97 protein-coding genes and 2 pseudogenes are annotated in these 108607 nt (G+C 37.6%); 50 read left to right on the top strand and 49 right to left on the bottom strand.

The features are described from left to right. Nucleotides 1–522 precede the first annotated feature (522 nt). From ACEN25_RS15025 to ACEN25_RS15050, 6 genes are all read right to left on the bottom strand, one after another. Entirely contained in the window at nt 523–2133 is a 1611-nt protein-coding gene (locus ACEN25_RS15025; protein WP_441803628.1) for a family 43 glycosylhydrolase, read from the bottom strand. Nucleotides 2134–2203: 70 nt separating this feature from the next. Further along, nucleotides 2204–3031: a sulfurtransferase gene (locus tag ACEN25_RS15030; RefSeq protein ID WP_441803629.1), complete on the bottom strand. Its 828-nt coding sequence runs from the start codon at nt 3029–3031 to the stop codon at nt 2204–2206. Between the two features lie 18 nt (nt 3032–3049). Beyond that, complete coding sequence (locus ACEN25_RS15035; RefSeq protein WP_441803630.1) at nt 3050–3508, bottom strand: hypothetical protein; 459 nt, start codon at nt 3506–3508, stop codon at nt 3050–3052. A 53-nt stretch (nt 3509–3561) separates the two neighbouring features. Beyond that, on the bottom strand, nt 3562–4881 hold the full coding sequence (locus ACEN25_RS15040; protein WP_441803631.1) for a serine hydrolase domain-containing protein: 1320 nt from the start codon (nt 4879–4881) through the stop codon (nt 3562–3564). A gap of 4 nt (nt 4882–4885) precedes the next feature. Next, a complete protein-coding gene (locus ACEN25_RS15045; protein ID WP_441803632.1) occupies nt 4886–5476 on the bottom strand; it encodes a hypothetical protein in 591 nt (196 codons plus the stop codon). Next, complete coding sequence (locus ACEN25_RS15050) at nt 5466–5810, bottom strand: PadR family transcriptional regulator (RefSeq protein WP_441803633.1); 345 nt, start codon at nt 5808–5810, stop codon at nt 5466–5468. The genes ACEN25_RS15045 and ACEN25_RS15050 overlap by 11 nt, the downstream gene beginning before the upstream one ends. A 272-nt stretch (nt 5811–6082) precedes the next feature. On the opposite strand from ACEN25_RS15050, the gene ACEN25_RS15055 reads away from it, so the two are divergent. Together ACEN25_RS15055 and ACEN25_RS15060 are read left to right on the top strand one after the other, a co-directional pair. Next, complete coding sequence (locus tag ACEN25_RS15055) at nt 6083–6877, top strand: HipA family kinase (RefSeq protein ID WP_441803634.1); 795 nt, start codon at nt 6083–6085, stop codon at nt 6875–6877. Further along, nucleotides 6855–7238 (top strand): DUF3037 domain-containing protein, encoded by a 384-nt coding sequence (locus tag ACEN25_RS15060; protein WP_441803635.1) that lies wholly within the window; start codon nt 6855–6857, stop codon nt 7236–7238. Before ACEN25_RS15055 ends, ACEN25_RS15060 begins: the two co-directional genes overlap by 23 nt. A gap of 86 nt (nt 7239–7324) precedes the next feature. On the opposite strand, the gene ACEN25_RS15065 is transcribed toward ACEN25_RS15060, so the two are convergent. From ACEN25_RS15065 to ACEN25_RS15115, 11 genes are all read right to left on the bottom strand, one after another. Then, on the bottom strand, nt 7325–8518 hold the full coding sequence (locus ACEN25_RS15065; protein ID WP_441803636.1) for an esterase: 1194 nt from the start codon (nt 8516–8518) through the stop codon (nt 7325–7327). A 307-nt stretch (nt 8519–8825) separates the two neighbouring features. Further along, entirely contained in the window at nt 8826–11054 is a 2229-nt protein-coding gene (locus ACEN25_RS15070; protein ID WP_441803637.1) for a TonB-dependent receptor, read from the bottom strand. A 118-nt stretch (nt 11055–11172) separates the two neighbouring features. Next, nucleotides 11173–11610: a hypothetical protein gene (locus ACEN25_RS15075; RefSeq protein ID WP_441803638.1), complete on the bottom strand. Its 438-nt coding sequence runs from the start codon at nt 11608–11610 to the stop codon at nt 11173–11175. Between the two features lie 118 nt (nt 11611–11728). Further along, nucleotides 11729–12094: a glyoxalase gene (locus tag ACEN25_RS15080; protein ID WP_441803639.1), complete on the bottom strand. Its 366-nt coding sequence runs from the start codon at nt 12092–12094 to the stop codon at nt 11729–11731. Next, nucleotides 12095–13015, bottom strand: a complete 921-nt coding sequence (locus ACEN25_RS15085; RefSeq protein ID WP_441803640.1) for a glycerophosphodiester phosphodiesterase family protein — start codon at nt 13013–13015, stop codon at nt 12095–12097. It lies immediately after the preceding gene. A gap of 76 nt (nt 13016–13091) precedes the next feature. After that, a complete protein-coding gene (locus ACEN25_RS15090) occupies nt 13092–13229 on the bottom strand; it encodes a calcineurin-like phosphoesterase C-terminal domain-containing protein (RefSeq protein WP_441803711.1) in 138 nt (45 codons plus the stop codon). Between the two features lie 206 nt (nt 13230–13435). After that, complete coding sequence (locus ACEN25_RS15095) at nt 13436–14167, bottom strand: LytR/AlgR family response regulator transcription factor (RefSeq protein ID WP_371455761.1); 732 nt, start codon at nt 14165–14167, stop codon at nt 13436–13438. Further along, nucleotides 14167–15180: a sensor histidine kinase gene (locus ACEN25_RS15100; protein ID WP_441803641.1), complete on the bottom strand. Its 1014-nt coding sequence runs from the start codon at nt 15178–15180 to the stop codon at nt 14167–14169. The genes ACEN25_RS15095 and ACEN25_RS15100 overlap by 1 nt, the downstream gene beginning before the upstream one ends. A gap of 3 nt (nt 15181–15183) precedes the next feature. Continuing rightward, the gene (locus tag ACEN25_RS15105) at nt 15184–15516 is read right to left on the bottom strand and encodes a DUF4907 domain-containing protein (RefSeq protein ID WP_441803642.1); all 333 of its coding nucleotides are present in this window, start codon (nt 15514–15516) and stop codon (nt 15184–15186) included. A 92-nt stretch (nt 15517–15608) separates the two neighbouring features. Further along, nucleotides 15609–16601, bottom strand: a complete 993-nt coding sequence (locus ACEN25_RS15110) for a Kelch repeat-containing protein (RefSeq protein WP_441803643.1) — start codon at nt 16599–16601, stop codon at nt 15609–15611. A gap of 3 nt (nt 16602–16604) precedes the next feature. Further along, nucleotides 16605–17462, bottom strand: a complete 858-nt coding sequence (locus ACEN25_RS15115; RefSeq protein WP_441803644.1) for a hypothetical protein — start codon at nt 17460–17462, stop codon at nt 16605–16607. A gap of 229 nt (nt 17463–17691) precedes the next feature. On the opposite strand from ACEN25_RS15115, the gene ACEN25_RS15120 reads away from it, so the two are divergent. Both ACEN25_RS15120 and ACEN25_RS15125 read left to right on the top strand, forming a co-directional pair. After that, on the top strand, nt 17692–19002 hold the full coding sequence (locus ACEN25_RS15120; protein WP_441803645.1) for a DUF4270 family protein: 1311 nt from the start codon (nt 17692–17694) through the stop codon (nt 19000–19002). Further along, nucleotides 18980–20215, top strand: coding sequence for an OmpP1/FadL family transporter (locus ACEN25_RS15125; RefSeq protein WP_441803646.1), 1236 nt, complete (start codon nt 18980–18982; stop codon nt 20213–20215). Before ACEN25_RS15120 ends, ACEN25_RS15125 begins: the two co-directional genes overlap by 23 nt. Here the strand turns inward: ACEN25_RS15125 and ACEN25_RS15130 are convergent. Then, a complete protein-coding gene (locus ACEN25_RS15130) occupies nt 20212–21054 on the bottom strand; it encodes an SdiA-regulated domain-containing protein (RefSeq protein WP_441803647.1) in 843 nt (280 codons plus the stop codon). The genes ACEN25_RS15125 and ACEN25_RS15130 overlap by 4 nt on opposite strands. Nucleotides 21055–21349: 295 nt before the next feature. Here ACEN25_RS15130 and ACEN25_RS15135 point away from each other — a divergent pair, with 295 nt between their 5' ends. From ACEN25_RS15135 to ACEN25_RS15185, 11 genes are all read left to right on the top strand, one after another. Then, complete coding sequence (locus ACEN25_RS15135; protein WP_441803648.1) at nt 21350–22570, top strand: MFS transporter; 1221 nt, start codon at nt 21350–21352, stop codon at nt 22568–22570. A 140-nt stretch (nt 22571–22710) separates the two neighbouring features. Continuing rightward, complete coding sequence (locus ACEN25_RS15140; protein ID WP_441803649.1) at nt 22711–25461, top strand: LuxR C-terminal-related transcriptional regulator; 2751 nt, start codon at nt 22711–22713, stop codon at nt 25459–25461. A gap of 226 nt (nt 25462–25687) precedes the next feature. Further along, nucleotides 25688–28798: a SusC/RagA family TonB-linked outer membrane protein gene (locus tag ACEN25_RS15145; RefSeq protein WP_441803650.1), complete on the top strand. Its 3111-nt coding sequence runs from the start codon at nt 25688–25690 to the stop codon at nt 28796–28798. Between the two features lie 18 nt (nt 28799–28816). Next, a complete protein-coding gene (locus ACEN25_RS15150) occupies nt 28817–30244 on the top strand; it encodes a RagB/SusD family nutrient uptake outer membrane protein (protein WP_441803651.1) in 1428 nt (475 codons plus the stop codon). Between the two features lie 19 nt (nt 30245–30263). Further along, nucleotides 30264–31634 carry a glucoamylase family protein gene (locus tag ACEN25_RS15155; RefSeq protein ID WP_441803652.1) on the top strand — a complete coding sequence of 457 codons (1371 nt, stop codon included), beginning with the start codon at nt 30264–30266 and terminating at the stop codon, nt 31632–31634. After that, nucleotides 31627–33027 (top strand): glucoamylase family protein, encoded by a 1401-nt coding sequence (locus tag ACEN25_RS15160; RefSeq protein WP_441803653.1) that lies wholly within the window; start codon nt 31627–31629, stop codon nt 33025–33027. The genes ACEN25_RS15155 and ACEN25_RS15160 overlap by 8 nt, the downstream gene beginning before the upstream one ends. Nucleotides 33028–33034: 7 nt before the next feature. Continuing rightward, nucleotides 33035–33814, top strand: coding sequence for a prolyl oligopeptidase family serine peptidase (locus ACEN25_RS15165; RefSeq protein WP_441803654.1), 780 nt, complete (start codon nt 33035–33037; stop codon nt 33812–33814). 21 nt (nt 33815–33835) lie between these two features. Further along, complete coding sequence (gene bglX / locus ACEN25_RS15170) at nt 33836–36112, top strand: beta-glucosidase BglX (protein ID WP_441803655.1); 2277 nt, start codon at nt 33836–33838, stop codon at nt 36110–36112. A 16-nt stretch (nt 36113–36128) separates the two neighbouring features. Beyond that, nucleotides 36129–37034, top strand: a complete 906-nt coding sequence (locus ACEN25_RS15175; RefSeq protein WP_441803656.1) for an alpha/beta hydrolase — start codon at nt 36129–36131, stop codon at nt 37032–37034. An 89-nt stretch (nt 37035–37123) separates the two neighbouring features. After that, nucleotides 37124–37963 carry an endonuclease/exonuclease/phosphatase family protein gene (locus ACEN25_RS15180; protein ID WP_441803657.1) on the top strand — a complete coding sequence of 280 codons (840 nt, stop codon included), beginning with the start codon at nt 37124–37126 and terminating at the stop codon, nt 37961–37963. 273 nt (nt 37964–38236) lie between these two features. Next, nucleotides 38237–40612 carry a prolyl oligopeptidase family serine peptidase gene (locus tag ACEN25_RS15185; RefSeq protein ID WP_441803658.1) on the top strand — a complete coding sequence of 792 codons (2376 nt, stop codon included), beginning with the start codon at nt 38237–38239 and terminating at the stop codon, nt 40610–40612. A gap of 35 nt (nt 40613–40647) precedes the next feature. Here the strand turns inward: ACEN25_RS15185 and ACEN25_RS15190 are convergent, their stop codons facing one another. The 3 genes from ACEN25_RS15190 to mgrA form a co-directional block, all read right to left on the bottom strand. Then, the gene (locus ACEN25_RS15190) at nt 40648–41427 is read right to left on the bottom strand and encodes a DUF1206 domain-containing protein (protein WP_441803659.1); all 780 of its coding nucleotides are present in this window, start codon (nt 41425–41427) and stop codon (nt 40648–40650) included. 109 nt (nt 41428–41536) lie between these two features. Further along, nucleotides 41537–42406 (bottom strand): phosphatase PAP2 family protein, encoded by an 870-nt coding sequence (locus ACEN25_RS15195; protein WP_441803660.1) that lies wholly within the window; start codon nt 42404–42406, stop codon nt 41537–41539. Nucleotides 42407–42535: 129 nt separating this feature from the next. Then, nucleotides 42536–43543 carry an L-glyceraldehyde 3-phosphate reductase gene (gene mgrA, locus ACEN25_RS15200; protein ID WP_441803661.1) on the bottom strand — a complete coding sequence of 336 codons (1008 nt, stop codon included), beginning with the start codon at nt 43541–43543 and terminating at the stop codon, nt 42536–42538. 263 nt (nt 43544–43806) lie between these two features. Here mgrA and ACEN25_RS15205 point away from each other — a divergent pair, with 263 nt between their 5' ends. The 4 genes from ACEN25_RS15205 (at nt 43807) to ACEN25_RS15220 (ending at nt 49098) form a co-directional block, all read left to right on the top strand. Then, entirely contained in the window at nt 43807–46233 is a 2427-nt protein-coding gene (locus tag ACEN25_RS15205; protein ID WP_441803662.1) for a TonB-dependent siderophore receptor, read from the top strand. A gap of 9 nt (nt 46234–46242) precedes the next feature. Further along, nucleotides 46243–46965, top strand: a complete 723-nt coding sequence (locus tag ACEN25_RS15210) for a DUF4198 domain-containing protein (RefSeq protein ID WP_441803663.1) — start codon at nt 46243–46245, stop codon at nt 46963–46965. A gap of 283 nt (nt 46966–47248) precedes the next feature. Next, nucleotides 47249–47548, top strand: a complete 300-nt coding sequence (locus ACEN25_RS15215; protein WP_441803664.1) for a hypothetical protein — start codon at nt 47249–47251, stop codon at nt 47546–47548. 5 nt (nt 47549–47553) lie between these two features. After that, nucleotides 47554–49098: a PepSY-associated TM helix domain-containing protein gene (locus tag ACEN25_RS15220; protein ID WP_441803665.1), complete on the top strand. Its 1545-nt coding sequence runs from the start codon at nt 47554–47556 to the stop codon at nt 49096–49098. Here the strand turns inward: ACEN25_RS15220 and ACEN25_RS15225 are convergent. Further along, nucleotides 49095–49955 carry a DUF6252 family protein gene (locus ACEN25_RS15225; RefSeq protein WP_441803666.1) on the bottom strand — a complete coding sequence of 287 codons (861 nt, stop codon included), beginning with the start codon at nt 49953–49955 and terminating at the stop codon, nt 49095–49097. The genes ACEN25_RS15220 and ACEN25_RS15225 overlap by 4 nt on opposite strands. 175 nt (nt 49956–50130) lie before the next feature. Here ACEN25_RS15225 and ACEN25_RS15230 point away from each other — a divergent pair, with 175 nt between their 5' ends. The 7 genes from ACEN25_RS15230 to ACEN25_RS15260 all read left to right on the top strand — a co-directional run bounded on the left by ACEN25_RS15230 (nt 50131) and on the right by ACEN25_RS15260 (nt 55792). Beyond that, nucleotides 50131–50667: a 30S ribosomal protein S16 gene (locus ACEN25_RS15230; RefSeq protein ID WP_028376806.1), complete on the top strand. Its 537-nt coding sequence runs from the start codon at nt 50131–50133 to the stop codon at nt 50665–50667. An 11-nt stretch (nt 50668–50678) separates the two neighbouring features. Next, nucleotides 50679–51203 carry a ribosome maturation factor RimM gene (rimM, locus tag ACEN25_RS15235; RefSeq protein ID WP_441803667.1) on the top strand — a complete coding sequence of 175 codons (525 nt, stop codon included), beginning with the start codon at nt 50679–50681 and terminating at the stop codon, nt 51201–51203. Nucleotides 51204–51275: 72 nt separating this feature from the next. Continuing rightward, nucleotides 51276–51947, top strand: coding sequence for a tRNA1(Val) (adenine(37)-N6)-methyltransferase (locus tag ACEN25_RS15240; RefSeq protein WP_441803712.1), 672 nt, complete (start codon nt 51276–51278; stop codon nt 51945–51947). A 140-nt stretch (nt 51948–52087) separates the two neighbouring features. Further along, a complete protein-coding gene (locus tag ACEN25_RS15245) occupies nt 52088–53266 on the top strand; it encodes an acyl-CoA dehydrogenase family protein (protein ID WP_441803668.1) in 1179 nt (392 codons plus the stop codon). Between the two features lie 78 nt (nt 53267–53344). Continuing rightward, nucleotides 53345–54121, top strand: a complete 777-nt coding sequence (locus ACEN25_RS15250; RefSeq protein WP_028376810.1) for a DUF3050 domain-containing protein — start codon at nt 53345–53347, stop codon at nt 54119–54121. Between the two features lie 35 nt (nt 54122–54156). Then, nucleotides 54157–55053 carry a metallophosphoesterase gene (locus ACEN25_RS15255; RefSeq protein WP_396509715.1) on the top strand — a complete coding sequence of 299 codons (897 nt, stop codon included), beginning with the start codon at nt 54157–54159 and terminating at the stop codon, nt 55051–55053. Between the two features lie 22 nt (nt 55054–55075). Beyond that, the gene (locus tag ACEN25_RS15260; protein WP_441803669.1) at nt 55076–55792 is read left to right on the top strand and encodes an SGNH/GDSL hydrolase family protein; all 717 of its coding nucleotides are present in this window, start codon (nt 55076–55078) and stop codon (nt 55790–55792) included. 52 nt (nt 55793–55844) lie between these two features. On the opposite strand, the gene ACEN25_RS15265 is transcribed toward ACEN25_RS15260, so the two are convergent. From ACEN25_RS15265 to trmB, 7 genes are all read right to left on the bottom strand, one after another. Continuing rightward, nucleotides 55845–56165, bottom strand: a complete 321-nt coding sequence (locus ACEN25_RS15265; protein ID WP_028376813.1) for a 2Fe-2S iron-sulfur cluster-binding protein — start codon at nt 56163–56165, stop codon at nt 55845–55847. 94 nt (nt 56166–56259) lie between these two features. Then, a complete protein-coding gene (locus tag ACEN25_RS15270; protein ID WP_441803670.1) occupies nt 56260–57168 on the bottom strand; it encodes a hydroxypyruvate isomerase family protein in 909 nt (302 codons plus the stop codon). 147 nt (nt 57169–57315) lie between these two features. Beyond that, complete coding sequence (locus tag ACEN25_RS15275; RefSeq protein WP_028376815.1) at nt 57316–57558, bottom strand: NifU family protein; 243 nt, start codon at nt 57556–57558, stop codon at nt 57316–57318. Nucleotides 57559–57561: 3 nt separating this feature from the next. Next, entirely contained in the window at nt 57562–58698 is a 1137-nt protein-coding gene (locus tag ACEN25_RS15280) for an Mrp/NBP35 family ATP-binding protein (RefSeq protein ID WP_028376816.1), read from the bottom strand. 140 nt (nt 58699–58838) lie between these two features. Continuing rightward, on the bottom strand, nt 58839–59192 hold the full coding sequence (locus ACEN25_RS15285) for an MGMT family protein (protein ID WP_441803671.1): 354 nt from the start codon (nt 59190–59192) through the stop codon (nt 58839–58841). Further along, nucleotides 59179–59811 carry a LysE family translocator gene (locus ACEN25_RS15290; protein WP_441803672.1) on the bottom strand — a complete coding sequence of 211 codons (633 nt, stop codon included), beginning with the start codon at nt 59809–59811 and terminating at the stop codon, nt 59179–59181. The genes ACEN25_RS15285 and ACEN25_RS15290 overlap by 14 nt, the downstream gene beginning before the upstream one ends. Nucleotides 59812–59817: 6 nt before the next feature. Beyond that, nucleotides 59818–60492 carry a tRNA (guanosine(46)-N7)-methyltransferase TrmB gene (gene trmB, locus ACEN25_RS15295; protein ID WP_441803673.1) on the bottom strand — a complete coding sequence of 225 codons (675 nt, stop codon included), beginning with the start codon at nt 60490–60492 and terminating at the stop codon, nt 59818–59820. 902 nt (nt 60493–61394) lie between these two features. On the opposite strand from trmB, the pseudogene ACEN25_RS15300 reads away from it, so the two are divergent. Further along, nucleotides 61395–61661: pseudogene (locus tag ACEN25_RS15300) on the top strand (glycosyltransferase); the annotation flags it as partial. 87 nt (nt 61662–61748) lie between these two features. Here the strand turns inward: ACEN25_RS15300 and ACEN25_RS15305 are convergent. Then, nucleotides 61749–62834, bottom strand: a complete 1086-nt coding sequence (locus tag ACEN25_RS15305) for a sensor histidine kinase (protein ID WP_441803674.1) — start codon at nt 62832–62834, stop codon at nt 61749–61751. Beyond that, nucleotides 62834–63517, bottom strand: coding sequence for a response regulator transcription factor (locus ACEN25_RS15310; RefSeq protein WP_441803675.1), 684 nt, complete (start codon nt 63515–63517; stop codon nt 62834–62836). Before ACEN25_RS15310 ends, ACEN25_RS15305 begins: the two co-directional genes overlap by 1 nt. Before the next feature lie 159 nt (nt 63518–63676). Between ACEN25_RS15310 and ACEN25_RS15315 the strand changes: the two genes are divergently transcribed. After that, nucleotides 63677–64654: a LuxE/PaaK family acyltransferase gene (locus ACEN25_RS15315; RefSeq protein WP_441803676.1), complete on the top strand. Its 978-nt coding sequence runs from the start codon at nt 63677–63679 to the stop codon at nt 64652–64654. Nucleotides 64655–64779: 125 nt separating this feature from the next. Here the strand turns inward: ACEN25_RS15315 and ACEN25_RS15320 are convergent, their stop codons facing one another. Further along, the gene (locus ACEN25_RS15320; protein WP_441803677.1) at nt 64780–65250 is read right to left on the bottom strand and encodes an Lrp/AsnC ligand binding domain-containing protein; all 471 of its coding nucleotides are present in this window, start codon (nt 65248–65250) and stop codon (nt 64780–64782) included. A 57-nt stretch (nt 65251–65307) separates the two neighbouring features. Further along, nucleotides 65308–66672 (bottom strand): saccharopine dehydrogenase family protein, encoded by a 1365-nt coding sequence (locus ACEN25_RS15325; protein WP_441803678.1) that lies wholly within the window; start codon nt 66670–66672, stop codon nt 65308–65310. A gap of 73 nt (nt 66673–66745) precedes the next feature. Between ACEN25_RS15325 and ACEN25_RS15330 the strand changes: the two genes are divergently transcribed. Next, nucleotides 66746–67132: a DUF423 domain-containing protein gene (locus ACEN25_RS15330; protein WP_441803679.1), complete on the top strand. Its 387-nt coding sequence runs from the start codon at nt 66746–66748 to the stop codon at nt 67130–67132. A gap of 71 nt (nt 67133–67203) precedes the next feature. After that, nucleotides 67204–68814, top strand: coding sequence for a phosphoenolpyruvate carboxykinase (ATP) (pckA, locus tag ACEN25_RS15335; protein WP_441803680.1), 1611 nt, complete (start codon nt 67204–67206; stop codon nt 68812–68814). 67 nt (nt 68815–68881) lie between these two features. Here pckA and ACEN25_RS15340 read toward each other — a convergent pair whose 3' ends face one another. Together ACEN25_RS15340 and ACEN25_RS15345 are read right to left on the bottom strand one after the other, a co-directional pair. Further along, nucleotides 68882–69631: a uroporphyrinogen-III synthase gene (locus ACEN25_RS15340; RefSeq protein WP_441803681.1), complete on the bottom strand. Its 750-nt coding sequence runs from the start codon at nt 69629–69631 to the stop codon at nt 68882–68884. A 16-nt stretch (nt 69632–69647) separates the two neighbouring features. Then, nucleotides 69648–70313, bottom strand: a complete 666-nt coding sequence (locus ACEN25_RS15345) for a DUF4271 domain-containing protein (protein ID WP_441803682.1) — start codon at nt 70311–70313, stop codon at nt 69648–69650. Nucleotides 70314–70420: 107 nt separating this feature from the next. Here ACEN25_RS15345 and ACEN25_RS15350 point away from each other — a divergent pair, with 107 nt between their 5' ends. From ACEN25_RS15350 to ACEN25_RS15360, 3 genes are read left to right on the top strand one after another with little or no spacing between them, the layout of a single operon-like run. Further along, entirely contained in the window at nt 70421–71152 is a 732-nt protein-coding gene (locus ACEN25_RS15350; RefSeq protein ID WP_441803683.1) for a polyprenol monophosphomannose synthase, read from the top strand. Between the two features lies 1 nt (nt 71153). Then, nucleotides 71154–72494 carry a dihydroorotase gene (locus ACEN25_RS15355; protein WP_441803684.1) on the top strand — a complete coding sequence of 447 codons (1341 nt, stop codon included), beginning with the start codon at nt 71154–71156 and terminating at the stop codon, nt 72492–72494. After that, the gene (locus ACEN25_RS15360; protein WP_441803685.1) at nt 72491–72970 is read left to right on the top strand and encodes a DUF4296 domain-containing protein; all 480 of its coding nucleotides are present in this window, start codon (nt 72491–72493) and stop codon (nt 72968–72970) included. Before ACEN25_RS15355 ends, ACEN25_RS15360 begins: the two co-directional genes overlap by 4 nt. On the opposite strand, the gene ACEN25_RS15365 is transcribed toward ACEN25_RS15360, so the two are convergent. After that, entirely contained in the window at nt 72957–73967 is a 1011-nt protein-coding gene (locus ACEN25_RS15365; protein ID WP_441803686.1) for an NAD-dependent epimerase/dehydratase family protein, read from the bottom strand. The genes ACEN25_RS15360 and ACEN25_RS15365 overlap by 14 nt on opposite strands. A gap of 175 nt (nt 73968–74142) precedes the next feature. On the opposite strand from ACEN25_RS15365, the gene tyrS reads away from it, so the two are divergent. Then, a complete protein-coding gene (gene tyrS, locus ACEN25_RS15370) occupies nt 74143–75450 on the top strand; it encodes a tyrosine--tRNA ligase (protein ID WP_441803687.1) in 1308 nt (435 codons plus the stop codon). A gap of 77 nt (nt 75451–75527) precedes the next feature. Here the strand turns inward: tyrS and ACEN25_RS15375 are convergent, their stop codons facing one another. The 3 genes from ACEN25_RS15375 to ACEN25_RS15385 all read right to left on the bottom strand — a co-directional run bounded on the left by ACEN25_RS15375 (nt 75528) and on the right by ACEN25_RS15385 (nt 80879). Beyond that, nucleotides 75528–76223 carry a zinc metallopeptidase gene (locus ACEN25_RS15375; RefSeq protein ID WP_441803688.1) on the bottom strand — a complete coding sequence of 232 codons (696 nt, stop codon included), beginning with the start codon at nt 76221–76223 and terminating at the stop codon, nt 75528–75530. 158 nt (nt 76224–76381) lie between these two features. Further along, complete coding sequence (locus ACEN25_RS15380) at nt 76382–79855, bottom strand: leucine--tRNA ligase (RefSeq protein ID WP_441803689.1); 3474 nt, start codon at nt 79853–79855, stop codon at nt 76382–76384. A 97-nt stretch (nt 79856–79952) separates the two neighbouring features. Beyond that, entirely contained in the window at nt 79953–80879 is a 927-nt protein-coding gene (locus ACEN25_RS15385) for a ketopantoate reductase family protein (RefSeq protein ID WP_441803690.1), read from the bottom strand. Between the two features lie 133 nt (nt 80880–81012). Between ACEN25_RS15385 and ACEN25_RS15390 the strand changes: the two genes are divergently transcribed. From ACEN25_RS15390 to ACEN25_RS15410, 5 genes are all read left to right on the top strand, one after another. Then, complete coding sequence (locus ACEN25_RS15390) at nt 81013–81891, top strand: cell division protein FtsX (protein ID WP_441803691.1); 879 nt, start codon at nt 81013–81015, stop codon at nt 81889–81891. A gap of 86 nt (nt 81892–81977) precedes the next feature. Next, nucleotides 81978–82298: a DUF3098 domain-containing protein gene (locus tag ACEN25_RS15395; protein WP_051621354.1), complete on the top strand. Its 321-nt coding sequence runs from the start codon at nt 81978–81980 to the stop codon at nt 82296–82298. Then, on the top strand, nt 82299–83096 hold the full coding sequence (gene uppP, locus ACEN25_RS15400; RefSeq protein WP_441803692.1) for an undecaprenyl-diphosphatase UppP: 798 nt from the start codon (nt 82299–82301) through the stop codon (nt 83094–83096). 34 nt (nt 83097–83130) lie between these two features. After that, nucleotides 83131–83832 (top strand): tRNA pseudouridine(55) synthase TruB, encoded by a 702-nt coding sequence (truB, locus tag ACEN25_RS15405; protein WP_441803693.1) that lies wholly within the window; start codon nt 83131–83133, stop codon nt 83830–83832. 73 nt (nt 83833–83905) lie between these two features. Further along, nucleotides 83906–84640, top strand: a complete 735-nt coding sequence (locus ACEN25_RS15410; protein ID WP_441803694.1) for a hypothetical protein — start codon at nt 83906–83908, stop codon at nt 84638–84640. Here ACEN25_RS15410 and ACEN25_RS15415 read toward each other — a convergent pair. Next, nucleotides 84615–85256, bottom strand: a complete 642-nt coding sequence (locus ACEN25_RS15415; protein WP_441803695.1) for a thioredoxin family protein — start codon at nt 85254–85256, stop codon at nt 84615–84617. The two genes, ACEN25_RS15410 and ACEN25_RS15415, sit on opposite strands and share 26 nt — an antisense overlap. A 93-nt stretch (nt 85257–85349) precedes the next feature. Between ACEN25_RS15415 and ACEN25_RS15420 the strand changes: the two genes are divergently transcribed. From ACEN25_RS15420 to ACEN25_RS15430, 3 genes are read left to right on the top strand one after another with little or no spacing between them, the layout of a single operon-like run. Further along, nucleotides 85350–85928, top strand: coding sequence for a DNA-3-methyladenine glycosylase I (locus ACEN25_RS15420; RefSeq protein WP_441803696.1), 579 nt, complete (start codon nt 85350–85352; stop codon nt 85926–85928). Further along, a complete protein-coding gene (locus ACEN25_RS15425) occupies nt 85925–86479 on the top strand; it encodes a hypothetical protein (RefSeq protein ID WP_441803697.1) in 555 nt (184 codons plus the stop codon). The genes ACEN25_RS15420 and ACEN25_RS15425 overlap by 4 nt, the downstream gene beginning before the upstream one ends. Next, nucleotides 86460–87137, top strand: a complete 678-nt coding sequence (locus ACEN25_RS15430; RefSeq protein WP_441803698.1) for a DUF2490 domain-containing protein — start codon at nt 86460–86462, stop codon at nt 87135–87137. The genes ACEN25_RS15425 and ACEN25_RS15430 overlap by 20 nt, the downstream gene beginning before the upstream one ends. Here ACEN25_RS15430 and aat read toward each other — a convergent pair. The 3 genes from aat to ACEN25_RS15445 all read right to left on the bottom strand — a co-directional run bounded on the left by aat (nt 87132) and on the right by ACEN25_RS15445 (nt 89212). After that, nucleotides 87132–87767, bottom strand: coding sequence for a leucyl/phenylalanyl-tRNA--protein transferase (gene aat / locus ACEN25_RS15435; protein WP_441803713.1), 636 nt, complete (start codon nt 87765–87767; stop codon nt 87132–87134). The genes ACEN25_RS15430 and aat overlap by 6 nt on opposite strands. Before the next feature lie 149 nt (nt 87768–87916). Next, nucleotides 87917–88297: a DUF3127 domain-containing protein gene (locus ACEN25_RS15440; RefSeq protein ID WP_028376846.1), complete on the bottom strand. Its 381-nt coding sequence runs from the start codon at nt 88295–88297 to the stop codon at nt 87917–87919. A 33-nt stretch (nt 88298–88330) separates the two neighbouring features. Then, entirely contained in the window at nt 88331–89212 is an 882-nt protein-coding gene (locus ACEN25_RS15445) for a flavin reductase family protein (RefSeq protein WP_441803699.1), read from the bottom strand. Nucleotides 89213–89394: 182 nt separating this feature from the next. On the opposite strand from ACEN25_RS15445, the gene ACEN25_RS15450 reads away from it, so the two are divergent. The 3 genes from ACEN25_RS15450 to ACEN25_RS15460 are packed head-to-tail and all read left to right on the top strand — an operon-like array spanning nt 89395 to nt 91520. After that, on the top strand, nt 89395–90546 hold the full coding sequence (locus tag ACEN25_RS15450) for a sensor histidine kinase (protein WP_028376848.1): 1152 nt from the start codon (nt 89395–89397) through the stop codon (nt 90544–90546). Next, nucleotides 90546–91133: an NUDIX domain-containing protein gene (locus tag ACEN25_RS15455; protein ID WP_441803700.1), complete on the top strand. Its 588-nt coding sequence runs from the start codon at nt 90546–90548 to the stop codon at nt 91131–91133. Before ACEN25_RS15450 ends, ACEN25_RS15455 begins: the two co-directional genes overlap by 1 nt. Before the next feature lie 33 nt (nt 91134–91166). Beyond that, entirely contained in the window at nt 91167–91520 is a 354-nt protein-coding gene (locus tag ACEN25_RS15460; protein WP_051621356.1) for a hypothetical protein, read from the top strand. Nucleotides 91521–91581: 61 nt separating this feature from the next. On the opposite strand, the gene ACEN25_RS15465 is transcribed toward ACEN25_RS15460, so the two are convergent. Beyond that, nucleotides 91582–91971, bottom strand: a complete 390-nt coding sequence (locus tag ACEN25_RS15465) for an HIT family protein (protein WP_441803701.1) — start codon at nt 91969–91971, stop codon at nt 91582–91584. A 385-nt stretch (nt 91972–92356) separates the two neighbouring features. Between ACEN25_RS15465 and ACEN25_RS15470 the strand changes: the two genes are divergently transcribed. The 3 genes from ACEN25_RS15470 (at nt 92357) to ACEN25_RS15480 (ending at nt 100301) form a co-directional block, all read left to right on the top strand. Beyond that, the gene (locus tag ACEN25_RS15470; RefSeq protein WP_441803702.1) at nt 92357–95773 is read left to right on the top strand and encodes a SusC/RagA family TonB-linked outer membrane protein; all 3417 of its coding nucleotides are present in this window, start codon (nt 92357–92359) and stop codon (nt 95771–95773) included. Nucleotides 95774–95790: 17 nt separating this feature from the next. Then, nucleotides 95791–97653, top strand: coding sequence for a SusD/RagB family nutrient-binding outer membrane lipoprotein (locus tag ACEN25_RS15475; RefSeq protein ID WP_441803703.1), 1863 nt, complete (start codon nt 95791–95793; stop codon nt 97651–97653). Between the two features lie 65 nt (nt 97654–97718). Continuing rightward, on the top strand, nt 97719–100301 hold the full coding sequence (locus tag ACEN25_RS15480; RefSeq protein WP_441803704.1) for an alpha/beta hydrolase-fold protein: 2583 nt from the start codon (nt 97719–97721) through the stop codon (nt 100299–100301). Between the two features lie 72 nt (nt 100302–100373). Here ACEN25_RS15480 and greA read toward each other — a convergent pair whose 3' ends face one another. After that, the gene (gene greA / locus ACEN25_RS15485; RefSeq protein WP_441803705.1) at nt 100374–100850 is read right to left on the bottom strand and encodes a transcription elongation factor GreA; all 477 of its coding nucleotides are present in this window, start codon (nt 100848–100850) and stop codon (nt 100374–100376) included. Nucleotides 100851–101042: 192 nt separating this feature from the next. Between greA and ACEN25_RS15490 the strand changes: the two genes are divergently transcribed. Beyond that, entirely contained in the window at nt 101043–101468 is a 426-nt protein-coding gene (locus tag ACEN25_RS15490; RefSeq protein ID WP_441803706.1) for a hypothetical protein, read from the top strand. A 49-nt stretch (nt 101469–101517) separates the two neighbouring features. Here the strand turns inward: ACEN25_RS15490 and ACEN25_RS15495 are convergent, their stop codons facing one another. Next, entirely contained in the window at nt 101518–103737 is a 2220-nt protein-coding gene (locus ACEN25_RS15495; RefSeq protein WP_441803707.1) for a TonB-dependent receptor, read from the bottom strand. Nucleotides 103738–104022: 285 nt separating this feature from the next. On the opposite strand from ACEN25_RS15495, the gene ACEN25_RS15500 reads away from it, so the two are divergent. Then, on the top strand, nt 104023–106416 hold the full coding sequence (locus tag ACEN25_RS15500) for an ATP-binding protein (protein ID WP_441803708.1): 2394 nt from the start codon (nt 104023–104025) through the stop codon (nt 106414–106416). On the opposite strand, the gene ACEN25_RS15505 is transcribed toward ACEN25_RS15500, so the two are convergent. From ACEN25_RS15505 to ACEN25_RS15515, 3 genes and pseudogenes are all read right to left on the bottom strand, one after another. Further along, nucleotides 106406–107776, bottom strand: coding sequence for a sigma-54-dependent transcriptional regulator (locus ACEN25_RS15505; RefSeq protein ID WP_441803709.1), 1371 nt, complete (start codon nt 107774–107776; stop codon nt 106406–106408). The two genes, ACEN25_RS15500 and ACEN25_RS15505, sit on opposite strands and share 11 nt — an antisense overlap. A 195-nt stretch (nt 107777–107971) precedes the next feature. Continuing rightward, on the bottom strand, nt 107972–108301 hold the full coding sequence (locus tag ACEN25_RS15510) for a hypothetical protein (RefSeq protein ID WP_441803710.1): 330 nt from the start codon (nt 108299–108301) through the stop codon (nt 107972–107974). A 63-nt stretch (nt 108302–108364) separates the two neighbouring features. Next, a pseudogene (locus ACEN25_RS15515) lies at nt 108365–108607 on the bottom strand (hypothetical protein); the annotation flags it as partial.

Genomic DNA, 108607 nt, shown 5'->3' on the forward strand with positions numbered 1-108607 from the left:
AGAAAATTTCACGAAACCTCACATCAAATTTTACGAGATCTTTTCTATATGCCGATTTCCAATTTTCAGCATTTTTAAAATTTGATGTTTCCTGAATTTTCCACCCCTATTCTGAACCGATGATTGTAATTTTTTTTTATCCTTCAGTATACGAAAATTATGGGTTCTTAAATAACGGCCTACAAGGAGATATCGTAAAATTTGAAATGGGCGAAACGTCGCAGGCGGTTCTGTTTGAGGCCGGTGCGCCGGCCGAGTTAAGCGCATTCACTTGCTTTTATTCATTAATATAATATCTTCTTTTTTGCATTGCCCAAAAAAGAAACAAAAAACGCTAGGCTTAAGAAATGATCTCTAAATTTATCATTCGGCTTCTAAATTTTCTGAACTCCCCTGCGGGTCAAACAGCAGAAAATTTCACGAAACCTCACATCAAATTTTACGAGATCTTTTCTATATGCCGATTTCCAATTTTCAGCATTTTTAGAATTGGATGTTTATTAAGCTTTCTGTGACAAAAAATCATTCCCGAATTAAAGCAACCTCATCAATGATGGCTTCTGCACCAGCCTGAGCCTTCACTTCAAAACCTATAGTAACGCTTCCATTTTGTATGTTGATGTTTGATAAGCTGATGCTCGTCCACTCTGCAGTTGCCGCTTTAAAATCTAGTGTTCGCGTGCTTCCTGCGCTAGTCGCAAAAAGTTGTAGCTTAAGAAAACCTTCGGTGTTCTTGATTTTTGCGCTTAGCGTGTAGTTTCCGTCAGGAAGATCAACGTAGGGAGTTGCCGTGATTTCCTGAGAGATTAACCGCTCAAAAGGGATAGCATCACTAATGTACAGGCTTTTTTCACCCACCACCTGTTTGCGGTCTGCTTCCGTATTAAAGTAATTCAGCACCGGGGAATTGGGATCAGTGGTGGAAATGGAATTCCCTTTTAGTATTTCGGTACTCCAACCTAAAAGCTGTTCCTGCACCGGTTTGTTATTGCTGGGTATGTAACGCCGATCAGCTTCAAAACTACCGTTTTTTACATAATTATTAGTTTTGGCGACTGTCCAATTTCCGGTTTGTTCATCGAGATTCCATGCGCTTAACGAATTAAAATGCGGTGTTTCACCCTCAAAAGATATTGGAAACCACTGGTTGTACCCAAGGCCGTTTCCTGCAAATTCTGCCCAACGATCCCCGCAGTACAAAACGGTTTCCTGCTGGCTTCCCGCTATGGTGTAGAAAAAACCAGTTTGGGTAATGTGCGCATAATCGGCTTCGCTACCCGGCATAATTTTCATTTCGTTTGTGGGCAAATAGGGTCCATAGATATTGTCTGCTACCAGATAATAGGCAAACGAACTGTCCCAGCCGTAAATATTGGAGGCTGCCATATAGTATTTTCCGTTGTAGGTAAACATACAATTGCCCTCGCGACTTGCTCCCCGAAAAACCTCAACACAATCTAATAAATCTACCTTGCCATCGCGAATGCCAATTTCAGACAGATAAATTTTATTTCGACCCTGCCCGTAAGAATACACCAGATAGGATTTACCCGTTGCAGGATCAGTGAAAACGGTTTGATCTCCGGTATTGGGGGTGCCTATACGGTCTGTCATATCAATATGCCGATGTACTATAAAGTCCCCCAGCGGGGAATCAGCGAGAGCGATCATCACATTCTTCCCATGCTGAATAAGCAAAGCATATTGGTTAATTTCGGGTACGTAAGCCACACCCATACGTCCCAGCCAGGTAGGATTTTCTTCATAACCTACTGCTTCCGGAGTAAGTACATGTTTTTCAAATTTCCAGTTTACCAGATCTGTAGATGAATAACAAGTCACCCCTTGAAAATGGTTATTTTCTAGCGTTACACTGGGATCGTTGCGATAGGTCTCGGCTTCTTTGTAATGCACGCCATACCAGTAATAAGTAGGTTTTCCGCTCTGCGGATTATTAAATTGAAAAACACCACCTCCCTGACTGTAAATAGGTTCCCCGTCAATCGTGTTCCAAAACGAATCGTTTGTAATGGTTTTATTTTGAGCACAACTACTAAAACCAAAACTCAATACGAATAAACCGAATACTAACGCTTCTGTATATAACTTAACTAATTTAAACTGTTTGTACATTAAGATAGTTTGAGACTTCAAATTAATAGAAGCTTACTATAATCGCATCCTGCGGCATCCTGTGCCTTTGTTACAAACCGGTTTTAAGGTTTTGCAGTTCGGCCCATTCGGTCCACGAGCCATCGTAAACCCGCTTGCTTTTTTGTCCGGCAATTTCAGAAGCCAACATAATAATACATGCTGTTAAACCCGATCCACAACTAAATACTAAATCTTTATCCTGCTCTACCGTATCGTCAAACACTTCCTGAAGCGCGCCTTTGCTTTTGAATTTGCCGTTTTCTAAAACCTCGGTATATGGGGTATTTACCGAATGTGGAATGCTTCCGCTTTGCAATTGCTTTCGGGGTTCAGGCTCGGTGCCGTTAAAACGTCCTTCAGAACGGGCATCTACAATAAGAAAAGAAGGGTTCTTAGTATTGGCAACCACCTCATCATAGCTTACCACCAATTCCTGCTGAAGTGTTGCTTTAAAATTTCCGGTTTCCCAGTTGGCGCCTTTGCGTTCTTCCACCTCAAAACCCTGCGCGTTCCATTCCGGAAGGCCACCATCGAGAACATACACTTTTTTATGCCCCATTGCTTTAAACATCCACCATACTCGCGGACTCGAATATACTCCCAGATTATCAAAAACCACAATTTTTGAATCGGTATTTATGCCTAGTTTTTGACATTCTGCTTCAAAATGTGCCACTGTAGGAAGCGTGTTAGGAAACGCCGCATTCCCATCAGAAAAGTTAGCTTTTAAATCAAAATACCTGGAATTGGGGATGGTTTTTTCGTTAAGATCGGTTTGGGTACCATCTATAGTGGCGCCTAAACTCGCGTCTAAAATAATCAGGTTTTCCTCTTTCAGATTCTCGTAAAGCCAGGCTGCGGAAACTATTTTTTTCATTTTGAAGATTTATAAAGGTTACTGTTTTGTTCTGCTATAGGTTAAAAAATTACCCCTGGGCAGATATAGAAGTCTTAAGGAATCTTCGGTAAGTTCATCAATAGCATACGTCATCATATCAGCTTCCTGCTTTAGAATCAAGTACTGCGTATCAGGATTAGACACTTCACCATCAGGTAATTCATCTACAATAGTTATCCTATAAGTATTTGAAGCAGCCTCAATACCTTCATAACCCATAAGTAATTGATCATTACTTATTTTTATATACGCTGCAGCATCCTCAGTGCTATACCAGTTACCCTGCATCAAGGCAAGTTTTGCATCTGCTTCAGATTCAAAAACCGGTTCTTCCTGAGCAACCGCAGGCTCTATATGTTGCTCCTGATTAAGAGTAGGTTCTGCGTTCTTCTCTGTGGAAGGTTTGCACGATATTAAAAGTGTAAACGCGGCTATAAATAAAAGATACAGTCTCATTTTAAATTTTTAGTTTCCCTAAAACTACTGCTTTTTAGTTATTCATCAGGTAACTATTCCTTCTTCAGTTTAAATTCCTGCCCGCCTTGTTTTAAAAGTAGTGTTTCAGCATAAGGGTCAAATTGAATAGTTAAGCCTGCTTTTAAAAATTCAAAAGTATGTTCTGCAACCGGAGACAATTCTAAAGCCGGTTGCCCTTCTCCCTGTGCCATTAAAACAGTTGCATCTTCATAAATTTTAATTTTTATAGGAAAGTCTGCAGCGCTGTACGTCCCGGCATAAGTTTTGTAAAAGCTCCGTTTAGGTGTGTATTCTTTTAATTGAGGCAACTTGTATTCTTTGTCATAGAGAATACTTAATAAACCTATTGCAAATTCATTTGTAGGGTAATCTTCCCCATTTATAATATAGGTGATTCTGAGTTTATTTTCTGGATTGTATGAGGTAACCGAATGTGTACCATAGGTATCACCACCGTGACCGTATGCAGTATGATCATAAAAAGGCACCGTCATCATACCCATCCCAAACCACTCCCTTTTTTTAGGGAGCATCATCGTTAGTGTTTCGGGTTTCAGCAATTTATTATCAAAGAGATTTTTCATAAAAACATTGAGGTCATAAGGCGTACTTATAATATCTCCCACTCCTTGAACATTCGGAAAGTAAAACTCTTCAAGAGGCTCCCAATTATCTTCTTTTCTTGTATAAGAACCTGCCGTATTATCATAAAAGCTTTCACGATTAAGACTGAATGTATTTTTAAGTCCTAAAGGTTGGGTAATTTTTTCAGCCAGAATAACATCGTATGATTTCTTATACTTTTTTTCAAGTATACGTGCCAGTAAATAATAACCCGCATTAGAATAAGCAATACTGTCTCCAGGTTTAAAAGCAAGACCTTGGCGTGCAATCTCTTCAAAAATTTCATCTTGCTGCACCGGCTTTTTTAGCCAATAGTAGAGGCTGTCTTGCTTTGCCACAAAATCTTTAAGACCGCTCGTGTGGTTAAGCATAGTTTTAATCGTAATATCCTGTGCACCCGGCATCTGCGGGAAGTAATTTGCTAAAGATTCATCAAAATCTATTTTGTTCTCTTCTACGAGTTGTGCCATAAGCACCGCTGTAAACAGCTTGGTAATAGAACCTATTTGATATTTTGTAGTTGCCGAAGCGGGGATACTCCCAAAGGAACGGTTTATCACTTCGGTATCACCTTCAAAAATAGAGAGGCTACCCAAGAGTCTGTTATGCTCTTCAAAATTGTTAATATAACTGGTGATTTGTGCTTCTTTTTCGGGCGTTATGAACTGTTGCTGTGCAACCAGAATATTGCTGAATACTGCAAACAGAATGTATAGATATGATTTCATAGTATTAATTGTTTTTACGTATTGACTTTTTTAAACGAAGGAGTAAGGTGATAAGCATATAAAAAACGAGAATGGCAACGAGCATTACCGGTATAAACCAGTACCCCAGTACTTCTGTATATGTTGCTGTGTTATTGATAAAACCTAATGCCACAAATTCATTGTCCTTATAATACATGCCCACATCGTCATTTAAAAGTTTAGCGAAGATCAAAAAGATAAACGTGCCTAAAAAAAGATAGAGAAGGGCAAAAATGATATAACTAATCCCATTAGTAATATTTAATACCAGAGCTTTAAAAACATCTAAAGGATTAAAACTACGAGTTGCTTTATCAAGCATTTTATCTGCAACTAAAGACTTTAGCACCACCTCAGGAGCTCCCAGTTTATCAATTACATCAAGTAATGCTTTTACTTCTGAAACATTTTTGTTTTGCTGCAAATGTTCGTAAATATGGCTGTTAAATTCCATAAGTACTTCTTCACGATCTGCGGCTAAAAGCGGTTTTAGAACATTTTTTATGGTTTGTATATAATTAGCATATATACGTTGTGCTTCAATATTTTCAAATACGATTTGTTTAAATTTCATTAGTAGTGATTGTTTTAATTGATGTTTCTAATTGATGCCAGTACTTGCGCATTTCCTTTAATGTTGCGACACCATCACTGGTGAGGATATAATATTTCCTCGGAATTCCTGATTCTTGCTCTACCCATTTAGAAGTGGTGAGCCCTTCTTTAGTTAAGCGATTCATCAAGGGGTAAAGGGTTCCCTCTGCGATTTCTATGGCGGTTGAAGCTTTAATTATTTCTATCAATTCATAGCCATACAATTCTTTAGCACTTATCGCATTTAATACGATAAACGAAAGGGTTCCTTTCTTAACCTGAGATTGCCACTTTGTTACAAATTCTTCTTTCAAAATACATTGTTTTAGTTTGTACCTAGTAATACAATGTAAATATAAAATAAATTACATAGCAATACAATGTATCTCGAAAAATATTTATTTTTTCTATAATACATTGATTTTAAATAATATAAATTTCAAAACCACTTGTTTTTTGCACCTAAAAAACTCTCTACTAACAATTCAAACTATCGCGATTTTATCATTTATTGCCAGGGAGGGTCACACTTCAGGCACAGACCCCATACAAAAAACCTATTTTTACAAGCCTTAAAAACACGTAAATGAATTCAACTCCAGAAATTCGCCACGTTAATGTTACGCGGTATATAACGCCACTGCGCGAAGGCGGTTCACTGCCTGCTGTAGCAGATGCTGATGACGGTTTTAAATATGTTGTTAAGTTTAAAGGCGCCGGTCACGGGGTAAAAATGCTAATTGCAGAATTGATAGGTTGTGAAGTGGCCAGGGTATTAGGTTTTAAAGTTCCTGAAGTGGTATTTGCGCATCTTGATGAAGCCTTTGGCCGTACCGAAGCCGATGAGGAAATTCAGGATTTATTAAAAGGAAGTCAGGGCTTAAATATTGGTTTGCACTTTTTATCGGGGGCAATAAATTTTGATCCGGTGGTCACTACAATAGACGCCACTTTAGCTTCAGAAATTGTATGGTTTGATGCCTTTATGACCAATATTGACCGTACGTTTCGAAACACCAATATGCTGATGTGGCGCCGCGAATTGTGGCTTATAGACCACGGCGCATCACTGTATTTTCATCATAGTTTTACCAATTGGGAACAAGGAGCTCAAACGCCTTTTGGGTTGATAAAAGATCACGTATTGCTTCCGCAGGCAAGTGCACTTGAAGAAGCAAATACAAAACTAAAAGCTTTAATATCAGCTGAAGTTTTACAAAATATCGTTAACCTCATCCCGCAAGAATGGCTTGAATGGGAAGGCTATGATGAAAACGCAGAAGAGATACGCGCAATCTACTTTGAGTTTTTAAGTACGCGACTGGCACAATCTGAAGTATTCACTAAAACCGCACAAGATGCACGCAAAGCACTTATATGAGTACGCGGTAATACGCCTTGTGCCCGCGGTTGATCGTGAGGAATTTTTTAATGTAGGCGTGATTGTGTATTGCAAACGCCCAAGCTTTATTGGGATGCGCTTTCAGCTGGATACCAAAAAACTGGAAGCCTTTTGCCCTGAACTCGACGTAGAACAGGTCACCAAGAATCTGGAAGCTTTTAAAGCGATTTGCGCGGGTGCTAAAAACGGCGGACCTATCGCCCAACTGGAAGCTTCTGAACGTTTTAGATGGCTTACGGCCACCCGAAGCTCGGTGATTCAAACTTCAAAAACGCATCCGGGTTTTAGTGTTGATTTAGAAGCAACGCTGGAGCAGCTTTTTGTGGATTTGGTTCTGTAAATTAGTACTCGTAAACACGCAAATTTTTAATAAAAAAAGCCCCTTCAGTTACGAAAGGGCTTGCTATTTTTCACGAAAGCGAAAGTTTATTCCTGAAACAATCTAGGTACAAATTCTGAAAGATAAATACGCCAGTTTCTCCAGATATGACCGTCACCATTTTCTACATACTCATAAGGCATTCCTATTTTATCAAGTCTAGCTCTAAACTCTTCATTCGTTTTATATAGAAAATCGGTTTCACCTATTGCCATATAATACAGTTTATACCCTTTATCCATCTGAGTTTTCAAGGTACCGTCAAGATCGTCATAAACGCCTACTCCACTTTGGTCAATACGCGGATTAATCGCTGCAGAAAACAAGCCTACATAATCAAAAGTGCCCGGATAAAAACGCGAAATATGCATCGTATGATAACCACCCATTGAAAGACCTGCAATTGCTCTGCTCGCCTGTTTAGCCTTAACGCGGTAATTACTTTCTACAAATTTTACTACATCCATAAAGTTAGCTTCATACTTACCATTCATTGTTTCTGCAGTAAAGAAGGTAGGCATATAATAGCCTCTGCTTCCAGCTCCCGGTGCAGCATCCTGATCTACGTTACCGTTAGGCATTACAACCAGCATAGGTTTTGCTTTACCCTGTGCGATAAGATTATCAAGAATTTGTACTGTACGCCCCAGATTTAACCAGGCTTCTTCATCACCCCCTGCACCATGTAATAAATACAAAACAGGATAGTCTGCTTTTGAATCTTCATAACCTGGTGGTGTATAAATGGATAGTTTGCGATCTATACCTAAACCCGGTGAATCATACCAGCGACTGGCAAGTGTACCGTGAGGTACGTCCTGCACCATATACAAGTCTGCACGATCTCCCGGAACAATAAAAAAGTTTGTGATTGCTGAAACATCACGAAGACCAAAAGAATTAGTAGGATCTGCAACACGCAAACCATCTACTATAAAATGGTATTTGTACAAATCTGAAGGAAGAACTGAAGTCGTATACGACCATACACCGTTTTCGCCTTTAGTCATATTGGCAATCCCTTCTTTATCCATATCGCCCATAGGGCTTTTTACTTTAGTAAAGGGTAAAAAAGCGCCGGTTACCTGTACGCTATCTGCCTTAGGTGCTCTAAGCGTAAATGTTACCGTTTTATCATCGTTAATTTTAGGAGTAAGTTCATCTGGCGCTCCAAATAGCGTGTCCTGAGCCTGCGCAAAAAAGGAAACACTTAAAATAAAAAGAAGTACATAGTTTTTCATAGGTAATAAATTGGTTTTTGAAAAGTACTCAAACGTTTGCGTACTTAATTATAAATTTAAGTAAATACTCCATTACTCGCATACATAATATGTATTTTATACGCTTAATAAATTACCTTGGTATATTGCGAGAATTAGCGAAAGCTGTAAATAGCAATTAATAGTTGATTATATGATAGCTACGACTAAAACAATTTAAATTTTAAACATACGTTTAGCCTCAAAATGATCTTTGTAAAAATTTTAATGCCTAATTAGTAAATTAAAAAGAGGAAGCTCTATAAACTTCCCCTTTGTTTTATTGTAATTAGAATCTATAGGTGACCTTTCCTCTTAAGTAAAAGGGTGTTCCCGGTGTGAAGTGAATTTCTTCGACCGGTGTGGATTCGTTGAAGAGTCGGCTTTCTGTAGCAAACTGAGTTTCATTCCAATTAGTATCAAAAAGATTTTCAACAATTACACCTAACGTCCAATTCTTAATCGTGTAATTGACATTAAAATCGGTTACAAAATAGCCTTCTGCGGTGATTGAATGGTCTTCATTTGCTGCCCGGTCGCCTAACCATCTGTAGCCTAACGAACCTGAAAAACCTTTTAGATTTTCTACACTTAGACCACCCGCCGAGGTAAATTTAGGTGCCAGCGGAATGTAATCTGCACCATCAGGCTCTTCAGTACTTCGGGCATAGGTATAATTGGCGTCACCATACAGATATAACCAGTCTAAAATTTGATAACGCGCTCCTACTTCTACCCCCATACGACGGGTTTTTCCGCTGGGTTCTACAATACCGGCATCGCCCACGTACACAAATTCCTGCTCGAGAATAAGCGTCCACAAGGTGGCATTAAGTGCCAGTTTATCTACAGGTTTTACAATAGTTCCCAGATCTGCGCTGTATGCAGCCGGTAAAATATCTTCTCCGCTATTTGCAACAACGACACGTGCATCATTAGAATGAAAACCAATTCCTGTTTTTAAAAAAAGTTGCCAATTGCGGTTTACTGAAAATATTGTATTGAATTTAGGGCTGAAAGCTACTTTAGACTCACTTTTATTATCATAGATTTCGGTGAGTTTGTTATAATAATTAAACTTAAAATAGTCGAGACGCAAAGCCGGATTAAAGGTGAACTTTCCGGTTTTAAATTCGGTATTTAAAAATGCAAACATATTGAGTTCATCTACATCTCCCAAAGCCAGACGTTCTAAAGTAGTCTGGCGGTTTAGGGTACGAGACAGCTCTACCCCATTTACATTGTCATATCTAAACCCTACACCGGCTTGATAATCGAGTGTACTTTCGTCAGCAAGTCGAAGATGACGTCGCTCATACACACTTTGCAAACCTGCTATAAAACGATCTTCCTGTTGCTTGATCTGGTCACCGTTTACCGGGTCTTCTAAGAAAAAGGTGAAATTAGAAAACAATTCAAAATCATACTTGGAGACAAAAGCATTGGTTTTTAAAATCGCGTCATGCTCCAGATGTTTAAGGTGGTTGAGGCTGAGGTTTGACCGGCTGGTTTGCCCACCTTCGGTAGCATCTATGGCTCCAAAACGACCTATTAAGCCTTGATCAACAGCCCGCTGCGGAATTTGCCCAGAGGCATCCCACTTGCTTTGAAAATGCGAAGCACTAAGTGTGAGTTTGTCTTTATTGGGATTGGTATATGTATACCGCCCCATAATATTGAGGCGGTTAAAATCCTGAGGCGCATCAAAAGGACCATCGGTTAAATAGATTTCAGAAGCCAGATAAGCGGTATGCGCTTTTTCATCAATAAGATTGAACATCCCTGTTAAGCGCGAGGTGTTAAACTGACCTGCTTCCAGCGAAATACTACTTGCATCGAGCTGATCTTTTAATCTTAAGTCAACATAACCTGCTGTATTAAAGTTTCCTTTATCTGCATAATAAGTACCTTTTCCGAAGTCAATATTCTTTATCGTTTCAGGAATCACAAAATGTAAATCTGCATAACCCTGCCCATGTGCGTGAGACACCATATTGACGGGTATCCCGTCAACGCTAATGGCAACATCAGTGCCGTGATCTACGTCAAAACCCCGTAAGAAAATCTGTTCGGCTTTACCACCACCGGCGTGCTGACCAATAAAAAGACCCGGTACTTTTCTAAGGATTTCCTGTGAAGATTTAACGGGATTGAGCTGTAGATCTACAGCTACAATACTGCTCAGGCTATTCACTTCTGCAGTAAGCACCACCTGATCTAGTGAGGTACTCGCTTCTTCAAGGTTTAACACCTGGGGCTGAGCAAGCAGTTTTGGTGTAAGAACCAGCGTTAAGGTTTGAAAACCCAATCTGGAGATTACAAGAGAATCATTAACCCGTGCGTTAGGTAGTATGAACGTTCCGTTGTGATTGGTATGGGTATGATTGCCTTTAGAAAGGTTATAAATATTGACATTTTCTAAAGCATTATTTTTAATATCAATAATGCTTCCGCTAAAATTCTGAGCAAAACCCAGATATGCGCAAAGCAACAGTAACAGTAGTACACTGTGTTTCATAAGTATAGTTTTAATTGAATAATAAGATGCACAGTAATCACCTCTCCTGGTTATTGGAGAAATGTACCGTACCGGAAATCCAACCCCTGGTGTAGCGGTTGCTGTAAAACGATATAAACTATACTAATTTAGGAGGAGGTGATGGCGTATGAAGTGCCCACTGTTGCTGTGAAGCAGCGATAAATTTTATCACTTGCTCTTTTCTTAACTGAAAAGTTGCAAAGTCTGTTTTGAAATGTGTGCCAGGAAGATGTTTATCAATTTTAACCGGCTTTTGTTCTTTCTTTTCTTGCTGAACATCATCCCCAAAAGGCTCTAATACCTGTTTGATGTATTCTAAAGTACGGTGATCGTGACCGGCTTCTGCAAGAAGCTGCTCTGCATTTAAAAAATCGTGATTGTGATCACTAGAAGTAACATGATCAAATTTATGTTCCAGATCGTGAAGCAGTGTAAGCATCTCTTTCTGTAATGGCGCCAGTACATATACAAGTGCCAAAAAAAGACTTGCAAGCGCGACCCCATTAGATTGTAAAAAAGATTCTTTTTTAAACATCAAACCTCACTCAATACTGAAGTTTACAAAACTAATACTATACCTTTCTTAACCGTGATTTTTTGGTTGAAATTTAATCCTTAACCAGATATCTATAAATGATATTATACGGTAAATTTTAATTTTTAAAACTTCCTATATGCCAGAGTATTCCGGAAGGATCGTGCACAAAAAACTCGGCTCCCCAATCGTTAGTCACAATTTCTGAAACCCGAACTCCGGGATATTTTTGTGGCAATTGAAGCGCTTTTATATCAATCAGGTGCTGTTCTAAGTCTTCAACTTCGAGAAAAAGCATGGTATTGTCTATCCAATCTTTGACGTAGGCATCCTGCAAATAAAAGGAGAAATCTCCTAGAGTAAACACTGCCATTTTAGGCGGAAGCAACACTTCGTTGAAACCCATATCCCGGTAAAACCTACATGAAGTTTCAAAATCTTTAGCTCCTATAAATGGTCGAATTGATTTGAGTTTGTAGTTCATTTAATTCTTCAATTTCTCAATCACCCGCTCGGGGTAATCTGTTATAATACCATCTACATTTAAATTAATAACTGCGTCAACATCTGCTGGCTCATTGACCGTCCACGGAATAACCTGCATTCCCTTTGCGTGTATTGCGGCAACTTCTGTTGAATCGAGTAACTTAAAATACGGACTATAAATCTGGGGTTGAAAACTGAGTAATGCGAGATTATTTGCAAAGTCACCTTCTTCTACTAAATATGCCAGTTCGATATCAGGATATTTACTGTGCATCACCTCAAGAATACGTTTATCAAAAGACTGAATATTTACCTTATCCTCTGCATTTTTATCGTGTATCACCTGCATTACCAGTTCTACAAATTCGTCTGGACCGGGCTGAAATATGCCATAAACATCTTCTTCAGATTTAATCTCAATATTAAATTTTACAGGTTTAAGATTTTCTGCTTCAATAGTCGACGCAACAGTATCAAAAACCTCACTCAGCAACGGCTTGTAGGTTTTCATTTTTTGCTGCTGCGGAAAGCGAACGTTTCCTTTAGAACCGCCGTCAAATTGTTTGATCTCGGCATAATTCATTTCATACAGATTATAATTTTTCTCATCTGTAACAGATATGGAATCCCCTTGCGGAGTTGTCATATACAAAGCCAACATATACGGCTCGTGACTTACCACGACCTGCTTGTCTTTAGAAATCACAACATCAAGCTCAAGAACCTCAACACCTTTACGTAAAGCACTTAAAAATGCAGGAATCGAATTTTCCGGCAAATTACCGCGTTCACCACGGTGACCTTGTACCTGTATTGTATGTTGTTCTGCTACCTTCATCGGTTCTTGCTCTTCAGATTTTGACTTACAGCCTGTCGCAATTAAAACCAGAGTAAGTGTTCCTAAAATTACATTTTTCATTGTGGATTCAATTTAAAAAAAGCCCGCCATCTATTTTACAATATAGGCAGGCTCAAACAAACAAGTATTAATAATTTTATTCTAATCTGTAGGAAGCTTCACCACTATGGGTTTTTCCATATTGATCTGTCGCTCTAACTTCTATTTTATGGGTTCCTACCGGTAATTTTGTAGGTAACGTAGCACGCCATAAATGTTTACTCGTTTCCAGTATTTGTCAAATATTAAATTAAAGGCGTGATCCCGATCTTTATTGAGGAGAAGTTGTAGCTCTAAATCTGTATAGCTGGTAAGCTGGGCTTGCATAGTCTTTCAGTTAAAACAAAAGAAATACATAGCGGCGCTTTCTCGTAATAAAACGCTTTACCTTTTGGTTAAGAATTACAACAACAGCTTAAAAGTCGAAACGTATGTAGTCTATTATGAAATATTGAGTTTTTTAAATACCTCATCTTTATAGGTATCGCCAATAGGAATACGAATCTCGTCGATTACAATTTTACTTTTTTGAACCGCTCGTATGGCATTGATATTTACAATAAAGCTACGATGAGTTCTTAAAAAATTTTGCTGAGGTAGCTTGTCTAATAATTCTTTAAAGCTACTTAGCGTGAGAATTGCTTTCTCTGAATGCTGGGTGTAAATTTTTATATAATCTTTTAAGCCCTGCATATAGCGTATATCTGCGACATCGATCTTTATATTTTCATATTCAGATTTGACAAATATAAAAGCCGGAGTTGTGTCTGGTATTTGAGGTGCCTGTAGTGCTTTGGGTTCTGCCAATTTATTAGAAGTGGCTTCAAATTTTTCTTTAGCTCGAGCTATAGCTTTTAAAAAGCGCGGAAAAGGTATAGGTTTTACTAAATAGTCTGTTGCGTTGAGCTCAAACCCTTCAAGCGCATATTGAGGATAAGCGGTTGTGAAGATAAACTGCGGAAGACGATCGAGCGATTTTACTAGATCAATCCCAGAAAGATTGGGCATCTCTATATCAAGAAAAACGAGATCAACAGACTGCTCGCTTAAAATATGTATTGCTTCAAGAGGATTTGTACAGCGTGCTACAAGTTCTACTCCTTCTACTTTCTCGAGGTAAGATGCTATTACATCTAATGCCAGAGGCTCATCATCTACAAGTAAACAGCGCATCAATCTAAGTTTAATTCTAAATTAACTATAAAACTGGAGTCTTCTTCATAAACATTTAAGGTATGTTTATCTCCATAAAGTAATTTTATGCGTTCTCGTGTATTTTGAAGTCCGATACCAGAATTATTAAGATCCTTTTTACGTGAGCCAATAAGATTTTTACAACTGAATTTGAGCACATTTTCGGTTACGTGAATTACAATACGTACCTGAGTATTTCCTTTATAGTCTGTACCGTATTTAAACGCATTTTCGATAAATGAGATAAGTAATAACGGCCTTATTTTTTGATGGGTTACAGCCCCGTGAATATTAAGCGTGACATTTTCATTATTTGCGATACGCAAGCGCTGAAGGCGTACGTAATTTTGCATATAATTTAATTCGTCTGTAAGCGCTACAAAATCCTTATCTGCCTGATACAGCATATAACGCATTAGTTCTGAAAGCATAATTACCGCTTCTGATGCCTCTTCAGATTTGTTATAAATCAAAGAGTAAATACTATTCAACGAGTTGAATAAAAAATGCGGACTTAACTGATTTTTGAGATAATGGAGTTCTGTGCGGGTTTTAAATGCCTCAATCTCCTTTTCTTCTACCATACTGCGATTCCACTGCTCATACATTCTAATTGTTGTACCTATAACAACAAAACTCAACGACATAATAAGCGGAAATAAAAACCTTAAAAAGTTAAAGATGGGCGGTTTTGGTCGGTTGAAATCTGGTGGATTTCTAAATTTTCCCGGCGGACCTTCAAAAATAAATTCTTGTACAATTAATATCAGAATAAAAATGACAAGAAGTAATATGATGTAATGCGTAATTTTTTTCTTTAATAACAGGCGCGGTACTAGCACCGAATAATTAAAGTAAAAAAGCAATAAATTAAATAGTAGAATTAGACTTGGTCGCATTGAAAACAAGTCTGAACTTGAATATACTTCAAATATGAACAGACTTATAAAAGTTAACCATATTCCTAAATGAAGTAAAATCTTTCTAGACATATGCTAGTTCTGGCAGTTAAATTTAATTCCTATTTTTTGCAGCTCCTCGTGGGTAATTGCAGGACTCATCCGTTTACTGATTTTTGACAACACCAGATCTCCTGTGTTTTTTGCATCCTCTTTTGAACAAAAACTAAGTTGTGATGCTACCGCAGGGATATACTCTTGCTTGATAATGATTTTACCATGATCAATAATAGAATAGCCATAACCTGTTTCAGTCTTGAAAACGTGCGTATACAATGGCTTTTCTTGATAGGCGAGCCAGATCGCACTTGCTACAAGCATAAAGCTTAAAGATATGCCTAAATATAAAAGCCCTCTTTTAAATTTCATAACTTTTTACTGTTAGGGTTAAAAAAACCCGGAGTGCTAAAACTTTTTTGTACTTATAAAAACACCCCGGGCTAACAAAAAAAACTTAACTACTAATCTTCATCGTCATATTCATCTTGAGGAAACAATTCATATGAATCGTCAAGATATAAACTACCAGATCTTCCTAATGCGATAATACCACGAGTACCTGTAGTAAAACTTATCGCATCTTGTCTGGCAGTTGCCTCTAGCGATGTAATATCTTCCCACTCATCTGTTAAAGGGTCATATTCCCAAGTGCTACCTATAGCACCTCCCAGATAACCACTTACTATATAACCCAGGCCATCTATACTAAAACTTACAGCATTTGATCTGGTAATTGCGTAATCATCTTCTTCATCAAGATCTGTCAAACGGCTCCATGTATCTGTTGCAGTATTAAAACTCCAAAAATCTGTAAGATATAAGCCATTGCTCACACCGGTACCAAAGTAAACCGTACTATTAATGGTAAATGCTGTTGCATCTCTACGTTTATCACCACCAAAACCTACAAGCTCTATCCAAGAGTCTGATGCGGGATCATATTTCCAGAAATCTTTACGATCATTATCTCCATCATAGCCGGTTCCCATATACCCATAGCCCGAACCGCTAAAAGCTGTTACCGCTCTACGCTCACCTCCACCAAAATCTGCTTTCTGAGTCCAAACATTAGATCCCGGATTGTATTGCCAGAAATCTGCAAGCTCAAAATCCCCATCGTAACCCGTACCTAAATAACCCATACCATCCAGGTTAAACCCTTTTGCAGAGCTACGTGCCGTCCCAGGAAAATCTGCCTTTTGCACCCAATAATCATTCTCAATATCATATTGCCAGAAATCATTTAAATAATCATCCCCATCATATCCTGTTCCCATGTATCCAAAATTACCTATCGTAAAACCGGCAACGTTACTACGTGGCACTCCATCAAAAACAGAGCGTTCTTGCCAGTTTCCGCGTTCAAAGTCATCATCACTACTACAACTTGCAAATGCAAGCGTTACCATACCGGTAAGCATTAAAAATATTCGATTGTTAGTCATTCGTTTCATTGTTTATTTATTGAAAAAATTGAATTTAATTCCGGTAGAAAAAACTGGTCCGGCACCCAGGTCCAGATCGTAAATCGTATCGTCGTTACCCGTATAAAATGAGAGTTCGTTTTTTAATAGATATCGACCACTTAATGAAAAGGACCAGTTAGGATCTAGATTATACGTATAGCCAAGGCTTAATTTTTGCTGACTCAAGCCTACCTCCCGCGCTAGTTCAACTGAATTAAAAGTGAGCTCATCTGCTAGGTGAAAATAATCTCCTTCAAAAGCATAAGCCGCTTCGAGCAAGCTATTTTCAGATAATTTATACTGAAGGCTACTTTTAGGAAAACCTAATTGTATCTGATATTTTCTATAGGTTGTCGTCAAAGCAACGGTAGGTAAAAATTCGAGTTTCCCTAATGGCGAATCGTATAATGCTCCTACCTCAACCGCTACCGGAAATGCAGTTTTGAAATTATAATTAAGGTGGGCATTGCCGGTTATAACATATTGATCTGCATCTAAGTTTGAAGCGTTAAAAACCTCTACACCACCTCCTAACTCCCAACTCTCATCTAAACTGTAATTAATCTCTACACCAGAATATAAATTATGAATACGCTCTACTGGCTCTGTATTAAAGGACATACCCTCCCAATATTCAAAATCATAATTACGCAAACCTACCACCGGCTTTATACTGAATGCACCAAATTCTAACGGAATAGCCAAGGAACCATCAAAAAGCTGAGCAGAAATATTTTCTGATGTAGCAGGCATAAGCGTATAATCAAAACTAATCTGCGGATTAATTTCCTGACTAAAACCAAAGCTGTTATATGCTAATACTAAAACCATTATAAGATACCTGTGCATTCCTTCATTCTAATTTTGACCAAAACTAGAGGAGCTGTTTTGGTTAAAAAAACATAATGGATGAGCACCGAGATCACCTCTACCCATATGCATTTTTTATCGACAAACGCTGCTACAGTTTATTCATAGATAAAAAGCGAGGATTGAGGGTAAGATTTAAGGTATTTGTCTATTGTATTTGACCACCCCAAATGAGCCTACTAGGTTTGCTGCTAAATTCAAATACACTATGTCAAAAATCCTAATTAAAATGTGTGTTCTTCTTAGCTCGTTTATGTTGCTATTAGGATCGTGTTCTCAAGATGATGCAAGTTTTCCTGTGGGTGAAGACTGGGTCGATAGTGATACACGTGTTTTGTATATAGATACAATGACTGTTGAAAGCAGCACCTTTAAATTTGACTCGGTACAAGTATCTTCAACCAGTAGATTATTATTAGGCTCCTATGATGATCCTATATTCGGTAAAACCTCGAGCACGATATACACCCAGTTAACAAACAGCATGTACACACTAGATAGTGATGCTGTATTTGATTCTATAGTACTCATATTAAATTATGACGACTACTTTTATAATGATACCACGCAGGTTCAAACATTGCGCATTCACGAAGTTTTGCAAGATATTCAACCTACAGATGACGGGTATTTCTACAATACAACCACTTTTAAATATGATGAAAATGTAATAAGCGAAGTTACCTACACTCCAAGACCTATACGTGAAGATTCTTTACACCTTAGACTTGAAGATGCCTATGGCCAACTCTTATTTGACGAGATTCAAGATAATTATATTAATAATAGTGATGAATTTTTACGTACCCACCGCGGACTGGCTTTAGTGCCTGATGAAAATAACACCACAATTTTAGGATTTCTACCGGCTAGTAGTATTCGTATTTACTACTCCTTACCTAATGAGGTTGAAGAAGAAGACGAGAACTCGTTTGATATGACATTTAATAGTTCGTATTCCTATCATAATCTTAGCAGTGATCGCGATACTACCTATTTTGAAAATTTAGACGATCAGGAAATTAATGTAGATGCAGAAGATAGTGGTGGGTTTAGCTATATACAGGCAGGTCTGGGTATAGCCTCGCGCATATCAATCCCGCATCTTGCCGGCTTAGATTATATAGAAGGCAGCGGAACTCTATTAGGTGCTAATCTGCTAATCTCATTAAACACAAAAGTAGAAAGCACATCACTTTCCGCGGGAAGTAGTCTTAGTTGTTATATCATCGATCAAAAAAACCAGATTCTCGGCAACCTATATGACTATGAAGGCAATGAAGCATCAGGTACAGTTGTCGCAAACTCTGATGAATTTTCACAAACTACTTTTTCGGTACCTATACATTACTTCTTAGATCAGAAAACAACGGATTCTAATGGAGATAATTGGTACTTGGCACTATTAGATCCTGCAATGAGTGAAAGTGTGAATAGATACAGCTTTTACGGTAACAAAGCTTCAGAAACACTCAAATTACAAATCATTCTTATTTATGCAGTTTACGATAATGAATAAATACATACTTCTTATAATATTGCTGGCAACAGGTGGTCTGGCGGCACAAACTAATGCACTTTCAAATTCCCCGTACTCGCTTTTTGGAGCAGGTATCCCTAACACCTTTAGTACCGGAAAAACAAATGCTTTAGGTGGTGCCGGGATTGCCTTAAAGTCAGACAACTCCCTAAATAGTTTAAATCCAGCTTCATTAGGAGCTATGCCACTAAATCATTTTTATTTTGATATAGGTTACACCTCCCAATTATTTAATCTTAATGAAGGAGCAGGGACATCTAAACAAACAAACTCAACTTTTTCAAATCTTGCATTAGCGTTTCCAGTAACAAAAAAATCTGCAGTAAGTGTTGTACTCGCTCCTTATAGTAATGTAGGATATGATATTACAGGTATTGAACGCAGTATTGAAGGTTCAACAGAATTTTACTCATCAGATGTAAGTGGTAATGGATCATTAAATTCGCTGGATTTAAATTATGGTTACGCGGTATTTAATAATTTTCGTCTCGGTATAACTGGCTCATATTTCTTCGGAAAAACAGAACAGACCGAATTTAATACTATTTATGACTATTCCTTAAATATTCAACGTGAAAATAGATATTCTGGATACCGACTTGGATTAGGATTACAGTATGAAGTGACCGATAAAATAGCAATAGGAAGTACTGTAAAATTACCTTCACAATTAAAAACCACCCAAAATAGTATCATCACGCAGGATTATGCTGATGCGATTACTGAAGATACATCGATAAAAGATTTTGAACTTCCTCTAGAAGTAGGGATAGGTACCGAATTTAAATTCGGAAAAAACTATGCGGTCTATGCAGACTATACCCGTAAACTATGGTCTGATACCGATCAAGAATCGGGATATGGCACCCTAATTGATCAAAATATTTTTATAACCGGATTATCATTCACACCAAAACCTGGAAGTATATATTACTGGGAAAATGTAGAATATAGAGCCGGACTTAATTATGATACCGGCTATTTAAATCTTTCTGGAGCTGATGTTAAAAATTATTCGATGAGCGTGGGAGTAGGGCTTCCTATTAGCCGAAGCGGTTCTAAGCTTAATTTAATGTATTCGTATGGACAGAATGGCGAGCTAGCAAATGGACTTATACGTGAGAACATTCATTCGCTTTCTGTTAACTTTAGTTTAGATGGTATTTGGTTTGTAAAATCTAAATACAATTAAAGAATTTTAACTTCTAATATTGTGGCTTTTCCACCCGCTGCTTCATTAGATATAAATAACCTGCCATCTGGACTAAACGTTATTCCTTCTGGTTGCGCAAAGTCGTCTTTATCGAGTTTAAATACGTTTTTAATGTCTCCCTTTGTATTCATAATAAGCAGCTTTGGGTTTACACCTTCAAGCACGTAAAGTTCCCCGGTTTTAGGGTGTACCGCCAGATCTGAAGGTCTAAACGTTTTATAACTTTTCTTCTCTTCATAATCCTTTAGCGCCTTGTCCTTCATATCTACTTTAAAAATTAAATCTGAAAGCATAGCCTGCCCTTTCAAATCAAAAGCATAAACACCTTTAATATTTTCATCATTAGGGTCTTCATCTTTAGGGGCTGTTAACAGACGATTATTCTTTGCATCTAATGCTAACGTTTCAACGTTATTTTTATGAGACATTTTAGATTGATAAGTCTTAGTTATTATTTGATCTGACTGGTAATTGAGTGCTTCAAAAAGCAAACCGTCACTGCGCATTACGTAGGCATTTTTACCATTTACCGCAATTCCTTCATAATCGCCATCGTCTGCAAACTCAATTTCTTTAGTAATTTTTTTTGCCTTTAAGTCGTAGATGTAAATGATACCATCTTCATCTTCAATAGCTGCAAGTTTATCATCACCTATCCAATCTATGCCCGACACTTCGCGTAGTGCGTCAGGAAGCTCCCAGCTGTTTACAATTGTTAAATCGTGTTTCTTGACATTTTCTGAAAGCTGCTGCGGAGTATAATAAGCCGAAAACACTCCTATTGCCAATACCAGACCTATATATTTTAAATAATTCATAACTCGTTATTTTAATTTTTCTCTTAGGCCAACAATTCAATCTACCGTATAGCAGTAAAGTTCGTGAGCCTAAATTTAGTTTCTCTTAAAAAGATGCAAATCTTGTGCCTTAGCCCTGTTTGCAGATTACTAATCATAAGTTTTACGGGGTTTTGGTCAATTAAAGTGGTTTCTAATGCCTACTTATTCTGATTTATTTAAAAATCGAAAAGTGTTTTGTCAAAATCTACGTTGTAGCTTCGGGGTTTAGTAATTTCGCAAATACAACGCGAATCTTTCCATCAAAAAATTATTTGTGAAAAGCCTTATTTATTTTTTAAAACACAATTATAAATCGGCAAGTTTTGGGTGGTCGCTTACCTTTCTATCCAGCTTCGGGCAAACGTTTTTAATATCGCTTTATGTACCCGAACTGCTTAAAACCTTTAAGATTTCTGAAGGCACCTTTGGCAGTATTTACGCTTTGGGTACGGTAATCGCTTCGGTCATTTTAATTTCTGTAGGTCATACCATAGACCACAAACCCGTAAAAAAAGTAGTCTTTTTAAATATTGTGGGGCTAATAGCCTCCTGTCTAATTCTTAGTATTTCTACTCATCATATTAGTCTCTTAATTCTTGCAATGATAGGTTTACGCCTTACAGGACAAGGTATGATGAGTCATATTAGCCAGACCGTTATGAGCCGCTATTATGGTGCTAACCGCGGAAAAGCGTTAAGTATTGCGGCTTTAGGATTCCCAATGGGAGAAGCGCTGTTTCCTATTTGTATTACGACACTTATTCTAACATTTGGATTTGAATTTGCCGCTCAGGCAAGTGCGGCGATTCTCCTTTTATATCTGCTTTTTTTAAGTTTTAAGGACTTAAGCTATTTTGATGAACAATCTCAGGTCGCCAAAAGACCAGGTTTTAAAATGCTTGCTAAAGATTTTGGGATGATCTTAAAAGACAAACGTTTTAGCGTGCTTATGCCTTCTACATTTATGTTGAGTTTTACTTCTACAGCGATTTTCCTGTATCAATACACCTTTGTTGAAGAAAAAGGCTGGTCAGTTTCATTATACGCAGCTTTTTTTACCGGCTACGCAATTACCCGATTTTTGATGTCTATTGTAGGGGGATTATGGGTAGATAAATTTACTGCTAAAAAGCTATATCGGTTTTTCCTGATTCCGCAGGCATTAGGTTTGATACCTTTTGCTTTTATGGAAAGTATCTGGGGTGCCTTACTATTTCTTATTATGACCGGCATTACTACAGGTGTGGCAGGTACCGTAAAATCTGCAGTACTCGCTGAAGTTTATGGTACTCAAAAACTAGGTGCCGTAAACAGTTTATTCTCGATGGCTATGATTTTAAGTACAGCGCTCGCGCCTTTACTTATAGGTTTTCTAATAGATCAGGGCGTTGCTTTCCCATATTTGATACTAACCCTTTTTGGATTACTGGTTTTGGCGATAGTAAATTCGCAGCGCTTAAGCCAAATTCAACCCGCCGATGTAACTAATGAATAGTTTAGCTTAAGATTAAAATCAATATTGGCGTCAGGTTACTGCTTTTTAATAATTTTAAAACCTGTTAGGTACTCTATAGCATTAAGATTACCTATACCATCACAATTTATTGTGCCTGCCATCTGTTAATACAGGTAATCATGTTTAAAAAATTAAAACCTACTTTTTTACTCCTATTTATTTTGACTTTGAGTCAAATGAGGGTATTAGCGCAAAATTTTTTACCTCCAGTCACCAGCTACAGCAGTAGTGATTATGATGCTGCCAGTCAAAACTGGGGATTGAGTACAGATGAAGATGGTACATTATACGCTGCAAATAATGAAGGATTGTTGCGCTTTGACGGGCAACGCTGGGAAGTATTTACACTTCCTAATAAAACCATCATTCGATCTGTTTTTTGTTTGGGAGATCGCATTTATACCGGTTCTTATGAGGAGTTTGGCTATTGGGAAAAAGACGATTACGGTTCGCTAAACTATACCTCACTTTCAAAACTTATTAAAACGAAATATGCTAATGAAGAATTTTGGCAAATTAGTGCCTGGGAGAATACCGTTATATTTAGATCGTTTGGAAATCTCTACTGCTATACAGGTGAAAACATTAGAACCTTTAAGCCACAAGAGATTATTACCGCTTTAAATGTAGTAGATAGAAGATTGCTTTTAGGCACCAATTCTGGCGGGATCCTTGAATTTGACGGTGGTGTTTTTAAACCAATTACTACTTCTAAACTCAATCAAACATCAATAATAGAATTAGTTACTTATAAAGATTTTAATCTTGCAGGCACCCGTACTCAAGGTATTTTTTCACTTAAAAACGGTTCTCTAGAACCCTGGGGTAGCGATGCTCTTACACGCTTTCTTCAAATAAATGAACTTAATAAAATAGAAGTCTTTAATGATGACCTTCTTATAATAGGCACAGTTAAAGGAGGTATTATTTATTACAATCCTAAAACACAAACTCTCAGAAATCACTATCGGCAAAACGGCTTACAAAACAATACGGTGTTATCGCTGCATAAAGATCAACGTAAAATCTGGATAGGCCTTGACAATGGTATAGATGTAATTATTCCTGATGCACCTATACAATACTTATTAGATAATACCGGGCAATTGGGTGCGGTATACGATATCGCATCTTTTAAAGGTGAATTGTATGTGGGCAGCAACACTGGCGTACACAAAATTACTGATACCGGGATTTACTTTATACCCGGCTCGCAAGGACAGGTATGGAGTTTTACAGAGATTGAAGAAAGGCTGTTTGTAAACCACAACCTGGGTCTCTATGAATTAAAAGGAAATCAGTTAGAGCGGGTTACCGGGCCATCAGGAAGTTATAGTCTTACTTCTATTCCAGAAACAAACTTGTTTTTAAACAACACCTACAATGGCTTAAAATATTTTAACCCTAATGCAAATGCACTAAACGATGCTCCTATTGCCGAAACAGATGGCGCCCCTGTAGAACACGTAATTTTTGAAGATAAAAAGTATTTCTGGGCGGCACATCCCTACAAAGGCTTTTACCGTGCACAGCTTGACAACACAAACACTAAACTACTAAACAAGGAATCCTTTAATAAAACCGCAGATCTCGTTGCTTCAAAAACTAAAATACATAAAATTGAAGGTGAGATTGCCTTTTACAATGCCGGCAACTGGTACCGCTATAACAGCATTAATGATAATCTGGAAAACTTTACAGACTTAAAAAATTATCAATCGTACGCGCTCATAAATAATCAAAATAATAAGTACTGGTTTAAAAATCAAAATGGAAATGGCCTGGTATATACAAACTTCATCAATGATAGTATTTATGTGTATGAACCCTTACTTGAAGACCGCGTAATTAAGAATTATGAAAAGGTAATTGAACGCAACGACAGTATCTATTTTATTACGCTTAATGAAGGCTTCGGAAGAATAAATCTTCAGGAACTGCACAAAAACACAAAACAAACTAACTCACAACAACCGCTTCTCAATCGCCTTCAAACATCAGCGGCTATTTTAAAACTGAATGATACCAGTTATGAAATTCCGTTTAATGAAGCTTCTCGTGTACGCTTTGACATTGCTGCGCCGGCCCTGCACAAGCCTATGTTTTATTATACCTTATCAAATGGGATGAACGCCTATTTTTCAGGAGCATTAGAATTTCAAAATTTATCAGCAGGAAATTATACCTTAAAGGTCTGGCCACTTATTAATGGTCAAAAAGGATCAAATCCTTTAGAAGTAGAATTTACAATAAAGAGACCCTGGTATTTGTCTAATTTAATGATTGTGATATATGTACTCAGTGTTTTTGGTATCATTATTTTGATTGGTCTTTATAATAAACGAAAATTAAACCACCATCGTAAAGAACTCGAGGAACGCCTTATAAAAGAACAGGAGCGTAAAACCCAACTTGCAGAACGCAATAATCTGCTACAAGAGATCAATACAAAGCGCAAAGAACTGGCCAATACTACTTATCTGGCAGCAAAAAGAAATAGCAGCCTTATTGATATTAAAAATGAACTGGAAGATGTAAAAAATTCGGGTATCAACCCAAAGAAAGTATCTACCATTCAAAATAAAATTAATCACATCATAGATACCAAAGACAACTGGAAAGTATTTGAGACCACTTTTAAAGAAATTAATGATGACTTCTTTCATCAATTATTAGAAGATCATCCAACATTAAGTTCTAAAGATTTAAAGTTATGTGCGTACTTAAAGATGAATTTGACGACTAAAGAAATTGCACCTTTAATGGCAATTTCTGTTCGTGGAGTAGAAATTCACAGATACCGTTTACGTAAAAAACTAAACCTAAATAGTGGTAAGAATTTATCAAAATATCTGATTAAAAATTACTAAATCCTCATACTTCAAAAGCTATTTTAACGCTTTTAAACTTTCTCATCACTACATCAAACCTATTTTCGCAAACGTTATAATCAATTATTTATATTTTTAATTGATTGATTATCAATGCTTTTAATTTTATTAACGTTTTGATGTATTTGTTATGTACCTATATTAACTCACAACTCTTCTATATTCACCCTCAAATAACAAAAAACTAATTCAAAATATAGTGCGTATGAAACTTAAAATAACATTTCTGTTATTGCTGACGCTTATTACATTTGGTGTAACTGCGCAGGAAACAAAAACAGTTACGGGAACTGTAATAGACACCCGAAATGTTCCTTTACCCGGAGCAGAAGTGAAGGTTGTTAATAAAGACAACTATGCAGTAACCGATTTTGACGGTAATTTTTCTTTAGAAGTAACTGAAGGAGATCAGGTACGTGTTACCTATTTAGGTTTTAAAGCTCAAACGTTTTCTATAACTAATGACGCTACTTATAGCATTACGTTGCAAGATGATTCTAACGAACTTGAGGAAGTCGTGGTTGTTGGATACGGAAATCAGAAAAAATCTGATATTACCGGTGCAATTGTTTCTGTTAAAAGTGAAGAAATCACAAAACAGCCTGCTACCTCTGCACTAACATCTGTACAGGGTAAAGTTGCAGGTGTAAATATTATCACAAACGACGCCCCGGGATCTTCTCCTACCGTTTTGATGCGTGGTTTAGGTACAGCAGAAGGAGGTAGAACTCCTCTATATATTGTAGATGGGCAACCTTTAAGCGATATACGTAGTATTAACCCAAATGATATAGAAAGCATAGACTTTTTAAAAGGCGCATCTTATGCTAACATTTACGGTATACGTGCAGCAAATGGTGTTATTTTAGTAACTACCAAAAAAGGGAAACAAGGTAAAGCCGTTTTTTCTTTTGAATCGTATTATGGTGCTAAAACTGTGCTAAACCAGGTAAAAATGGCTAATGCGCAGCAATACACACAATATTTTAATGAAGAAAGTGCAGCAAATGGTGGTTTCTTATTACAAGATAACCAGCAGTATGATACAGACTGGTATGACGAATTATTACAAACAGGAACCATTCAAAATAATAGTTTCTCTGTTTCAGGTGCAAACGAAAACATTGATTACTTCTTAAGCTATAACTTATATCAAGAAAAAGGAATTTTAGAAGGTCAGGAGTATCGTCGTGGTACGATACGTAGCAACAATACCTACCATTTGTTTAATGACCGCTTTAGAGTTATTCAAAACTTAAACGTTGCCTATACCAATGAAACTCCAAAACCATCTGGAGCATTTAGCACAGCATACCGCCAGTCTCCACTTGTTCCTGTGCGTTATGATAACGGTCGCTTTGGTCAGTCATTGGTAAATCAACAAACTGGTGTTGTTGGGTTTCAAACTGCACCAGGCGAAACGTTAGGTCGTTTAAACTCTCACGGAAACCCGGTTTCCCAGGTTTACTATGAAGATACGTATATAAATACTACAAGTTTACAAGGACAAATAGCTACCGAGTTTGATATTACTGATGATTTAATGTTGACTACCCGGTTTGGAGCTACTAAGTTTTATTCAACAAACCATAGCTATTCAGACATTAGAGATCAATGGTTAAATAATAATCCTACAAGAACTGAAGCTCAGTTTGAAGCAGGTCGAATTCCTAATGAAAAGACCGGATTGGTATCAACAGAATTTGCAAATAACTCGTACACAGTTAGCCGCGTTGAATCGTATCGCTGGAATGTGGAAGGGTTTCTTACTTATACAAAAGAATTTGACAAACATAACCTGAGCGCTACCTTGGGTTTAAGCCGTGAAAATTATGAAGGTGGTGAATTTACAAGCTCACAGGCCTATGACGTAAGACCAGAACGCAGCCTACGTAATTTTAATACCAGAACGAGTCAGTTATTTAAAGACAATGTAGGTGGTGATACATACCAAAGTACTAATCTGCAATCTTATTTTGGACGTGTAGAATACAATTACGATCAGCGGTATTATGTACGTGGAGTAATTAGAAGAGATGGGACCAGTGATTTTATTACCGGTGACAGTAATTTCTTTGGTTATTTCCCGGCAGTAAGTTTAGGATGGACGATGACTAATGAGGCATTTATGGAAAATAACGGCGTACTCGACAATCTTAAATTCTTTGCAGGATGGGGTAAATTAGGAAACCAGTCTGTGCCTATTAACATTCAACAAATTAATACCAGCGATGGTAGTAGCAATACAAACTATGTTTTTGGCCCTGCTCAAAGTTTAATACTGGGCGCTGCAGTAGGTTCTCCTGCTCAACCCCTATCCTGGGAGGTTACCGAAGAATTTGAAGCCGGTTTTGACTTCGCTTTATTAGACCGAAGATTATCAGGTACTATAGATTACTACAACCGCTTAAATACTAATGCTATTTTGAGTGTTAAGCCTTTACTTAACTCACAGTATTCAGCAAACTTTTTTGACGAGGCTGCCGAAATTTCAAATTCTGGTTTTGAATTTTTAGTAAACTGGAGAGATCAAATAGGATCTGACTTTAGCTATAACGTAGGTCTTAACTTTTCTACAAACGAGAATAAAGTACAAAACGTAAAACCGGCGTACGATGGTGCGATAGGTGGTAGTTTAGGCAACGGCCGTATTACAAAACGTCTTGCAGAAGGTCAACCCATATTTGCGTGGTGGATGTATGAAGCAGACGGTGTGTGGCAAACTCAGGAAGAAATTGATGCTAACACTTCTTTAGGAAGCGCTGCTCCGGGTCACTTACGTTATGTAGACCAGAACGAAGATGGTGTTATAGACGATCGTGATAAAAAATACTTTGGTTCTTACATTCCTACCTATAACTACGGTATAAACCTGGGCGCTAACTATAAAAACTTTGATCTAAGTGTTACTGGTTTTGGTGTAGGTGGCAATAAAGTTTATAACGGTCTTTACAGCACCCGTATAGGTGGTGAAAATATAACCGAAGACATATTTAACAAACGATGGACAGGTGCAGGATCAACCAATTCTGACCCGGGTGCAGATCGTGATGTAGAAGCTTCTTCGTATTACTTAGAAGATGGTTCTTATTTTAGAATTAACAACATTACATTGGGTTACACACTACCTGAAATATCTATCATTAGCAGTGCGCGTATTTACGTGACCTTACAAAACCCGTTTATGATTACAGACTATTCAGGGTTTACTCCAGAATTAAATCAGAATGGAGATCCTACCAGTACAACAGGTATTGAACTTTCAGCATACCCTAATACCAAATCCTTTATTCTTGGAGCTAATTTCAAACTTTAATTAAACACAAAAAGCATTATGAAATATACCTATAAAATAGCCCTGCTTAGCCTGTTTACAGCAGCGACATTCACCAGTTGTGATGACTTTGTTGAAGAAGTTGAGATTGTAGATCCTGTGGCAGAAGGCAGCGCAGAAAACTTTCAGCCTGAAGAATTTTTAACCGGAGTATATGGGATGCATACTGATTTTGCCTATGCATTCTCCTATCTGGGAATTACCGATATGATTTCTGATAATTCAGATAAAGGAAGTTCGCCTACAGATAGTGGAGCAGATAAACGTGTTCTTGATGAATTGACCTTTACTTCTTCATCAGGTTCTGTGACTTCTATGTGGACGCAATGGTATAAAACTGTAGGTCGTGCTTCACAGACAATTGAATTTACCGAGGCTTATGAAGGACAATCTTCAGCACCTAAAGAACGCATAATTGCTGAGGCAAAATTTTTAAGAGCTTTAAATTACTTTTGGTTAGTACGTTCTTTTGGAGCAGTTCCGCTTCAGCACATAGATTTAGTAGAACGTGCTCCTGTTGCAGACGTGTACGCCTATATTGAGCAAGATCTTACTGAAGCAATTGCTGCACTACCGCTTAAAAGTGATTATGCTGCGCAAGACTTAGGTCGCGCAACTAAAGGAGCTGCACAAGGCTTACTTGCAAAAGTATATTTATATCAGAAAAAGTGGCAACAAGCTGCAGATATGGCTAATACTGTAATTACTTCTAATCAGTATGATTTAGAGCCAGATTATGCTACAGTATGGAGAGAATCTACAGAAAATGGTCCTGAGTCTTTATTTGAAATTCAAGCTCGCGGAGAAATTCCTCAGCATGGTGTTCAGCAATATTCTCAAACTCAAGGAACCCGTGGTGGATCTAATGGTATGGGATGGGGCTTTAATACACCTTCAAAAAATCTGGAAGATGCTTTTAATGCCGAAGGAGATGTAATACGTAGAGATGCAACCATAATTTTTGCAGGAGAAACTTTATTTGACGGAAGATTTATAGACGAAGGTGTTGAGAACCCGCGCTACAATGAGAAAGCATACTCTTCTGCAAATGGAGGCCAGGGTGATGGCGATAAGAATATTCGTGTATTGCGCTTTTCTGAGATTCTTTTAATTAGAGCCGAAGCTTTAAATGAACTGGGGCAAAGCGCTGCTGCATTAACACCACTTAACCGTGTTAGATCTCGCGTTTCGTTACCTGCTGTCACCACTACAGATCAAGCTGCATTACGACCATTAATCTGGAAAGAACGCCGCTTAGAATTAGCTATGGAACACGATCGCTGGTTTGATTTAATACGTACAGGACAAGCTAAAGCGGCAATGGCAGCAGACGGCAAAACCTTTATTGAAGGCAAACATGAGTTGTTTCCTATACCCAACAACCAGTTAGTACAAACTCCGGAAATGACACAAAACCCAGGTTGGTAAACCTATTTAAAAAAGCTTTATGCGTTTATTTTTAATTGGATTGGTTCTTTTATCCCTGCCAGGATGTAAAGATTCTAAAACTGAGAGTCAGAATCAAGAGGTCGCAATTACGACCTCTGATTCTCTTTCTGACGAAGCATTACTAGACACTGTTCAAAAACAAACTATTAACTACTTCTGGGAAGGAGCAAATAAGAACTCGGGGCTCGCCGCAGAGCGTATACATCTTGATGATATTTACCCTTCAAACGATAAAAATGTAGTTACCATAGGCGGTAGTGGTTTTGGCTTTATGGCCTTAATTGCGGGTACAGAACGCGGTTTCATCCCTAAAGACTCCGCTTTTGCCCGTTTTCAAAAAATGGTGAACTTCTTAGAAAAAGCAGATCGATTTCACGGGGCGTGGCCACATTGGCTAGATGGCACTACCGGCAAGGTTAAACCATTCAGCAAATTTGATGATGGTGGTGATCTTGTAGAGACTGCATTTTTAGTACAGGGGATGCTTACTGTAGCTGAGTATTACCGTGATGGAAATGAGCAAGAACAAGCTTTAGTTGGCCAAATTGAAAAAATGTGGGGAGAAGTAGAATGGGACTGGTATACGCAAGGTAAAAACACCTTATACTGGCACTGGTCACCTAATGTGGGTTGGAAGATGAACTTCCCGGTGGGTGGTTATAATGAAGCTCTAATAATGTATGTATTGGCTGCTGCCTCTCCTACTCACCCTATTTCAAAAGAAGTCTATGAACAGGGCTGGGCTTTGAATGGTAAGATTGCGAAAGACACAACTGCTTATGGATTGCGTACCGTTCTAAATCACTTTGAGCACGATAACGAAGCTATTGTAGGCCCTATGTTCTGGGCACATTACTCGTATTTAGGATTAAACCCAAAAGGATTATCAGATCAATACGGCGACTATTGGAAACTAAATGTAAACCATGCTAAAATTCAATATGAGTATGCCTTAGAAAACCCAAAGGGTTATAAAGGCTATGGCTCAGATCTTTGGGGAATGACATCAAGCTATTCTATGAAGGGTTATGACGGGCATCGCCCCGGCAATGATCTGGGTGTAATTTCTCCTACTGCAGCTTTATCTTCTATTCCATATACGCCTACTGAAAGTCAGGCATTTTTACGCAATATGTACACAAATTTAGATACGCTGGTTGGCAAATACGGCCCTTACGATGCATTTAGTTTACAGGATGATTGGTACCTGCCACGCTATCTGGCGATTGATCAGGGTCCTATTCCGGTAATGATTGAGAATTACAGAAGTGGTTTGCTATGGGATTTATTTATGAAAAATGAAGATGTCCTCGAGGGACTTCAAAAACTCGGATTTGAAAGTCCGTATTTAAAACCAGAAAATGACTAAAAACGCGGTCTATATAATTCTTTGCTTTTTAATTCTAGGATGTTCTAGTGATAGCAGTGATGCTGTTGCAGAAGCACCTGAAGAAAATCCCGGGCAAGGCAACGGCGGTGAAAATCCTACTCCCCAGCCCGAGTTAACTGATGCAGAATTATTAGATCTTACCCAGCAGGAAACTTTTAAATATTTTTGGGATTTTGCTAATGCAGAATCTGGAGCAGCTCGAGAACGCTATATTCCTGCAAATCCCAATCAGGATCAAAACACGGTCACTACTGGCGGAACGGGTTTTGGCTTAATGGGAATTCTGGTTGGGATAGAACGTAATTTCGTTTCACGTACAGAAGCGGTAAACCGCCTTTCAAAAATTTTAAATTTCTTAGAAAATGCAGATCGCTTTCACGGGGCTTGGCCGCATTGGATTCACGGCACAACCGGAAAAGCGCTTCCATTTAGTACACTTGATGATGGAGCAGATTTAGTAGAAACCGCTTTTCTTGCTCAAGGTTTAATAACTGTTGGAGAATATTTTAAAAATGGCTCTACCGAAGAACAAGCACTTTCAGAACTCGCTTTTACACTCGTTGACGGTATAGAATGGAACTGGTTTACTCAAGGTGAGAATGTGTTGTATTGGCACTGGAGTCCTAACAATGAGTTTGCGATAAACCTGAAGCTTCAGGGATATAATGAAACTTTAATCACTTATATCTTAGCTGCCGCTTCACAAGATTACAGTATTGATGCTGATGTTTACAAGCAGGGCTGGGCATTAAACGGAAATCTAAAATTTAGTGCTTCGGCATATGGTTATCCATTAGAAGTAAAACACGCAGGTTCAGAACAAACCGGCGGCCCATTGTTTTGGGCACATTACTCCTACCTGGGGTTAAATCCTTTTGGGTTATCTGATGCCTACGTAAATTATGAGACCGCTACTGTAAATCACGCGTTGAGTAATTATGCCTATTGCGTGCAAAACCCTTTGGGATGGCGCGATTATGGTCAGGATTTTTGGGGATTAACAGCAAGTTACACACTTAATACAGACGGAAGTCTGGGTTATAAAGCCCATCGTCCCGGTAACGATACCGGTGTGATCTCACCCACAGCTGCATTAAGTTCGTTCCCATACACACCACAGGAATCTATGGCAGCATTACGTGGATTTTATAGCATTAAAAACATCCTTTTAGGACCTGCAGGTTTTTACGATGCCTTTAGTCCAGATCAAAATTACAAAGTAGCCGAAGCGTATCTCGCAATAGATCAAGGACCTATTTTAGTGATGATTGAAAATCATAGAACAGGGCTACTGTGGAACTTATTTATGCGTAATGAACGCGTACAGGCAGGGCTTGAAAAACTCGACTTTAATTATACCGTACCTCAATAATACTCGTATGAAAATCAAACTCACCTTTTTTATAGCACTCATATATTCTGTAAGCACGATGGCTCAGGATAGTTTTGAAGCTGGCATTTATCACAGTGCAGGAGACAGTTTACAATACCGTATTCAGTACCCATTAAATTATGATGAGACTAAAGAATATCCATTAATTCTGTTCTTGCACGGTGCAGGAGAACGTGGTTCAGACAATACAGCTCAATTAACTCATGGCGCAAAATTGTTTGCAACTACCGGTAATCGCAATGCGTTTCCAGCAATTGTAATTTTTCCGCAGTGCCCTGCAAATTCGTATTGGGCAAATGTAGATGTAGATCGCACAAGTTCTCCTATTGGCATCACCTTTCACCCCGAAAAAAAGCCAACACCGCATCTTAAGATGGCAGTAGAATTAGTGGATTCTTTCATTAAAAAAAGTAAAGTAGATACTTCTAGAGTTTATGTTGCCGGACTATCTATGGGTGGTATGGGTACGTATGAAATCGTTCAACGCAACCCAAAAATGTTTGCTGCAGCAATCGCAATTTGTGGTGCAGGAAATACAAGCGAAGTAAATAATTATGCTACTCAAACTCCATTTTGGGTAATTCATGGTGCAGAAGATAATGTGGTAAACCCTGTGTATTCCTTGCAAATGGCGCAGGCACTGCTTGAAGCCGGTGCAAAACCCAGAGTAAAGCTTTATGAACACGCTAATCACAACAGTTGGGATTCGGCATTTGCTGAACCCGATTTTTTACAATGGCTTTTTAGTCACACTAAACAAAACTAAAAATACACGGCAATAAGAATTATGAAAAATACACTCCCTAAATTACTACTCATTTTAGCAATCGCAAGCTTCGGTACTGCATTCTCCCAAAATCAGCAACGCATTCCTGAAGTAGAAGAATTGCTAAAAAAAATGACGCTTGAAGAAAAAATAGGTCAACTTAACTTATTAACTCCGGGTGGCGGGATTGCTACCGGTTCGGTAGTAAGTAAGAATGTTGAAGAAAAAATTAAAGCCGGAAATGTAGGTGGTTTATTCGGCGTTTCAGGACCTGACAAAATAAGACAGGCGCAGGAAATCGCCGTAAAGAAAACGCGTTTGGGAATTCCGCTTTTAATAGGTTCAGACATCATACACGGTTATAAAACTACATTTCCAATTCCGTTAGGTTTATCCAGCAGCTGGGATATGGAATTGATTGAAAAAACAGCTCAGATTGCTGCTAAAGAAGCAACAGCAGACGGTATCAACTGGAATTTCTCTCCTATGGTAGATGTCTCGCGTGATCCACGTTGGGGACGTATTTCTGAAGGAGCCGGTGAAGATCCGTATTTGGGGTCTCAAATTGCAAAAGCTATGGTTCACGGGTACCAGCAAACCGATTTATCTGACGAAGCTACAATGATTTCTACTGTAAAACATTTTGCGTTGTATGGCGCTTCAGAAGCGGGTCGCGAGTACAACACTACCGATATGAGTAGAGTACGTATGTACAATGAATATTTACCTCCTTACAAAGCTGCCCTAGACGCAGGAGCAGAGAGTGTAATGAGTTCATTTAACGATGTTGACGGTATTCCTGCAAGTGGTAACAAATGGCTATTAACTACACTATTGAGAGAACAATGGGGTTTTGATGGTTTTGTAGTTTCAGATTATACTTCAGTAAATGAGATGGTTGCTCACGGTATGGGCGATTTGCAGGCAGTTTCTGCCCTTTCAATAAATGCAGGTCTTGATATGGATATGGTAGGTGAAGGGTTCCTTACTACTCTAAAAAAGTCTGTTGATGAAGGTAACGTTTCCGAAGAAACAATCACACAAGCGTGTCGTCGTATTCTGGTTGCTAAATATAAATTGGGACTGTTTAAAGACCCCTATAAATACTCAGACAGCAAGCGACCCAAACGTGATATACTAACTGCTGAAAACAGGCAATTAGCCAGAGAAGCTGCCAGAAAATCTTTTGTTCTATTGAAAAATGAAAACAACATACTTCCGTTAGCAAAAAATGCAAACATTGCGTTGATAGGTCCTTTAGCTGATAATAAAAATAATATGTTGGGAACATGGGCGCCTACTGGTGACCCGCAACTATCTATTCCTGTTTTACAAGGATTGAAAAATGTAGCCCCAAATGCTAAAATCACCTATGCTAAAGGAGCAAATATTTCTAATGATTCCGCTTTTGCGAAAAAAGTAAATGTATTTGGACCACGTATCGATATTTCAGAACAAACTCCCAATAGCCTTTTAGAAGAAGCTTTGGCAGCAGCTAAAACAGCAGATATTATCGTTGCTGTTGTAGGTGAAGCAACAGAAATGAGCGGGGAAGCAGCAAGCAGATCAGACATTACAATACCTGAAAGTCAAAAAGTCTTAATACGTGCTCTCGCAGAAACAGGCAAGCCTTTGGTTCTTGTTTTGATGAGTGGTCGTCCACTGGTTATTGAAGAAGAATTGGCTTTACCGGTAAGTATTTTACAGGTATGGCATCCCGGTATTGAAGCGGGTAATGCTATTGCAGATTCGCTTTTTGGGGACTATAACCCATCTGGAAAGTTAACCGCTACCTGGCCGCGTAATGTAGGGCAAATCCCTATTTACCACAGTGAGAAAAATACCGGCCGCCCGGCTCCTACTGCAGCCTTTGAGAAGTTTAAGTCTCAATATTTAGATGTACCTAATGCACCGTTGTTACCGTTTGGTTATGGGTTAAGCTACACTACTTTTGCATATAAAAACTTAACTGTAACTAAAAAGGAAATTGCACAGGGCGAACCTGTAGAAATACAGGTAGATGTTACAAACACGGGCGATTATGACGGTACAGAAATCGTACAGGTTTATCTTCATGATGTAGTACGTACTCTCGCTCCACCTAAGCGAACACTTAAAGGGTTTAAAAATGTATTTTTAAAGAAAGGCGAAACAAAAACAGTTACCCTAACTTTAGAAGCAGATGATCTTAAATTCTATAACGGCGCGCTTGATTTTGTTGCAGAAGCCGGGGAATTTGAAATTTTTGTAGGAGGCGACAGCAATGCTTCATTAAAAGAAACGTTTACATTGAACTAAACTAAATTACAATTAGATGAAACGCCAGATCAGTATTCTTTTTTTATTCCTGGTTACAGGAATACTTACACAAGCACAAGAACACTATGTAGGTCAGATATATGCTGATCTGGTTAAGTCTACACATACCTATTCTGATTCTTTAAAATTAGATTTTTATACCGCTAAAGAGAATGAGAAAGATGCAGCCAGACCCTTAATTGTTTTAGTTCACGGTGGTGGTTTTTCTGGTGGTCAACGTGACAATCCTTTAGAAGTTAAATTTGCTCAAACAATGGCAGCAAAAGGCTATGCAGTAGCTTCTATAAGTTATACGCTTACACGAAAAGGCAAAGCAACAGGTTTTGGTTGTGCGTGTCCTGCTTCAGAAAAAATGGAAACTTTTAAGCAAACAACTGCAGATATTCTAAAGGCTATTTCCTATTTAAAAACAAATACAGAATTTAGTTTTGATACTCAAAAAATCATTCTTGCAGGAAGCAGCGCTGGTGCTGAAGGTATTTTAAATACCGCCTATATGGCAAACCATCCTGAATTTAAAAGTCTTGGAGACTTCCCCAGGATAGCAGCAGTTGTGTCTCTTGCCGGGGCTGTGGTTGATGCGCGATATATTACAAAATACAATGCTGTTCCCGGAATATTCATTCACGGAGACGCAGATAACTTAGTCCCGTATAACAGTCAACCCCACCATTTTTGCAGCGCAGAAACCCCGGGATTTTTACCTTTAGATGGTGATGCTTTTATCGCAGAACGTCTTAAACATCTAGATGCTTCCTACAGTCTACTCACAGCAGAAGGCGGAAATCACGACTGGGCAAATCTGGGTTATGCTTTTACAAATGAAATTGCACAGTTTTTAAATGATGTAATTATTAAAGGCGAAAAGATTCAGAATACAGAAACTATTACCCAAAAATAAACACGTTGATCGTTAACGCAGGGATCACCCAAAACCTAAACCAAGCGAACTAGATATTTATATCTTTCAACCTTTATTAAATCTCTAAAATGAAAAACTGTCTTACTCCATTAATTCTTCTTTTGTGCCTCACAGCATTAAATGCTCAGGAAATTAGTTTAATGACCTATAACATTAGATTGAGCACAGAATCTGATGGCGATGATGCCTGGAGTCAGCGGAAAGAGTTTTTAACCAATCAGGTGTTATTTTATGCTCCAGACGTAATGGGCGTTCAAGAAGCTTTGCCTGAGCAGATGGATTATTTAGATCATAATCTTACGGGATACAAGCATATAGGTGTGGGGCGTGAAGGAGAGAATCAAGGCGAATTTTCAGCACTGTTTTACAATGCTGGTAAATTAGATGTTCTTAAAAGTGATACGTTCTGGCTTTCTGAAACTCCCGAAAAAATCTCAACCGGCTGGGATGCTGCTTTGCCGCGCATTTGCACCTATGCTTTATTTAAAGACAAAACTACTCAGGAAGAATTCTATGTATTTAATACGCATTTTGACCATGTAGGTGTTGAAGCTCGTAAAGAAGCAGCTGCATTAATTCTGCAAAAAATGACCGAATTAAATACCGAAAATGCAGCGGTTTTTCTAACCGGAGATCTAAATCTTGAACCAGATAGTGATCCTATCGCGGTTTTAAAAACCAAATTATTTGACACAAATGAACTGACTCCCAGAGGAGCTTTTGGACCATCGGGTACATATAATGGTTTTAAATTTGATGAGCCGGTTACCCGACGTATAGATTATATTTTTCAGGGAAAAAGCAATACGTCTCAGGTTCTAAAGCACGCTGTTTTAAGCGATTCTAAAGATTTGCATTATGCCTCAGATCATTTACCGGTTTACGTATTGATCAAATTGCAATCTTAAAATTTAGGTTTGTTGATCAAAATTCAAAAAACTAATACTATTTTTGTTTTCTTACTAAGAAATAACTGCAGTTTTGAAGCTGCCTCTTTATAACGATGTTGTGTTGTTTCCAAAGAGATTTGGAAACTGGTTTTGTAGTGAAACCTTTGAGAAGCTTTACCTTAAACGGTGAGGCTTTTTTGTTTTAACTCGTGGCTATCCTTAAAAAACAACCCCCACTTTTCAAACAATTCTGTAACTTTCAGGCTGTTCTCTAATTTTCAAGAATATTCTATGTTTAAATTCTATTTAGGCACCCTTCTGGTTGCCCTTATGTGCTTCAGCAATCCTACTGTTTCTGCTCAAACCAGCGCTCTTTCCGTAGAAAAAATAATGAAAGATCCTAAATGGATGGGTAACTTTCCTGAAAATGTACAGTGGGGAACGCAAAGCAACACCATCTATTTTGATTACAATCCTGACGGCAATACAAGCGATAGTCTCTATAAAATAGAAGTTAACAAACTTGATAAAATTCAAAAAGTGTCGCTCGCTGAGCGCAAAGCGATGATTAGCTCGTATGGCAGTTTTAATAATTCAAAAACTAAAAAACTATACACTAAAGACAATGCCCTCTACCTCTATGATGTAGCGAAAAATGAATCTAGTTTAATAGTAGATCTGGGGGCACGATTGGGCGATGCTACTTTTCTTTCAGATGAAAATAAAATCGCTTTTACGTTTGAAAACAATGCCTATGTTTTTAATACTGCAAAAGGAAGTCTAGAAAAACTTACCAATTTTAAAGAAGGAAAAGCAACAGATGATAAGGATAAAAAGTTATCTGATAAAAATAAATGGTTAAAAGAAGAAAACCTAGGCCTGTTGCAGATCGTAAGAGAGCGCGAAGAACAGGACTCTCTTTCTAAAGCCTACCGCGAGATGACAGCAGACCCAGAACCGTTTGTCTTTTACTCGGGCGAACAATCTATTAACAGTTTACAGGTTGCTCCTAACGCAAATTTTGTAACTATTGTATTGACAAAGCGCGATCGTGGAGAAAGCACTAATGTACCTAATTATGTAGATGCGTCAGGTTATACCGAAGATTTACGTACACGCAGCAAAGTAGGCGATGATAATACCGAATCTTCTTTAGCAATTTATAACCGTAAAAAAGATACGGTATATCGTGTAGACCCTTCAAAATTAACGGGAATTACAGATTTACCTGATTATGTTTCTGATTACCCAGATAAAGAGTGGGAGGCTAAAGAACGTGAAGTTATTGTATCGCAAGCTATCTTTTCTAACGACGGAAGCAAAGCCATTGTAAATGTGCGTTCTAAAGATAATAAAGACCGCTGGATTGCCCTTATAAACCTTGAAGATGGCAGTCTTAAAACCTTAGATCGCCAGCGCGACGAGGCCTGGATTGCCGGCCCGGGAATTGGCTGGTCTTTTGGTGGCGGTACTTTAGGCTGGTTGCCAGATAATAAACATATTTATTTTCAGTCTGAAGAAAGTGGGTACTCACACCTGTATCTGCTTGATGTAAATAGCGGTAAGAAAAAAGCCCTCACACAAGGGGAATATGAGGTTTTTGATCCGTTTTTATCTAATGATAAAAAGTCGTGGTTTTTAACCACATCGGAAGTAAATGCGGGTGAGCGTCACTTTTATAAAATGCCGGTGATGGGCGGTACTATGAGGCAGCTTACTACGCTTCCCGGCAACAATGAAGTTGCACTATCTCCAGACGAGAAGTATATGGCGATACGTAATTCATACAGTAACAAACCCTGGGAACTCTATTTTAAGAAAACCTCAGCTTCAGAAACCGCTAAGCAACTTACCAGCGGCCAGTCTGATGCCTTTAAAAGTTACCCGTGGCGCATACCAGAAAACATACAATTTAAAGCTGCAGATGGTGCTATGGTACCTGCACGCCTGTATGTTCCTGAAACTTCAGTAAAAAATGGTGCTGCGGTAGTATTTGTACACGGCGCAGGCTATTTGCAAAATGCACATAAGTGGTGGTCTAGCTATTTTAGAGAATACATGTTTAACAATATGTTGACCGACCTGGGCTATACCGTTATTGATATTGATTACCGTGCCAGTGCCGGTTATGGTCGCGATTGGAGAACAGGAATTTATCGCCATATGGGCGGAAAAGATCTTTCTGACCAGGTAGATGGTGTACAATATCTCATCAAAAATTACGGTATAAATCCTGAAAAAGTAGGTATTTACGGCGGAAGCTATGGCGGTTTTATAACATTAATGGCACTTTTTAACGAGCCGGAAACATTTAAAGCCGGTGCTGCTTTGCGCTCTGTTACAGACTGGGCACATTACAACCACGGCTATACGGCAAATATTTTAAACGAACCTACTCAAGACCCAATAGCCTATAAGCGCTCTTCTCCTATTTATTTTGCCGAAGGCTTACAGGGAGATTTACTAATAGAGCATGGTATGGTAGATACTAACGTTCATTTTCAGGATGTGGTGCGGTTAACACAACGCTTAATCGAGCTGGAAAAAAACAACTGGGAACTAGCAGTTTACCCGGTAGAAAGTCACGGGTTTATAGAACCCAGCAGCTGGACAGATGAGTATAAACGTATTCTAAAGTTGTTTAATAAAAGTTTACTTGGAAAGTAAATTAAGAGAATTAAAAGAATACCACATTTTATAAATTACATATCAATCTTACGGTAGCGCACCTCAACAAATACATACATGGAATAAACGATAAAGCCTATGGCGATCAACCCTAAAATAAGGTCGCCAAAGGCATATTGCATAAATGAAAATGCAGCTTCTTTATTTGCGCTCGTAATATCGCGGGTGGTATATGCTGAGTCCAGTAAAAGTAATGCAGCTATACTTACTGTAAAACCGCGAGAGGCATACCCTATAGTACCAAAACTCATCACCGCTCTTTGAAGTTTAGGGCGTATGGCATCTATATTTATAGTCTTTTTAAAAATACCCGAAAAAGCGATATAAAACTCATTTAAAGCACCTCCCATCATCCCTAAAGCCGCTCCTACAACACAAATTCTCCCAAAATCTGTATGAATAAATTTTTGAAAATCTGTGGTTGTTAAATAGCTTGTTCCGTCTGGGTTGAATACCACTTGCAACGCGCTGACAGCTAAAAACGCATAGACTAGACCACCAAAACAAAATCCGATACGCTGGCCTAAACCTATAATACTCGTACCATAGTCCTCATTATCAACAATGGTTTCATAAACCCGCCAGAAGACATACCCAAAAAGTGCAACTGCCCACAAGATAAGCAAGGCGTTTCCAAATTCCTGTTTAGCTAAAACATCCATAAGGGTAAAGCTGCCTGCTTTAAAACCGCCCAGGCCAAAAGCTTCCATAGCAGTTATAACCCCAATTGCTAAAAAGAGAATTGCCTTTGCAAAAAGCCCCGAACGGGCATAAATATTTTTCTTAGAATTCAAAAAGTTGGGTAAACAATTAAACAGGTTGAAAATAAAATATTTTACTGCATTAAGGTAAAGCGTAAAATGTACTTAAATAAATTGATTCAATAAAACAAAAGCTCAATTTCTAAAATTGAAGTACAACTCCTATTTGATCTCCGCTGAAGGTAAGATTCCATTCAAAATTTGATTCTTTAGCAGCAAGATCAGGGTTGTATTTTTGCTCATATTTTCTATCAAGATACTTATCTATTGCTTCTACAATAAATGCACTCATCGCCCAACTTAAAGCCACATCACTTGCCCAATGTGCTTCTTCGTAAATTCGGCTTAAGCCCGGTATTAAACCTACACCTATAATACCTCCTTTAATCCACTTATTGTCAAATTGCTTTGCAATAGAGTAGGTTGTTGTAAACGTAAGAACGGCATGACCAGAAGGAAAAGAACGGTATGAAGAACTACCGCCAAAAGGTTTAAAATGGTGATTTCCGAAACCGGCTCCCGGTCGTGCCCTTCCTACCAGTGATTTACTTATTTGTTGTACAACTCCCGCGGCAGTTGCTGAGGCTATCATTAAAACTCCGGTACGTCTTAATTTCTCATTTTTAGTAAATAAACCCGTGAGGTAAACCGCTCCCGTAATTCCATAATTATTCTGGGGTGCTCCAGAATAATAGCCAAAATCTAAAAGAAGAGGCGGCACATCATCTTTATGAGAAACGAGTGTTTTGCGTATCTCATCATCTAGTAAAAAAAGACCTGTAGTTCCTGCAGCAACACCTCCAAACCTTAGAAAATCATCACTCTGCCAATGCAACGGCCTTGAATACGCAAAACCTACACCTCCTACGACATTACCCATATCATAGGTAAAATCATTCCATAATGTATTTTTTTTATCGGTGTTAAAGGCAACAAAAAGGCTATCCTGAGCAAATGCAGGAGCTACCTTTAGTAGCAAAATAAGTAACAGGGAAAGCGTAATTTTTGGCATAGCAGCACTCGTCTTATTTAATAAAATGATTAGGATGAAAGGTTACTTTAAAACTTTCAGCCCATATAGTCTGCTAAATGCAATTTAGATTACAATTAATGCCAGGAAAATATAAAATTAAAGCTGTGATTAAGAATTCTTTTTCAGTAGTACTTCAATTTTTGAAAGTTCGTCATCAGAAAATTCAAGATTAGATAACGCATCTATATTGTTCTGAAGCTGCTCAACTTTACTCACCCCAACTAATACCGAAGTCACCCTGTGATCTTTTAGCAACCAGCTAATGGCCATTTGCGCAAGACTTTGGCCACGCTCTTTTGCAAGCGTATTTAATTGCTTAACCGTATTTATGAGATCTTCTGTAATTCGGTCCTCAGAGAGATACATAGAATTAGCCGCGCGTGAATCTTTTGGGATTCCGTTGAGGTATTTATCTGTTAATAATCCTTGCTGTAAAGGTGAAAAAACCACACTTCCCAGACCGGTCTCATCTAACGCATCTAGCAAACCATCTTCAACCCAACGGTCTAACATATTGTATCTGGGCTGATGCACGAGAAAAGGTGTTCCCAGCTGCTTTAAAATCGCTGCCGCTTCACGCGTACGTGCTGCACCATAATTAGAAATACCTACATAAAGGGCTTTTCCAGATCGTACAATCTGATCTAGCGCACCCATGGTTTCTTCAAGCGGTGTCTCTAAATCTGGACGGTGATGGTAAAATATATCTACGTACTCTAAGCCCATACGCTTTAATGATTGATCGCAACTGGAGATTAAATATTTTCGCGAACCAAAATCTCCATAAGGTCCGGGCCACATATCATAACCAGCTTTTGATGAAATGATAAGTTCATCCCGATACGGTTTAAAATCTTCTTTAAAAATCTGACCAAAATTAGTCTCTGCAGAACCATACGGCGGACCATAATTATTAGCGAGATCAAAATGCGTAATCCCTTTATCAAATGCGGTTCTTAAAATTGATCTTCCGTTTGTGAAATCTGCTGAATTACCAAAGTTATGCCACAATCCCAGAGAAATCATAGGCAACTTAATTCCGCTCCTTCCACAACGGCGATAGCGCATAGTTTCATAGCGATTGTCTGCAGCCAAATATTTAGAAGTCACATTCATAGCGGTTGAGTTTAAAGGAAAGTTATTGTAAAAATAAGCTAATTAGAACACCTGGTTGAACAATAAAAGTCGTTTCAAAATTAGATTTTACATAGGCTAATCTGTTAATTATATATTAAAATAACAAATCAAACAACTGACTATCAAATTAATGAGTAAATGTAATAATTATCTATTTAAATTAAGTCTAAATAAGTTTTGATGTTTACAAAATCACAAATACATTTGCCTTTCAAAATTATATTAATTTAATCTAAATAACAATGCGTAACTTTATAGGTATTTTTCTCTTTACGCTAATCACTATTCAGGCCTCAGCTCAAACTGCGCAATTAAAGGGCTTAGTTCAAAATTCAGCAGCTCAACCTTTAGAAGGAGCAACTATTGATGTAGGAAGAACTAATCTAGGGACTACAACAGATTTTAATGGAAATTTTTTACTTGATCAAATCCCAGCGGGTAATTACCGTATTACAATTTCTTACATAGGTTTTAAAACAAAATACTTAAATCTCACACTTGCCGATGGAGAAACTAAAAAACTTGGTGTACTAACGTTGCAAGAAAATCAGGAACAACTTGCAGCGGTAAGTATTAATGGCATAAAACACAATAAGTTTAATAGAGCGATGAGTATGAGTGTTTCTAAGATGCCTCTTGCTGATATCGAAAATCCTCAGGTCTATACGAGTATAACTTCAGCTTTATTAAAAGAGCAGGTCATTACTAACTTTGATGATGCGCTTAAAAATGCTCCTGGTATAGATAAGCTTTGGGAATCTACGGGTCGCGGCAGCGATGGTGCCGGCTATTTTTCGCTGCGAGGTTTTGCAACACAACCTAATCTCGTAAATAGTCTTCCTGCACTAACTAACGGAAGTCCTGACCCTGCAAATATTGAACATATAGATGTGATTAAAGGTCCTTCAGGAACACTATATGGTAGCAGTTTAGTTTCTTATGGTGGACTTATAAATATTACTACTAAAAAACCGTTTTTCGGTTTTGGGGGTACATTGTCATATACCGCCGGTAGTTATGGTCTTAATAGAGTTACTGCAGATGTGAACACTTTATTAAGTCAGGACAAAGACATCGCCTTACGCGTAAATACCGCTTATCACACTCAAAACAGTTATCAAGATGCAGGTTTTAAGAAGTCTTTTTTCTTTGCTCCCTCATTAGCTTACCGTGTAAATGACCGCCTCTCATTTACTCTAAATACTGAATTTTATAATGGAAAAAGCACCAACCAAACTATGCTTTTTCTTGACCGTGCTGCACCCCTTCGTGTGCATACTATTGAAGAGCTTGGTTATGATATCAACCGCTCCTATACCGGTAATGACTTGTATATAGAAACCCCAACATATAGTCTTCAGGCACAGATGAATTATAAATTAGATGATAACTGGACCTCTCAGACTGCTTTCTCGAGTTCGTCGTCAAAATCTGATGGCTATTACTCCTATTTATATGAAGGCACACAATATACCACACTCGATGAAGGGATTAGTCTTTCCCGTTATATCAGCAAGCAGAATTCAGAAACAAATGCTACAGACCTACAGCAAAATTTTATAGGAGATTTTAAAATAGGCTCGGTACGCAATAGGCTGGTCGTGGGGCTTGATTATTATAAAAACACCATAACTAACAACAGTTCTCCCTACGTGGCAAATGGTATGATTTATATAGGCGACAACCTTCAGGAGTTTAATGAAGAAGTACTTGGAAATACAGATCCTGCTAATTTTACAGATGATTCTGGTATATTAACCCAGGCGGGCACTAATGCTTTATTAGAAAACTCAGCTATAAATCCATCAAAGTCTGAACAGGAAATCTTTAGCGCATACGCTTCAGATGTCATAAATATTCTTCCAGAACTTTCTGCGATGTTAAGTTTACGTGTTGATCGCTTTAGCAATAACAATCACGCACAAACGGCACTGTCTCCAAAATTTGGTTTAGTATATCAACCCATTTTAGATAAGGTATCTATTTTTGCAAATTACATGAACGGTTTCAGTAATACGGCACCTGTAGAAGAACTTGCAGCTGGTATTACCACATTAAGAACTCTTGATCCCGAGCAGGCAAACCAGTTTGAAGTAGGTACAAAATTCAATCTTTATAAAAACAGAATTAGCGCCACATTAAGCTATTACGACATACAGGTAAAAGACAAAACACTGCGCGTAGATGTTGATGCCAATAATTATTTCTTTACCCAAAACGGAACTCAAGAAAGTAAAGGTTTTGAAGCCAGTCTAATAGCAAATCCCATAGATGGCTTAAATCTTGTAGCCGGGTATAGTTATAACGACAGTAAGCTTGTAGAAGGAGATGCAGATTTTAAAGGCCTAAGACCAGAAAGTGCAGGGCCTGAAAATCTTATGAATCTTTGGGCAAGTTACCAATTAACAGCCGGTAAATTAGAAGGATTAGGTTTTGGTTTTGGTGGAAACTATGCAAGCGAGAACAAAATCTTCAACCGAAATTTAGGAGGCACCTTTACACTTCCTGAATATACCATTTTGAATTCATCAATCTTCTACGGAACTTCTGATTACCGCATTTCACTAAAGCTAGACAATATTACCAATAAATCGTATTACAAAGGCTGGTCAACAATTAGTCCTCAAAACAAGCGCTCTTTGCTCGCCAATTTTACCTATAACTTTTAAAATTTAAAGATGAAAAAATTAATCCTACTTTTTACGATTGTGCTTTTAAGCAATTCAAACACTGCATTTGCACACTATTTATGGTTAGAAACCAGTGCTAAAGGAAACCTGAACGAATCTCAGGAGGTGCAGGTTTTCTTTGGGGAATATGCCTACGGTGTTGTTGAAGAAGTACAGGGTGAAGCATTTAAAGGTGTACGTGATTTTAAACTTTGGCTGGTTGACCCTTCCGGAAAAAAACACCTCCTTAAAACAACAGCAAATACAGATCACTATTCTGCCGAATTTACACCTAAAGTTGACGGTGTTTATCTCGTGTATCTTGAAAATCAAAATATAGATGTCCTGGATTATACACAATATGACTTCGGAATATTTAAACCGGTTTATAAAACATTCAAACAAGTAAATGTAAATTCTGAAGAATCTGTTAATCCTGCACTTTTTACTGAAGGTCTCGTAATTAAAGAACTGCAAAACGAATCTAACGAAGTTAAATTACAGGTTTTATACAATGGCTCTCCTTTAAACAAAGCAGAAGCTACAGTATCTATGCTTGATTTATGGACAAAAAAAATTACCACAGACGAAAACGGCATCATAAGCTATGCAAAACCGTTTAGCACAAAATATATCGTTGAAGTAACTCATAATGAAAAAACACCCGGAGCCTTTAAAGGGGTAGATTATCAATTTATTTGGCATTGTGCCACTTATACCAGCTTACCTTAATGCTAGTTATCGCCTGCTCCTTGCTAATGGTTGGTTTTTACCTGATGTATACTACATCGCGTAAGAACCAACCTAAAAATGCTACCATAGAAAAAACTAAAACCCCAAAGAATAGATGGGTTCTCAATTCTTTCGGACTGTACCTACTATGTATAGGTTATGGTATTTTTATGAATGAATTGGGCATTGGTTCAGGTTTTTTTACGGCCAGCATCACCTTGATGACTTTTAGCTGCCTCCTATTAATTCTAGCTCCTTTAAATCTTTTTAAAACTAAATAATAGTGCCGGCAAACTCAAAATATTTAACGACTTCCCGGGCACAACGCCTCCTACGCCTACTTACAGGATTTGTAGGTGGCTATGCAATAACAACATTAGTACATTTACTAGCTGCATCATATGTATCAAAAAGCATAGCTCTAGTAACATTTACTTTTAGCGGCTTTATTCTTTGGGCGGTTTTATTTATAACTGCATACATTCCGAAGAAAACCTGGCATGCCCTTGTAATTTATACCGGTATTTCGGTGATTTTGGGGATGCTTTTATTTTGTGTACCAGCTAATCAACCCACACTATAATAACTATGGGAAATCGACTTTACAATCTGTTTTTTAGTTTACATACGGTAAGTGGTATCGTGATTAGCGTGGCATTATATATCATTTTTTTTGCAGGTTCTTTTTCATTTTTTAGAGATGACATCATTGCCTGGGAACGCAATCAAAATGCGTTAACAAATGATAACTTACCTGCTCAGATAGATCCTATACTAGACAGTCTCAATTCACGTTACAACCTAAATAGCAGAGATATAACTCTTAAGACGTATTATGCAGAAAGACGTGTTAGTGTAAATCTGACTGCTCAAAAAGACACCTTATTAAAAAAACCGGATGCCGGAGCACATTTTTTTTATTTAGATCCGCTAGAGTTTACTGAGCAAACCTATACAGAATCCTACACGCTGGGCGAGTTTTTATACAGACTTCATTTTCTAACCCAGTTTTTTTATCCGGTAGGTTATTATGTTTCCGGCTTTGTTGCTTTCTTTTTTCTAATTGCGATACTTACAGGATTGCTTATTCACTGGAAAAAAATAATAAGCAACTTCTATACATTCCGCCCGTGGGCGAAATTAAAAACTTTATGGACCGATGCGCATACCGCACTGGGTTTTATAGGACTTCCTTTTCAATTTGTACTTGCTGTAACCGGAGCCTTTTTTATGCTTAAAATTTTACTGCTTTCTCCTGCAGCGATTACCCTATATGGTGGTGATGAACAAAAAATATATGAAGAGCTGGAGTACAACACACCCTCATTTGAGTTTGCAAATCAAAAATTAGCACGCAAACCAGAACTCGATTTAGTTTTAAAAAATACCAGAACAGATTGGCCAGACTTTAATATAAACGAGTTAATCATAAATAATTACGGCGACGCTAATATGTATGTCACTGTTAAGGGACAGCAGGATTATAGTGCAAAATTTAATGCTCCCGGACAATTACAATATTGTGTAGCTACTGGCGAAACAACGATTATAAAAAACCCATACGCTAATGCCTCATATCTTGACAGCGTAAAAAATGTAATGTATCGGTTACATTTTGGAGATTATGGAGGATACTTACTACACATCATTTCATTTTTATTAGGCATCATTACCTGTGTAGTTATAATCTCTGGTGTGATGATTTGGTTGCTGGCAAGAGACAAGAAGAATGCTCCCATAAAAAAGCGAACGTTTTACAGGCGAGTCGCTCTGGTTTACCTCGCAATTTGTTTAAGTATGTATCCTGTAACTGCGGTTAGCTTTGTCGTAGTCAAATTTGCATACCCATATAATGAGACGTCGTTATACTGGTTTTATTTAGGAATCTGGGCTTTGGCAAGTTTGTATTTAATACTTAGAAAAAACAGAACTTATTGTATAAAATTCAGTTTGTTATGGGGAAGTATCTTTGGTTTTTTGATACCTATAGCTAACTATATTATGACCGGTACCGGAATCTGGAAAAATTTTGCGGCGGCTAATTATCAAATTGCATTTGTAGATCTATTCTGGATCATTTTAGCAACCTGTACTCTATTTGCTTTTTTTAAAATAAAGCAATCTAATAGTTAATAGTTAAACCCAAATCTACCATCTGTTATTTGCACAGTACTCGATCCTTGTGCTGTAAAAGAGAATGTGCCTCCTACAGATCTTGCATCTCTATTATGTGAAGTTATGGTTAGTGTTCCGCTTTGAACTATTGGGTTTGTATTTGAAGATTGATACGAAGCCTGATAAGGACTCGTAACTGAAAAATCTGTTAATGGATAGGTACCCGGTTCAACATTTTTCGGGAAAACTAATCGTACTATAACAGTATTTTGATTACCAGACCCTAATATAGCTGTTGAACCAGCTGATGCATTAACACTTATAGGATTAAATGTATTTCCGTTTATTCTACAGTAAAAAGAAGTTGCAACTACCGGAATTTCTTCGGGAACCGGTGGTTTTTTATAAAAAGGAACTTCATAAAAATAGCCTTTAGTAAAATACACATCACTGCTATCTACCTGTGATCGCGCCCTAAATCTAAAAGATCCCGTATACGTACTATCTTCTATTCGCTCAACTACGATTGAGCCTTCACCATCAATTAGCGTCGAAAACTCTTTCCCGGAGGCCGAAATATACGTTGCGTAAGTAGGATTATCAGGCTCTATATTAAAAACACCTTCACCATAAAAAGGTAGCGTAAGGCTTACCTGCTCTTCATTTAATATACCCGATAAGCGAATTACCGGTACCGAATTGCCGGGAACAGTAACCTCAAAATTATCTTCATCAACAACTTCTGCCCTAGATATATTAGCTTTAAAAAAAACCGTGTCACGTATCGCTTGAAAAGCCGGTGTGTTGAAGCTCACATCGTCTGTACAGGAAATAATAGAAAGCAGACCTAAAAAAGCAGCAAGGTTCTTCAACATAACACGTTAAGTATAAGGAATCAAATTTAAGATATTATAGATTAAAAACGTATTGACAGCCAGAAAATTGTAGTATATTTGCGCCCTCATTTAGAGAAACTATTTTTAAGCCTGTGTTTAATTATAGTATTCAACAAATTATAATCGAGGTCGGGTACCTCAAAAATTAATTTTTATGCCAGTAAAAATCAGATTACAAAGACACGGTAAAAAAGGAAAACCTTTTTATTGGGTAGTAGCCGCAGATACGCGCGCTAAACGTGATGGTAAATTCTTAGAAAAACTAGGAACTTACAATCCAAACACAAATCCTGCGACTATTGATTTAGACGTAGATTCATCAGTAAAATGGTTGCAAAACGGGGCTCAGCCTACAGAAACTGCAAAACGTTTACTTTCTTACAAAGGTGTTTTATTGAAAAATCATTTAGCCGGTGGTGTACGTAAAGGTGCGCTTACTGAGGAGCAAATGGAAGAAAAATTCAATGCTTGGTTAGAAGAAAAATCTTCTAAAGTAGAGTCTAAAAAAGACAATCTATCTAAAGAACAGGAAAAGGCAAAGAAAGAGGCTTTAGCTGCTGAAAAAGCTGCAAACGAAGCTCGTATTGCTGCTGCTCAACCTGAAGAAGTAGCTGAAGAGGCTGCTCCTGAGGCAGAAGCTGCAACTGAAGAAGCTCCTGCGACTGAAGAAAACAACGAAGAAGCTAAATAAAAAAACTCACGATGCGCAAAGAAGAATGTTTCTATCTGGGCAAAATCGTGCGGAAATTTAGTTTTAAGGGCGAGTTACTAGCTAAGCTAGATACCGATGAGCCTGAAATGTATGAAAATCTGGAATCAGTATTTGTCGATTTTAACGGCAATCTGGTTCCATTTTTTATTCATTCTTGCCAGCTGCATAAATCTACATTACTTCGTATTGATTTTGAAGACGTAAACACAGAAGAAGATGCAGAAGATCTAATTAATGCAGAACTTTTTTTACCGCTTTCAATGTTACCTCAACTTGAAGGCACACAGTTTTATTACCACGAGATTATAGGTTTTACGGTAAAAGATATTTCTTTTGGGGAAGTGGGCACCATAACCGGTGTAAACGATAATACCTCTCAGGCCCTTTTTGAAATTGATCATAAAGGCAAAGAAGTCTTGATTCCTATTAATGATGACTTTATCAAAGAAGTAGATCGCAGTACAAAAATCATTACAATTGATGCGCCAGAAGGCTTGATTGATATTTACATCTAGCCTCTAATTATTTTCTAAGTGTCAAAGCCTTTTAAATTTAAAGAGTTTACAATAGCTCAGGATCAATGTGCCATGAAAATAGGTACAGATGGCGTTTTGCTGGGTGCCTGGGCACCGGTAACTCATTTTCCAGATGCTATACTTGATATAGGCACCGGTACCGGCATTATTGCTTTAATGCTTGCTCAGCGCTCTGACGCCGAGCTTATAGATGCCTTAGAGCTTGATGATGCTGCATACGAGCAAGCCGTGTCTAATTTTGAAAATGCGCCCTGGGGAGATCGCCTTTTTTGTTATCACGCACATTTATATGAGTTCGCAACAGAAATTGAAGATAAATACGATCTAATTGTATGTAACCCTCCCTATTTTGAAGGAAATGCCCCCCTTACCGAACAAAAAAACTCAGCTCGGGAGCAAGCACGTTTTGAAGACGCAATGCCTTTTGATTTACTGGTTGCTTCTGCCCGTCACTTATTAAACACAAACGGTATTTTTTGTGTAATAATTCCCAACGCACGTGAAGAAGAATTTTTAAGCCTTGCTTCAAAAACAGGTTTATATCCTTCAAAAATCACGCGTGTAAAAGGTACTGCTGCAGCAACATCTCCCAAGCGTTCTTTAATAGCTTTTACCACTCAAGAAACTAAACCGGAAGAAGACACGCTAATTATTGAGATTGAAAGACATGTCTACACGTCTCAATACATAGATCTTGTCAAAGATTTCTACCTCAAAATGTAGCGCTCATTTGAGCATTTTAATCTAAAAAATTGTAATATTAGTTATAGATTTTTTGTCATTTTCTACAAAAACAAAGAGTATAACCGCTATTAATTCAATCATTTTAAATTTAAAATATTTAAAATGAAAATATTACAATTATGAAACCAGATCTTTTTGAGTCTCCAGATTACTACAATTTAGATGACCTGCTAACTGAAGAACAAAAACTTGTACGCACAGCAGCAAGGGATTGGGTGAAGCGCGATGTATCGCCCATAATTGAAGAGGCGGCACAAAAGGCTGAATTCCCAAAACAAATAATAAAAGGCCTTGCAGATATTGGGGCTTTTGGCCCCTACATTCCTGAAGAATATGGCGGCGCAGGACTAGATCAAATTTCGTACGGACTTATTATGCAGGAAATAGAACGCGGTGACAGCGGGGTTCGCTCTACGGCTTCTGTACAATCATCGCTGGTTATGTATCCCATTTTTAAATTTGGGAATGAAGAACAGCGTCAAAAATACCTTCCGAAGTTAGCCAGTGGCGAATATATGGGATGTTTTGGCCTTACGGAGCCCGATCACGGCTCTAACCCTGGCGGTATGGTGACTAACTTTAAAGACAAAGGGGATCACTATTTATTAAATGGTGCAAAAATGTGGATATCCAATTCCCCTTTTGCAGACATCGCTGTAGTCTGGGCAAAAAGCGAAGAAGGACGTATTTACGGTCTTATCGTAGAACGCGGAATGGAAGGGTTTTCAACTCCAGAAACACATAATAAATGGTCGTTGCGCGCTAGCGCAACAGGCGAACTGATATTTGACAATGTAAAAGTGCCTAAAGAAAATCTACTACCCAATAAATCTGGGTTGGGTGCACCGCTTATGTGCTTAGATTCGGCTCGCTTTGGAATTGCCTGGGGGGTCATTGGCGCAGCTATGGATTGTTATGATACTGCACTGCGCTATGCAAAAGAACGTCATCAATTTGGAAAGCCTATTGGTTCTTTTCAACTTCAGCAGAAAAAACTCGCAGAAATGATTACTGAAATTACAAAAGCTCAATTACTGGCGTGGCGTTTAGGAACATTGCGCAATGAAGGCAAAGCTACTTCTGCGCAAATCTCTATGGCAAAAAGAAACAATGTCGATATGGCTCTTAAAATTGCACGTGATGCACGCCAGATTTTAGGAGGCATGGGTATCTCGGGAGAGTATAGTATTATGAGACATATGATGAATTTAGAGAGCGTGGTAACCTATGAGGGTACACACGACATTCATTTACTTATAACCGGTATGGATATCACGGGTTTAAATGCATTTAAATAATAGTACTATAAATAATATCAAGGTTTAAATTAAGCTATAGTCTTAATAGTTTACTAGTTTTGCGAGAAAATACAGAGTATGATTGAGGATGTGAATAAGGCGATCGCCCCGTATCAAGACCAGTTATTAAATCACCGTTTGTATAAAAATTTACGTACTCCGGCAGATTTAAAAGCTTTTATGCAACATCACGTTTTTGCTGTCTGGGATTTTATGTCATTACTAAAAGCCCTTCAGTTTGATTTAACTAAGGTTTCTACACCCTGGTATCCTTTAGGAAATCCTGAAATACGCTATCTAATTAATGAGATAGTTTTAGCTGAAGAAACAGATTTAAATCCTGATGGAAAACGTCAAAGTCATTTTGAAATGTACCTTGACGCGATGGCAAAGTCAGAAGCTTCCACCGAAAAAATAAATTCTTTTTTAAGTCATATCACCCACGGCACAGATATTTTTTTGGTAATAGCAGTGAGTGAAATCCCAGAAACTGTAAAAGAATTTCTACGATTTACATTTGAAACTATTTCTGAAGGTAAAGCACATAAGATTGCAGCTGCTTTTACCTTTGGCAGAGAAGATCTTATACCCAGTATGTTTACAAAAATAATTGAAAACATACAGCAAAATTTCCCTATGGAAGATCTTACTCTGTTTAAATATTACTTTGACCGTCACATCGAGTTAGATGGTGATGAGCACGGGCCTATGGCCTTACAAATGGTTTCAGAATTATGCGGAGATGACCCTGTAAAATGGGAAGAAGTAAAACAAACTGCTGTAACTGCTCTTAAAAAACGTTGCGTGCTTTGGAATGGAATTGATCAGGAAATAGTTTCTAAAATCACAGCATAAAGAAGCATAGTGTATCTTTAGTTAAAAGATAATCTATGTCATTTATCTCCAGATTCGATAAGGCTTTTAAAAATGCTCCTGTCGTAACTTTTGACGACTCCAGTAAATTTATTCTATTTAGTGATTGCCACCGAGGTGACAATAGCGGTGCAGACGATTTTGCTAACAACCGCAATATTTACTATCACGCCTTAAAGCAATACTATCAAAATGATTTTACATATTGCGAATTAGGTGATGGTGATGAACTCTGGGAAAATCTAAACTTCAGTACGCTGTTTGAATCCCATAAAAATATTTATGGTTTGATGCAATTGTTTTACAATGATAAGAGATTGCATTTACTATGGGGAAATCACGACATGATTTATAAAAATAAAAGTCAGGTTGAGAAAAATCTCCATAGTTTTTTCGATCGAAAAACAAATACCCAACAACCGCTATTTCCGGGAATACAAGTTCACGAAGCGCTAATATTAAAACATGCACAAACCGGCCAAGAGCTATTTTTATGTCATGGTCATCAGGCAGATTGGATGAATTATGTAGGCTGGCAATTCAATCGGTTTTTAGTACGTGTATTGTGGAGACCGTTGCAAGGAGCCGGAATTTCTGACCCCACCAGCCCTGCAAAAAACTACTTAGAACTTATTAAGGTAGAACGCAAGACTAAAAAGTGGATTACAGAACGAAATAACCAATTCACAATAACCGGTCACACACATAGACCACGCTTTCCCGAACCCGGCGATATTGCCTATTTTAATGATGGCAGCTGTGTACATCCCAGAAGTATAACCGGTTTAGAAATTGAAAATGGAGCCATCTCACTTATAAAATGGCAAATTGCAACTACAGATGATGGTGTACTTAAAATTGTACGAGTTTTATTAGAAGGACCACAAAAGCTTATTGATTATAAAACCGAATAGCCGGGCACAGCGTATATCTAATATGAACACATTTCTATTTAAGTACGCATATCTCGTTTTAATTATAATTATTGCGACCAGCTGCAGCGCTTCGGCAGAATTAGAAAAAGAAACCAATACTTCTTTCGAACAATCTTATTCCTATCTCGCCTTAGGAGATAGTTATACTATAGGAGAAAGCGTTTGCGATAACTGTAAGTTTCCAATACAACTCAAAAATAGATTTGAGACCACCGCAAGTAGCGGTTTAGAAACCACTATAATTGCCCGTACAGGTTGGCGTACAGATAATCTTATATCTGCCATAGCCCGTGAGAATCTCAATCCTAATTTTGATCTTGTCACCCTTTTAATAGGTGTAAATAATCAATATCAGGGAATCGTATTTTCTGAATATCAAAAAGACTTCAAAACTCTTTTAGAAACTGCAATACAACTAGCTCAAGGAGATGCAGCACGCGTTGTTGTTATCTCAATACCCGATTATGCGTACACACCATTCAGTTTAAATTATAAAAATCCGGAAGAAATTTCAAGTGAAATAGATCGATACAATACTTATGCAAAAGAGCTTTCTGAAGCTAATGGAGTGGTCTTTTTAGATATCACAGATATTACCAGAGAAGGCTTATCTCAGCCCAATCTGGTTGCTTCTGATGGTTTACACCCTTCTAAAAATGCTTATGCTTTATTTGTAGAGCGTCTAGTGCCATTAGTAGAAAATATACTACATAAATAAAGCCTTAACGAATGAAATCATTAAGGCTTTATTTTAATTTTTAGAGCTTATTTTAACTCTCAGGTGCTAACTTGACTTCTAATCCGTTTAAATCTGGCGTAATAGGAATTTGACAACCCAGACGACTGTTATCTTCTACATAAAAGGCTTCAGAAAGCATTGCCTCCTCATCATAGCCCATCTCATTCAATTTATGGTCAGATACGATGTAACATTGACAAGAAGCACACATAGCCATTCCGCCGCAGGTACCTTCAACAGGAAGCTCGTACATTTTGCACACTTCCATTAAATTAAGATTCATATCTGTAGGTGCTTCAAGCGCATGTGCTACACCTTCCCGGTCAATTACTGTGATTGTTATATCCTGCATATCTGCTTTTCTTAAGAGGGTGCTAAATTAGTAAAAAACAGCTTTAGACCACCTTCAAAACCTACTAAAAGAATAGGATTATATAAGAAGTCTACTAAACATCACAAATTTTTATACCTTCTCTTAAGGCTGCTATTTTATCATCATAAGTAGGAATAAATTCCTGAGCCACATATCCTGTATATCCTGTTTCTAAAATAGCTTTAATTATGGCAGGATAGTTTAGCTCCTGACCATCATTAATCTCGTGACGACCCGGTACACCACCCGTATGGTAGTGCGCGATATAGGAATGATAATCTTTTATCGTACGTATAACATCACCCTCCATAATTTGCATATGATAGATATCGTATAAAAGTTTAAAATTTTCAGACCCTATAAGTTCACATAGCTTTACACCCCAGGGAGTATGATCACATTGGTAATCTTTATGGTCTATTTTACTGTTTAATAATTCCATAATTAGGACCACATTTTTTTCTTCGGCTTGTTTTACTAAAGGAGCCAGACCTTCGGCACAGTTTACGAGGCCTTCATCTTCAGAAAGCTCACGTCTGTTTCCTGAAAACACAATTACATTTTTTATGCCTTGTGCCGAAGCTTTATCAATTAAAACACTGTACTGCTCCTGAAGGGATGCGTGATTGTTTTTATCATTAAAACCGTCTTGTATATTAGCAAATGTATCTGTGGCAACAGCACACTTTAATCCATATTTTTCAGCAACCTCCCACTCTTCAGGTTTCAATAAATCAATTCCTTTTAAACCTAAACCAGCTGCACTTTTAGCGAACTCATCTAAAGGCATTGAGCCATAGCACCAGTAACATGCAGAATGGTTTACATTTCCTTTTAAAGAATCATCTTCTGTTGTGGCAATGGTTGCCTCTGAACTATTTGGCGAATCTTTGCAGCTTAAAGCGGTTAATCCTAGACTTATACCAGAGGTTGTAAGTGCGATGTTTTTTAAAGCGTTTCTGCGACCGTTAGAATGGCTCATAATATATTGACGTTTGTAATTTAATTAAAACTAATCATTTACTTTATAAAATGTACATTTTACGCTTATAAAAATAATTCTTAAGCAAAAAAAAAGCAGTTTTGATAGGAACAAAACTGCTTTTATAAACTATTTCTTAAATAGATACTACGCGACTACATTAATAACATTCTGAATTTGAGGCGCGTGTTTTTTAATAGTCATCTCTACACCACTTTTGAGAGTCATTTGGTTTACACTACAACCCACACAAGCACCTTCAAGTTGAACTTTAACTGTAGTACCATCTTCAATACTTAATAATGCAATATCACCACCGTCACTTTGTAAAAAAGGTCTGATTTCTTCTAACGCATCTTCAACTTTACCTTTTAATTCTAAATCTGTCATAATCTATTTTTTAACGGCAGAACAGCCGGCCATTGTAGTGATTTTTACCGCTTCGGTAGGTGGTAAATCATCATTACGCTTCACTAATTCTTCTACTGTATTACGCATCATGCTTTCAAAAGACGCTGCTAAAATAGTATCATTTTGCAATGCTGCAGGATGACCTACATCTCCTGCTTCACGTATACTTTGTACTAATGGAATTTGAGCCAGTAAGCGTACGCCTAAATCTTCTGCAAGATTACGCGCGCCGTCTTTACCAAATATATAATACTTATTGTCTGGTAACTCTTCTGGAGTAAACCACGCCATATTTTCTACAATACCTAAAACCGGTACATTGATACTCTCCTGCTGAAACATTGCAACTCCTTTTTTAGCATCTGCTAAAGCAACATTTTGTGGTGTACTTACTACTACAGCTCCTGTCAACGGCATCGCCTGTACAATACTTAAGTGAATATCTCCTGTTCCCGGAGGTAGATCTACTAATAAGAAATCAAGTTCACCCCAGGCTGCATCAAAAATCATTTGATTTAAGGCCTTAGAAGCCATAGGTCCTCGCCAAACTACAGCCTGATCTGGCTTAGTAAAAAATCCTATCGAAAGAATTTTTACACCATAACTTTCTACAGGTTGCATTTTTTGCTTACCATCTACTTTAACAGATAGCGGCTTAGCATCCTGAACATCAAACATTATAGGTATAGAAGGCCCGTAAATATCTGCATCAAGTATACCCACTTTAAAGCCCATTTTTGATAGACTTACGGCAAGATTTGCGGTAATTGTAGATTTACCTACACCTCCTTTACCAGAAGCTACAGCAATTATATTTTGAATACCTGGAATAGGTTTTCCTTTAATTTCGTTTTTAGCCTGCTTTTCTGGAGCATTAACACGCACATTCACCTTTACCTGAGCTTTCATATGCACTTCTGCATGTATCACTTTCATGATCTCAACTTCGGTCTTCTTTTTTGCTTGTAAACTAGGGTTGGTAATTGTAATATCTACGATAACTTCATCGCCAAAAGTGACAACATTTGTTACCGCACCACTTGTTACCATATCTTCTCCCTCACCAGGCGCACTAATGGTTTTCAGTGCATCGTATATTGCTTGTTTTTCTAACTTCACGTTAACTTACTTAGATTGATTCTAAAAATACAAATATAGGCTGAAAACTTCAGAAATCGAAAGAGTTATTACCTATCTCTTTATTGATTAGTTCTATTATGAGATGTTATCTAGCCTTGAATCTTAGCCGAAAAATTACGCTAATCATTACGCTCAAAACCCAGTTCTTTTACAGGATCCCAAAGATGTTTTTTAAAATCTTGTAGTTGGTCATTTATCACTACATGCCCTTCACTTTCTAAGAGCTGTTGCATTAAATTGGTTCCCGGAAAATGGTGCTTCCCGGTAAGCAGACCATTTCTATTAAGTACACGATGCGCAGGAACATCTTCAAGTTTAGCACAACCGTTCATGGCATAACCCACCATACGAGCACTACCTGCAGCACCCAGGAATTTTGCAATTGCCCCATAGGAGGTTACTTTCCCATACGGAATTTGACGTACAACCGCATATACCTGCTGATAAAAACCAAGAGTTTCAGGTTTTGGCATATAACATGCGTATAAGGGTGAGCGCTACCAATACGACCATTAACGCAGCCATAAAGTAGTTAGAATATTTAGCGAAGTTGCGGGGTTCATTTTGAATTCTGTTAAACCCTACAACATAAATATAAAGGGCTGTAAATGTGCCTGAAGCTGCAGCAAGTACAAAAAGTAATACTTCTACTAAGCCATTATTTATAGAGCTAGTCACATTAAAAGCGGCACTTAAAGCACAGAAATAAGGTATAGGAAGAACATTAATAAGTGCGACCAGCATCCCTTTTGCAAAACTTTTTCTACCTGAATGTTTAGGTATTTCTACCTCTTTAACTTTATTCTTTTTTGCTGCGATAAAAAAATAGACAGCAAGCAGACCAAATATTACAATACCTGTACGCAATAACGTATTACGCACAATAGGATGGCTAAAAATATAGCGGGCAAGAAGAATGGCAACAAAAGCCTGGACTAATACTATTATAGATGCCCCTAAAGCTACTAACATTCCATTACGTTTACCTCTGTGAACACAGGTTTTAGCGACAGACATGTTTACTAAACCCGGAGGTAAAACCCCAAGAAACGCAGCAAAATAAGTAATAAAGAATAGTTTTGTTATTTCCAAAAGCCTTTAGTTGATCCTAAATTTAATATATGTTATAGGTTTTCCTATTTCAAGATACTGTTTTTCATAAAAAGTCTGTATCTCAACCACTTCTTTTGGAGCATCGTGATTTATATAAATATTATGGTGTGCATATAAAATCTCGTGACCTAAACCTTCAAGCAGGCCTAAAGTGTAGCCATGCATATACTCGCTATCGGTTTTTAAATGCATCAAACCTTCAGGCTTTAATACCGTTTTATAGCGTTCTAAAAAATGTGGATTAGTCATGCGGTGTTTAGTACGCTTGTATTTTATTTGAGGATCAGGAAATGTAATCCATATTTCAGACACCTCATTTTCTGCAAATGCTTTATCTACCAACTCAATTTGAGTACGCATAAAACCTGCATTAGTAATTCCTTCTTCCAGGGCAGTTTTTGCACCTCTCCAGAAGCGAGCACCTTTTATATCTATTCCTAAAAAATTTTTCTCTGGAAAGCGTTTTGCAAGCCCTACGGTATACTCACCCTTTCCACAACCCAATTCAAGGACGATAGGCTGATCCTTTTTAAAAAAATCGCGATTCCAGTTTCCTTTTAAAGGAAACTCCTGATCTGTAAGGTCTTTTCGCTCAGGCTGTACGACATTACTAAATGTTTCATTCTCGCGAAAACGTCTTAATTTATTTTTACTTCCCAAACCAGGTCTCTAATTGATTAAAAAATTACGCGCCAAAGATACGAGTACTCTTGTAATAGTACCTGCTTTATTGAGATTGAAATACCAGATAACATAGAAATAACATATCTTAATATTTTTAAACCCTTAATTTTCAATAATTTAAACCTGGCGTATAATCTGTAAATAATAGAAAAAACTTAGTAGGTTTAATAGTTTAATAATCTATCGGAAACATTTGTGTTTGAGACTTGTCTCAATTTTGTAATGTGCAAAAATTAAAAACTATACTTGTAGCGCCTCTAAACTGGGGTTTGGGTCATGCAACGCGATGCGTGCCTATAATACGCGAGCTTCTATTTGAGGGGTTTGAGGTTATAGTTGCAAGTGATGGTCAGGCGTTAGAGTTGCTCAAAAAAGAGTTTCCGCAGTTAAGAGCTATAGAACTGCCTTCTTATAAAATTGAATATGCAAAAAACGGCAAACATTTTAAGTGGAAAATGTTATTGCGCAGTCCAAAAGTTTTAGCGGCTATTCGCAAAGAGCGGGAACAGTTAAAGAACCTGGTAAAGCTGAAAACTATTGACGGTGTTATTTCTGACAACAGATTAGGTCTGTATCACGCAGATATTCCTACCGTATTTATCACGCATCAATTGCAGGTATTAAGCGGAAAAACAACAAAGCTTACATCTGCGATGCACCGTAATTATATTAAACGTTTTGATGAATGCTGGGTTCCAGATTTTGAAAAAGAACCTAATCTTAGCGGAAAATTAGGACATCCTATAAACTACACGATCCCGGTAAAATATATAGGTGCTTTATCACGCCTAAAAGCAGAAGAACACAAATCTATTTACGATGTTATGGTTTTGCTAAGTGGTCCCGAACCTCAGCGCACCGAGCTCGAAGAAATATTAATGCATGAACTAAAGCACTATAAAGGTCAGGTCTTATTTGTACGTGGAGTAATTGAAGAAACGCAAACGAGTTATGTAAAAGACCATATGAAGATTGTAAACTATATGGAGTCTGCAGATTTGCAGTGTGCCTTGTGCTCTAGCGATCTTATAATAAGCAGATCTGGCTATACTACAGTAATGGATTTAGTAAAGCTAGGTAAAAAGGCTTTTTTTATACCTACTCCCGGCCAAACAGAACAGGAATATCTGGCAAAACGTTTTCAGAAAGCCGGGATAGTGCCCTATTCTGAACAGGAAAAATTTAGAATTAAAGACTTAAGTAAAGTGAAAGTCTATAGCGGCTTTAATAGATTATCCAATCAATGGGTCCTTGAAGAGGGTAGTTTCCGGAAGCTCTTCGGCCTTTTCGAGGGTAAAAGAAAACTCAGACCCCACTCCAAAATCACTTTCTATATAAATCTTTTCGTCATGGGCTTCAATAATGTGCTTGACGATAGAAAGACCTAAACCAGAACCGCCTTCGCGACGTGACCCACTTTTATCTACACGGTAAAAACGCTCAAATAAGCGCGGGATATGTTCTGAGGCAATACCTTCACCATTATCGGTTACCCGAACAATTACTTTGTTTTGTATTAAATTTTCTATGGAGACTTCAGTAGTACCGTCTTGCTTCCCATATTTAATAGAATTTACAATAAGGTTAGTAAGTAATTGCTGTATGCGCTCCCGGTCTGCATTTACCATTATAGGACCATTGTAAGGCATATCATAGGCCAGTGTAATATTCTTTTTAGCAGCTTTCATCTCTAGTAAGTCAAACGTGTTTTTTACAAGCTCAACCATATCAAAATACTCATAGCGTAAATTGAGATCTCCCACCTCTAACTTTGAGATCATATCAAGATCACTTACTAAATAAACTAGACGCTCTACGGCTGCTGCTGCACGCTTAAGATACTTTTTGCGTACCGTTTTATCTTTCATCGCCCCATCAAGCAAGGTATGTATATAACCCTGAGTGGTAAAAAGAGGTGTTTTGAGTTCATGAGCCACATTACCCATAAACTCCTTTCTGTACTCTTCCCGTATTTTTAACGATTCAATTTCTAATTTTTTACTGGCTGCAAAGCGCTCTACTTCTTTAGTAAGCGTTCCCATATCTGTTGTAACCTGCCCTCTTCTTAATGTGGTAACATCAAGTAGCGACACGTCATCATATATTTTTTTTACCCGTTTATAAATAAACTTTTCAACCCGAACCTGAAGAATAACAAACGAAAAACAAAAACTAAGGCAAAAAAAACTAATAAGCCAGGCAACACTTAACCGTCCTTCAGTATAGAAAAAAACGCCCACAAAGAGCGTTAAGAAAACAGTTATATAAAAGGCTGAAAAACCTGCAAAGCGATATGATTTTTTAAAATTAGCAGACATTAAACAACAAATTTATAACCTACACCTTTTATGGTTTTAAATCGTTTATCTCCTATTTTTTCACGTAGCTTTCTAATATGAACATCTATAGTTCTACCCCCTACAACAACCTCATTGCCCCACACTTTATCAAGAATATCTTCTCGTTTAAACACCTTACCGGGCTTTGAAGCTAATAGCGATAACAATTCAAATTCTTTTCTGGGAAGCACCAGTTCTTTCTTGTCTTTGATAATTTTATATTCTTCCCGATTTATAATAAGATCTCCTACTTTAACAAGCGCATCTCCCTCTTCTTCCTCTTTAAGTCTTCGCAGCAGGGCTTTTACTTTACTTACTAAAACTTTAGGCTTTATAGGTTTTGTAATGTAATCGTCTGCACCGGCATCGTAGCCTGCAACTTGAGAATAATCTTCGCCTCGTGCAGTTAAAAACGTGATTATGGTTTCTGTATGTTCAGGAAGTTTACGTATTTGCTCACATGCCTCGATACCATCCATCTCGGGCATCATAACATCTAAGATAATAAGATGTGGATTGTGCTTTTTAGCCATCTTAACACCTTCTTTACCGTTTTCTGCAGTTATAACCTGATAACCTTCATTACTAAGATTATACCCTACAATCTCCAGGATATCTGGCTCATCATCAACGAGCAAAATTTTAATTTCCTTTTTCTTCATGCGTATAAAGATTTAATGTAATCGTAAAGATAAGGTTTAAATCTTGGCACAGCATTGCTATTTACATTGGTAACATTTAGATAAAGTTGAGCAGCTTATTGCTAATATATAGGAAAAGAGACTTTCATTTTAAATACCTTTACAATCCTAATTTATGGTATGCATCCTAACGCAATTTTTGATATATCCAGTACGTCACAGTTTAAAGATATGGCACTACAATCTTTTAAACATCAGTGGCAATTTAACCCGGTTTACCGTAGGTTTTGCGATCATTTACAGGTTGATCCCGAGATGATTAATACAGTTGAAGAAATTCCGTTTTTACCCATTCAGTTCTTTAAACAATTTAATGTGTTGGCCTCTGCAGATCCCGTTCAAACTACATTTACAAGCAGTGGCACTACAGGAAGTATAACCAGCAAACATCACGTTACAGATCTTGATTTATACATAAAAAGTTTTCGCGAAAGCTTTAGGATACATTATGGAAACGTTAAAGAATATACCATACTCGCATTATTACCCTCCTATCTGGAGCGTGATGGATCTTCATTAATTTTAATGGTAGATCAACTCATTAAAGACAGCAATCAACCAGACAGTGGTTTTTATTTAAATGACCACGCAGCACTTAGTGAAAAATTAAAACGTCTTGATGCCGAAGGAAAAAAAGTGTTACTAATAGGTGTATCGTTTGCTTTATTAGATTTAGTTGAAGCGTTCAGGTTTAACCTGAATTCTACTATAATTATGGAAACAGGCGGTATGAAAGGCAGGCGGAAAGAACTTATACGCGAAGAGCTTCATCAGATCTTAAAGGAAGGTTTTGGTGTTAATGAAATTCACAGTGAATACGGTATGACCGAATTATTATCGCAGGGCTATTCAAACGGAAACGGGATCTTCACCACACCACCCTGGCTTCAGGTTTTTATGCGGGATACAGAAGACGCGCTGCAACTTGTAAAACCGGGAACTACAGGCGGAATAAATGTTATAGATCTCGCCAATCACAACTCCTGCCCGTTTATAGCAACTCAAGATTTAGGTAAAAAAATTGACGAAAATCGGTTTGAGATATTAGGCCGTTTTGACACCTCCGACATTCGCGGATGCAATCTAATGGTATTTTAAAAAAATAAAAAAAATGTGTAAGCTAACTAACGTATAAGCGACTATATAATCGTTCATAATTGATTGGTTAGTTAAGTTGAAAAACCCGGATACTTTAAGCTTTTAAAGTGCCGGGTTTTTTATGCTTAAATTTGTATTTGTCGCTCTATTTGCTGATTTAAAGAAATAAAGGTCTCGGTACGGGAAACGCCTTCAATAGCCTGTATTTTCTTATTGAGCAAATGCATCAAATGCTCATTGTTTTTACAGAGAATTTTAATAAAAACAGACCAGTTTCCTGTTGTGTAATGACATTCTATAACCTCAGGGATTTCCTCAAGTTGCTTTACCGCTTTAGGATTACTCATCGCCCTGTCTAAATAAATACCCACAAAGGCCATAGTATTATAGCCTAAAACCTTAGGGTCTACAATAAAACGAGAACCTGCTATTAATCCTGACTTTTCTAGTTTTCTAAGACGTTGATGAATTGCCGCACCAGAAATACCTACCTGCCGTGCAATCTCTAAAATAGGTTTTCGGGCATCCTCCATAAGTTGTCGCAAAATAATTTTATCAATTCCGTCAATTGCGATCTGTTCATTTACAATTTTCATAAAGCGCTATTTGTAACTAAAGTACTACTTCTACTTATATTAGTAAACCAACTGCCATTATAAGTGATGCGGATTATAACCTAAATAGGGAACTTCATATTCTCTAAATACAATACCGTAGTTTTCTAATTCTTTTAAAATAGGCTCATAAACCGCTCTAGTAACTGGAAGTTGCACTCCAGGCTGTGTAATTTCTTTATTTAAAATTTTTAATGTTGCTATAGCTACAGGCAACCCTACAGTTTTTGCCATTGCGGTATAGGTTTGATTCTCACCTACACTCACCATGGTAGCGTCTATTTGCTTTTGCGCTCCGTTTAATTCATACCCAAACTTGTGATACATCACAATCATATCCTTATCGGTTTCTTCTAAAGTCCATTTATCTTCAAGTATACGTTGCAAGCATTGCGCAGGAGTAGCGTTTTTAAGTCGCAGTAATTTTGAACCATTAAACAGGTCGAGTTCTAATAATTTATCCCACAACAAATCATCCTGATCTATTTTGAGCATGTGTCTTAATTTTAATTGGACTGAGTCTGTAGGAGAATAGGGCAAAAACAGATTTGTAAATTCCCTATAACTCATATGCTCTGTATCTTGTAATGTATAACTGTCATCGGTCATACCTAGCTGCACAAATAAATTCCAGGCTCTAGAAAAACCTACTCGACGCATCGTGCCTCTATATAAAGTAAGCACATCTTCAAGACCGTAAATGCTTCGGTATTTTAAAGAGTTGCGATTTGCGTATGCCTCAAAGCGACCGTGACCTTCAACATCCAGAAATTCGGTACGTCTAAAAAGACGGTGATAAGGTATGTATTTATAGGTTCCTTCCTGAATAAATTCTGCAACACCACCCTGCCCTGCCAGCACAACATTTCTAGGATTCCAGGTAAACTTATAATTCCACAAATTCGTATCGCTATCAGGAGCGAGCAAACCCCCGCAAAATGATTCAAACAGTACAATCTTTCCTCCCTGGTCTCGTATTCGATCTATAACCCGCATGGCACTCATGTGATCAATGCCGGGGTCAAGACCTATTTCATTCATAAAGATTAAGCCTTTTGCTTTCACAGCTTCATCTAACTGCAACATCTCATCACTTATATATGAGGCGGTAACCAGGCTTTTGCTCAATGTCAAACAGTCTTTGGCAACGGTATAATGTAGGTGTGCAGGCAACATGCTAACAACAATATCTACAGATGCGATTTGTTGTTGGCGGGCTTGAGCATCTAAGATGTTTAATGCTATCGCTTCGGCGTAAGATGTATTCTTTATTAAACGAGCGGCATTTTCTAGAATTTGATCTGCTACAATTAGTTGTAGTTGTTGTATTTCTGCCTTATCTAAAAGATATTGAATTAATTGCGCAGTAGATTTTCCGGCACCTATAATTAAGATTTTTCGCATAATAATGTTTTAATTTTGCCTGCGTTGAGTTACTAGAAAATTAGTCATTTGATAGCGCTTAAAAAAAGTTCTAATGAAAAGAAAAATTCTTATTACCGGTTCAATTTTAGGTTTAACAGCTGTGATCTTAGGAGCATTTGGTGCTCACGGGCTTAAGGAAAGTCTAAGTACTGAAGCTATAAATTCTTTTGAAACAGGAGTACGTTATCAAATGTATCATTCTTTTTTATTACTTATTGCCGGTAGTTTTTTACCCTTAAATTTAAAAGCACTAAAAACTGTTTTCTATTTTGTGATTAGCGGCGTTCTACTTTTTAGCGGCTCAATTTACTTGATAACCTCAAAACCCCTTACCGGAATAGATATTTCTGCTATAGGTTGGATAACACCCATAGGAGGAGCACTACTTATATCTGCCTGGATTTGCATCTGTTACACCCTTATCAAATCTGCAAAATAATTAGTTAAAATTAAATTATTTGCGAAAATAAAGACTTAATTTTGCCACGTATTTACTAAAAATTCAATTTTATGGCTTCAAGCGCCCTATTAACGAAAACGATTGCGTTATCAAAATACGGAATCAAAAATGCCACAACTTATTATCAATTAGAACCGGAAGAGCTTCAATCTATTAGTGTAGATCTGGGTCAGGGTCAAGAAACCGCTACAGGTGCCCTGGCTATAGAAACAGGCAAATTTACCGGAAGATCACCTAAAGATCGTTTTATTGTAATTGATGAAATTACTCGTGACGATGTCTGGTGGGGAGATATCAACATCCCGTTTGACAGTCAAAAATTTAGTCATCTTAAGGAAAAAATGACAACCTATTTATCTGATCGAAACTTATATGTGCGCGATGCGTTTGCTTGTGCAGATACGCGATTTCGTTTAGGCATACGTGTCATTAATGAGCATCCCTGGTCTAATCTCTTTGCATACAATATGTTTTTGCGCCCTAACGAGCAAGAACTTGAAAATTTTAAAGAAGATTGGCTCATTATAAATGCTCCTGGCTTTAAAGCAAATCCAGAGTTAGACGGTACACGGCAGGAAAATTTTGCTATTGTAAATTTTAAAGAAAGAATAATCTTAATAGGCGGAACTGGTTATACCGGTGAAATTAAAAAAGGGATATTTTCAGTTCTCAATTTCTTACTACCTACCGAAAAAAATGCACTTCCTATGCACTGTTCTGCAAATGTGGGAGCAGATGGGCAAACTGCATTATTCTTTGGTTTATCAGGAACCGGTAAAACAACATTAAGTGCAGATCCCAAACGAAAACTAATAGGAGATGATGAGCATGGCTGGTCTGCAGATAATTCTATTTTTAATTTTGAAGGAGGCTGCTATGCAAAAGTGATCAACCTTTCTAAAGAACAAGAGCCAGATATTTTTAATGCAATTAAAAAAGGTGCTCTTTTAGAAAATGTGGTTTTAAATGATGACAACTCTGTAGATTTTGAAGACACATCAATTACCCAAAACACGCGTGTAAGCTACCCCATACACCACATAAAAAACATTCAAAATCCTTCGACAGGGACTACCCCTAAAAATATTTTCTTCTTAACAGCAGATGCGTTTGGGGTGTTACCTCCCATTTCAAAACTAACACCTGGTCAGGCAGCCTATCATTTTATTAGTGGCTATACCGCTAAAGTTGCAGGTACAGAAGCCGGTGTTCAAGAACCTATACCTTCATTTTCGGCTTGTTTTGGAGCACCATTTATGCCTTTGCACCCAACACGTTATGCCGAAATGTTAAGCGAAAAAATGAAAGCTGCCAATGTAAACGTATGGCTGGTAAATACAGGCTGGACAGGCGGATCTTACGGTGTAGGGGAGCGTATGCCTTTAAAATATACCCGTACTATGATAAATGCAGCATTAAACGGTGATTTAGGCCCATTAAATTATGAGAACTATCACATACACTCTGTTTTTGGCCTTGCACAACCGCGTACCTGCCCGGAAATTCCTAATTATATTTTGAGCCCACGACAGTCCTGGGATAATGAAGATGCGTATTACAAGACTGCTTTTAAGCTTGCCGCAGCATTCAAAGAAAACTTTAAAAAGTTTGAGGCATTTGCAAGTGATGAGATTATGGCTGGGCAGCCACCTTTAGGATAAATCTTAAAATACAATCACTTAAAAAGGCTCCTTAAAGGAGCCTTTTTTTATGAGTTAAAGTAGAAAACTACTTTTTACTATTTACATCATCAATGTATTTCTCAAGAGCCATAGTCATAGACGGTGTTTCTGGAGTTGGCGCCATAATATCTACTTTAAGACCAGCATCTTCAACAGCCTTAACGGTTGAATTACCAAAGACAGCAATACGCGTATCGTTTTGCTTAAAGTCTGGAAAATTCTCAAAAAGAGATTTTATTCCGCTAGGGCTAAAAAATACCAATACATCATAAGTCACATTTTTTAAATGTGATAAATCACTTACAACTGTACGATAGAAAATACCTCTATCCCAGGTAAGCTTTAAATCATTAAGAACCGCAGGAACTTCAGGCTTTAAAACATCTGAAGAAGGCAATAAAAACTTCTCTGTTTTATACTTTTTTAAAATCGTTGACATTTCAGTAAACGTACGTTTACCCACATAAATTTTACGCTTACGGTAAACCACATATTTCTGAAGATAATACGCAACAGCTTCACTTTGACAGAAATATTTTAACGAATCTGGAACTTTAAAACGCATCTCATCGGCGATTCTGAAGAAATTATCGACAGCATTACGACTTGTTAAGATAATTGCCGTGTATTTATTCAGGTCGATTTTTTGATGCCTAACTTCCTTCCCAGACACACCCTCTACGTGGATAAAAGGCACAAAATCAACTTTAACACGCTTCTTCTCTTGCAGTTCAAAATAGGGGGAATTCTCAACTTTTGGCTCTGGTTGTGATACCAAAATAGTCTTCACTTTCATAGACATTCAAATTTGTTTAATTAACTCCCATACTAAACACCTTATATAAAATGAAGTAGGGTGCAATTTCAAGTGCGCAAAGGTACAAAATAAAATAAAAGAGATTGAAATAAATCAACTTTTCATATTTACGCAACGTATTGAAAAGACTGATTAAATTGAATAAAACAAAAACTCCGATTATTATTTTTATTAATATCAAACTAGGGTTTATTCCGTAGACAAACAACGCATTAACTGGTAATAAAAGCAGCGCAAAAAAGCTTCGGTAACTCAGTTTTTGAAATTGGTAGGAACTTAAAACGTGCTCACCATTAAATAAAACACCCATCATGCGCTCAATAAAAAATTTTAGCGCAATAAATACCACGTAAACTAATGCGATGCGTATATATAATAAAACCGGACTTATTTCTACAGCTATACCAAAACGCGTAAGTGCAATCTGAATAAAGAGAGACACCGATAATAGCTGGGCTACAAAAAGTATTAAATTAAACGGATCTTGAAATTTAATTTCCTTATTGGCCTTAAGAAGATACTTTTCATTGACAAGTAGCTCTGTAAAATCTATAAAACGAGTCTCGTAGGCAACTTTAACCAGTACTATAAGTACCAGACATGCAACAAATACAATGGTAATCCAGTCATTACTAATAAAACTGCGTTCTAGAGCTTGCACGATGCTGTTAATTGAGAGGTTAAAATTAATATAATTCAGAGAGTTTAGACGATTGCAGCAGACAATTAACGTGCAAAATAATTACATTTGCGCTTAAATTACATACGATGGCAGGTTCGCTCGTCATAATCCCAACCTATAACGAAGCAGAGAATATTGAAAAGTTAGTGCGTAATATATTTGCGCAACAACGTGCATTTGAAGTACTGGTAGTTGACGACAATTCACCAGATGGTACAGCTCAACTTGTTACCGCTTTACAACAGGAGTTTAGAAACAACTTACACTTAATTGAAAGACCCGGAAAAAATGGTTTAGGCACTGCATACATTGTAGGTTTTAAATGGGCTTTGAGTAAAGAATACAGCTATATTTTTGAGATGGACGCAGACTTCTCTCATTCACCTAATGATTTAATACGCTTATACAATGCCTGCGCAAAAGGAAATGCAGATCTTGCTATAGGCTCCAGATATAAAACAGGAGTTAATGTTGTAAACTGGCCAATGGGAAGAGTTTTATTATCTTATGTAGCTTCAAAATATGTTCGATTTATAACTGGGCTCGATATTGCAGATACAACAGCTGGTTTTATTTGTTATAAACGTGAAGTTTTAGAGCAGATAACACTCGATAAAATTAAATTTGTAGGGTATGCTTTTCAGATTGAAATGAAATTTAAGGCACATCTCCTGGGTTTTAAGATTTCTGAAGTGCCGGTGATATTTGTAGACAGAACACGGGGTACCAGCAAAATGAGTACAGGGATATTTAGTGAAGCCGTTTTTGGAGTAATAGGAATGAAGATTAAAAGTCTTTTTAAAGGATACGCGATATAGAATGGAAAAAGTACTAATTAAGGACGCAAACATAGTTAATGAAGGCTCAATTATGCGCGGTGACGTATATATTGAGAATGGTATTATTATGGAAGTGAGTCAGAATTTGAGCGTTAAAAGCCCAGATGTACACGTTTTTGATGCCGAAGGACAACATTTGTTACCTGGTGTTATTGACGATCAGGTTCATTTTAGAGAACCCGGTCTTACACACAAGGCATCTATAGCAACAGAGTCTGCTGCCGCAGTTGCAGGAGGTATTACTTCCTTTATAGAAATGCCTAATACAGTACCGCAAACTACTACTATAGAAAAGTTAGAAGAAAAATTTAGTATTGCCGCAGAGACTTCTTACGCAAACTATTCATTCATGTTTGGTGGCACAAATGATAATCTTGCCGAAATTAAAAAGGTAGATAAGAAAAAAGTTGCCGGTTTAAAGCTCTTTTTAGGAAGTTCTACAGGTAATATGCTGGTAGATGATGAAGAGGTTCTGCGTGAAATTTTTAAAAGTACAGATCTTTTAATCTCGGTACATTGCGAAGACGAGGAGACTATACGTGAAAATTTAGCAATTTACACAGAGCGTTATGGTGATGATATTCCTATTAATATGCACCCTATTATACGTAGTGCCGAAGCATGTTATATATCTTCATCTCGAGCAATTGCCTTAGCTAAAGAAACGGGAGCCAGACTCCATGTTTTTCACCTATCTACTGCAAAAGAAATGGAGCTGTTTGACAATAAGACACCTCTAAAAGATAAAAAAATTACTGCCGAAGTTTGCATACACCACCTGTGGTTTAGCGATGCAGATTATGAAGAAAAAGGCACTCTTATAAAATGGAATCCTGCTGTAAAAACTCAGGCAGATCAAGATGCGTTGTGGGAAGCATTACTGGATGACCGCTTAGATGTCATTGCAACAGATCACGCACCACATACTTTAGAAGAGAAACAAAACGTATACACAAAAGCACCTAGTGGTGGTCCCCTAGTACAACATGCACTGCCGGCTATGCTAGAAATGTATCACGAAGAAAAAATAAGTCTTGAGAAGATTGTAGAAAAAATGTGTCACAACCCTGCTATTCTTTTTGAAGTAGAAAAGCGCGGTTTTATCAAGCCGGGTTATTTTGCAGACCTGGTTATGGTTGATCTTTATAACCCCTGGACGGTTACCACAGACAATATTTTGTATAAATGCAAATGGTCTCCATTTGAAGGAAGCACGTTTAAATCACGTATTACACATACTTTTGTAAATGGTAGATTAGCATACAAAAACTTTAAAGTTTATGACGATAAGTTTGCAAAGCGTTTAACCTTTAACCGATGAAAAGAACGGGCTATATAGTTATGCTCTCGCTACTGCTCCTGCTGGGTTGTAACGACATTCAGAAGCCTAAAAAGCCTGATAATTTTATCAAGAAAGATCTTATGACAGACATTTTGTATGATGTCTCGATTATGCGTACCCTTAGAACGTACAATATGAATGAGATGCGAAGCCTGGGTATTGAGCCAGACTCCTTCATTTATAAAAAATACGATATAGACAGTTTACAGTTTGCAGAAAGCATAAATTACTACAGTGTCAATTTTAATGAGTTTACAGCGATTTGGGAAGAAGTAAGCAAAAGACTTACCGAGCAGCGCGATAAACTTCAGTTTGCACAAAATGATCAAGACAGCATTCGCAATGTAGAATCTAAATTTAAAAGAGATTCTATACGCAAACAAGTTCAACTTAAAGACAGCCTTTCAAAAATTGAACCTGCACAAGACTCCCTTCTTACTCCTATTGGCGATTAAAATGATTGGCAATTCGGTTAATCGTTTCTTCTAAGGGGGTATATTTAAAAGCTAGCTGATTCTTTATTTTTGTAGTGTCATAAATCACCTGAGTATAAGCAGAGCGTGCAGTAGTTCTAAACAAACGTCGCTTTTTACCAAAGAGACTTGCTACCCAATCGAGACGCCAGGCTAACTCTAGCTGCCATTTTTTTACCTTTTTAGTTGGAAGTGCTACCTGCAACGCAATTGCAATTTGTTCAAATACCTGTTTAAAACCCAGGTTATGACCTACTAAAATATAACGCTCATTTACTTGCTTGCTCCGCATAAGCAAAATCATTGCATTTACCACATCTAAAACATCTACAAAACCAGAAGAACCCGGGACTACGTAATCAAGACCCTTTTTAATTTTTTTAAAGAACACACCACTACCCTGTTTGTAGAACCCTTCACCTAAAATTATTCCAGGATTAACAATTACAACATCAAGACCTTCCTGCGTGCCTCGCCATACCTGCATTTCTGAAGCAAACTTGCTAATGCTGTAAACGCTGTTTTCTTTGTTAGCTTCCCAGTGTGTCTCTTCTGTTATTGCCCCTTTAGAATTACCTAAGGCTGCCACAGAACTCACATAGCATACTTTTGTAACCTTATTTTTAATGCAAAGATTAATCACATTTGCTGTACCTTCTACATTAATTTTTTGTAGCCTTTCAAAATCCCTGGGGTTAAACGATATAAGCGCTGCACAGTGATACACAAAGGTTATGTCATCAAATGCTTCAGTAAGCGCAGGAATATCTGTAACATCTGCTTCTACCCACTCTATATGTTCAAAAAGTAACGCTGCCTGTTTTGTATTCTCTTTAGCTTTCCATTTAAATAAATCGCGTACCGGCTCAATACTTTCAATTGTTCTATAGGTAGCACGTAGTTTTGTTTCGCCCTGAGCGATCAATTCATACATTAAATGCGAGCCAACTAAGCCTGTTCCTCCAGTTACTAAAATCATGGGCACTAAGTTAACGATATTCTTGCGTTCTTGTCGCGATGCTTTGCGCAATATCTTTATCTTTGCGCGCTTATTAATCGCACTTTAAGCATGTCTTACAGGCATTAATTTGACAGCTAAAAAGTCGAACTAGTTTAATCTCGATTATCGAGTAAAATCGCAGAAAACCGTAATTATGATTACCAATTTTATTGAAGAACTTAAATGGCGCGGAATGATTCACGACGTGATGCCGGGCACCGAAGAACACCTTATGGAGCAAATGCGCTCTGCCTATGTAGGATTTGACCCTACCGCAGATAGTTTGCATATAGGGAACCTGGTTCCTATTATGATTTTGGCTCATTATCAACGCTGCGGTCATAAACCTTTTGCGCTGGTAGGTGGTGCTACAGGCATGATAGGTGATCCTTCCGGGAAGTCTAGCGAGCGTAATTTACTTGACGAAAAAACATTACGCCACAATCAGGAATGTGTAAAAGGACAACTTTCTCAATTTTTAGATTTTACCTCGGGTGCTGCAAATCAGGCCGTATTGGTAAATAATTACGACTGGATGAAAGATATTTCTTTCCTCGATTTCATTCGCGATGTAGGTAAACACATTACCGTAAATTATATGATGGCTAAAGATTCGGTTAAAAACCGGTTATCTGGTGATTCTGAATCACGAGGCGATGGGATGTCCTTTACCGAATTTACCTACCAGTTGGTTCAGGGTTATGACTTTTATCATTTGTATAAAGAACACGGTCTTACCCTTCAAATGGGCGGTAGTGATCAGTGGGGAAATATCACTACGGGTACCGAAATGATACGCCGTATAGGCGAGGGTAAAGGGTATGCACTTACCTGCCCGCTTATCACAAAATCAGACGGAAGCAAGTTTGGTAAAAGTGAAGGTGGCAATGTATGGCTAGATGCAGAACGCACTTCTCCTTATAAATTTTATCAATACTGGTTAAATACCAGCGATGAAGACGCCGCTAAATACATTAAGATTTTTACCTTTTTAGAAAAGGAAGAGATCGAAAACCTAATTGCAACTCACCAGGAAGCACCTCATCAACGTGCTTTACAAAAGCGTCTTGCTGAGGAGGTGACACTCACCGTACACAGCGCAGAAGATCTTGAAAATGCCGTAAAAGCGTCTGAAATTCTCTTCGGAAAATCTACAGCTGCAAACTTAAAAGCACTTAATGAGAAAACCTTTTTAGATGTTTTTGAAGGTGTACCGCAAGCGGAAGTTAGCCGTGGGGAGGTTGAAGCAGGATTAGATATCGTAAGTGCTCTTTCTGAAAAAACCGGATTTTTAAAGTCTAACGGAGAAGCAAAACGCGCATTAAAGCAAAAATCAATTTCTGTAAATCAGGAAAAAGTAGCAGATGGTCACAGCATCACTACCGAAGATTTAATCAACAACCGATTTATTTTATTACAGAGCGGTAAGAAAAATTACTTTGTGATTCGCGTGATGGATTAAATTCGTTTATACATCAAAAAAAAAGCCGCAAACAGAATCGTACTGTTTGCGGCTTTTTTTTTTATTTTCTACTTGAACTATCTTCTTCCGCCAAAAACCTGTAGTGCGAAATACAATAGAGTTGCTAACGATCCTATTGCTGCCACCACGTATGTACGTGCCGCCCATTTTAAAGAATCTTTAGCCCCTGCGTGTTCCTGACTGGTCAACATATTAGATGATTCTAACCAGGCCAAGGCACGATTACTCGCATCATATTCTACGGGCAACGTAATAAAAGCAAATAATGTTCCCATTGCAAATAAACCAAGACCTATTACAGCGACGGTAAAACCTACTCCACTACTTATAATTGACATCAACACAAAGCCTCCTATAATTACAAACATAGACATACGTGATGCTACACTTACTACGGGCACTAGCGTAGAACGCATAGTTAACCAACTGTAAGCTTGTGCGTGTTGTACCGCGTGCCCACACTCGTGCGCCGCTACTGCAGCTGCCGCTGCATTACGCTGATTATAAACCGGCTCACTTAAATTAACCGTTTTGTTTGCAGGATTGTAATGATCTGTTAACTGGCCTTGTACCGATATTACTTTTACATCATTAATCCCATTATCACTAAGCATTTTACGGGCAATTTCCGCACCGCTCATACCATTTTGTAAATGTATTTGTGAGTATTCTTTAAACTTGCTTTTTAATTTATTACTCACTAACCAACTCACCAGTGCAATTGCACCTATGAGAATATAATATCCCATCATAACTTTAAATTTTAAGTAGTATAAAACTAATCATTAATTAGCAAAAAATAAGCCAAAACGAAAGCTGTCGTTTTGGCTTATTTTCCCTCATCCCCAACCTTCTTCCAACGGAGAAGGGAGAAGCGTTTTGAAAATTCCCCCTTTGGGGGTTAGGGGGACTAACCCACAAAATTCACAATCTTACCCGGCACAATAATCACCTTTTTAGGTTCGCGGCCACCCAAATATTCCTGAGTTTTCTCGTGTGCACGTACTGCCTTTTCAATTTCTTCTTTAGAAAGATCTAGCGGAAGTTCCATTGTAAAACGCATTTTCCCGTTAAATGAAATTGGGTATTCTTTACTGCTTTCTACCAAATGTTTTGCGTCAAATTCTGGAAATGGCGCAGTAGCGATAGACTCGCTGTGCCCTAATAAACTCCACAATTCTTCTGCAATGTGTGGCGCATAAGGCGAAATCAAAACCGCCAACGGCTCTAGCACTTCTCTGCTATTGCATTTTAAAGCGGAAAATTCGTTTACCGCAATCATAAAGGTAGAAACCGAAGTATTGAAACTGAAGTTCTCAATATCTTCCTGAGCCTTTTTAATGGTTTTATGCAACACTTTCATAGCCTCTTTAGAAGCAGCTTCTTCTGAAACCGCAAAGTCTCCCAAGTTTCCGGATGCATCTACTATGTGATACAACTTCCATAATTTTTTAAGGAAGTTATGCACTCCCGTGATTCCTGCAGTATTCCAGGGTTTTGCTTGTTCTAACGGACCTAAAAACATCTCATACATACGCAGCGTATCTGCCCCGTACTCCTCACAAATATCATCGGGATTCACCACGTTGTATTTGGATTTCGACATTTTTTCTACTTCGCGATCAACTTTATAGACACCCTCTTTTTCAGTAATAAAAATTGAATCTTTATAATCAGAATTTAAAGGATGCTTCTTAAACTCTTGAATATCCATTTCGTCAGATGCATTTACTAAACTTACATCGACATGAACAGAAATAGGACCACCTATAAATTTGTCTATTATTTCGAGAACCTCAAAATCTTTGCCTTCCAGTTGTTTTTGAATAGCATTTTTTGCCAAATCTATAACCTGATCCGCCCATTCAGCCCAAGCTTCTCCAGTTATTAAATTTCTTTCGATAAATACTGGCGTCTTGAATCCAAAAGTTTCAACTTTCTTCTCAGAATTCTCTGTATAGGTGATTACTAAATTGAGCTCGACAGTTGATCGATACAAAAAAGCACTGGTCCCCAAAATCATCCCCTGGTTGATCAGCTTTTTAAAAGGCTCTTCTACAGAAGCAAAACCGCGATCTTTTAAAAATTTTACCCAAAAACGGCTGTACAATAAATGTCCGGTTGCGTGCTCGCTACCACCTATGTACAAGTCCACATCCTGCCAGTAATCCATCGCTTCTTTTGACGCAAAAGCTTCATCGCGCAAAGCTTTCTCCATATACCTGAAGAAATACCAGCTTGACCCTGCCCAACCCGGCATGGTGTTTAACTCGAGTGGGTAAACTCCATTGTCCCCCTCTCGGTCTCCCCCCACGAGGGAGAGGTTTTCGTTACTTACTACTTTGTTTTGATTGGTATCCCAGGCCCAAACATCGGCGCGGCCTAGTGGTGGCTCACCTTCTTCGGTGGGTAAGTATTTTTCTACTTCAGGTAAGCGAATGGGCAAATGCTCAGGCGCGATCATTTGCGGCATTCCGTCTACATAATAGGTCGGGAATGGCTCACCCCAATAGCGCTGACGACTAAATACTGCGTCGCGCAAGCGGTAGTTAATTTTGCCTTCTCCCTGCCCTAATTCTTCCAGTGCTTCAATTGCCTTAGGAAGCGCTTGTTTATAAGACAATCCGTTTAAGAAATCTGAATCTTTAAGCGGCGTATTATCTTTTTCGGCATATGCCTGCTCACTAATATCTACGCCGTCAAATATATTTTTAATAGGAATATTAAAATGCTTTGCAAAATCCCAATCCCGCTGATCCCCGCAAGGAACCGCCATCACTGCTCCTGTACCATAACCGGCAAGCACATAGTCTCCTATCCAGATTGGGATAGGCTCTTTGGTAAATGGGTGCTCTGCATACGCTCCTGTAAATGCTCCCGAAATTGTTTTTACATCGGCCATACGCTCGCGCTCACTACGTTTTGCAGTCGCTGCGATATACGCATCAACTTCAGCTTTTTGCTCTGGAGTGGTGATTTCCTTTACAAGGTCTAATTCAGGTGCCAATGTCATAAACGTCACTCCAAAAATAGTATCAGGACGAGTTGTGAACACAGATATACGCTCCCCACTTAAATCCTCCCCCAAGGGGAGGACTTTCTCACGACGCTCTATTTCACTGGTAATCGTTTCAACTACCTTTTCAACATTATTTAGCACCTCATCATTAGAGAATCTTAGAACTTTGTACCCTTTTTTCTGTTCCAATAACAATTGACGTTCTGCATCTTTATCCATTTGATATTGATGCACATCCCCATCTACCTCAACAATGAGTTGAGCTGAAAGACACACAAAATCAACAATATATTGATCAATTGGATGTTGCTGTCTAAATTTAAATCCGGTTTTTTTACCGCGCAATTTACTCCACAGAAGGGCCTCGGCTTTTGTAGGTTTATCACGCATTTCCTGAGCGCGTTCTAAAAGAACCGAGATTAGTTCGGGCTTTCCGGTCATAAAACCGGCGTGGCTTGCGCCCCCTCCGTGGGAGGGGGTTGGGGGGAGGATTCTGAATTCTACTGAAGCCCCCTTACTTCTCCCAATCCAATTGGTTTGTGAATCTTTAAGCGGTTGTGGCCAGTCGATATCTTGCAGTCCATCTAGTAAACGCTGTGCATAGGCACTGATACGCATACTCCATTGTTTCATTTTTTTACGTACTACAGAATGACCGCCACGCTCTGAAACGCCGTTTACAATCTCATCGTTTGCCAAAACCGTACCCAATGCCGGGCACCAGTTTACTTCGGTTTCTGCTAAATATGTTAAACGGTATTTTAAAAGGATTTCCTGTTTCGCTTTCGCGGAAGCATTTTTCCAATCTTCAGCGGTGAAGGATTCTATATCCTCATCACAAACGGCATTAACTGAAGCATTTCCTTCAGCTTCAAATTTTGCAATAAGGTTGTCTAGGTGTTCTGCTTTGTTGCTGTCTTTATTATACCAACTTTCAAAAAGCTGAATAAAAATCCATTGGGTCCAGCGGTAATACTCAGGCTCAGAAGTGCGCACTTCGCGACTCCAATCAAATGAAAAACCTATTTTATCCAGTTGCTCACGGTAGCGTGCAATGTTAGTTTCAGTAGTAATAGCCGGGTGTTGCCCGGTTTGAATCGCATACTGCTCTGCAGGAAGCCCAAACGAATCATACCCCTGCGGATGCAATACATTATACCCCTGATGACGCTTATAACGCGCATAGATATCACTGGCGATATACCCTAACGGATGCCCAACGTGTAAGCCTGCTCCCGATGGATAGGGGAACATATCAAGCACATAATATTTAGGTTTATCACTGTTGTTTTGAGCTTCAAAAGTGCCGTGGTCTTTCCAGTGCTTTTGCCACTTTTTTTCTATCGCGTTAAAATCGTAGTTCATTGCCGTGTGTTACTTTGCGCACTTCGTGCGTTATAATAGGCGGCAAATTTACAATTTTAAAGGGATTTCGTGTTTTGCTTTCGCGAAAGCTATAAAGCTACGATCGCGCCTCTTTTTCCATAGGTTTAAGGCATTCATAAATGAGCTCATTTATAGGAACCGGAACCCCAAGACGCTTCCCTTCCCTCACAACATAACCGTTAAAATTATCGAGTTCGCTAGGCTTGCCCTCCATAATATCGCGCTGTGTAGAAGCAGTTACGTCTGCTCCCTGATTTTGAATCGCTTCAAAAACAGCATCCATATGCGCTTCGGTAAGCTTGATGCCCTTAGCTTTTGCTACTTTAAAAATCTCTTGAGCCGTATTTCTCATCATATTAAAAAGATAATCACTAGATCTAATTTTTCCCATAGGTACACGCACTAAACCACCAAGACCACTAATGCTACAGATGAATAAAAACTTCTTCCAGATTTCTACTTGAATATTATCTACTAAGTGAACCGTAACGTCGCCTACCTCTTCAAACATTTCTTTGATTCTTTTTGCTCGATCTGTAAGACTGCCATCAAGTTCTCCCAAAGTAATACTGGGTTCAAAATGAGGATGTTTAATTTTGCCAGCGCCATCTACAAAACTCACGATGCGGCACAATCCACCTAAAACCTGTGCTTCTGGAAGTACTTCAAGAATCATTTCGGCATTTGCTGCACCATTTTGTAAGGGTAAGAATATCGTTTCCGGTGTTACATAAGGCTTCAATTTTTTAATCGTCTCACTTACCTGCCACGATTTTACGCCTAAAATTACAAGATCTGGAGTAGGTATTTTACTCAAATCATCTGTGGCAAGATCTGGTGTCGCTTTAAAATCACCTTTGTAACTGGTAACATCTAACCCATTATCCTGTATCGCTTTGAGATGTTCACCGCGAGCGATAAAGGTTACATTATGTTTTGTCTGTGTGAGTTTTCCGCCAAAATAGCCACCTACACCACCTATACCATATATAAGAATATTCATCGTTTTCTATTTATATTTTAAGTTTAAGAACACTGTTATTCTGAAAAAGACAAACTAAAAATACAAAATGCAGAAAGGGTGCGTTTAAGAAGCACGAACTTTAGTATTTTTACGCAAAATTTTAGTAAGCCTCATGTCGTCATCTTTTGAAAAATTTCAACGCCGCAGATTGATTTCATCGTATTTTTCGGTGGTTCTAAGTATTGCTTTGGTGCTGTTTTTACTGGGTTTATTAGGCCTTTTAGTGCTCAACTCTAAGAAAGTTGCAGATCACTTTAAAGAGCAAATTGCACTAACGGTGTATCTCAAAGACGACGCCAAAGAAGTAGAAATGAAGCAGCTCGAAAAGACCTTAGCGCTTGCAGACTATACAAAATCTACTCAATTTGTCTCTAAAGAGGAAGCTGCAGAAGAACATAGTAAAGAAATAGGTGAAAATTTTATGGATTTTCTAGGGTACAACCCCCTGCAAAACTCCATAGATGTGTATATGAAAGCAGATTTTGTTTCTGCTGCTCAGGTTAAAGAAATTGCTGACGAATTGATGACTAAAGATTTTGTGGAAGAGGTAAATTATGATCAGCCACTTATCTCATTGCTTAATGACAACATTAAAAAGATAAGTCTGTGGATTGTGATTATTAGCGGTGTTTTTACACTAATTGCGGTATTACTTATTAATAGTGCAATTCGCCTATCTGTTTATTCTAAACGATTTACGATTAAAACCATGCAAATGGTGGGGGCAACCAAAGGGTTTATACGCAGACCTTTTATTTGGCTAAGTATGAAACTGGGAATGGTAGGTGCCATAATCGCACTAGCCGGAATGGCAGCAGTTTTGTATTACTTAAATGAAACGTTTCCTGAACTTGAGTTGTTACGCGATAAAATGATTTTAGCTATATTATTTGTAGGTGTTTTTGCCGCTAGCGTTATTATTACCTGGTTTAGTACCTTTTTAGCAACACAACGTTTTCTCAATTTGAGAACAGACGAACTTTACTATTAGATCTAAGACTTAAGATTTTAGATAAGACAGAAAAGAGCAAAAGCGCTCTTAACATATAACCAATAACATTTAACTCTTAACGAGAAATGGGAGAACAAAAACGAAAAAAGCAAAACGAACTGCATCGCAGTAGTTTTATTTTTAAGAAAAAAAATTATCAGGTGATGCTTATAGGCCTTGGTGTAATTGCTCTTGGTTTTATTTTAATGTCTGGTGGTGGCAGTGACGATCCTAACGTTTTTAATCCGGAAATTTACAACTGGAGACGTATACGCCTGGCTCCTGCTTTGGTATTAATAGGTTTTGGAATAGAAGTGTATGCGATTTTATTGAACCCAGACTCATCTTCAACAATAACACGAGATAAAGTTTCTGAAACTTTTCCTAAGGATAAGCACACCAAGTAAATGGATATAATAGACGCTATAATACTGGGTATAATTCAAGGACTTACCGAATTTTTACCGGTATCGTCAAGTGGTCATCTCGAATTAGGTAAGGCTATTTTAGGGGATAATACACTACCAGAAGAAAGTCTTTTATTTACCGTAGTACTTCATTTTGCTACAGCTTTGAGTACACTGGTTGTATTTAGAAAAGACATTTTTGACATCATAAAAGGTTTATTTCAATTTAAATGGAATGAAGAATCTCAATTTGCGGTCAAAATCATATTATCTATGATACCTGCTGTCCTTATCGGTTTGTTTTTTGAAGAGCAATTAGAATCTCTTTTTGGCGGAAATATTTTGCTGGTAGGGATGATGCTTATCATTACAGCTCTTTTATTATGGCTTGCAGATAAAGCAAAAGATACCCAAAAACCTGTAAGTTATCGCAACGCTGTTGTAATAGGTATTGCTCAGGCAATAGCGATGCTTCCCGGCATTTCAAGAAGTGGTGCAACAATTTCTACATCGGTTTTATTAGGAAATGATAAAGCTAAAGCTGCCCGATTTTCATTCTTAATGGTGGTGCCTTTAATTTTTGGAAAGATCGCAAAAGATATTCTGGGTGGCGAGATAACTACAGACTCTGGTAACTTTACAGCACTTTCTATTGGTTTTATCGCCGCATTTGTAAGCGGATTAATTGCCTGTACATGGATGATAAAACTGGTTAAAAAGAGTAAGCTTTCCTGGTTTGCAATCTACTGCCTAATTGTAGGCATCATTGCAATAGGTTTTGGGTATTCTAACCTTTAACCCTATTTTTTAAATAGCATTTCATAAAATCAGTATGCAGTTTACCGAAGAAGACTTTAAAGAAGGGCAGGTTTTGCTTTTTGACAAACCCTTAAACTGGACGTCGTTTCAGCTGGTTAACAAGGCGCGGTGGTTAATACGCAAAACATTTAATATAAAAAAAATTAAAGTAGGTCACGCAGGTACTTTAGATCCTCTGGCTACCGGTTTGCTTATTATTTGCACCGGTAAGTTTACTAAGCGTATTGAGGACTTTATGGGGCAGGAAAAAGAATATACAGGAACCTTTGTTCTTGGTGCTACTACGCCTTCTTACGACTTAGAGACTGAAATAGACGCGACCTTCCCTACTTCAGAAATCACCGAAGAATTAATACATGCTACAACAGCACAATTCACCGGAAACATTCAGCAAAAACCACCTGTTTTTTCAGCTTTAAAAAAAGAAGGTAAACGCCTATATGAGTTTGCCCGGGCAGGCGAAGCGGTAGAAATCCCGAGTCGTGAGGTAGAGATTTCAGCCTTTGAGATTACCCGTATCAAACTTCCTGAGGTAGACTTTAGAGTACGTTGCAGTAAAGGAACGTATATACGCTCGCTAGCTCACGATTTTGGTAAAGCACTAAATTCTGGAGCCCATCTTTCCGCTTTGCGCAGAACAAAAATTGGTGCATATTCCGTTACAAATGCTACAAATCTTAAAGATTTTGAAGCCGCGTTAAATAACGCAGATTAGTCATACAATTAGCACGAGGTTCTTCCGTTTTGTTTAACAGCAACGCACGCTGCGTTTTTGTATTTTTACAGTTATGAAATTATCACCAGAAGATAAAGCAATGCTTATCACCTTTAGCGGTGCCAGCATCTTTGTTCTGGTTTTTTTCTTTTTAACAATAAACCCGTACGATACTTCACAGGTAGAAGAATTTATACCAATTCCTATAATTCAAGATATTCCTGAAGAGGAGCAACAACTTGAGCAACTTGAAGAAGTGCAACAGTTAAATCAAAAAATGACAAATCAAGCGCAAAGTAGCAATAGGCTGGTGCGTGAGGCAAATAGATTTTTTAGTCAGCAAAATCAAGTTGATAATGCGCTAAAAACAGATTCTGAAACAGCTGATCCTTCAGAAGATAATGACGGGGAAGATGAGTCCTTCCCAGATTACCAACAGCGTATCGCATTGTTAAAACAAAAACGGAAAGAAAAACAGTCTGCTGGAGAAAGCAGTACTTCAAAAGAGGTTTCTAAAGTAAATACATCAAGTTACAGACGCAGCACCGTTACCTATCACCTAAATGATCGCAATGCCATTAAAATACCTAATCCTGTATATACATGCGACGCCACAGGAAAAGTGGTTATTAATATTGAAGTAACCAATCTGGGCAGCGTAAGTAAGGTTTATTTTAATAAAGCGGCTTCTACAACAACAAATGGCTGCCTTGTTGACCAGGCTTTAGAATATGCGCAACAGGCGATATTTAATGACAGCACCAGACCTTCTCAGTTAGGCACTATAACTTTTGAGTTTCAAGGTTAAGAGCGCTTAATATCACCAGCAGTTCTGAGAGTATAGACATCCCTTTATCTTTATTATACCACAATTGCAGCTCTTCTTTAAATGAAGGTTTAATCTCACCATATTTCGCCTTATGGTCATCAACTAATTTTTGAGCCGCTTCTGAACGTGAACCCCATGAAGTAAGAATTTCCTGAGTTATCGAATCCTGAATAATAAGTTTAGGAATAGACATCGCCCCATTTGTTAGAAAAGCATCCATCAATTGAGGGTGATCATCTCTCAAGATTACTTTAAAATTAATCGCCGGTTGTACTTCTGCTATACGATTCATAACGGCGAGTGCCGGTGGCGCATCACCACACCAGCTTTCAGAAAGTACAAGCCAGTTTAACGGTCTGTTAAACGTCTTAATTTGCAATTCTTGATCTTGAGTAAGTCGTAAGGTTTTATCCCAGCGCTTCATACGCTTATCATTAAGTACTGTGTAATTAGATAGTGCTTCTGATTGGGTGTGACCTGTACTCGTAAAAAAGGCTGCATGCTTTGCAACCAGTATGCGGTAATCTGCATAGGTCAACCCGCTTACAACAGCCTGCTTTGCAAATTCCTGAACTTCTATAGGATTTAAACTCATTTCAAAAAAGTCGGTATTTAATAACTTAACTTACACCTTTAAAAGGTCATGATTATAAATGTTTATCTTTAAATAATCAGATAAATTAGATTTATGATTATTAACAGATGTGGCTGGTGCACAGGAGATGCGCTTTATGAAGCCTACCACGATACCGAGTGGGGCGTTCCCGTTTATGATGATGCAACGCTTTTTGAATTCCTAATACTAGAAACCTTTCAGGCAGGTTTAAGCTGGATTACTATTTTGCGCAAGCGCGAAAACTTCCGCGAAGCGCTAGACAATTTTGACTATAACAAGATCGCCAACTATTCTGCTGAAAAGTTAGAAGATCTTATGAGCAATCCCGGAATAATTAGAAATAAACTTAAAATAAAAGCTACGGTATCTAATGCGCAGGCATTTATTAAAATTCAGAAAGAATTTGGCACGTTTTCAAAATACATTTGGGGGTTTGTAAATCATAAGCCGGTACAAAATGCAGTTTTAAATTATAAAGAAGCTCCCCCAACTACAGCTGTTAGTGATGCACTATCTAAAGATTTAAAAAAACGCGGATTCAAATTTACAGGTTCTACCGTTATTTATGCGCATATGCAGGCTACAGGAATGGTAAATGATCACGAGATAACTTGTTTTAGATATAATCAAATTAAAGCGTTAAACCCATGAGGCTGCTCATATTCTTCATTTTAATCTCTGGTTTGAGTATGCTAAATGCTCAGGAAGTAAAACAAGAATATGAGCAAAAAATTAATGCTCAACAGATGCCTGCGGAAGCTTTAAAGTATCTTGAAAATCTTAAAATAGAAAAGCAAAAGATGCGTTACTATAAAGAAATAGATGGCGCTGTTACTAGCTTTGAGTCTAAATTTAGATCTAAAGGATATTTATATAGTGTAGAATTTAATGAAAACGGTATGCTCGAGGATGTAGAAATTGAAGTTTCAAAAGACGAAATGAGTAGCGTTATAAAATCAATTGAAGCTTACTTAAACACTACCTTTGACCGACATAAAATTGAAAAAATTCAGGCGCAGTACCAACCTAATAGTAATTTTATACATATTGCTCCCAGTAATCCTGATGCCTGGGAATTAATAATAGCCACAAAAAATACAACCAATAAATTAGAGCGATTTGAAATGACATTTGATCAAAATGGTAATTTTCTAAAATCGCGTGAAGTAGTGAGACAACCGTATGACTTTTTATTATTCTAGACTGCTGTTGTTAGCAGTTCTTTTCCCTCTGTGCCTTTTTAGTCAAGGCACAGAATTTTTAAACCAGCATGAGCTTTCCTTAAATTATAAGCCTGAAACAAGATGGAGTTTTAATTTTGAGTTTACTAATCGCAATACCTTTCCTACATCTGAGAAAGCTTACAAAGTACAGCATTTAGAATTATCCCATTTTACAACCTACCAAAGTGGTTTCTACGGAAGTTTTAGTTTAGGGTTACGCTATAGAAACCGTGATCTCTTTGATACAGAACGCAGTAATGAAGTGCGCATTACACAGCAGTATAATTATGTGAGATCTTATAATCAATATCGCATAGGTCACAGATTTAGGCTAGAAGAACGATTGTATACAGGAGAAACTGCCTATAGATTACGCTATAGATTAGGTATTGATTTTCCGCTACAGGGTTTACGTTTAGATACGGGTGAATTTTACACTGCCATTAACTTAGAAAACGTCTATAGCGTTCAGGATCGGGAGAAACCAGATTTTAATCAGCGGTTTTCGCTAACGCTTGGTAACAAAATAAGCGCTGCGACAAAACTTCAGATTGCTATAGAATATAGAAAAGATGATTATTTACTTGAGGAGTCAAACAGAGTATTCTTATATACTTCAGCAAAAATTGACTTATAGATAAGATAAAAATTGAGCTCTGCTTATTTCTGAAGCTCCCATACGCTCCAAATGCTCTGTATATACCTGGCAATCTATTAAATTGTAATCTTGAGTTTGTAATTTTTGCGCTAATGTTATAAGTGCAACCTTACTCGCATTACTTACTTTGGCAAACATACTTTCACCACAAAATATGTTCTTTTCCTTGAGATTTATGCCATACAAACCACCTACCAGAGCATCATTTTGCCATACCTCAACAGATTCTGCAACGCCTATTTCATGTAATTTTTGATAGGCTTCTAACATCTCATTAGTTATCCAGGTTCCATTTTGACCATCTCGCTTTATACGCTTACAATTTAAAACCACATCAAGAAAACAAGTATTGTAAGTCACCCTAAATACCTTTTCGCGTAGAATTTTAAGCATTGTTTTTGAGATGTGAATTTCGGCAGGTTTCAATACCATACGTGGGTCTGGTGACCACCACAAAACCGGCTGACCATCATTGTACCACGGGAAAATTCCTTTAGAGTAGGCGTCTAACAATCTCTCTACAGATAAATCTGCCCCTACAGCAAGCAAACCATCCTCATCTGCATAGCTGTAATCTGGAAAAGGCTGATGTTTGTTTATATAAATGATGACTTTACAATTAACTATGATTGATCTTACTACACTAACTCAAGAATAATCAAATTACAATTTTAGTGCCTTATTTTTTGAAAGTACTACAAAGAGATAAACCCTGTAGCCTTAAAGTTACAGGGGTTATTTGTTAATTTAAAATTAGATTAAAATGGTAAATCATCGTGATCATCATCATCAAAATCTGAAGCTGGCTCAAATTGATCTGCCGGTGGTACAGGAGGCATACCTGCAGCACCAGGTGCAGAACCTTCTAGATTCTCTATTCTCCAGCCTTGAATACTGTTAAAATATTTTGTCTCTCCTTGTGGATTTACCCACTCACGACCCCGTAAATTAATACTAATTTTTACGTTTTGACCAGGCTTGTAACTGTCTAATAAGTCTGTCTTATCCTGTACAAACTCAACCATAATATGTTGAGGATACTGCTCCTCAGTAGTTACAACAATCTCACGCTTTCTAAAGCCATTACTTCCAAAGCTTTGCGTATCGCCTATCATTTTTACTTTTCCCTGTACTTCCATCTTAGTTGTTTATTGTTATACGTGCCTTTTGTATTAGGCTAAAATTAATTTCCAGGCATCACCTGTATTATCTTGATTAATCAAATCACGCACTTTTAAATGCAGTTCTTGATCTTCTTTATTGGTTATCAGAAGTTTTAAATCTTCATTATTATCTAAAAAAGCTGTGATCTCTTCTGCTGAAGGTACACGCTCTACGTTTCCTAATTTACCTAAATCATTACCCGTAAGCACACTACTATACCTAAATTTTTCAGGAATTTGATCTACGCCTATGCCTAAATTACGCAAAGGTTTTGGTACTTCAAACATTCCGTCTATAGCGCGTGTGTACCAGTTAGCTCCCATACGGGCAACCAGATCTAATTTATGCTCATTAATAGTGTGATCTTCATTTAAAATCGCTTTCTGCAAATGTATTTTTACAATTTCGCAAATTACAAGATTACCTGCTCCACCTTCATTTCCTAATGCAACAACATCTTTTACCTTACATTCAAATTGTATAGGTGATTCTTTCACTCTAAAAGGCTTCACAACTTCAGAAACTTCTTTTGTAAACCCTCCTTTAATAAATTCATCTACACCAGCGTCATAATCTGTGCTCGTAAGAGACATTTGCTGTACCATCGCATAATTAACACTATTTATAACCACTTCTCCCGTAGCTATAATATTATCTAAAGTATGCTTAGTCGTATTATCTCTACCTCGGCGTACCGGCGAAAAAACCACCACAGGCGGGTTAGAACTAAACACATTAAAAAAGCTATAGGGCGCCAGATTAGGCCTCCCGTCTGCATCTAATGTGCTTGCAAAAGCTATAGGTCTGGGGCCTACAGAACCAGACAAAATACCATAAACGCTGGCATTATCTGTATTTGTAGGATCAATGGTAACAAATTCTTTGTTCATTTTGCAAAGGTAGGCATACGGTATTACACTTAAAACCGTTTTGATTACAATAATTCTCTAAGAAATACTTTATATTTAATTAGGTCTCTTTACTATTTTACAGACCATAATCCGGGAAAAAAACCTAAGATTTGTACAGATATATTAAAACGCGTTTTTTTTAGATTAAAGACAGGAACTTTATGAATTTTAACCCAGATCAACGGTTCTCCCGCTGGTTTATAATCTTTGCTGCTGTAGTTATTACAGCCTTAATTCTCTGGAATGTTTCTTTATTCTTTGACCAGCTCAAACAGTCAGAGCGTGATCGTATGCAGATCTGGGCCTCATCTATGGAAGCTTTTAATACTGAAGATATTAATCAATACTATGCCCTAAGCCAGAAAATAAATTCTAAAAATCAATACATCCCAATTATAATAACTGATGATCAGGACAGTATTGTAAACAGTATAAATATTCCTGATGCAGTACTTAAAGATGCCGTACGGTCGCAAGAGCTTTTAATGGAGATGGCTGCCGAAAACGAACCCATACGCATCGACATCACCGGCGGTGATTTGCAATATGCATACTACGGGCATTCTCCTGTTATTAATCAGCTTAAGTACTTTCCTATTGTTTTAGTGATAATCGTCATCCTGTTTATTGCTGTAATTTATTTCTTTTACGCCACCTCAAAAGCTTCTGAGCAAAATCTTGTCTGGGCAGGTATGGCAAAAGAAACAGCACATCAAATAGGCACACCGTTATCATCACTGGTGGGATGGACAGAAATTTTAAAAAGTGAAAATGTTAATCCCGAATATCTGATAGAAATTAACAAAGATATTACCAGACTAGAAACCATTACCGGCAGGTTTTCTAAGATAGGGAGCATCCCAAAACTAGAGCGTAAGAATATAATTCTAGAAACACAGGATGCCTTTGAATACCTTTCTAAACGCAGCTCTAAACTTATAGATTTTGAAATAGACGTACCTCAGGGAGAACTTTATGTAATGCTCAATAAGGAGCTTTTTGCCTGGAGTATAGAAAACCTTGTAAAAAATGCAATTGATGCCATGAAAGGCAAGGGAGCTTTAAAGTTAACTCTAAAACGAGATACGCGCTACGCTAAGATTTTAATTAAAGACACCGGTAAAGGAATTCCTAAAATGAATTTCTCTACAATTTTTGAACCCGGCTATACTACTAAAAAAAGAGGTTGGGGGTTGGGCTTATCACTTACGAAGCGTATTATAGAAGAATATCACGATGGGCAGGTGCGGGTTTTACATAGCGAAATAAATAAAGGGACAACGTTTCAAATTGCCTTAAAACTGGTAGATTAATGAATAAGAATGTAAGAAATATGAGCGTTACCGTGTTGTCTGACAACTGGTACACGCTTAACAAAGTTGATTTTGAATACCTCAACAAGGATAAGGAGTGGGAGAAACAATCTCGCGAAGCCTACGACAGAGGTAATGGTGCTGTTGTATTACTCTACAATGTTCAACAAAAGACTGTAATTCTTACCCGCCAGTTTAGAATGCCTACTTATTTAAATAAAAATGAAGATGGGATGATGATTGAGGCCTGTGCAGGGCTGCTAGATGAAAACGATCCTACTACAGCTATTCTAAAAGAAATTGAAGAAGAAACAGGTTACAAAGTAGATAAGGCTACAAAAATCTTTGAATCTTATATGTCACCCGGCTCAGTAACCGAAATCTTACACTTTTTTATCGCAGAATATTCTAAGAAACAAAAAGTATCTGAAGGCGGCGGAGCTGCAGATGAAACAGAAAATATTGAAGTACTTGAATACCAATTTGAAGAAGCAATAAACCTTATGAAAACTGGCGCTATAAAAGATGCCAAAACAATTATGCTTCTACAATATGCTCAAATAAATCTGGTAGATCTTGCTAAATAATTTAATTTAGCGGCATCAATCAATAGATGAATTATGGCTACTACGTACGTTAAATTTGGTGAATCCAAAATACGTAACAATTGTCCTAAATGTTTTGCCCAGGACGGTCTCGTTTTCAGTTTCTCTAATAAAGTAGTGGAGAATAAATTAATGAGTAAGGCCACAAAAGAAATTAAAGGAGAACTTACATGCAGTCATTGCGAAACCGTCATCTATCCTGCATTATGGACTGATGAAATTGACCGTGTATATCTGTACAATTTAAAACGCATAGGCAATCCTGAAGTTTACACCCGTTTTAAACCTTTAGCAGTAGGTATTTTTGTAGGGATTACTATAGCTATTGCGGGTGCAGCATTTGCATTTTACAAACTACAACAACCATAAAAAAATCTACTTCGGTTTAATTTCTTTGCTGAACTATATTAAATATACTTCATCAAGAATCTTATATCGCAGCATTGATTTGAGATGCTAGTTCTTTAAATTCAGCCTCTGTAAGAGATTGTTTTGAAATAAAACGGGCATCTTCCATAGTCGTTAAGGGTATTAAATGTACGTGCACGTGAGGCACTTCAAGACCTATAACAGAAACTCCTATTCGTTTACAAGCTACTACCTTTTCAAGAGCAATTGCCACTTTTCGGCTAAATGCCATAAGCGCAATATATTCGGGCTCAGAAAGATCAAATAATTTATTTACTTCTTTCTTAGGAATACATAGTGTATGCCCTTTTGCATTTGGGTTTACATCTAAAATTGCAATATGATTGTCATCTTCTGCAACGATGTGACCCGGGATTTCGCGATTTATTATTTTAGTGAAAATTGATGGCATAATAATTTGCTTATTTTTTTCGAAGGTAACGAGAATGTGTTTTTCTTCCTAATTTAAAATTCTTCAAGCAGCACATTTAGCAAAATACCGCTGATTGCACTACTAAAATAGGATCCTGTTTTAACAAAATTTAAAGCATTTCCCAACAGGCTAATGTATTCTCAGTTTTTCTTGAAATCCTTGCTTTTTTATGTGCCTATTTATTAAATGATACCTAAAAAGCCGATTAAAGTATTAATAGATTTTCATTTTTTAAAAAGTAAATGATGCAAAATTCGTCGTCTGTCGATTCACAAGTGACGTCTGTCTAATTCATTATGTTTTTTTTAACCTTTTCTGCTACTTAGATGTAACTAACAATTTAGATCTATTAAATAAAACATTTATGAAACAAAAGCTACTGTATTTAGTACTGCCGTTGTTTTTTCTGTGTGTACAGAGTATTTGCGCACAGCAACAACAGGTGTCAGGAACAATTTTAGATTCTGAAAACGGAATGCCCATACCGGGTGTTACCATATCAGAAAAAGGAACAGGTAACGGAACCGTATCTGATTTTGATGGTAATTATACTATTGAAGTTTCTTCAGGTGCAACACTTGTATTTTCGATGATAGGCTTCACCACTCAGGAAGTTGCTGTTGCAGGAAAAAATGAAATCAATGTAAATTTTGTTGTGAGCACAGAAGCTTTAAATGAGGTGGTAATAACAGCCCTTGGTATTAAGCGTGAAGTTAAAAAGCTGGGTTATGCTATGACCGAAGTAAGCGGTGAAGAACTGGCAAAAACAAATACGGTTAATCCCGTTCAAGCCTTACAGGGTAAGGTTGCTGGGGTTAGTATTGGCGCTTCAGACGGTGGATTATTCGGTAATTCAAAAATTCAGATTCGAGGTGTTTCTTCATTAAACTCTACAAACAATCAACCTATATTCGTTATTGACGGGGTAATACTTGAAAATACCGAATCTAAAGACAACTCTGCAGACTGGGCAGCAAGTGCCAATGACTATGGTAACATCTTAAAAAATCTTAACCCAGATGATTACAAATCTGTTTCGGTACTTAAAGGAGCTGCAGCAACTGCATTATATGGTTCTCGCGGTATTAATGGAGTGGTTTTAATCGAAACTAAAGATGGTTCTGGTTCTCGCGGGATTGGTGTTTCAGTAAAACAATCTATAGGTATTGATTACGTTTTTGACACTCCAGATTTACAAAATCAATTTGGTCCCGGTACACTCGCCGGTTATATTGGCTACGGTAACAGAGATGAAAACAATAATTTTTATCGTTTTGACACAGGGCAATTCTATTATAATAATGAAGGCCAGGCTACTTTAATAGGCCACGCAGGCGGCGGCTTAAGCTACGGCCCACGTTTTGACGGTTCGCTAATAGAAGATTATGATGGGAGTTTAATACCCTATGTTGCTCAAAAAAATAACATGAAAGATGCCTATGAGACAGGTATTAATACAAACACTTCATTTTCAGTAAGTGGCGCTAACGACAAGGGTAGCTTTTATCTATCTGATTCTTATAACAAAAGAACAGGTACTTTACCAAGTAACAGCTTTGAGAGAAATGCAATTTTATTTAGAGCTACTTATAATTTAACCCCCTGGTTAAAAGCTAGCGGATCTATGTCTTTCACCCAATCTAATGCACAAAACGCGCTAGATGCTATATCACAAAACTTCTTTGAAGGTGGTTTTGAACGTATTTACAATACTGAAAAATATTCACAACGCCGTTTTTGGCAGGCGCCACACGGAGGTGTACCTAATGCGCAATTTAATGATGAGTTTGCCTTTGCTCCCAATAGCGGTTTATGGTTTAACTACAATACCATAGATGATAGAAGTAAAGAGACTGTCTCGCGTCCTGTTATTACTCTTTCTGCTGAAGCAACAGACTGGTTAACTATAACCGCACAGGCTAGTGCTAATGATTATACCACAAAATATGAGTCTAAAGCATTAGGTAGTGGTTATGCAAATGAAGGTGGGCAGTATGTTTTAAATCACTCTAGAGATTTAACACGTAACGGAAAAATTACTTTTGATATTCATAAAGACATAAGCGAAGATATTTCTTCAACACTCTTAATAGGTGCAGAAATATTTGATCAAGAAAAATCATATAGTAATGTGAGAACAGATGGTGGTTTAATTGTACCGGGTAGATTTTTTATGGACAACTCAAGAAGAAATCTTATTTCTGATGCAGGTATCTTTGGCACCAAACAAATAAACTCGCTTTATTTCTTATCTAGTTTTGGCTATAAAGATCAATTGTTCTTAGACATTACCGGTAGAAATGACTGGTCTTCTGCCCTGGTTTACACTAACGGAACCGGCACAAACTCCTACTTCTACCCTTCTGTGTCTAGTTCCTGGCTTTTAAGCGAAACTTTTAAAACACCAGATTGGGTAACTTTTGGAAAATTAAGAGCTTCCTGGGCGCAGGTAGGTAGCGACACAGACCCGTATGTAATAAATCCCGGATACGCTATTGGCAGATATGAGATGAATGACGGCAATTTTGTTTACAACAATTCAATATCAAAAACACTTGTTAACCGAGAACTTATTCCAGAACGTAAAAACTCATATGAATTTGGCCTTGATGCCCGTTTTTTAAACAATCGTCTAGGTGTTGATTTTGCATATTATAATGAGACTATTAAAAACCAAATTGGTAATGTTCCGGTAAATGCTGAAGCGGGTTACACTCAATATTTAACTAACATAGGTACCTTAAGTAATTATGGGGTTGAATTAAGTCTTTATGGTTCTCCTGTAAAAACTCAGAATTTTGAATGGAATGCAACTTTCAATTACTGGAATAATACCACAAAAGTTAAAGATCTTGATGATGCCTTCGGAGGTTTCAAAACATTAGGCGGCGATATCAGCTACGGAAACTTTAGAATAGGTTCTGTTGCCTTTGAAGATGGCGAATATGGTGTGTTAATGTCTGATAGTGCTATAAAGACGTGGCAATCTGTAGACGACGCCGGTAATCCCATAGACGATCCGCGTAACGGAATGAAACTACTTACCTACAGTGATTCTAGACGTGGCGCTTATTATCAACGCAGTGGGACAGTAGAAAAGGTAGGTAAAGTTCAGCCAGATTTTGAAGGTTCATTAAGCAATGAATTTACCTATAAAGGCGTATCTCTTTCTGTATTATTAGATGCTAGATATGGTGGCCACATCGCATCATATTCAAGCAGATATGGTACTGCTTATGGATATCTTGATTCTTCTCTAAGAGGTAGAGATGAAGCAAATGGTGGAGTTAGCTGGACTTCTCAATATTCAGATATTGAAGGACGCACCTATTCTGATGGTATCATCCCAGAAGGTATTTTTCAAGAAGGTCAAATGATTACCGCTCCTAGTGGTGAGAGCGTTAATGTAGGCGGCATGACGTATCAGGAAGCTTACGACCAGGGACTAGTAGAACCCACTCATGCCAGTTTCTATAATTATTTCACAAACTCATGGGGTCAGGGAGTTGTTAACGATAATTGGTTTAAAGAGGTAAAATATATCGCTATAAGAAATATTTCTTTAGGATATAACCTGCCAAAAAGTATAAGCGACAAGTTAAATGCACGCAATCTTTATATAGGTGTTAATGCACGAAACTTAGGCTACATATATAATTCTTTACCTAACAATATTAACCCAGAAAGTTTTAGAGGTACAGGAAGTGCAGATTCGTTTAGAGAGCGCTCATTTACTCCGTATACAGCAAGTTACACCATGACGATTTCTCTAGATTTTTAATTTAACAGAAAGAAAAAATGAAAAAAACGATAAACATATTTTTAATTCTACTACTGGTATTTGTCTCTGCGTGCGATAAAGACAGTTTTGCTGAATTAAATAGCGACCCATCGGCATTATCAGATCCTGATTTGCGATTCTCGATGACTAAAGCAGTAGAACAAATGTATGGCGACGATTACCTCATCTGGTTCTATGATAATTTTGATTACGCGTACCCGTGGTCACAAGTAGCAACGGCTACCGGAAGTGGTGCAAATTCTGAAGCTATTTTTGAAATGGGACCTGTTGCAGACCGCCTGTATATATACCGCGAGGTGATACCTAACACCAGAGATATTAGAGCTCAAATAGAGGCATTAAGCGAGGAAGAGCAACAAGCAAGAAGAGCGTTAAAAGCAATGACCTACCCGGTTCAAATCTTTCCGTCTATGCTGTATTCAGACCTTTATGGCTCTATGATTTACACACAAGCCGGTTTAGCTCCCTATACTTCGCCTCCACTATTTAATCCTGAATTTGATACACAAGAAGAATTATATACAATATGGCTTGAAGAATTAGATATGGCTATTGAAGATTTAAGCGCTTCTAATCAATTTGAAATAGGTGACAATGACGTGATTTATGGCGGAGATTATGCAAAATGGGCAAAATTTTGCAATCTGCTTAAATTAAAAATTGCAGCACGTTTGATCAATACAGATCGTGCAAAAGCATTAGCTATAGCAGAAGAGGTAGCAAACTCTCCTGCAGGATATATGGATAATTTGAGTGATGATTTTATCTATCAACGTGATATAAATTACAGAGGCACGGGTAATCCTATGGGCGCAGGTGCAGGGTCTATAGAGCTTATAGATTTTATGGTGGCTAATAAAGACCCTAGAGTTAAAGTACTTTTTGATAAAAACTCATTTAACGGTGAGGTGATACAGGCATTTATTGATGCAGGACAGGATTTACCGCCTTATGTTGAACAGTATGTAATTTTAGATGCAGACGGCAATTTTGAAGGATGGTCTGGACCGGGTGAGCCCTGGGTACGTTATTTTGGAGTACCCTTATCTCCAGATGCTGCTTTTATAGGTGCAAATGATGTTTATTTTAATCAAGGAATTAACAATAGAGTTAATCTTGACGGAGCTGAAAAAACCTATACATCTACTTCAAATTTTGCAGAGCGTATTACTCGTACAGGATATGGCTTTACCTACCCTACTAAACCAAATGGTCGTGTGTTGCAACGCAACGATAACTTTCCACCTTTAAAAGTGATTTTAGGATCATCTGCTGAGACTAATTTATATCTGGCAGAATTTAAACTTCTGGGAGCAAACATTCCGGGAGATGCACAGGACTATTTAAACCGCGGCGTTGAGTTTTCTGCACGTGTTTTAGATATGCTTGCTGAAAACAATGGTTTCCCATACTATGATGAAGACCCTGTCTATATGGATGCAGCACTAGCTGAAGCTGGCGCAACAAAATTAAGAGATGAAGAGATCGTTAACTTATTACTTCAGCCTGCATATGATTTGAGTACAGACGGTTTAGAAAAAGTGTACATACAGCAATACATAAATTTTGCGGCAATGCCCGGTGATTTATGGACGACTGTAAGAAGATCTGGAATTCCTAAAACTGCAAGTACAATTCTGCCCAGAGACCCATTCTTAACCGGAGGCTCTTCTGCAACAGTACCGCGCCGTTTTACTGTGAGAACTCCTACTGAAGACAACAGTAATTACAACAACTACAACAACGCATACATGGAACAAGGCTTTACAACGGGATCTAATGACCCGCAAGTCTTAAACACAGAGCGTTTGTGGTTTGATAAACAAAACCCTAATTATGGTGCAGGGCCTAAACAATAGGTTTTAAATACTAATGCTAACGGGTCATTCAACAGTGACCCGTTTTTAATTTAAATACATAGATAATGAAATTTAGCTGGCTTTTATTCAGTTTACTCGCGGTAACTTCTTTGTCATTTGCCCAGAATCAACAAGGTAACATCGTTCAATATTTTGGTAAAGAAAAAGTAGAAGACGTCAACGAAGGTGAGATCCTGCATTTATTTACTGAAGGATTAATTTTAAAAAAACAAGGATTTACGTTTAATAATGATGCCGTTTCAAGTGATCCTGTTTTTGCACAAATACTCAACAAAAAAGTAAACACATCAATAGAAGAAATCAAAATAATTGATGCTTTTTCTGGTAAAACTCTTGAGTGGGAACCCCTAACAACACAAGAGAAAAATGAATTTGCTGATCGCGGTTTGCGCTCTGGGTATTTATATCTAGAATATAATTCAGAAACCGAACAAACTGTACTTTTTGAAGCTTCAGGACATACTAATGTTTTAATTAATGGGTTACCTCATGAGGGTGATCACTATGATTTTGGATGGAATTTAATACCTGTAAAACTCAATAAAGGCAAAAATGAATTTGTGCTTTCTGGCGGGCGCTTTGCTACAATGCGTGCCAGACTCTTAAAGGCAGATCAACCTATTCAATTTACTAAAAGAGATCTCACACTTCCAGACCTTTTAATTGAGGAGTCTAAACCGGTATATGGTGCAATTAGGGTAATGAATACAACAGACGACTGGTTTAAAAATGGAAAGATTCACGTAAAAATAGGGGATGCTGAGATGAGCTCTCAGGTTCCTAACATCTCGCCTCTAATCATTAGAAAAGTCCCATTTCAAATTGCAATCCCTAAAAATTTAGCACAACAGGAAACTATAAATGCTGTGATTACATTAATGGACAAATCTGGAAAAACACTAAGTACAGATACCTTAGAACTCGCTGTAAAATCAAAATATAAACATCATAAAAACACGTTTATAAGTCAGGTAGATGGCAGTGTACAATATTACAGTTTAGCACCTTCTCTTACTAAAGACACAGACAATCAGGCCTTGTTTTTCTCTGTTCATGGGGCTTCTGTAGAAGCGGTGAATCAAGCCAATGCTTATAAGCAGAAAGACTGGGGACATCTTGTGGCACCTACTAACCGCAGACCTTATGGTTTTGCCTGGGAAGACTGGGGTAGACTTGATGCCATAGAAGTTCTTGATGAAGCAGAAAAATTGCTTAAAACAGATAAACAACATACCTATTTAACCGGCCATTCTATGGGCGGTCACGGCACCTGGTATCTTGGCGCGACCTATCCAGATCGCTTTGCTGCTATTGCTCCTTGTGCGGGTTATCCTGATCTTCTGCTATACCGCAACAATTCTATAGAACGTATGAAAGAAATGCCGGCAGAAAGTTTTGACCGTTTTGGTATGACTAAAGATGACTTTTTGAAAAAAGCGACACTAACATTTAATAATGATATAGATGCCCACTTAGACAGTATCATTCGTAGAGCAGGCAATCCCAGTCGTACGCTAAAGTTAAAACGCAATTATCTGCATTATGGGGTTTATATTTTACACGGAGAAAAAGACAATGTAGTTCCTACATCAATAGCCCGCGATATGCGTGCGCAGCTAGGCTCTTTTCATAACGACTTCTCGTATTATGAATATCCTGACGGAACACACTGGTATGGTGACGAGAGTGTAGATTATCCCTTGCTTTTTGATTTCTTTAAAGCCCGAAAAATTAAGGCTTCAGAAGATATTGATGAGATTGAGTTTTCAACGGGTTCTCCCGGAGTTTCTGCCGGTTCTCATTATGTTAGTATTCTTCAGCAGAAAAAACCCTTTGAAATAAGTTCATTTAAATTGAAAAAAGAAGACGGCAAACTAAATATCACAACAATAAACTCAGCCGTACTGCGCATAGATTTACAGAATGCAGCAATAACAAATGATACATTAGCTATCGATAATCAGCAATTAACTTTCCCCTCTAAAGAAACAATCTATTTAGAAAATAATTTAGGAACATGGGCTCGTATCAAGGCTCCTCAAGCTCGTGAAAAAGGGCCTCACCGAAATGGCGGATTCAAAGATACCTTTAGAAATAATATGGTTTTTGTTTATGCCTCTAACGGTTCTAATGAGGAGAATGAATGGTATTATAACCGGGCTAAATTTGATGCTGAAAAATTCTGGTACCGTGCAAATGGTTCTGTAGAACTTGTAAAAGATCGTGATTTTAAAGCAAGTAATTATCCTGATCAGAACATTATTATCTACGGAAACAAAAGCAATAATACAGCCTGGAACAAACTTTTGAAAGACAGCCCCATTCAGGTTTCAACAAATAAAATTGAGATGGGTTCAAAATCGCTTACTGGTGATTCCTGGGGTGCACTATTTATTTATCCCAGAACAGATAGCGCTATTGCAAGTATAGGTGTTGTAACAGCTACAGGTATTGAAGGTATGAAAGCGGCATATGCCAATGACTATCTTGAAAACGGAACCACCTTTCCAGACGTTTTAATATTTGACAATACGATGCTTACAAAAGGAATTGAAGGTGTTAAAGCCAGTGGTTTCTTTGGCAATGACTGGTCTGTTGACAAAGGAGATTTTATCTGGAGAAATTAAATTAAAAAAGCTGAGTTCATAAAAGGATTCCTTGTTATGAACTCAGCTATAAAACTTTATTAAATAAAGGGGTTAGTCTCTTGTAATATCAATTACGTCAAACTTCATAGTCCCGTTAGGAACGCTAATTTCTGCAACATCCCCTACTTTTTTACCTAATAAACCTTTACCAATAGGAGAATCAACCGAAATTTTCCCGGTTTTTAAGTCGGCTTCGCTTTGAGCTACTAACTTATATTTCATTTCCATTCCGTTTAACTGATTTTTAATCGTAACCGTAGAATGTACTAATGCTTTTGAAGTATCTAATTGTGATTCATCTATAATACGTGCATTAGCAACAATTTCTTCCATCTTAGAAATACGCATTTCAAGCATTCCCTGTGCTTCTTTAGCTGCGTCATATTCTGCATTCTCACTTAAATCACCTTTATCTCTCGCTTCTGCAATTGCCTGTGAGGATTTAGGACGCTCTACATCTTTCAAATGATTAAGTTCGTCTCTTAATTTCTTTAATCCTTCTTCTGTATAGTATGCTACCTTACTCATAACTTCATTTATTAAATACAATGTAATCTGCGTATCTTCGTTTTATCATTTGGCTGTTCACAGCATAATGTATGCGCAGTGCTATAAACACAAAAAATCCCATCAAAAACGGGATTATCTGTTGCTAATATACGAATTTATTAATTCTTACTTTTAAAATCTTATAAATTGACAATTCATCTTTTATCAAAAATGTTCAATAAAATCTCAGCTATTGTAGTTCTTACCGTTGCTTTTCTCTCCTGCAGCACAGATGATAATCGTACTAATAACCTCAATATAAATCCCATATCATTTACCATAAGTTTAAACACAAATTTACCAGAATACAGCGTTTTGCAGTTTCCCGGTAATGCGGTGTTTGTTGCTAATGCCGGTGTACGAGGTATTTTTGTAATTAATACCGGTGCAGGAATACGTGCCTGGGAAGCTACAGATCCCAATCACGTACCTAATGAATGTTCTACGATGAATTTAAATGGAGTTGAAGCTAAATGTTCTTGTGAAGAAAACACCTATACACTTTATACCGGCCAGGATCTAGGCAAACAATTACCTTACACACTTATAGAATACCGGGTTTCGCAAACCGGAAGTGGGATTAATGTTTCTAATTAAAATAAAAACAGCCGACAGATGCCGGCTGTAAAGCAACACAATGAGTCCCCTAAAACCTAATCGTTGCTCCTATTAAAAAATTAATTCCTGCCTGCGGATAATATCCCGTCCCTTCAACCGTAGTTATGGTTCCCGGGTTTGTAAAGTCATCATCATAGGTAAAGAAATATCCGTTTGAAACATACTTTTTATCAAATATGTTATTTACTAAAGCGGTTAGCGTTATAGATTTTGCAAAACCTATTTCCTCCAGATCATACTGCACATTAAAATCATTTATAAAATAGGCGTCTAGCTTAGAACTTTCTGCGTCTATATTACCAAGGTATTGCTCACCTACATATTTAGAAAGTAACGACAATCTCAAACTTTTTAAAGGAAAAACATCTAAACGATTTCCTGCTATAATATTTGGTGAATACGAAATATTTGTATTTCCTAAATTTTGTAGAACACCATCTCTCTCAAATAGAAAATCTCTGTTTTTATTTGTGCTTAAGGCAATGTTAGGGGATACCGCGAGAATACGGGGTATAAGCTCTACAGCAGCCTCCACTTCTAATCCCAGTCGATAACTTGAACCGCTGTTTTGACGTATGGGAGCACCCACATCGTCAATTGCACCTGTTAATACTAATTGATCACGATAATCCATATAATACAGGTTTGCATAAATACGAGCTCGCTCCTGAGTAAAGCGATAGCCTAATTCAAAATCATTTAAAGTTTCGGGTACGGGATTTCCATTTTCAAAATCTGTGCGATTGGGTTCTCGGTTTGCGCGTGCATAAGATGCATAAACCTTGTTTGAGGTATCAAGGCTAACTGTTAATCCTGCTTTAGGATTAAAAAATGAAAACTTTTTATCAATGACAAATTCTTCCCTGTCATCATTTAAACCATCTGTTTGGTAAGATATAAACCTTTCTTGTAAATCTCCAAACACACTCCAGGTATCGTCTATTCGCCACGTAGCCTTAGCAAATGTGGTAAACTCATTTTTATCTGCTGTCCCAAAATAATAACGGTAACCCGGTTCTTCAGTTTGTGAAAAATACCGAGCCCAAGTGATTTCACCGTAGTGATCACCGCTGTATATACTACCAAAAACCCCGGCATCAAAATCGATGTTTTCGTCTGAATAATTAGTAGTTAAATTAGCTACATAATAACGATTATCTAACCAGCGACGACGTACTAAATCAGTATCGGTTTGTAAAGAACCCTCAACTTGATACGGCTCCCAGCCTATAAAATCAAATGTTGCATCGTCACTAAAATTGACATTTGCGTAATACCACGAGTCCACATATTCTTCAAAAAAGCCACGTCCCATCGTATAGTTTAAACTGAGATTTGTTGACCAGCCGCCGCCGTATTTTTGATTCCATAAAATTTGTAAATGGTCTTGCTTATAATTATCTACCTGATTGTCATAAAAACCTTGCAGGTTTCCGGCATCATCGTATTGAAAACCTATAGGGTTAAAAGTTCTGTCTGTTGCCAGTGTTTCGGCATCTATACCATTCCACGATTGATAAGTAACCTCAGCACCTCCAAAACCTATAACCTTTATCAACGTATTTTCGTCGCGGTAGCCTCCCTGTAAATAATAAGATTTTAAGTCTGAGCTGGCACGGTCAACGTACCCGTCTGATTTGATAGTTGATAATCTTCCCGAAAAGCTAAAGTGATCACCTATAAGACCTGTTCCAAATTTCACATTGGCTCTACGAGTATTAAATGATCCTCCCGAAGCACTAACTTCGGCGTATGCCTTATTATCTATAGCTTCGGTAAGAATATTTAAACTCGCTCCAAAAGCTCCGGCTCCATTTGTAGAAGTACCTACACCACGTTGCAATTGTAAACTTTGTACCGAACTACTAAAATCCTGAAGGTTTACAAAAAAGGTTGTAAGACTTTCAGAATCGTTATATGGGATACCATTTATGGTAACATTAATTCCTTGATTTCCTGTTCCGCGTACGCGAAAACCCGTGTAACCCACTCCCGCACCCGCATCTGATGTGGTTACAACGCTGGGTAAAAAATTAAGCAAAATGGGTAAATCCTGACCCAGATTACGCTGGTTGATTTCTTCTTTAGAAAGGTTACTAAAGGTAATTGGGGAGTCTGCATTAACGCGTACAGATTTCACTAAAACTTCGTTTAACGTATTTACGCTAGTAGTGTCTGATGGTTTTTGCTGTGCGAGTGCTCCCCAGGTTGTTATAGAAGCTACACATGCAAATAAAAGAGTTTTCATTCGTAAAATTATTACAAATAAAAGGGGCGATTATTCTGTGAAATTATTAAATAAAAGCAATGTTGTTTAAAAGCAATATTGAATACATCTATACTTTTAAACGTTTCCCTTGGCAGCATTACCTGCCCAGGTTCATTGGGTGTGATCTCAGCTTGCGTTTCTAAATAGAAAGTTTAAGCACCCCTTTGAGATTGAGCGGCAAATGTAGTACAATAGTTCTGCTTTTATAAAAAAATTAAGGGCTTTTGTTTCGCATAAGATTAATTTTAAACCGAATACCTTTTTATGAAAAACACAAAGCGATCTATTACCCTTAAAGTACTTGCAGGCTACTTTTTAATCGCCCTTTTAATTATTGTAGGTGTCTGGTTTATTTACCCGCAAATCAAAACATTTATTTATCCTGAGAAAGAGTCTGCCACTACAAACAAAAAGCTTACCTACACCAGTAATGCTCTAAGTTATTTGTATGAGGCAGAGACCATAGGCCGTACTGCAATGGCTACGGGCTCTCAAGATCAATTTAAACAATACCGGGTGATAGTAGATAGCATCTCCCCTCAACTCGACTCCTTACGCGCATTAACCACAACCAGAATGCTCACCCAACAACTGGACAGCATTAAAATACTTCTAAATACAAAAACCACAAACATAAGCGCAATGGTACAGTTGCGCAGGGAGCAATACTCCCGTAATTACTATGATGAGGCTCTTGCCGAATTAACGAAGGAAGACATCTATTTTGAAGATTATTCTAACGATCCCAGACTTGATTCTGTAGATGCATATACTAAAAAAGTGATTGTAGATTATCTCGAATATCTGCGCAAAGACAATGCAGACCCCGATCAAAATCTAACATCAATGGCTAAGACTGTGCGGGAAACACTGGCAAAAATTGAAGACCGTAAAAAACAGCTGGAAATAGACATTATAAATAAAGAGAATAATCTGCTTAAAAACGACCGAGAAATTAACCTGAAGATTAGAACGCTTTTAAGTTCGTTTGAACAGGAAGGCCTGTTATCTGCAAAACAACGTGAAGACCTTTTGAATTCGCGAATTGATGAGATTTCAAAAACCTTAAAGATTATAGGTCTAATAAGTATTGTTCTGGCTCTGGGTTTTGTGATTATGATTTTTAAAGATGCGTCACGAAGTCAACAATACAACACCGAATTACAAAAAAGCAATAAAGTGGCTAAATCGCTTCTAAAAAGTAGAGAGCAGCTAATGGCGACCATCACACACGATATGCGTTCCCCTTTAAATACCGTTATAGGGTTTACAGATTTGCTGCAAAAAACCAGCGTAGATGCCACACAAAACCGTTATTTGCAAACCATAGAAAAGTCTGGCGAATATATGCTTCAGCTGGTAAATGACCTTCTTGATTTCTCAAAGTTAGAGGCCGGTAAAATTAAGATTGAAAAAGTACCATTTAATCCTAAAAATCTTATTGAAGACATTATAGCTGTGGCAATCCCGGCTGTTGGGAAACTAGATGTAAATCTCAAAGTTGACGTACCTCAAGAATTAGATCGTCTGTTTTTAAGTGATCCTTTCCGTATAAAACAAATTGTCTCAAACCTAATTACTAATGCCTATAAGTTTACAGACTCAGGCAGCATTACTATTTCATTAGTTTTAGAAAAGGCAAATTTGATCATAGCTGTTGCAGATACAGGAATAGGTATCGCAAAACACAAACAGAAAATTATATTTAAAGAATTTTCGCAAGCGGAAGATCATATTTCTCAGAAATATGGCGGCTTTGGTTTGGGCCTTTCAATCTCTCAAAAACTTGCAGATTTATTAAATGGTAAGCTGAAACTTGAAAGCGAACTTGGAAAAGGAAGCACATTTACACTTAGTATTCCTGTAGAAGAAACGGGGCAAAAAATGGAAACCTCCCCGACCATTACTGAAGAGTTTAACACCAGCATTCCTAAAAATATATTGCTGGTAGATGATGAACCCATGCAAATAAAACTTGCTCAAGAAACGCTAAAAAGTCACCCTTACACCATTACTGCTGCAACAAACGGTAAAGAAGCGCTAGACCAATTAGAGCACAATACCTTTGACCTTATTCTAACCGATATACAAATGCCCATTCTAGATGGTATCGAACTTATTAAAAAAATTAGGCAGGATATACGTTTAAAAGAGACTCCCGTTATAGCACTTTCCGGGAATGGAAAATTAGAAGATGACGATTATAAAAAATTAGGATTCACCAGTAATCTAAAAAAACCTTACAAACCAGATCACCTTATAGCTATTATTAAGAATCTCAATTTTACGGTTAAACCACTTCAAGAAAACAATCAACATACAGACCAGGCTTACAATTTAGATGCGCTTAATGCTTTTGCTGATGATGATCCTGAGTCGTTAAAATCTATTATCGTCGTATTTATAGAAACTGCCGAAGAAAATATTATCTTACTTAATACGCACGCAGAAAACCCAGGGCAACTTAAAGAAATCGCTCATAAAATGCTACCTATGATGCGCCAGTTAGAAGCAACATCTATAGTTAAAATATTAGAAAAGCTAGAGAATCCTGACGGAAAAACAATTTCTAAAAAAGTATTGAAATCCCTTATTCATATTGTGGAGAAAGACACCAATGAATTACTTAAAAATTTACGACTTCACTTTAAAGTTTAATATCGTATTGTTTTAACTTATTGTAAAGCGTTTTACGATCTACATTAAGAATACGTGCGGCTTTACTTTTATTACCGTTTGCTTCCTCTAGAGCATCTAATATAAGTTCCTGCTCATTTGCATTTTTAAATAAACTAAAGTCTTGTTTTGACGCATCTTCTTTAAAACTTGTAATTTCCTGAGGCAATAATTCTAAAGGTATCGTGGTATGCTGAGTTAGTAAAACAGATCGTTTTACAATGTTTTGAAGCTCTCGTAAGTTTCCCGGCCAGTCGTAACGCTCTAAAGCCTGCATCGCTTCTTCGCTAAAGCCCTCAACATCTTTCTCTAACTCCAGATTTGCACGTTGCAAAAATGCACTTACAAACAATCGTAAATCTTCTTTACGTTTACTTAACCTCGGTACTTTAATTGAAAATTCATTAAGTCTGTGGTATAGATCTTCTCTAAAGTCACCTTTTTTAACAGCTTCAGCGAGATCCTCATTTGTTGCTGCTACAACACGTATATCTACCGGAATTTCAGTATTTGCACCTACCGGTTTTACCTTGCGTTCCTGCAAAGCTCTTAACAATTGAACTTGCAGCTCGTAAGAGAGGTTTCCTATTTCATCTAAAAAAAGTGTACCCCCATTTGCCGCTTCAAAGTGACCTATTTTATCTGTTAAGGCTCCTGTAAATGAACCTTTTTTATGACCAAAAAACTCACTGCTCGCTAATTCTTTTGGAATGGCACCACAATCTACTGCGATAAATGGATGCTCCTTTCGTTTGCTTCTATCGTGAATATTTTTTGCAACGTATTCTTTACCCGTACCACTATCACCTATTACTAAAACAGACATTGTTGTGGGCGCTACTAAATCTACATATTGATTGAGTTTTGCCGAAGCATCACTTATACCTTTTATAAACTGGGATTTTGCCGCACTTTTAAACTTAGGTTCAACAACAGCTTCTTGCTTTACTTCTGCTACGTTCTGAGTTACTTTTGCACTGTTATTTTTCTGAAGTGCTTTTTCTATTATTTGCAGTAATTCATCGGGTCGTACCGGTTTAGAAATGTAGTCAAAAGCACCTTCCTTCATTGCCTGAACTGCCTTATTCACTTCTGCATAACCCGTCATAAGAATTACGGGTATATTCTGATTTATTTGTATAACGTGTTTTAAAATACTAAGACCATCATCATCTGGCAAACGTACATCTGTTAATACAAGATTTATGGTGGTTGTATCTAAAATCTTTCGGGCTTCTTCGGCAGTAAAAGCGCTTGTTACTTTAAAATCGCGCCTGCTCAAAAAGGTCTCCAGCATTTTACAAAATGCTACATCATCTTCAATAATTAGAATACTAGTCAACTGTTTTAATTTTATAAGTTTAAAAATACTAAACCCAAGGTGTGACTGAGGTCAAATAAATCATAAAATACATAACGGATTTTAATCTCTTATATTTTCAAAAACTGATTGTATTAAAAACAAAAAACCCCGACTTTCGTCGGGGTTTTTTCTGAATTTCTAACCATTCTAACTTAAAAATTCAAGGGAATTAAACTACTCTTTTGGTTCAACCCACTCACCAGCTGCATTGATGTAAGCAGTCTCTGCTTCTGCACCTTCAGCTACTAAAATAAGTTTGAACGTTTTTTTCTCTGCATCAACCCAGGCTTCTGTTACTTCAGCTCCTGCTTTATCTGCTTCAATTGCATCAGTTACCGTTACAGGCAATTCTGAAACTTCAATTTTCTCATAGCCATCTGCTACAGGTGCCTGCGCCTCTGTTTCATTCATTGCTACATCTTTTGTTGTCTCTTGTGCGGTCATATTTTGAGCTGCAAAAAGCATTGTTGTTGCGGCTGCTACGGTCATTACTAACTTTTTCATAATTTGATATTTTAGATTAACACCTAAGTGTCGTGATTTATAATAATTACTTTTTACTTTAAATTACTTTAAAGTAACCCATTTTCCTTCTGCGTTGATATATGCTGTTTCTGCTTCTGCACCTTCTGCCTGTAACATCAACTTATACACTCCTAATTCTTCATTAAAAAAAGCCTCGGTTACTTCAGAACCTGCTTTATCTGCTGTTACTGCATTTGTAACTGTTTCTGGAAGTGCAGCTGTTTCTATTTTTTCAAAACCATCCTGTACCGGAGCTTGTGCTTCTGTTTGGTTCATTGCAACATC

This window comes from Leeuwenhoekiella sp. W20_SRS_FM14 (assembly GCF_052119605.1).
Classification (GTDB): domain Bacteria; phylum Bacteroidota; class Bacteroidia; order Flavobacteriales; family Flavobacteriaceae; genus Leeuwenhoekiella.

Coding starts and splice junctions, on each gene's coding strand:
- ACEN25_RS15025 (WP_441803628.1), bottom strand. CDS start 2,133: ATGTACAAACAGTTTAAATTAGTTAAGTTATATACAGAAGCGTTAGTA.
- ACEN25_RS15030 (WP_441803629.1), bottom strand. CDS start 3,031: ATGAAAAAAATAGTTTCCGCAGCCTGGCTTTACGAGAATCTGAAAGAG.
- ACEN25_RS15035 (WP_441803630.1), bottom strand. CDS start 3,508: ATGAGACTGTATCTTTTATTTATAGCCGCGTTTACACTTTTAATATCG.
- ACEN25_RS15040 (WP_441803631.1), bottom strand. CDS start 4,881: ATGAAATCATATCTATACATTCTGTTTGCAGTATTCAGCAATATTCTG.
- ACEN25_RS15045 (WP_441803632.1), bottom strand. CDS start 5,476: ATGAAATTTAAACAAATCGTATTTGAAAATATTGAAGCACAACGTATA.
- ACEN25_RS15055 (WP_441803634.1), top strand. CDS start 6,083: ATGAATTCAACTCCAGAAATTCGCCACGTTAATGTTACGCGGTATATA.
- ACEN25_RS15060 (WP_441803635.1), top strand. CDS start 6,855: ATGCACGCAAAGCACTTATATGAGTACGCGGTAATACGCCTTGTGCCC.
- ACEN25_RS15065 (WP_441803636.1), bottom strand. CDS start 8,518: ATGAAAAACTATGTACTTCTTTTTATTTTAAGTGTTTCCTTTTTTGCG.
- ACEN25_RS15070 (WP_441803637.1), bottom strand. CDS start 11,054: ATGAAACACAGTGTACTACTGTTACTGTTGCTTTGCGCATATCTGGGT.
- ACEN25_RS15075 (WP_441803638.1), bottom strand. CDS start 11,610: ATGTTTAAAAAAGAATCTTTTTTACAATCTAATGGGGTCGCGCTTGCA.
- ACEN25_RS15080 (WP_441803639.1), bottom strand. CDS start 12,094: ATGAACTACAAACTCAAATCAATTCGACCATTTATAGGAGCTAAAGAT.
- ACEN25_RS15085 (WP_441803640.1), bottom strand. CDS start 13,015: ATGAAAAATGTAATTTTAGGAACACTTACTCTGGTTTTAATTGCGACA.
- ACEN25_RS15095 (WP_371455761.1), bottom strand. CDS start 14,167: ATGCGCTGTTTACTTGTAGATGATGAGCCTCTGGCATTAGATGTAATA.
- ACEN25_RS15100 (WP_441803641.1), bottom strand. CDS start 15,180: ATGTCTAGAAAGATTTTACTTCATTTAGGAATATGGTTAACTTTTATA.
- ACEN25_RS15105 (WP_441803642.1), bottom strand. CDS start 15,516: ATGAAATTTAAAAGAGGGCTTTTATATTTAGGCATATCTTTAAGCTTT.
- ACEN25_RS15110 (WP_441803643.1), bottom strand. CDS start 16,601: ATGAAACGAATGACTAACAATCGAATATTTTTAATGCTTACCGGTATG.
- ACEN25_RS15115 (WP_441803644.1), bottom strand. CDS start 17,462: ATGCACAGGTATCTTATAATGGTTTTAGTATTAGCATATAACAGCTTT.
- ACEN25_RS15120 (WP_441803645.1), top strand. CDS start 17,692: ATGTCAAAAATCCTAATTAAAATGTGTGTTCTTCTTAGCTCGTTTATG.
- ACEN25_RS15125 (WP_441803646.1), top strand. CDS start 18,980: ATGCAGTTTACGATAATGAATAAATACATACTTCTTATAATATTGCTG.
- ACEN25_RS15130 (WP_441803647.1), bottom strand. CDS start 21,054: ATGAATTATTTAAAATATATAGGTCTGGTATTGGCAATAGGAGTGTTT.
- ACEN25_RS15140 (WP_441803649.1), top strand. CDS start 22,711: ATGTTTAAAAAATTAAAACCTACTTTTTTACTCCTATTTATTTTGACT.
- ACEN25_RS15145 (WP_441803650.1), top strand. CDS start 25,688: ATGAAACTTAAAATAACATTTCTGTTATTGCTGACGCTTATTACATTT.
- ACEN25_RS15150 (WP_441803651.1), top strand. CDS start 28,817: ATGAAATATACCTATAAAATAGCCCTGCTTAGCCTGTTTACAGCAGCG.
- ACEN25_RS15155 (WP_441803652.1), top strand. CDS start 30,264: ATGCGTTTATTTTTAATTGGATTGGTTCTTTTATCCCTGCCAGGATGT.
- ACEN25_RS15160 (WP_441803653.1), top strand. CDS start 31,627: ATGACTAAAAACGCGGTCTATATAATTCTTTGCTTTTTAATTCTAGGA.
- ACEN25_RS15165 (WP_441803654.1), top strand. CDS start 33,035: ATGAAAATCAAACTCACCTTTTTTATAGCACTCATATATTCTGTAAGC.
- bglX (WP_441803655.1), top strand. CDS start 33,836: ATGAAAAATACACTCCCTAAATTACTACTCATTTTAGCAATCGCAAGC.
- ACEN25_RS15175 (WP_441803656.1), top strand. CDS start 36,129: ATGAAACGCCAGATCAGTATTCTTTTTTTATTCCTGGTTACAGGAATA.
- ACEN25_RS15180 (WP_441803657.1), top strand. CDS start 37,124: ATGAAAAACTGTCTTACTCCATTAATTCTTCTTTTGTGCCTCACAGCA.
- ACEN25_RS15185 (WP_441803658.1), top strand. CDS start 38,237: ATGTTTAAATTCTATTTAGGCACCCTTCTGGTTGCCCTTATGTGCTTC.
- ACEN25_RS15195 (WP_441803660.1), bottom strand. CDS start 42,406: ATGCCAAAAATTACGCTTTCCCTGTTACTTATTTTGCTACTAAAGGTA.
- mgrA (WP_441803661.1), bottom strand. CDS start 43,543: ATGAATGTGACTTCTAAATATTTGGCTGCAGACAATCGCTATGAAACT.
- ACEN25_RS15205 (WP_441803662.1), top strand. CDS start 43,807: ATGCGTAACTTTATAGGTATTTTTCTCTTTACGCTAATCACTATTCAG.
- ACEN25_RS15210 (WP_441803663.1), top strand. CDS start 46,243: ATGAAAAAATTAATCCTACTTTTTACGATTGTGCTTTTAAGCAATTCA.
- ACEN25_RS15220 (WP_441803665.1), top strand. CDS start 47,554: ATGGGAAATCGACTTTACAATCTGTTTTTTAGTTTACATACGGTAAGT.
- ACEN25_RS15225 (WP_441803666.1), bottom strand. CDS start 49,955: ATGTTGAAGAACCTTGCTGCTTTTTTAGGTCTGCTTTCTATTATTTCC.
- ACEN25_RS15230 (WP_028376806.1), top strand. CDS start 50,131: ATGCCAGTAAAAATCAGATTACAAAGACACGGTAAAAAAGGAAAACCT.
- rimM (WP_441803667.1), top strand. CDS start 50,679: ATGCGCAAAGAAGAATGTTTCTATCTGGGCAAAATCGTGCGGAAATTT.
- ACEN25_RS15240 (WP_441803712.1), top strand. CDS start 51,276: ATGAAAATAGGTACAGATGGCGTTTTGCTGGGTGCCTGGGCACCGGTA.
- ACEN25_RS15245 (WP_441803668.1), top strand. CDS start 52,088: ATGAAACCAGATCTTTTTGAGTCTCCAGATTACTACAATTTAGATGAC.
- ACEN25_RS15250 (WP_028376810.1), top strand. CDS start 53,345: ATGATTGAGGATGTGAATAAGGCGATCGCCCCGTATCAAGACCAGTTA.
- ACEN25_RS15255 (WP_396509715.1), top strand. CDS start 54,157: ATGTCATTTATCTCCAGATTCGATAAGGCTTTTAAAAATGCTCCTGTC.
- ACEN25_RS15260 (WP_441803669.1), top strand. CDS start 55,076: ATGAACACATTTCTATTTAAGTACGCATATCTCGTTTTAATTATAATT.
- ACEN25_RS15265 (WP_028376813.1), bottom strand. CDS start 56,165: ATGCAGGATATAACAATCACAGTAATTGACCGGGAAGGTGTAGCACAT.
- ACEN25_RS15270 (WP_441803670.1), bottom strand. CDS start 57,168: ATGAGCCATTCTAACGGTCGCAGAAACGCTTTAAAAAACATCGCACTT.
- ACEN25_RS15275 (WP_028376815.1), bottom strand. CDS start 57,558: ATGACAGATTTAGAATTAAAAGGTAAAGTTGAAGATGCGTTAGAAGAA.
- ACEN25_RS15285 (WP_441803671.1), bottom strand. CDS start 59,192: ATGCCAAAACCTGAAACTCTTGGTTTTTATCAGCAGGTATATGCGGTT.
- ACEN25_RS15305 (WP_441803674.1), bottom strand. CDS start 62,834: ATGTCTGCTAATTTTAAAAAATCATATCGCTTTGCAGGTTTTTCAGCC.
- ACEN25_RS15310 (WP_441803675.1), bottom strand. CDS start 63,517: ATGAAGAAAAAGGAAATTAAAATTTTGCTCGTTGATGATGAGCCAGAT.
- ACEN25_RS15315 (WP_441803676.1), top strand. CDS start 63,677: ATGCATCCTAACGCAATTTTTGATATATCCAGTACGTCACAGTTTAAA.
- ACEN25_RS15320 (WP_441803677.1), bottom strand. CDS start 65,250: ATGAAAATTGTAAATGAACAGATCGCAATTGACGGAATTGATAAAATT.
- ACEN25_RS15325 (WP_441803678.1), bottom strand. CDS start 66,672: ATGCGAAAAATCTTAATTATAGGTGCCGGAAAATCTACTGCGCAATTA.
- ACEN25_RS15330 (WP_441803679.1), top strand. CDS start 66,746: ATGAAAAGAAAAATTCTTATTACCGGTTCAATTTTAGGTTTAACAGCT.
- pckA (WP_441803680.1), top strand. CDS start 67,204: ATGGCTTCAAGCGCCCTATTAACGAAAACGATTGCGTTATCAAAATAC.
- ACEN25_RS15340 (WP_441803681.1), bottom strand. CDS start 69,631: ATGAAAGTGAAGACTATTTTGGTATCACAACCAGAGCCAAAAGTTGAG.
- ACEN25_RS15350 (WP_441803683.1), top strand. CDS start 70,421: ATGGCAGGTTCGCTCGTCATAATCCCAACCTATAACGAAGCAGAGAAT.
- ACEN25_RS15355 (WP_441803684.1), top strand. CDS start 71,154: ATGGAAAAAGTACTAATTAAGGACGCAAACATAGTTAATGAAGGCTCA.
- ACEN25_RS15360 (WP_441803685.1), top strand. CDS start 72,491: ATGAAAAGAACGGGCTATATAGTTATGCTCTCGCTACTGCTCCTGCTG.
- ACEN25_RS15365 (WP_441803686.1), bottom strand. CDS start 73,967: ATGATTTTAGTAACTGGAGGAACAGGCTTAGTTGGCTCGCATTTAATG.
- tyrS (WP_441803687.1), top strand. CDS start 74,143: ATGATTACCAATTTTATTGAAGAACTTAAATGGCGCGGAATGATTCAC.
- ACEN25_RS15375 (WP_441803688.1), bottom strand. CDS start 76,223: ATGATGGGATATTATATTCTCATAGGTGCAATTGCACTGGTGAGTTGG.
- ACEN25_RS15380 (WP_441803689.1), bottom strand. CDS start 79,855: ATGAACTACGATTTTAACGCGATAGAAAAAAAGTGGCAAAAGCACTGG.
- ACEN25_RS15385 (WP_441803690.1), bottom strand. CDS start 80,879: ATGAATATTCTTATATATGGTATAGGTGGTGTAGGTGGCTATTTTGGC.
- ACEN25_RS15390 (WP_441803691.1), top strand. CDS start 81,013: ATGTCGTCATCTTTTGAAAAATTTCAACGCCGCAGATTGATTTCATCG.
- ACEN25_RS15395 (WP_051621354.1), top strand. CDS start 81,978: ATGGGAGAACAAAAACGAAAAAAGCAAAACGAACTGCATCGCAGTAGT.
- uppP (WP_441803692.1), top strand. CDS start 82,299: ATGGATATAATAGACGCTATAATACTGGGTATAATTCAAGGACTTACC.
- truB (WP_441803693.1), top strand. CDS start 83,131: ATGCAGTTTACCGAAGAAGACTTTAAAGAAGGGCAGGTTTTGCTTTTT.
- ACEN25_RS15410 (WP_441803694.1), top strand. CDS start 83,906: ATGAAATTATCACCAGAAGATAAAGCAATGCTTATCACCTTTAGCGGT.
- ACEN25_RS15415 (WP_441803695.1), bottom strand. CDS start 85,256: ATGAGTTTAAATCCTATAGAAGTTCAGGAATTTGCAAAGCAGGCTGTT.
- ACEN25_RS15420 (WP_441803696.1), top strand. CDS start 85,350: ATGATTATTAACAGATGTGGCTGGTGCACAGGAGATGCGCTTTATGAA.
- ACEN25_RS15425 (WP_441803697.1), top strand. CDS start 85,925: ATGAGGCTGCTCATATTCTTCATTTTAATCTCTGGTTTGAGTATGCTA.
- ACEN25_RS15430 (WP_441803698.1), top strand. CDS start 86,460: ATGACTTTTTATTATTCTAGACTGCTGTTGTTAGCAGTTCTTTTCCCT.
- ACEN25_RS15440 (WP_028376846.1), bottom strand. CDS start 88,297: ATGGAAGTACAGGGAAAAGTAAAAATGATAGGCGATACGCAAAGCTTT.
- ACEN25_RS15445 (WP_441803699.1), bottom strand. CDS start 89,212: ATGAACAAAGAATTTGTTACCATTGATCCTACAAATACAGATAATGCC.
- ACEN25_RS15450 (WP_028376848.1), top strand. CDS start 89,395: ATGAATTTTAACCCAGATCAACGGTTCTCCCGCTGGTTTATAATCTTT.
- ACEN25_RS15455 (WP_441803700.1), top strand. CDS start 90,546: ATGAATAAGAATGTAAGAAATATGAGCGTTACCGTGTTGTCTGACAAC.
- ACEN25_RS15460 (WP_051621356.1), top strand. CDS start 91,167: ATGGCTACTACGTACGTTAAATTTGGTGAATCCAAAATACGTAACAAT.
- ACEN25_RS15465 (WP_441803701.1), bottom strand. CDS start 91,971: ATGCCATCAATTTTCACTAAAATAATAAATCGCGAAATCCCGGGTCAC.
- ACEN25_RS15470 (WP_441803702.1), top strand. CDS start 92,357: ATGAAACAAAAGCTACTGTATTTAGTACTGCCGTTGTTTTTTCTGTGT.
- ACEN25_RS15475 (WP_441803703.1), top strand. CDS start 95,791: ATGAAAAAAACGATAAACATATTTTTAATTCTACTACTGGTATTTGTC.
- ACEN25_RS15480 (WP_441803704.1), top strand. CDS start 97,719: ATGAAATTTAGCTGGCTTTTATTCAGTTTACTCGCGGTAACTTCTTTG.
- greA (WP_441803705.1), bottom strand. CDS start 100,850: ATGAGTAAGGTAGCATACTATACAGAAGAAGGATTAAAGAAATTAAGA.
- ACEN25_RS15490 (WP_441803706.1), top strand. CDS start 101,043: ATGTTCAATAAAATCTCAGCTATTGTAGTTCTTACCGTTGCTTTTCTC.
- ACEN25_RS15495 (WP_441803707.1), bottom strand. CDS start 103,737: ATGAAAACTCTTTTATTTGCATGTGTAGCTTCTATAACAACCTGGGGA.
- ACEN25_RS15500 (WP_441803708.1), top strand. CDS start 104,023: ATGAAAAACACAAAGCGATCTATTACCCTTAAAGTACTTGCAGGCTAC.
- ACEN25_RS15510 (WP_441803710.1), bottom strand. CDS start 108,301: ATGAAAAAGTTAGTAATGACCGTAGCAGCCGCAACAACAATGCTTTTT.